The sequence below is a fragment of the Streptomyces sp. NPDC040432 genome, from assembly GCF_055595445.1.
In genome coordinates, this window is sequence record NZ_JBVIVP010000007.1 from 113330 (window position 1) to 224822 (window position 111493).

Sequence of the window (111493 nt, forward strand, 5' to 3'; positions counted from 1 at the left end):
GGCAGAGGGAGTGCCGGGTGAGTCAGCCGGAGATGCAGCCCGAGGGGCCACCCCGGGATCCCGCAGAGGACGGCGACGGCGACCTGACCGGCCGGCCGTTCCCGCTCGGGGACTGGGGCGAACCCGCCGAGCGGCTCGACGAGCTCTACCGGCGGGTCGAGGCGGACGCGCTGCGCACCGCCGAGTGGTATCTGTCCGACCGGGCGTGGAAGCGCCGCGGGGCGCGCACCCTGCGGGTGGGCGCGGCCGTGGGTGCCGTCACGGGAGCGGCGATGCCCCTGCTGGAGCTGACGGGTTCGGCGCCGGGCGCGTCCGCGTACGGGTACCTGTGCCTGCTGTTCGCCGCCGCCTGCCTGGCCTGCGACCGGTTCTTCGGGCTCACCTCGGGATGGATGCGGGACGTGGCGACCGCGCAGGCCGTGCAGCGGCGCCTCCAGACGCTCCAGTTCGACTGGGCCTCCGAGAACGTCCGCGAGGTACTGGGCCCGACCGAGGGCACCGCGAGCGAGGCCGCCGAGCGCTGCCTGACGGTGCTGCGGCGCTTCTCGGAGGACGTGACGGAGCTCGTGCGCTCGGAGACGGCGGACTGGATGGTCGAGTTCCGCGCGGGCCCGGCGCCGCTGGTGATGCAGTCCCTGGGCGGCTCCGCCGCGCGCCCCGACCCCGGCATCCCCCCGGCCCGCTTCCCCCTGCCCCCGGGCACCCGCCCGAACATGCCGCGACAGCGTCCTCCGGAGCAGCCGCGGTGATCTTCGGGGGCGGCGCGCGGGCGGGGACGGAGGGTGCGGGACGGTGCGCCCCGCACCGCACCGCGGCCGGGCCCTGCCGGATTCTGCCGGGCCCTGTCGAGGCTTGACGGGCCCTGTCGAGGCCTGAGGGTCATGCCGGGTCGCCCCGGTCGCCCGGGTCAGCTGAAGATGATCATCGATCCCTGTCCGAGGCTGCGCGTCGCCGCCGCGTGCAGCCCGAGCCACACGTGCCGCTCCCGGGCGAAGGGGCTCTCGTCGTACGGGATCGGCCCCGCCGACTCCTCCAGCGACGTCGGCCGCCCCGGCGGCGCCGGGGCGGCGGGCGGGTTCCCCGGGTCGATCCCGATGGCCGGGGCCACGACGGCCAGCTCCCTCAGCAGCCCCTGCGCCGAGCCCAGCGGTCCGCCCCCGGCCAACAGCTCCTCGTTGGCCAGCGGGGACGCGAAGTCCACCGGCACGTAGGCCCCGGCGTGGTCGTAGTGCCACACCAGGTGGGACTGCTGCGCCGTGGGCTCGAACATCTCCAGCAGCTGCTCGTAGTCCCCGCCCAGTTCGTCCACCGGCGTCACCGGCAGACCGCAGATCTGCAGCAGGTAGGCGCGCCGCAGGAAGTGCAGCGCGTCGTAGTCGAAACCGGCCACGGGGGCCACGTCCCCGCTCAGGCCCGGCATGTACGCGAACACGGGGACGGACGGCAGACCCGCCTCGCCCAACGCCTTGTCGTACGAGGCGATTTCCTCCGCGAAGGGATTGTCGGGGCTGTGGCACAGCACATCGACGAGGGGGACCAGCCACAGGTCACAGGCCACGCGGGCTCCGATCGGTCGGATCAGTCGTGTCGACTGCCACTGATCCCGCCAGCGTAGTGCGCCGGACACGCTCCGCGAAGGGGTGCGCAAGGACCCGGGGGAGAGCGGTGCCCATCGACGGGGCGGGCGAGGGAGCGGGGACGGCGCCACTACGCCGCGACGCCGGGGCTCAGAGCCCCGCGGCCCAGTCCAGCCCGTGCTGGTTGTAGGCGCGCACGATGCGCCGCACCTCGTCGGCGTCGGCCAGCGTCACGGCCTCGACCAGCTCGTTGTGCCCGTCCCAGAGCGCCGTCCGCAGTTCCGGCGCCCTTTGGAGGTAGGGCACGGAGAAGACCCAGCACTGCACCCTGATGCGGTGCAGGAACTCGGATATGTACGTGTTGCCGACCAGCCCGCTCAGCTCCCGCCAGAACCGCAGGTCGTAGCCGATCAGCACTTCGAGGGAGCCGCTCCGCGCGGCCTTGCGCGCCTCCTCGGCCCGGCGGCGCACCGACACCAACATCTCGCACGCGCCGGGTGCGGTGCCGCGCTCGACCAGCCGGCGGAAGATGCCGTCCAGGATCAGCGTCCGTGCTTCGATCATGCCGACGAAGTCGTCGACGGAGTAGACGCGGACGCGGAACCCCCGGTGCGTGGCGGACTCCAACAGCCCTTGCGCGGCGAGGTCCACGAGGGCCTCGCGCACCGGCGTCGCCGACACCTCGTACTGCTCGGCGATCTGCTTGACCGTGAATTCGGTGCCCGGCGGAAGACGTCCCGCGAGCACCTCGTCACGGAGCGCGTCCGCGATCTGTTGCCTGAGGGTGTTGCGGGTAACACCTCCGCTGCCTGGCATAGGGGTCCGTCTCCTCCATAGATCTTCGGACACCTTAGGCCAGGCAGCGCGGCTGAAACCGAACGGTTTACGCGTCGGTAAGGGGCCGCGTGCCGTTGGGAGATGGTCGGCACGGGGCCGGTATGCGGATATACCGCCCGTTATCCGGACGCTCAGGATCCGACCGTGTGCCGGTCCGCGATCGCCAGCGCGTCGTCGAGGAGCGCCAGTCCCTCCTTGGCCTCGGCCTCCGTGATCGTGCACGGCGGGACGACGTGCGTCCGGTTCATGTTGACGAACGGCCACAGCCCGGACGCCTTGCAGGCCGCCGCGAATTCGGCCATCGGCGCGTTGGCCGCGCCCGCCGCGTTGTAGGGGACGAGCGGTTCGCGCGTCGCCTTGTCCCGTACGAGTTCCAGCGCCCAGAAGGTCCCCAGGCCCCGGACCTCGCCGACCGACGGGTGCCGCTCGGCGATCTCGGCGAGCGCCGGGCCGATCACGTTCTCCCCGAGGTGCGCGGCGTGCTCGACGATGCCCTCCTCCTCCATGGTGTTGATCGTCGCGACGGCCGCGGCGCAGGCCAGGGGGTGTCCGGAGTAGGTCAGGCCGCCCGGGTAGGGGCGTGTGGCGAACGTCTCGGCGATGGCGGCGGAGATGGCGACGCCGCCCAGCGGGACATATCCGCTGTTGACCCCCTTCGCGAAGGTGATCAGGTCCGGGGTGACGTCCCAGTGGTCGGCGGCGAACCACTTGCCGGTCCGGCCGAAGCCCGACATCACCTCGTCCAGGATGAAGACGATGCCGTGCCGGTCGCAGAGTTCGCGCACGCCGGCCAGGTAGCCGGCGGGCGGGGTCATGATCCCGGCGGTGCCGGGCACCGACTCCAGGATGATCGCGGCGACGGTCTGCGGGCCCTCGAAGGCGAGGGTGTCCGCGAGGTGGGCGAGCGCGCGCTCGCACTCCTCGGCCTCGGTGGTCGCGTGGAAGGGCGAGCGGTAGAGGAACGGCCCCCAGAAGTGGACGACTCCGGCCGAGGCGGTGTCCGAGGGCCAGCGGCGCGGGTCGCCCGTCAGGTTGATCGCCGCGGCGGTGGCGCCGTGGTAGGAGCGGTACGTGGAGAGCACCTTCTGACGACCGGTGTGCAGCCGGGCCATCCGTACGGCGTTCTCCACGGCCTCGGCGCCACCGTTGGTGAAGAAGATCTTGTCGAGGTCCCCGGGGGTGCGCTCGGCGATGAGGCGTGCGGCCTCGGAGCGGACGTCCACGGCGAAGCCGGGCGCGAGGGTGCAGAGCCGGCCGGCCTGCTCCTGCACCGCCGCGACCACCTTGGGGTGCTGGTGGCCGATGTTGGTGTTGACGAGCTGGGAGGAGAAGTCGAGGAAGCGGTTCCCGTCGTAGTCCCAGAAGTACGAACCCTCGGCACCGGCGACGGCGAGCGGGTCGATCAGGGCTTGGGCGGACCACGAGTGGAAGACGTGAGCGCGGTCGGCGGCCTTCACGGTCGCGCCGGTGACATGAGGGGTCATGCGTTCACGCTAGAAGTGCGCAGGTGGGAAGGGACATCGGCGGACTGTATGGGGGTGGGGGGCCGTCCTCGGCAGTCTGTCTGCCGCCCGGGAGCCATCGGCTCCACCTCCCGGTAGACCATTGACAGCATGCTGACTAAATGACAGTCTATTGTCATCTTCACCGCAGGCGCTCCCGGGCCTGCTCCTTGCTCCTTGCTCTTCCGTGCCCATCGACGCTGCTGGAGGCGACCACCATGAGCGAGAACCCGCGCAAGCCCGTCCACCTCGCCGTCTACGACACCTACGCGGACTGGGAGACCGGCCACACCACCGCGCACCTCACCCAGCGCGGCCACGAGATCCGTACGGTCGGCCCCGCCGCCGGACTGCCGATCACCACGATGGGCGGTCTCCGCGTCCAGCCCGACCTGGCGCTCGCGGAACTGCGCCCCGAGGACTCCTCGCTGCTGATCCTCACCGGCGCCTCCCTCTGGGACACCGGTGACGAGCTGGCCCCGTTCGCGGCGAAGGCCCAGGAGTTCCTGGCCGCCGGGGTGCCCGTCGCCGCGATCTGCGGAGCCACCGCGGGACTCGCCCGCGCAGGCGTGCTGGACGGCCGGCGCCACACCAGCGCCATCTCCTTCTACCTCGCGGGGCAGCCGGGCTACGGCGGCGCGGAACAGTACGTCGAGGCGGACGCCGTCACCGACGGCGACCTGATCACGGCCGGTCCTACGGAGCCGGTGGCCTTCGCCCGCGAGGTCTTCGCCCGCCTCGACGTGTACAAGCCGGACGTCCTGGACGCCTGGTACCGGCTGTTCCACCACTCCGACGCGAGCGCCTACCCGGTCCTGATGGCGGCGGAGGAGGCCGGCGATGCCTGAGCCGCTGCCGCGGGTGGACGATCCGGCGCCGGCCGCGGGCTCCGGGGCGACCGAGCTGGCGCTGCGGGCTCGGCAGGACCTGCTGAGCCGCACCGCGCTCGGGATCTTCCAGCTGAACGGCCAGTTCCTCGCCGTCTCCGAGGAACTGGCCCGGCCGGCCGGCCTCACGGCCGCGTGGTGGCAGGTCCTGGGAGCCGTGATGCGGGAGCCCCTGCCCGTCGCGGGCATCGCCCGGTCCATGGGCATCACCCGGCAGAGCGTGCAGCGCATCGCGGACCTGCTCGCGGCGAAGGGACTCGCCGAGTACGTCCCGAACCCGGCCCACCGGCGCGCGAAGCTGCTCCGACCGACGGAGGAGGGCCGCGCCGCCATCGCCCGCATCCACCCGGGCCACGCGGCCCTCGCCATCCGTCTCGCCGAGGAACTGGGCGAGACGGCGTTCGCGGAAACGGCCCGCGCCCTGGAACGCCTCTCCACGGCCCTCGCGGCGATCACCTCGCCGGCGGACGCGTAGGACGACGCGGGACGTTGCTGCCCGGACGGGTGGAGGCGGGTCCGGGCGGGTCGGGTCGGGTCGGGTCGGATCCGACGGGGTCCGGTCGGATCGGGGCGGATCGGGGCGGGTTGAGTCGGGGCAGGTTCGCTCCGGTCGGGGTCCGGCGGTCCGGTCGGGTCCGGCGGTCGGCTCCCGTCCGGTCCCGTCGGAGCGTGCCGGGCCCCGCGGGCTGACACGTACGGGCTGTACCGGTCCGGGTGACGCAACCGGCCGGGCGGCCGGAACCGTCCCTCCCCCTGCGGAGCCCACCGCATTACGCTCGGCCCGTCCGGCCAGTGTCAGGGGGAAGGACCACCCCGCGATGGAACAGCTGCACCCCGCCGACCCGCACCACATCGGCCCCTACCGCCTCCTGTGCCGACTCGGCGCCGGCGGCATGGGCCAGGTGTACCTCGCCCGGTCCGACCGGGGCCGTACCGTCGCCGTGAAGCTCGTCCACCCCGCCCTGGCCCGCCACGAGGAATTCCGCAGCAGGTTCCGTCACGAGGTCGCCGCCGCCCGGCTCGTCGGCGGGGCCTGGACGGCGCCCGTGCTCGACGCCGACACCGAGGCCGACGTCCCCTGGTTCGCCACCGGTTACATCGCCGGCCCCAGCCTGCGCCAGGCCGTGAGCCACGACTTCGGCCCCCTCCCCGTCCGTACCGTGCGGGTCCTGGCGTCCGGCCTGGCCCGCGCCCTCCAGGACATCCACCGCGCGGGGCTCATCCACCGCGAACTGAAGCCGTCCGACGTCCTGCTGACCGTCGACGGCCCCCGCATCATCGACTTCGGCATCGCCCGCCCCCCGCAACGCCCCTCGGGCGAACCCGACGCGGGTCCCACCCGGACCGGACAACTCGTCGGCGCCCGCGGGTTCATGACTCCGGAACAGGTACTCGGCGAACCGATCACCCCCGCTTGTGACGTGTTCTGCCTCGGCGCCCTCCTGGCGTACGCGGCCACCGGCCGGCTGCCGTTCGGGGACGCGCAGCAGCCGGGCGGCGGTGCCGGGCTGCTGCTGCGCGTCATCGAAGCGGAACCGGATCTGGACCGCGTACCGGCGGAGTTGCGCCCGCTCGTGGCCGCCTGCCTGCACAAGGACCCCGCCGCACGGCCGGATCCGGCGGAGGTGTCGGCGCGGATCGGGGTGGGGAACACCGTCGCCGCCGACGGGCGGGCCCCGGAGCCGTGGCTTCCCGCACCGCTGGTGGCGCAGCTCGGGCGGCATGCCGCCCAACTCCTCGACCGCGAGCACGGGGGCCCGGACCGGGCCCCGCAACCGGCGGAACCGGAGGAGGCGTGGGTACCGCGAGCACCGACCCCGCAGATAGCCGGAACCACCGGGATGCCCAGGACAGCGCCTGCCCGGACACCGTCGACCCCTCAGTTATCGGCCACCTCTCAGACACCACCGACCCCTCACGCACCGCCGACCCCTCACGCCCCTCGGACACCTGATGAGCCCGCCCCGGCTGCACGGGCCGCGCCCCCGTACGCACTGCCGGTCGCACCCGCCCCGACGCGGCGGCCTCCCGACCTCGTCCCCGCGCCGGCGACCGCCTCCCCGGACTCGTCCCGCCCGCATGTCGCGTCGACGGTGTTCCTGCTGGTGGTCGCCGTCATCGTCGCCATCGCGGCCGGCGGCTCGGTGTACGCCGTCATGAGCGCGGAACCGGAACGCCCCTCCCCCGACCCGGCCCCCACCGCGTCCGTCGGCAGCCCGGGCCCCCGTTCCGACCCTCAGGCGCAAAGCCGTGGCGCTGAGCCGTCCGCCAACCCCAGCGCGGCGCCCGGCACCCTACCTGCGGCCTACACCGGTACCTGGCGCGCCACCCACGGTTCCTCGACCTGGCACCTGACCCTCGTCGCCGGCTCGGTGGGGGATCCCGTCATGGCCCTCCGTGTCGAGAACCCGGGGTACGTCTGCTCCTGGCGGGCTCCCCTGCGTCAAGCACCCGACCCCGTGGAGCTCGACGCCTCCACCGTCACCCCGGGCAGCCCTCCCCCGTGCACCTCCGGCAGTCGGAGCCGGCTGCGCCTGCTCCCCGACGGAACCCTTCGGCGGGAACTGGAGGAGGCATCCATTCCCCCTCTCACGTATCACCGGGAGTAGTCCCGGGCGGTGCGCGTCGAGGGCAACGAGTCTGCAAGCAGGACTTGTTGTGCCGGATGAGCCCGCGCGTCCTGGCCGGGGCCCGACATGGCCATCGTGACCAGGCGGGCCGTCTCTCGCGGGCGGGCCGACGGGCTGCGCACGGTGGGTGGGATCGCAGCCGGGCTGTTGCTCTGGGGTGCCCTCACGGTGGCCGGACTCGCCGCGCTGCTCGCCGCTTCCGCCGAGGTGTACCTGGTGGTCAAGCTCGCGGGGGCGGCGTACCTGTGCTTTCTCGGCATCCAGTCCCTGCGCCGGCCCGGTGCGGGCGGGGCACCGTTGGACGGAGCCGGGGACGGAGCGCGGGACGGGACGCGGTCTCCGGTGACGCCGACGTCGGCGGCCGACGCTTGGCGCACCGGCCTGATCGCCAACGCCCTCAACCCGAAGATCGCCGTGTTCTACACCGGTCTGCTGCCCTCGCTGACCCCGGACGGCCTGCCCGCGGCGGCGGGGATGGCGCTCCTGGTGCTGGTCCACGTGGTGTTGACGGTGGCCTGGTTGAGCACCTACGTCCATCTCTTGTCCCGCGCCCGGCGCTTCTTCGCCCGCCCGCGCGTCCGCCGGACGATGGACCGGGTGACGGGCGTCGTCCTGATCGGCTTCGGGGTGCGGGTGGCGACCTCGGCCACCTAGCTCGCGGGTAGGGGTTACCCACGCCCCACGGGCTATCCGACCAGCCGGTCGAGCTCTTCCGTGATGGCAGCCCGTACGGCGTCGTGGCGGGAGGCCAGCGCGTACCGGTCGCCGCGCCAGAACTCCTCGTCCTCGTAGAGCCAGACCGGCAGCCGGACGATGTCGTCCGCCTCCCAGTCGTAGCGGGGCCAGATGTGGGCGTGCAGGTACGGGTCGGTGTTGCCGAGGATCTCGATGTTCAGCCGGCGGAACGCCGGGTCGAGGCGCGCGCAGGCGCGCTCGACGGCCTCCGCGAGCCGCTCCAGGTCGGTCAGGTACGCGGCGCGGCGCGCCGGCGGCAGGTCGGAGAGCCGGGTCACCGCGGGGTCGTCGGTCAGCAGCACGGCGTACCCGGGAAGGAACTGCCGGTCGCCGATGGCTGCGAATCCGGAGTCGAGGCGGCGCAGCACGGTGGGGTTCTCCCCCCGGTGCGCACTGCCGATGCGGTCCTTCCGCCAGTCGGCCGGCTTGTCGGTGTCGGTCATCCCCGGACCGTATCCGAAGGCGCGACGGCGCCGACCAAGAGGTCGCCAGATGGCTCTTGAGTAGGGCCGGTCATACCTGAGAGCTACGCCTGAAGGCGGCTCCGCAGCGTGATGCCGACGAGGGCTCCTGATTTCTAACTTCGGTACCGGAGCGGGCGCTTGCCCGGTCGGGACCGCAGGAGAAGGAAGAGGGACACGCCATGACCACCGGGAACCGCATCCGCCGTACCGTGCTGGCCGGCCTCGTTGCCGCAGCCGTCGTGTTCCCCGTGTCCGCGGCGGCGTCACCACAAACTCCCGCGCCCTTGCCCGCGGTGCTAGCCGAGTCCGCGACCGCGCAGGAGCGCTACACCGCCAACCTCGACAACCTCACGGAGGCGGCACGCAGGGCACAGGGCGCCAGCCGCCTCGCCCGGTCCGTGAAACTGCGGGCCATGGCCGGACCCGCGGCCCCGGTTCCGCCCGCGGGGCCCGCGCAGGCGGGCCCTGCCAGGTTCCTCGACTTCGACGGCCGGGGCCGGGGGCGGGCCGTCGAGGTGCTCGGCGATCTGGACACCGCCGATCGCATAGCGGTCCTGGTGCCCGGCTCCGACACCACTCTGGACACCTACGCACACTTTCGTGAGGGAGCCGTGGCGCTCCAGATACGACTCCAGGCGGATCATCCGCGCTCCGCCGTGGTGGCTTGGCTCGGGTACGACACACCGGGCACGGTCAGCACGACCGTCCTGACGGCCGCCCGCGCCGACCTCGCCGCCGCCGAACTGGGGCCCTTCCTCTCCCGGTTGCGGAACCTCACCGTCGAAGGGGCCCGGATCTCGCTGCTCTGCCATTCCTACGGCTCCGTCGTCTGCGCCCGCACCACGACCGGCGCCAAGGTGACCGACATAGCCCTCTACGGCAGCCCCGGCACGAGAGCCGAAAATGCCGCCGAACTGCACACCGCGGCCCGGGTGTGGGCGGGCAGGGGCACCGAGGACTGGATAGGGGGCGTCCCCCACATCCGACTCGGGTCGGTCGGTTTCGGTACCGACCCCGTGAAGCGTGCTTTCGGAGCCCGTCCCTTCGACGCGGGCAACGCCGGCCACAGCGACTACCTGAAGTCGGGCAGCACCTCCTTGGCCTCGTTGGCCCGCATCGTCCTCGGGGCGCCGACCGCCCCGGCCCCGGTCGGCGCCGCCGTTGCCGGATCGTCGACGGTCGCGCTCCACTCGGCTCGGGCCGCCGCGCTCGTCCCCGGGGAGGTCCCGCATGCTTAGGCTCGCCGCCCGCTGGTCCGCCCTCGCGGAGCGCGTGGACCGGGCCACCCCCGCCCACCGGGACCGTTCGGTGGACGCCCTGCGGGCTCTCGCGATCCTCGGGGTGGTCCTCGGGCACTGGCTGGTCACCGCGCTGACCACGACCGCCGAAGGTGGCTTGAGGACCATGAGCCCGCTGGCCCACCAGCCCTGGTTGACTCCGCTCTCCTGGGTGTTCCAGACCCTGGCCGTGTTCTTCCTGGTCGGCGGTCATGTCGCGGCCCGGGGGCACGCCTCGGCACGAGCGCGCGGGATTCCGTACGGCACCTGGGTCGGGCAGCGGCTCGGCCGGCTGTTCCGTCCGGTGGCCGCGGTGCTCGGCCTGTGGGGCCTCGCGACGGGCGGGATGCTGTGGGGAGGGGCCCAGTGGGACACCGTCATGACACTGCTCGGGTTGGTGTGGTCACCGCTGTGGTTCCTGTTGGTGTTCGCCATGCTCACGGCGGCCACACCGCTGGTCGCACGGCTCCCGCCGGTGTGGCCGGCGGCCGTGGTGATGGCCGTGGATGTGTGGCGGTTCGCCTTCGACGGCCCTGAGTGGATCGGCTGGGTCAATGTCGTCGCCGGCTGGCTCGTTCCGTACACCCTGGGCGCCTCCTGGTCCCGGGGAGCGTGCGCCGGGCGACGGTCGACCCTGATCCTGTTCCTCGGTGGCGCGGGAGCCGCGGCGGCGCTGGTGCTGTGGTGCGGGTACCCGGCGTCGATGGTGGGCGTTCCCGGCGCGTCGGTGTCGAACCTGAACCCGCCGACGGCCGCCGCCGTCGCCTTCGGTCTGGCCCAGTGCGGCCTGGTCCTGCTGCTCGGAGCACCGCTGGAACGAGCTTTGCGGCGACCCCGGGTCTGGTTGGTGGTGGCATGGGTGAACCTGTCGGCGATGACCGTCTTCCTCTGGCACCAGACCGCGATGATGGCCGTCACGGCCGTCGCGCTGTTGTTCTCCTCCGATGTCCCCGGCCTGCACACCGCGCCCGCGTCTGCTTCGTGGATCGCCGCCAGGTTGCTCTGGCTCCCGGTGTTCGCCGCCGCCCTGGCCGTCTGTTGGGCAGCGTTCCGCGGCCACGAACACCCCCGCCCCACCCGACGCCGTCCCACCCGACGCCATCGGGCACGCGCCCTGGCGGTTCGGGGCGACGGCCCGGCCCCGTCCCCCGTCCGGTCCGCGTCCCCGAGGCAGGCCCCGGCCACCGTCCACGTACCGGGCCCGAAGGATGTCCGGGTTCGCCCGGCCGCCGTCGAGGAGATCACGCATGCCTAGGCTGACCCACGTGAACAAGCAGCCCGCGCCCATGGATACGTCCCCGCGGACCGATCCCATCGAGCACGGGGATCCATTCGGCGAGCTCTTCACCCTGCGCCACGATCCGCTGCCGAGGATGAACCGACCGCGGTGGCCGGCCCGGCTGCCGCACGCGGTGGTCCTGCTCATGGCGCTCTTCTTCGGCCTGACCACCCATCATGAACTGACTGAGTACTACCGGTTCGCCGGAGTCTTCCCCGTCGTGGCGGCGGGGCTGACCGGTGCCTCCATCGCCCTCGCGTTGTTCCGCCCGATACCCGCCTGGTGGCTCGGCCTGTTCACCGCAGGAATGGCTGCCGGTGTGACCCACGCGCACGTACGGCAGAACGAGCCCTGGCCCTGGCTGCCGAGCGGGTACGTGGCCTTCGCCCTGATCATCCTGCTGGTGACGCTCCGCGTGTCCCCCCGCACCACCGTGTCCGTCGTCGCCCTCTCCACCGGCCTCACCGGCCTCACCGAGTTGTTCTTCGGGCCGGTACAGGGCGCGAGCACGTTCGTCATCTGCGGCGTCCTCTTCGGGGTCGCCGGGCTCCTCGGGTACGCGCTGCGCGCGATGCGGTCGGCCCGCCGACAGTTGGTCGTGCAGGAGTACGTGGCCGAGGAGGAACGGGCCCGGCGGACCCTGCTGGAGGAGCGCAGCCGGATCGCACGGGAGTTGCACGACGTGGTCGCCCACCACATGTCGGTGATCTCCATCCAGGCGCAGGTCGCCCCCCACCTGGTGGAGAACCCGTCCGAGGAACTGAAGGAGAACCTGGCGGGCATCCGGCAGAACGCCCTGGAGGCCCTCACCGAACTGCGCCGGGTGTTGGGCGTACTCCGCTCAGAGCAGCCGGAGGATCCCGCCAACCCCCATCACCCGCAGCCGACCCTCGCCGAACTGGAAGGCCTCGTCGACAACGTGCGGAGCGCGGGGTTGGAGGTCACCACCGAGACCGCGGGGGTCCGCCGGCCGCTGACGCCGGGCGTCGAGCTGACCGCGTACCGGATCGTGCAGGAGGCGCTGAGCAACTGTTTGCGGCACGCGCCCGGTTCGCGGGTCGAGGTCGGCATCGCGTACGGGCCGCGCGATCTGCACCTGTGCGTGGCGAACAGCGCTCCGACCCGGCCTGCGCCGCCCTCCCCGGGAGCGGGCCACGGGCTGCTCGGGATGCGGGAACGGGCGGGCATGCTGGGGGGCGAACTGGCCGCGGGGCCACGCCCCGACGGCGGCTACGAGGTGAGTGCCGTGCTACCCCTGGATCCGGTGGTCGGGTCCTCCTCCGAGACGAACGAGAAGGACAGATGAGCACTCCGATCAGAGTGATGATCGCCGACGACCAGATGATGGTGCGGCAGGGCTTCACCGTGCTCCTCAACGCGCAGCCGGACATCGAGGTGGTCGGCCAGGCCGTGGACGGGGCGGACGCGGTGGCGAAGGTCGCCGAGCTGGCTCCGGACGTGGTGCTGATGGATATCCGCATGCCGGGCATGGGAGGGATCGAGGCGACCTCGGTCATCGCCCGCGCTCCCGGTTCGGCGGTGAGGGTGCTCGTGCTGACCACCTTCGACCTCGACGAATACGTATACGAGGCGCTGCGGGCGGGCGCCTCCGGGTTCCTCCTGAAGGACGCCTCGGCGGACCAGCTCGCCGAGGCGGTGCGGGTGGTGGCCGGCGGTGAGGCACTGCTGTCGCCGAACCTCACGAAGCGTCTGATCACCGAGTTCTCCCGGTTGGGGGCGCCGCGGGCGCCGTCGAAGGCACGGATCGACGCGTTGACGGAGCGGGAGACGGAGGTGCTGTCGCTGATCGCCCAGGGCCTGTCCAACGCGGAGATCGCGGAGCACCTGATCGTGGCGGAACAGACCGTGAAGACTCATGTGAGTCGGGTCCTGGTCAAGCTGGGGTTGCGAGATCGCACGCAGGCGGCGGTGTTCGCCTACGAGACGGGTCTGGTCCGTCCGTCGGGCTACTGAGGGGCCCCTGTAGTACCTGAGAGGGACCCCCGGAAATCCCCTTCCCTGCCGACGCGGGCGACGCCGGCCCCCGCCTACGGTTCATGTATGACCGAGACGACCACCGGGGCGACCCCCCGGCCGCCAGAATTGCGGATGGCCACAGGCATCGTGCAGAGCCTGCGTGATGACCTGATCACCGATGCCTTCGCCTACCGTCCGCTTCCGCCGATGCGTACGGACGGGCCGCTGACGCGGCGGCTGTCCCCGAAGATGGCCGGCAGGGCGGCCTATCTGCCGCACGCGGCGATATGCGCGATGGCCTTCTTCGTGGTCCTGCTGCCGAGTGCCTACAACCTCGGCGGTGTGCCCTTCCAGCACCTGGTGATGGGACTGATCGCGGCGACGCCGCTGCTGATGACCCTGGTCCGTCCCGTGGGGGCCTTCTGGGCGGCCTTGGCGGCCACCGCCGTGCTCTCCATTCTGCACAGCCAGAGCTTCACCTGGCCGTGGGCGCCGAGCACCTTCGTGGCCTACCTCGCGACGGTGACGGTGGTGGCGGCGCGGACGCGTCCGCGGGTGGCCGGCTGGATGTGGGCCATCACGGTGGTGTTCGGCGCGGTCCTGCCGATCATGGTCGGCAGGACCGACGCGGGCCAGGTCGCCCCGATGGCCTTCGCCTCGGCGGTCGCGTTGCTGATCGTCACGGTGCGCAACACCCGTCGGGAGGCGCGGCAGGAGGTCACGGCGCAACAGGAGGTCACGGCCGTCGAGCGGGACCGGCGGACGCTCCTGGAGGAGCGGACGACGATCGCGCGGGAGTTGCACGACGTGGTCGCCCATCACATGTCGGTGGTGGCGATCCAGGCGGAGGCGGCCCCGTACCGGGTGAAGAACCCGCCGCCGGAGCTGGAGGCGGCGTTCGTCACCATCCGGGAGAACGCGGTGGCCGCGCTGACGGAGCTGCGCCGGGTGTTGGGTGTGGTCCGTTCCGCGGACTACGAGGCGCCGGACGCGCCGCAGCCGACGCTGGCCTCGTTGGAGGGACTGCTGGCCAATGTGCGGGAGGCCGGTCTGCATGTGGAGAAGACCGTCACCGGTGCCGTGCGGGAGCTGCCGCAGGGGGTGGAGCTGTCGGCGTACCGGATCATTCAGGAGGCCCTGAGCAACAGCCTGCGGCACGCGCCGGGCGCGGTGGCCGGGGTGGAGGTGTCCTACGTGCTGGGTGGTCTGGGCGTACGGGTCGTGAACGGCCCGCCGGTCGGCGATGTGCGTCCTTCGCCCGGAGCGGGCCACGGGATCACCGGGATGCGGGAGCGGGTGGCCATGCTGGAGGGTGAGATGACCGCCGGGGAGAGCGCCGACGGCGGGTACGAGGTCGCGGTGTTCATACCGGTGCGCAGCCGGCCGGAGCCGGTGGAGGAGTCGAAATGACGATCAGAGTGCTGATCGTCGACGACCAGATGATGGTCCGCGAGGGCTTCTCGGTCCTGCTGAACGCGATGGACGGCATCGAGGTCGTGGGCGAGGCCGTCGACGGCCGGCAGGCCATCGCCCAGGTCGCGGCGCTGCGGCCGGACGTGGTGTTGATGGACATCCGGATGCCGGTGATGAACGGCTTGGAGGCGACGCGGCAGATCGTGGCTTCCGACACGGACGCGAAGGTCCTGGTCCTGACCACCTTCGACCTCGACGAGTACGTGTACCAGGCGCTGCGGGCGGGTGCGTCCGGGTTCCTGCTGAAGGACGCGTCCGCCCGGCAGCTGGCGGACGGGGTGCGGGTGGTCGCTGCCGGTGAGGCCCTGTTGGCCCCCTCGGTGACGAAGCGGTTGATCGTGGAGTTCTCCAAGCTGGCGGAGTCTCCCCGCCTCGCCGATCCGGCGGGGGTGACCGAACTGACGGAACGGGAAACGGAGGTGCTGGTCCTCATCGCCCAAGGCCTGTCCAACTCCGAGATAGCGGACCGGCTGATGGTCGCGGAGTCGACGATCAAGACGCACGTGAGTCGGATCCTGGTGAAACTGGGTCTCCGCGACCGGACTCAGGCGGCGGTGTTCGCCTACGAGACCCGACTCGTAACGCCGGCGTAGCGCCCGACGCCACCTGCCGTCCGAGCCCGGTCAGTGCGTGCAGGTGCGTCAGTGCGCGCAGGTGGGGGGGAACTTCGCAACCTCGGATTGAGTGCCCGTCACGTCCGCCTGCCGGGGTATCACGAAGCGGCAAGCTCGGGATGCCCGCGCGTCACCATCACGGTCGGTGAGCCCCTTTCCGTCAACGTGACTCGACCTGGTTCCTACGCACAACTCGTGCACTGGTGTACGAGCTGCGGGCGTCCTCCGTCGGATCGGTCCCGCCGGCTCCTCCCGGCGGGTGGAGCGGCGGCCCCTTGTCGCCCAGGGGAAACGGCTTACGCTGCGAGGATGGGTTTTGATCCGTGGGACGCCGCGTTCGTAGCCGATCCGTACCCCGCCTACCGTGAGTTGCGGGCGCAGGGGCGGGCCCTGTGGTCCGAGGCGACCGGGCAGTGGTTGGTGCCGCACTACGACGATGTGAACGCGCTGCTGCGGGACCGTCGGCTGGGCCGTACGTACCTGCACCGTTTCTCGCACGAGGAGTTCGGCCGGGAGGCCCCGCCGCCGGAGCACGAGCCGTTCCACACGCTCAACGACAACGGCATGTTGGACCTGGAGGATCCCGCGCACGGACGGGTGCGTCGCCTGGTGGCAAAGGCGTTCACCCCACGCACCGTTGAGCGGCTCGCCCCCGAGGTGGAACGGCTGGCGCGGGAACTGGTGGACGGGCTGCGGAAGGACGGGGGTGGGGACCTGCTGACGGCGGTCGCCGAACCACTGCCGGTGGCGGTCATCGCGGAGTTGCTCGGCATCCCGGCGGCGGACCGGGGCCTGTTGCGCCCGTGGTCGGCGGACATCTGCGGCATGTTCGAGCTGCGGCCGGACGAGGAGACCGCGCGGCGTGCCGTGACAGCGAGTGTGGAGTTCAGTGCGTACCTGCGAGAGCTGATCGCGGAACGCCGCACGCGCCCCGGGACGGATTTGATCTCCGGGCTGATCGCCGCCCACGACGACGAGGGACGCCTCAGCGAACAGGAGATGATCTCCACCTGCGTGCTCCTGCTGAACGCCGGGCACGAGGCGACCGTCAATACGACGGTGAACGGCTGGTGGGCCCTTTTCCGCAATCCGGAACAGCTCGCGGAGCTCCGTGCGGATCGCGGAGCGGCGGATCCGAAAAAGTTGTCCACAGCTGTGGATGAACTAATGCGCTATGACACGCCCCTCCAGCTGTTCGAGCGCTGGGTTCTCGAAGACATCCAGGTCGGAGGCACTTTCATCCCCCGTGGAGCCGAGGTCGCCCTGCTCTTCGGTTCTGCCAACCGGGACCCCGCACGTTTCACAAACCCGGATGAACTGGACTTGAAGCGGGTCGACAACCCGCATCTGACCTTCGGGGCGGGCATCCACTACTGCCTGGGGGCACCCCTGGCCCGACTGGAGCTGGCGGCCTCGTTCGGGGCCCTGCTGGAGCCGGGCCTCCCGCCGCTGCGGCTGGTACGAGAGCCCCGGTGGCAGGACGGCTACGTCATCCGTGGCCTGCGCGAGCTGCTCGTGGAGTTCTAAGCGACGCGCCCGGCGGCCGGGCAACCCGGCCGCCGCGGTTCCGTCAGTCGCTCCATCTTCGGTCGCCGTTCCATCAGCCGCCGGTCCGTAAGTCGGCGTCAGTCGGCGTTCTGCCAGTCGCCGCTCCGTCAGTCGGCGATGTCGACATGCATGTTGAACCGGACCCCGTTGACCTTCACCAGCAGATTCCCCTGCACCTTGCGCCGGGCGAGGGTCCCCCCGACGGACCCCTTGCCGAGGGCGGCCTTGTCCTGCGGGGCGTGGCTGACGAACTCCGTGAAGATGCCGCCCCCGGCGAGCGCGGCGGCCTGCCGCCACTCGTCACGCAGTTCGCCGTAGGTGTCGGCGTCCATCGCGGAGCCGCCGAGGCCCAGGTTGATGCGTTCGCCGCCCACGTACGCGTCGGCGCACTGCTTGAGGATGGTCGGGACCAGTGTGTCCTTGAGGCTGTAGTGCGCCTTCACCGCCGCCAGCAGCCCGCTCGCGTCCCCGGCCAACGTGGCCTTGCGCGCGTCCTTCGCGCCCGACCGGACGATGTCCTCCCGGTCGCTGTCGATGGTCTTGCGGGCCTGCTCGAAGCCGTGTTCGGGGTTCTGCGCGATCCCGACCGACAGGTTCCACTTGCTCGCGGGCACCCATTCGGGGTCGAACCCGATCTCCTCGCAGTAGTCCCTGAGGTTCTGGTCGGCTTCGGCCGCGGACTTGGCGTACTTCGGCATGCGGGTCCCCTCCGATGTCGTTCGTTCGTGCAGCGACGCGGTCCAACGTGCCACGGAGCGGACGACCCGTCAGGCGTTTCGCGCAGACGGTGAAAAGGGCCTACGGGTGGGGCGACTGAGGCGGGCAGCCCGGGGTGTCAGCAGGTCGAGTGGAAGAGCCCGCCGACCCGACGGGTGGCGGCCAGGACGTTGTACAGGTCGACGGCCTCGGAGGTCTCCGCCAGGTGCACCTCCACACCGGCCGCGCGGAGCAACTCCAGCGTTTCCGGCGCCACCTTCAGCCGCCGGTGCACGCCGAGGCTGAGGACGACCACGTCGGCGCCCCGGTCCAGCAGCTCGCGTACGTCGCCGGGTTGGATCCCAGGGTCGTGCCGGGTGCCGTGCTCGGCCCAGTCCCAGGGGTGCCCCCCGCCCGGGTACAGCACGAAGTCCTTACCCGTGGCCGGCCCGTCGATCTCCATCCGGCCCCATGCGAGGGCGGTGATCCGTGGGGAGGGAGGACCGTCGGCGGCGCGCATACCTGTCATGAACACCAGCATCCCAGCACCGGTCCCGGTCGACTCCGGCCGCCTCCCGGTGGACGATGGGACAGGGGGCTGCGGCACGTCGAAGGACTGATCATGTTCGAAGACATCAAGGCGTTCAGCGGATTCGCGGTCGACGACATCCCCCGGGCCAAGGAGTTCTACGGAGGCACGCTCGGCCTGCGCGTCGGCGAGGAGAACGGCATGCTCGTCCTGCACCTCGCGGGCGACACCGACGTGCTGGTGTACCCGAAGGACGACCACGAGCCGGCCGGCTTCACGATCCTCAACTTCCCCGTACCCGACGTCGAGCGGGCGGTCGACGAGCTCACGGCGGCCGGAGTCGTCTTCGAGCGGTACCCGGGCTTCGACACCGACGCCAAGGGCATCGTCCGCGGCGACGGGGGCCCGCCCATCGCCTGGTTCAAGGACCCGGCGGGCAACGTCCTGTCCGTACTCCAACCGCTGTGAGACCGGACGGCGACGGCCGGGACGACGACCGGGGCCACGGCCGCGGGACGACAGCCGGCGCAGGACGGGCGTCGCGGCGCGCCCCGCACTGCGGTGTCGGAGCCCCGGGGCCCTGCCCGGCGTGGACAGCACATCCGGACACGCCCCCCACCCGCCCCGAGAGAGGCCCCTCGCACGCCTCCCTGGCCTCCCAGCCGGGCGCGGTGACGGACCTGATCGAGGCCGCCGCCACGGACCTGTCCGACCGCTGACCGACCGCCGGCCCGACCGACGAGGCCCGCCCCGCCCCCGCCCCCGCCGCTAGGCCCGCGGCAGGGTCAGGGACCAGGCCGACCGGCGCAGCGTCCACGTCCGCCGCCGGACCGGCCCCGTCAGGACCTGGTTGGCCCGGTAGCGGAAGTCCGCCCCGGACACCGTGACCGTCTCGGCCCGGCCCGTCAGCGGCAGGCCGCCCGACAGTCGGACCACCACCTCAGCGGGCCCGCCGGGCTCCGGGGTGCGCACGGCGACGTCCTCGACGGGGTGGTCCAGGTCCGCCAGGACCACGCCGTCGACCTCGATCCGCAGCCGGTGCACCGGGTGCGCCTCGGGCCCGGACGGGCTCGGCAGCAGCGTCCGCAACAGGGAACGGTACGTACCGCCCCAGCGCGTCACCGTGAGGGTGCGCGGGGGTGGCGGGATCCGCAGCCCGCCCAGCACCACGCCGTCGCTGTCGTCGACGAGGAGGTCCCGGGAGCGGCTCACCCCGTCCAGGGCGGCCCGCGCCGCCGGCACCGCCGAAAGCGGCACCCCGAGGGCCCCGGCCAGCGCCAGGGAGCCCGGTGGGCCGACGGGGACCAGGGAGAGGGCGCCCTCGCCCATCCCCCGTTCCCGTTCCCGGTGCAGCAGCCCCACCGTGCGGACCAGCGCGCGGTCGTCGCCCACGATCACCGGCCGCCGATGACCCCGGCGGGCGAGCGCCCGCGCAAATTCCTCCTGCGAATCCGGGAGGCAGATTTTCGCCGCCGCTCCCGCTGACAACACATCCTTCGCGATTCGCACGGACTCGCCGTCAAGACGGCGGGCGACCGGGTCGACGAGCACGAGCAGGCCGCCTACCGGCGCGCCCGCGTGGCTCATGGTGGGCTCTGGAGCCGACACCTCGGTCCTTCCTCGGGTAGCATCTTTGTGCAAGAGGCCCTTGCGCTATTGCGCCAGGGCCTTCGTCTATTCCGGGGCACCGGTCCGACGGCTCAGCCTGCGGTGTACATCGTCGTACGCCCCCTGACCTTGGACATGCCCCATCCGGAAGAGGTGTACGCCTGTGCCCGCTCTTGTGCTGCTCGGAGCTCAGTGGGGTGACGAGGGCAAGGGAAAGGCCACCGACCTGCTCGGTGGATCCGTTGACTATGTAGTGCGATACCAGGGTGGTAACAACGCCGGCCACACGGTCGTCGTCGGTGACCAGAAGTACGCACTGCACCTTCTCCCCTCCGGCATCCTCTCACCCGGATGCACCCCGGTCATCGGCAACGGTGTCGTCGTCGACCCGGCCGTCCTGCTCTCCGAGCTTCGCGGCCTGAACGAGCGCGGCATCGACACCTCCAAGCTGCTCATCAGCGGCAACGCGCACCTGATCACGCCGTACAACGTCACCCTCGACAAGGTCGGCGAGCGTTTCCTCGGCAAGCGCAAGATCGGTACGACCGGCCGCGGCATCGGCCCGACCTACGCGGACAAGATCAACCGCGTCGGTATCCGCGTGCAGGACCTGTACGACGAGTCGATCCTCACCCAGAAGGTCGAAGCGGCGCTGGAGGGCAAGAACCAGCTCCTCGCGAAGCTGTACAACCGCCGCGCGATCGAGGCCTCCGCGATCGTGGAGGAGATGCTCCAGTACGCGGACCAGATCAAGGGCTACGTCGCCGACACCACCCTGATCCTCAACAACGCGCTGGACGAGGACAAGGTCGTGCTCTTCGAGGGCGGCCAGGGCACCCTGCTCGACGTCGACCACGGCACGTACCCCTTCGTGACCTCCTCGAACCCGACCGCCGGCGGCGCCTGCACCGGCACCGGCGTGGGCCCGACGAAGATCAGCCGCGTCATCGGCATCCTCAAGGCGTACACCACCCGCGTCGGCGCCGGTCCGTTCCCGACGGAGCTGTTCGACGAGGACGGCGAGGCCCTGCGCCGCATCGGTGGCGAGCGTGGTGTCACCACCGGCCGTGACCGCCGCTGCGGCTGGTTCGACGCCCCGATCGCCCGCTACGCGACCCGCGTGAACGGTCTGACGGACTTCTTCCTCACCAAGCTGGACGTCCTGACCGGCTGGGAGGAGATCCCCGTCTGCGTCGCGTACGAGATCGACGGCAAGCGCGTCGAGGAGCTCCCGTACTCGCAGTCGGACTTCCACCACGCGAAGCCGATCTACGAAACCCTCCCCGGCTGGTCCGAGGACATCACCAAGGCCAAGACCTTCGCGGACCTCCCGAAGAACGCGCAGGCGTACGTCAAGGCCCTGGAGGAGATGTCGGGCGCTCCGATCTCCGCGATCGGCGTCGGCCCCGGCCGCACCGAGACGATCGAGATCAACTCGTTCCTGTAGGAATCCCCGCGGAGGGAATCCCCGCAGGGGGAATCACCACGGAGGGAAACCCCCTCGCGACAACGCCCGAGCGGGGCGGTCGGCACGTTCGCCGACCGCCCCGCTCGGGCGTTCCGGGGCCGCCCGTCCGGGTCAGCAGAAGGCTTCCCGCGCCACGGCTGCGCCCTTGTTCCAGCCCTGGCTGAACTGCTGGTTCGCCGATGCCGGCGCCGTCGCGGCGCAGTTCGCCCTGACGGCGTCCCAGCCGGCGACGATGCCGGCCTTCAGCGTGGTGCCGGTCGGGTTCGTGGTGGTGCCCCCGCCACTGCACCGGGTCACGGTGGAGCCCTGCTTCACCGAGTACGTGGCGTCCTTCTTCTGCTTGGCGATCGTGAAGGTGCCGTCCGGACTCATGCTGAAGCCGGCGCCGATGCCCGTGGACGATTCCAGGTAGGCGGGCCCCGGCAGGAACCCGCCGCCCGAGACGTTCACCGTGCCGTCCGGTAGGACGCCGGACAGCGAGCACGTGGCGGCGGGAACGGCCGCGGGGGCCGACGGGGCCCGGGCGAAGGCGGTGGACCCGAGAGCGAGCGAACCCACCACGACGGGGGTGAGCAGGGTCAGACGCATGCGTCGGTTCATGGTGTTCCTCCCGTGCGGGAGAGGGAGCGAGAAGGAGTGAGGGGTGTGAGGTGGCAGGCGCGTACGTTGCCGCGCGCGGCCCCTTCGAAGGCCCGCGGGACCGGCACGGCGGCCGTGGGGCCGGACGGGTCCGCCGGTTCCCATCGTCTCCCGCCCGCCCGTGGGTGTCGACCCAGGCCGACCGGCTACGCGGCCCCCGCCGTCGGCGCCGAGTACGTGCGCAGGGTGACGCCGTGCCGGGTGTGGAGCCGGAAGATTTCGAAGGCCGCCACCGCCGTGGTCGCCATCGCGCCCCCGACGGGCAGCGTCCAGGTGTCGTCGGGCCGGCCTCCGAACGGGTAGAAGACGCTCTGGATCGCGAACTCCCAGGCGAGCACGACCGTCAACAGCGCGGGCAGGGCCTGGTGGACCTCCACGGTGCGGAACATGTGCCGGGACGCCGCGGGTACCGCGTGGATGACGAAGGCGATCCCCCGGCCCGCCAGGACGATTCCCACGACGATGGACAGGTAGGTCAGGGGCGCCCGGGCACCGAAGTGGGCCGGGACCAGCACGATGAGGGCGGCCGCCACCCCCACGAGCGCCGCGTGCCCGACGAACGCACCGACCGCGATCAGCGGTCCGCGCAGCCGCGCCCGCATCCGCCCCCGGTGCCCGGGCCGGGCGCAGGCGATGAACACCGCCACCACCAGCGGCACGCTGAGCAGCAACAGCACGGGGGTCAGCGCCACCTTGAGCAGCCCGTCCCCCAGCCAGAGCAGCAGGTACTTCCCCTCGCCCAGCACGATCGGCACCTTCACCAGCAGGGCCATCGCCAATCCGCCCCAGAATCGGACCGCTTGGAGCGTCCGCACGTACGGATCGTCGAGTACGGAATTCCCGTCCGGCTCCATGAACCGCTCGACGAGCAGCCTGTCCTTGTTCTCACCCGTGTCAGCCAAGTCCCCCCGCATGTACCGATGTTGACATCGCGGGCGAGTGGAGGACAGCCTTCCTCCGGGCGCTTGCGGGGCGTTCTCGGGGTGCGGTTCGGGCCCGGGGGTCGGACCCGTCGACGGGGCCACGGAGCAGCCGGCCGGCGGGCGAACCGGCCCTGGTGGATGCCTCGTTCCGCCGGTGGACACCTCGTTCCGCTGGTGGACGCCTCGTTCCGCCCCGCCTACCAGCCCAGTTGTGCGATCTCCTCGGAGACCACCGCGCAGGCGTCCGCCGCCGGGTCGATCAGGGGGAAGTGGCCGACCCCGTCGAGCAGGGTCAGCCCGACGGTCTCCCCCGCCTTCGCCGCCGCGGCGACGTACGACTCCGCGACCGCGTGCGGGACCACGATGTCGTCCCGCCCGTGGACGACGGCGGTGGCGATGCCCGTCGGGAGCAGGGCCGCCGGGTCCGCGAAGGGCAGTCGCTCCGCCCAGTGCGCGGCGCCGCCCAGCAGCTGCGCGGACGCGCCGCCGCACACCTCCAGCTCCTCGGCCGCGGCGAAGTCGGCGATCGGGGCCAACGCCACCACCCCGCGCAGGTCCGGCGGGCCGTCCAGCCGCCACGGGGAGCCGACGGGCAGTACGTGCCGGGCCGCGGCCCACAGCGCGAGGTGGCCGCCGGCGGAGTGGCCGGTCACGACCGTGCGGCGCGGGTCGGCCCGGGGGAGCGCGGCCGCGGCCAATCCGGGGAGGGCGTCCATCGCGGCGGCGACGTCGTCGAAGGTCTCGGGCCAGCGTCCCGCGACGGGACCGTCCACCCCCTGGTGCGGCAGCGAACTACCGCGCCGGTACTCGACGTTGGCGACGGCGAAGCCCTGGCGGGCGAGGAAGCCGGCGAGTGGGGTGACGTGCTGCCGGTCGTAGGGGGCGCGCCAGGCCCCGCCGTGCAGGACGACGACCAGGGGGGCGGAGCCGGGACCGCCGACGTCGCCGTGCGGGGCGTAGAAGTCGATGACCTGGTCGGGGTGTTCCCCGTACGAGGCGGTCGCGTCGGGGAGGACCGGAGGGTGGGAGAAGGCCGAGGCGGCCTCGGCGGCGTCCCGTTCGACTGCGGGGTCCGTCATCGGCTCAACCTCTCGGTAACGCGTGTGACAGCGGGGACTGATGTTCCGGTGTTCCGGCAGAGCGGGACCGTATCAGGCGCGAACCCGCCCCCGGACGGCCGGAGCCCGGTTCGTCGCGGGTGGGCGGGGCCGTGGCCCCGCCCACCCGAGTGCTGTGACGTTTCGCTACCGCGTCACCCGAAAATGTGACCCAGTGTCCGCGCCGCACGCTCCACGTCGGCGAATCCGACGTAGAGCGGCGTGAACCCGAAGCGCAGGACGTCGGGTGCCCGGAAGTCCCCCACGACGCCCCGCGCGATGAGCTCCGTCATGACCTCGCGGGCGTTCTCGGCGCGCAGTGAGACCTGGCTGCCGCGAGCGGCGTGGCCGACCGGGGTGACCGGCTCGACGCGACCGTGCGGAACGTACGCCTCGACGCATTCGAGGAAGAAGTCCGTCAGCGCGAGGGACTTGGCGCGGACGTCGTCGACGTCCACGCCCTCCCAGACGTCGAGGGCCGCTTCCAACGCGAGCATGGACAGGATGTCCGGGGTGCCGACGCGCGCGCGGGTCGCGCCCGGGGCGGGCTCGTAGGCCGGGGTCATCGCGAAGGGCTCCGCGTGCCCGTTCCAGCCGGGCAGCGGGGAGTCGAAGGACTCCTGGTGGCGTTCGGCCACGTAGATGTAGGCCGGGGAACCGGGCCCTCCGTTGAGGTACTTGTACGTGCAGCCGACCGCGAGATCGACGGCGTGCGCGTCGAGCCCCACCGGCAGGGCGCCCGCCGAGTGGCACAGGTCCCAGACGACCAGTGCGCCCGCCGCGTGCGCGGCGGCGGTGAGGGCGGGCAGGTCGTGGAGCCGGCCCGTGCGGTAGTCGACGTGGTTGAGCAGCACCACCGCGGTCTCGGAGGTCATCTCCGAGGCCGCGTCGGACGGGTCGACGGCGACGACTTCCAGGCCGGTCATCCGGGCGGCGGAGGCGGCGATGTAGCCGTCCGTCGGGAAGGTCGCGGCGTCGACCAGCATCCGGGTGCGGCCGGGCCCGGCCAGCCGGGCCGCGCCGACGAGGGCCTTGAAGAGGTTGACGCTGGTGGAGTCGCCGACGGTGACCTGTCCCGGTCCGGCGCCGATCAGCGGGGCGATGCGGTCGCCGATCCGCTCGGGGGCCGTCCACCAGCCGCTCTCGTCCCAGGAGCGGATGAGCAGTTCGCCCCACTGGCGGCGCACGACGTCGCCCACGGCATCGGGGACGCCGTTCGGGAGGGCGCCGAGGGAGTTGCCGTCGAGGTAGACGACCCCGTCCGGCAGGGTGAACCGGTCTCGGAGCTTGCCGAGCACGTCGGCCGCGTCGCGTTCGGCGGCGCGGGCCCGCAGGCCGGCCTCGGCCGGGTGGGGCGCGGCGGCGGCTCCGGACGCCGGTCCGGCCACCGGGTCGGATATCGGGTGCGTGTCAGACATGGCTGCGGGCCGTCCAGAGCTCGGGGAACACGTTCTTCGTCGCGCGCTTCTCCAGCCAGGCCACCCCGGCAGAGCCGCCCGTGCCCGTCTTCGCGCCCATCGCGCGGCGGGTCGCCACCAGGTGGTCGTTGCGCCAGCGCCAGACCAGCTCGGCCACGTCCGTGAGCACCTCGCCGAGTCGGTGCAGGTCGGAGTGCTCACCGGCGGGCTCGGAGTACAGGGCGGTCCAGACGGCCTCGACCTCGGGCGACGGTTCGTAGCGCGTCGCCAGGTCCCGCTCCAGGACCCGCTCCGGGACGGGCAGGCCGCGGCGCGCGAGCAGGCGCAGGGTCTCGTCGTAGAGGCCGGGCTCCTGGAGTGCCTTCTCCAGCTCGGCGTGGACGCGCGGGGCGCCGCGGTGCGGAACCAGCATCGACGCGGACTTGTCGCCGAGCAGGAACTCCATCCGCCGGTACATCGCGGACTGGAATCCGGAGCCCTCGCCGAGGGCGGACCGGTACGAGTTGAACTGGCCGGGGGTGAGCTGCGCGAGGGGGCGCCAAGAGGCGTTCAGGGCCTCCAGCTCGCGGAGGGATCGTTTCAGCGCGTCCATCGCGACGGGGATGTCGTCCTCGCGCAGCGCGCGGGCCGCGGTCTCCCACTCGTGGACGATGACCGTGAACCACAGCTCCATGACCTGGGTCGTGACCAGGAAGACCATCTCGCCGGGGTCGTCCGAGCGGAGCTGTTGGAGGTGGGTGAGGACGTCCGCCTGGACGTAGTCCTCGTAGGGGGTCGTGCCGGCGAAGTCGAGGTTCGGGGTGTCCGAACCGGCTCCGGAGGCATCAAGGGCGTGCGACATTTCTGTCTCCTCGACACGTGCTTCCGGGTAGCGGTCCGCTCCTTCCGTGAGGTAAGTGGAGCCCCGGTCCCCTGCCTCGCATCATAAACAGGGGATCCGGAACCCCTCTAGGGCACTCGACGCGCAGTTATGCGAGCGTGTCCGCGGCGGTCTCCGAGGAATCCCGCAGGAAGGTCGAGCAGCGCTCGTACTCCTCCTTCTCCCCGATCGCGCCGGCGGCGCGGGCCAGGGCGTTCAGTGCGCGCAGGAACCCGCGGTTCGGCTCGTGCTCCCACGGCACCGGGCCGTGCCCCTTCCAGCCCGCGCGGCGCAGGGAGTCCAGCCCGCGGTGGTAGCCCGTACGGGCGTACGCGTACGACTCGACCGTGTTTCCGGCGGCGAAGGCCCGGTCCGCGAGGGCGGCCCAGGCGAGGGAGGACGTGGGGTACGCGGCGGCCACCTCGGCCGGGTCGGTGCCGGCGGCGAGGGCCTCGCGCGGCGCGGGCTCGTCGGGCAGGTGGGTGGGGGCGGGGCCCCCGAGCAGGTTCTGGTGAATCGACATGGGATCAGTGTGGCCGATGCCCCGACGGGACGGGCGTGCCCGGCCCGGACGGAACCGCCCCGGCACCCTGCGACCGGGCCGCCGGCCCGCGCCGCGGAACGGGCGCCGGCTCCCGCCGCGGGACGGGGGACATCGCGCGGCGCAGGACCGGCACGATCCGTTCCCCGAGCAGGTCGATCTGCTCCAGCACCGTCTCCCGCGGCAGCCCGGCGTGGTCGACGAGGAAGAGCTGGCGCCGGTAGTCCCCGTAGGCCTCCCGGAAGGTGAGGATCTTCTCGATGACCTCGGCCGGACTCCCGACGGCCAGCGGGGTCCGCCGCGTGCGCTCCTCCAGGGACTCCCGGCGCCCGCGGACGGGCGAGGCGTCGAAGTACGGGCGGAACTCGCGCACGGCGTCCTGCGACCGCGCCCGTACGAAGACCTGGCCGCCCAGCCCGACGACGGCCTGCTCGGCGGTGCCGTGCCCGTGCTCCGCGTACCTGGCGCGGTACAGCTCCACCAGCCGCGCGTACTGCCCGACGGGGGCGCTCAGGTTCTCCACGAACAGGCCGTCCCCGTAGTACGCGGCCCGCTCCGCGGTCTCCGGCGAGCGCACCGCCCCGTGCCACACGAAGGGCGGTACGCCGCCCAGCGGGCGGGGCGTGGAGGTGAAGCCGTCGAGGCGGGCGCGGGAACGGCCCCGCCAGTCGATGTTCTCCTCCCGCCACAGGCGGTGCAGCAGGGCGTAGTTCTCCCGGGCGAGCGCGACGCCCTGCCGGAGGTCCTGACCGAACCAGGGGTAGACGTTGGGGACGTTGCCGCGGCCCAGCGTCAGGTCCACGCGGCCGTCCGCCAGGTGCTGGAGCAGCGCGAACTCCTCCGCGACGCGCACGGGGTCGTTGGTGGTGACGAGCGTCGTGGCGGTGGAGAGGGTCAGCCGCTCGGTGCGGGCGGCGACGTACGCGAGCAGGGTCGGCGGCGAGGAGGGCACGTGGGGCGGGTTGTGGTGCTCGCCGGTGGCGAAGACGTCGAGGCCCGCCTCCTCTGCCCGTACCGCCATGGCCGTGATCGCCTTGATCCGATCGTGTTCGGTCGGCGTGCGGCCGGTGACCGGGTCGGCGGTGACATCGCCGATCGAGAAGACGCCGAACTGCACCACGCCGCCGCTCACCCCTCCGCCGTGGTCGCGCCGCGCACGCCGTCGCTCGGCGCGGGTGCGGTGCCGGGGGGCAGGCCCCGGCACCGCGGCGCGTGGGGCCGGCCGCCATGGCCCCTCGTGAAGGACCGTGCCGGATGCCCGGGGGTGCGGCCTCGTCCGGGCCCGCAGTCCGTCAAGTCACGCGGGGCACGGCGGCGGGTGGTGGGGACCCCACCACGTTCCGCCCAAGTGCGGTGACGGGCACACCTCCCCGCGCACGGCGTCCACGACGGACGGTGGGGGTGCATTCGATGCACGCTAGGGGGCATGTCGTGAAAACGATCATGAGTAGTACCGCCGTGGCGCCGGGAACCGGCCCGGCCACGGTGACGGGGCACACCGAGAGAACGGGGACGGGGTCGGGGACGAGCAGGGGCACCACGACGACGCGTACGGGCAGCACGACGACGGGTACGGCACCGCGCACCACCGCAACCACCAACACCAGCACCAGCACCAGCACCGGGACCGCCACCCGCCGCGGCACCGGCACCGGCACCCTGATCCCCGTACGCCGGGACCCCGTCCACGAGGCGGCCGAGGACCTCTGTTCCGTCGTCCTGTCCTCACTGCGCCGCAAGGACCAACGGGAGAAGGGGCGCCAGTACGTACGGGGGCTGCTCGCCCTGCGGGGCCGCAAGTCGATGCGCGGCATCGCCGGGCAGGTGGGCGGGCCGGCGGCGGAACAGAGCCTGCACCACTTCATCTCCAGCTCCACCTGGGACTGGGAGCCCCTGCGCGCCTCCCTCTCGGGCTTCCTGGAGGCGACGACGCCGCTGACCGCGTGGGTGGCCCAGCCGATGGCCATCCCGAAGGGCGGCGACAGGTCGGTGGGCGCGGCGCACCGCTTCGACCCCCATCAGGGGCAGATGTTCCGGGGACAGCAGGCCTTCGGGACCTGGTTCGCCTCGGCCGGACTGGTGACGCCGGTCGGGTGGCGGATGTTCCTGCCCGACGCTGAGGGACCGCAGGGCGCCGTGGACGAGCACGCCGCGCAGGCCGCCTACGAGCAGTGCGCGGCGGCGGCCGTCATCGAGACCGTGCGGCACAGCGGGAGCGGCCCCCGCCCGGTGGTGCTCGACATCCGGCAGATCGGGACCCGCTCCACGATGAACCGCTTCGCGGAGGCGGGACTGCCGGTCATCGCCAGGGCGTCGGCCTCGACCCCGCTGCTCGTCACCGATCCGACCCTGCCGGGGTACGGCGCCGGGGTGCGCAGCGCGCGCGAGATCCTGCAGTCGGTGAAGGGGCTGTGCACCCCGGTGGAGTGGACCGATCCCGATCCGGGACACCCGGGGGGCCGGCACCGCGGCACCTTGGCCGTCGCGGTGCGGGTGATGATGCCCGACCCGTCGCCGGCCCGACGTCGGCACCTGCTGCTGGTCGGCGAGTGGACGGATCCGCGGCGCGCTCCCGCGCAGGTGTGGGTGACCGACCTCGTACGGCTCCCCGTGGGCCCGTTGCTGCGGCTGACGAAGCAGGGCCGCCGGGTGGGCTTCGCCGCCGAGCACGGTGGCCAGGAGGTCGGCCTGCGCGACTTCGCCGGGCGGGCCCTGCCCGGCTGGCACCGGCACGTCACGCTGGCGTCGGTCGCCCACGCGGCCCGCGCGTTGACGGGGACGGAGCACGGCCCGACGCCGTGACTCCCCGGCCCCGCGCCGGATCGGCCCCGGCGCCCCGCCCGTCACCGACGGGCGGGGCGCCGGCGTCGCCCTCCGGCTACTCCGGCCGGGCGCCCGCCGTGCGGCGCTCGTGCAGGACCGTCCGGGCCTTGCGCAGCCGCAGGGCCATCTGGATCTCCAGGGCCCGGCCGGGCTTCTGCCAGTCCGCACCGAGGAGTTCGGCGATGCGTTCCAGGCGCCGGGACACGGTGTTGGGGTGTACGTGCAGGGCCTCGGCCGCGTGCGTGGGGCTGCCACCGGACGCGAAGTAGGCGTCCAGGGTGCGGGTGAGGCCCGTCATGCGGTCGCGGTCGTACTCCAGGACGGGACCGATCGTCGACGCGATGAAGGACTCCACGTCGTGATCGGCGGACAACAGCAGTCCGAGGAAGCCGAGTTCGCGCAGGGAGGCCGTGCCGCCGACCCCGTCGAGGGCGGTCAGCGCGTCCAGGCAGCGCACGGCCTCCGCGTACACCCGGGCCACCTCCCCCGGGCCGTCGGTGGGACCGGCCGCACCCGTGGAGACGGCGTGCCCGAGCAGCGGCGACAGCTCGCCGGAGGCCCGGTGCGCGGCCGCGGAGGCGTCGCCGCCCGGCAGGACGAGCACGATGCAGCCGCGACGCACCCCCTTGAGCCCGCCCATCCGGTAGGCGTACGAGGACGCCCAGGCGACGGCCTTGCCGAGTTCCCCGCCCTCGGGGCGGGCCACGACGACGACGTGGGGCCGGTCGAGGTCGATGCCGAGCCGGCGGGTGCGTTCCAGCAGGTGCAGGTCGACGGAGTGCGGCCGTTCCAGCAGGTCGGCGAGCAGTTCGTCGTGGACGGGCCCCTCGGCTGCGGCCGTGCCCCGCTGGATCAGCATCAGCGAGGCCACCGACTGGGCCGCCAGTTGGAGGAGTCGTACGTCCTCCTCGGCGAGCGGCGCGGACGCGCTCAGCAGCAGCACCCCGAGGTCCTCCGCGCCCGCGAGGACGGGGGCGAGCCACAGTTCCCCGGGCAGTCGCACGGGCCGGCGGTCCATCTGCGCCTGGAGTGCGCCCTTGGTCACCGACTCCTCGTCCAGATCGAGCAGTTCACCGGTGGCGGTCAGCGGCCGGCCGCCCGGGTCCCGTACCTGGAGCACGCCGTCGAGCGCGTCGGCGGTGGCCCGGGCGAGGGTGGCCAGTCCGGCCCCGTCGAGCACCAGGCCGGCGAGCCGGGCGTGACACTCCCACAGGTGGCGGACCCGGGTGAGGGCGGTGTTGGTGCGCGAGCCGAAGGCCTCCAGCTCGGTGACCTCGTCCCGGGTCTGTTCCAGCAGCCGGGCCTTCTCGATGGCGACGGCCGCCAGGTCGGCGAGGGAGAGCAGCATCCCGATCTCGTCCGGTGTGAACTGCCGTACGGCGCGGTCGGATCCGTAGAGCGCGCCCAGCGTGGAGCTCCCCCGCCGCAGCGGGACGGCGATGATGGCGCGCAACCCCTCCGCCTCCACGACGGCGTCGATGCCGGGCGCGTGGACGATGGCGGGGTCGGCGAGGTAGTCGGCGGTCCACACCGGTGAGCGGCGCTCCTGGGCGATGCTGCCGAGCCCCTTCCCGGTGCCCAGTTCGAGCCCCACGTTCAGTGCGGTGGTCTCCCCCTCGGAGGTGCGCACGTACGCCGATCCGTCCGGGCGGGACAGCGACAGCCAGGCCATGTCGAAGCCGAGGAGCCGCCGGGCCCGACGGGTGATCAGGCGCAGCAGCCCGTCGATGTCGTAGGGGGAGGTCAGGTCGTGCGCCGTGTCCACGAGGGCGGTCAGGGCGGCCTCGCGCTGCTTGCTGCGGTGCGCGTCCGCCCGCACGGAGAGGGCCAGTTCCACCGCCCGCGCGAGGTCGGCGAGCTGCGCCTCGCCGGCTCCGGCGCAGCGGGCGTCCTCCAGCAGGGCGTCGTACCGGCCCTGCGGGGCGTCAGCCGCCAGCAGTTCCAGTACGGCCATGGCCCCCGGTGTCCCGCCGTCGTCCCCGCTCATCCCGCCGCCCCCGTCCGACCAGCCCTTTTGTCCCGCGCCCGAACCTAGGTTCCGTGCGACGAGGGGTCAAGCAGGGGGCGGGTCCTGCCCGTCGGGGCCGGCCGGACCGTCAGCACCGGACGGCGCCGGCCAGGGTGAGGCGGGGGGCCCGGCACGCCGAGCGGATGGCCTCGACGCGTTCCTCGGCGATGCGCAGCGCCTCCAGGTAGGGGCAGTCGGGGCGGGCGGCGGCCCTGCCGGCGGGGCCGCCGCGCCCGCGCATGCCGGCCAGTTCCAGGCGCAGTTCGCGGTGCCGACCGAGGGCGAGTTCCGCTTCGACCCACTGGCCGAGTACGGCGAGCCGGTCGGCGTCGAGGGCCTGGAGGTGGGCGCCGAGCCAGGTCCCGGCGTCGATGCCGTCCAGGGCGGGGCCGGTCCACAGGGCGAGGGCGCGGCGCAGGCGCTGGGCCGCGCGTTCGAAGTCGCCGCGTTCCATGGCGCGGTAGCCGGCGCCGGATTCGCGGGCGAACTCCCGGACGTCGGAGCGGCCTCCGCCGGTGTCGAGAAGATACCCGCCGGGCCGGGTGGAGAGCACGGACTCGGGAGTACGTACCGACCCTGCCCCCATCGCCTCCGCGAACCGCTCGCGCAGGCGGCGTACGGCGGTGTGCAGGAGGGCGCGGGCGTGCTCGGGAGGGGTGTGGACCGCCAACTCGTCCGCGAGGACGGCGACGGGCACGACCTGGTCGGGCCAGGCGGCGAGGACCGCCAGCACGTGCCGGGAGTCCGGCGTGGGGGCCGTGATGGGGACACCGTTCTCGATGACCCGTGGCGCTCCGAGTACCTCAATGTCCACGTGTTCTCCCTGGGCAGGCGAGCAGAAAAATAATACCCGGAAGGATTTTTTAGGGAAGGGGTACGCCCGGATCGGAAGACCGGGTGGACGGACCCCGGCCGGAAACCCCCTCGTCGGTCGCGGTCGGCACGCCGCCGGGGCAGCCCTGGTCGCACGGGTGCACGCCCCGGGGCCCGTGGAGCGCCCGCGCGCCCCGGCGGGGGGCGGTGTCCAGCCGGATGGCCACGGCGGGCACGACGACGCTGGGCATCACGTACGTGTAGAGCTCGGAGACCTGCTCGTCCAGGTCCAGGCCGAGGGTGTGGGCCATGGTGTTCAGCCCTGCGAACGATCCGACGATCATCCTCGACGGAACCACCGGGTCGACGTTCGGCAGCAGCTCGCCGCGCCGCTTCGCCTCCTCCAGCACGGAGACGTGCAGGTCGATCCAGGCGTGGTAGGGGCCCGCCTTGTCGAGGTTGCGTCCCGCCGCCTGGTCCAGGGTGAGGCGGGCGCTCGCGCGCATCAGCACCTCGTGCCGCAGCCGGTGCGCGAACACCATGCCCATGTCCAGGAACTCCTGGGCCTTGTACTCCTGGGGCAGGACCGTCGGCTGCTGCTGGTTCTGCGCGTCGATGACGGCCTGCGCCAGGCCCTCCTTGGAGTCGAAGTGGAAGTAGAGCGCGCCCTTGGTGACCCGGGCGATGTTGACGATGTCCGACAGCTTGGCCGCTTCGTAGCCGTGCTCGTCGAAGACCCGGGCCGCCGCCTCCAGGATCGCCTGACGCGTGCGCACCGCCCGGTCCTGCTTCACCTGGGGTCGCTCTGTCCTCATATGTCGCGTCACCTCTCCCACCCCGACGGATTTACATAACCGCGGGTACGTTTCTTGGGTAGATTCCACACCATCACGGGGTCGCCGTCCACCGCCGCCCGTCACCTCCGGCCTTCCGCCGGCCGTGGAGCCCCGGGCCCTCCCCCTCGAACCGGAAGGACCAGGGAGCACCGGAAGAATCCGGAGCACCCGAAGGGTCCGGAGGGCCCGAAAGACCCGCAGAACCCCTCCGGGCACGCGAAGGGGTCCGCCGGTCCGAGAAGGACCGGCGGACCCCTTCAGGTCTTCGGCGGTGCTGCTACTTCAGCTTGGTGCCGGTGGAACGCAGGTCGGCGCAGGCCAGCGTGACGCGCTTGGCCATGCCGGCCTCGGCCAGCTTGCCCCAGGTGCGCGGGTCGTAGGTGGACTTGGTGCCGACCTCGCCGTCGACCTTCAGCACGCCGTCGTAGTTGCGGAACATGTGGTCCGCGACCGGGCGGGTGAACGCGTACTGGGTGTCGGTGTCGAGGTTCATCTTCACGACGCCGTTCTCCAGCGCGGTGGCGATCTCCTCGGCAGTGGAGCCCGAGCCGCCGTGGAAGACGAAGTCGAACGGCGAGGACTTGCCGTACTTCTCGCCGACACCGGCCTGGAGGTCCTTCAGGAGCTCGGGGCGCAGGACGACGTTGCCCGGCTTGTAGACACCGTGCACGTTGCCGAAGGACGCGGCCAGCAGGTAGCGGCCCTTCTCGCCGAGGCCCAGGGCCTCGGCGGTGCGCAGCGCGTCCTCGACGGTGGTGTACAGCTCGTCGTTGATCTCGTGGCTGACGCCGTCCTCCTCGCCGCCGGTCGGGGTGATCTCGACCTCAAGGATGATCTTCGCGGCGGCGGCCTTGGCGAGCAGTTCCTGGCCGATGGCCAGGTTGTCGGCCAGGGTCTCGGCGGAGCCGTCCCACATGTGCGACTGGAAGAGCGGGTTCAGGCCGCGGGCCACGCGCTCGGCGGACACCTCCAGGAGCGGACGTACGTAACCGTCCAGCTTGTCCTTCGGGCAGTGGTCCGTGTGCAGCGCGACCGTGATGTCGTACTTGGCCGCGACGACGTGCGCGAACTCGGCCAGGGCGACGGCGCCGGTGACCATGTCCTTGTTGTACTGGCCACCCAGGAACTCCGCACCACCGGTGGAGATCTGGATGATGCCGTCGCTCTCGGCCTCCGCGAAGCCGCGCAGCGCAGCGTGCAGGGTCTGGGTCGAGGTGACGTTGATGGCCGGGTAGGCGAACTTGCCTGCCTTCGCCCGGTCGAGCATCTCGTTGTAGACCTCGGGGGTTGCGATGGGCATCTACCGCTCCTTGGATGTGCGGGGAGTGTGCTTATTGCGGGCCCTGACCTGGGGGCGACGTCATCGTCGCGCCTATCTTTCCAGACTCGGCGCGACACTCCACCCCTCCGGTCACCCCGGGGAGGGCGAGCCGGGCGCGGTGTTTCACGTGAAACACCGCGCCCTTGCACAAACCAGCAGGTCAGGAGCGGAACGGGGACTTCCAAGGACCTTCGTCACCAGTTGTTCCCCGCCGGTCCGGACCACGATGCGAGATGCCCGCGGACCGCTCAGCCGAGGCCGAGGTCCCCGAGGCGGTAGCCGGTGAGGTAGGGCAGGCCCGCCTCGGCGATGGCGTCCGCGGCGCCGCGGTCCACGATGGTGGCGACGGCGACGACCTCACCGCCGGCCTCACGGACGGCCTCGACGGCGGTCAGCGGGGACCCGCCGGTGGTCGAGGTGTCCTCGACGACCAGGCAGCGGCGGCCCTTGACGTCGGCGCCCTCGATGCGGCGCTGCATGCCGTGGGCCTTCTGCGCCTTGCGGACGACGAAGGCGTCCAGCCGTCCGCCGCGCGCGGCGGAGGCGTGCAGCATCGACGTCGCCACCGGGTCGGCGCCCAGGGTCAGACCGCCGACGCAGTCGAAGTCCAGCTCGGCGGTCAGGTCGAGCATGACCTGCCCGACCAGCGGGGCCGCCTGGCCGTCGAGGGTGATCCGGCGGAGGTCGATGTAGTAGTCGGCCTCCTTGCCGGAGGAGAGGGTCACCTTGCCGTGCACGACGGCCTTGTCCTTGATCTGCTGCAGAAGCGCATCGCGTGTGCCTTGCGGCATTACTTCGTTGACGTCAGTCATGCCCCCGAGCTTAGATGCGCCCCGGGCGGCCCCGCACGGCCCGCCCGCGCACCGCGTTCCGTACGGCCTACGTCAGGCGCCGCCACGTCCAGGTGCTGGACATTTCCAGCGGGTCCACGGGCGTGACCAGCTGCGGAAGCGTGTTCAGCCCGTTCGGCGGGCCGGACTGGGGCTCGACGCAGACGGCCTCGGGCTGCTCGTCGTAGATGACCACCCATTCGGCCCGGGAGGCGACCTTGAGCTCCAGTTCCCCGGGCCAGGTGAGGGTGACGTCCACGCCATGGGGCATGCCGAAGCAGTCGTCCCAGGGCCCCGGCAGGGGCTCGATGCGGCGGCCGGTGGGGAGGTGGTCGGCGCCGCGCTCCTCCTGCCAGGCGGGGTCGAAGGCGACCTGCACCTCGGCGCCGTCCGCGGTCAGGGTCCGGTTGAACCAGGGGTGCCAGCCGGCCTGCGCCGGGAAGGAGTTCTCGTAGGTCTCCACGCCCATGGTGAGGGTCAGGGAGTCCTCGGACAGCTCGAAGATCTGGGTCACCCGGCCGGCGTACGGCCAGGGGTCGACGAGGTCGAACGCGAAGGCGGCGCGGGTGGCGCTCGCTCCGGCCGGACGCCAGGACGTGTCGCGGCCGAGGCCGTGGATCGCGTGCGGCGGGTGGTTGAGGGGCAGCTGGTGGACGGTCGCACCGTCGCGGAACCGGCCGTCAGCGGTGCGTCCGCACCAGGGGACCATCGGGAAGGCGCCGAAGTGCGGCCCCTGCCGCAGGAGCTCCGTCCCGTCGACGCGCAGACTGCTGATCCGGCAGCCGTTCTCCTGATCGATGGTGATGTCGGCGCCGCCGGCGCTCAGTTGCGTGCTCATACGGCGACCCTACGGCGAGTCAGCGACGGCGGCGCAACGCCCTTCCGACGACGACCGCCGAGGCGATGGCGAGGGCCGCGGCCGGGGCGACCCAGCGCAGTCCGCCGGCCGCGGTGACGGTGGAGGGCGCCGGGACCGGGGCGTAGCGGCCGCGCGGGGGCGCGTGGTCCACCTCCTCGGCGCTCCGTCCGATCATCGTGCGGCGGGCGTGGGCGGCCTCGGCGGGCGGTCGGGCGGCTGCGGCGGGGCCGGTGGCCTCCGCGAAGTCGCCCTCCAGGAAGGGATCGAGAGAAGGGGGTGGCACCTCGGTGTCGAACAGGGAGGCACTGACCGCGTCGACGGGCCCGGCGTCGCCCGCGTCGACGGCGGCGCCTTCGGCGTCGGCGGCCTCCTCGGCCTCGGCGACGGGATCGTGCGGATCCGCGTCACGGCCGTCCGCGTCACGGCCGTCCGCGTCACGGCCGTCCGCATCATTGCCGTCGGCGTCACGGCCTTCTGCGTCGCCTTCTTCGATCACCGAGGCCGCCTCCGCCGCCAGGTTCGCGCCCACCCGGTCCAGCAGGCGCCGCCCGGCGACGGCGGTGGCCTCCGGCGCGAAGGCGGCGGCCCGCCCGTCGGCGGTGGCCCCGCAGGTGAACTCCAGGCGGGTCCCGCCCCCGTCCGGGACCAGCGTCACCCCGAGGGAGAGCGTGACGGTGCCGTGGCCCCGCACCTCGGTGCCCGCGCCCTCCGCGGTGAACCGGTCCGGGCCGCCCTCGGAGACGGTCAGCGCGCCCCGGTAGGTCACGGTGTGCCCGCCCACCCGCAACTTGAGCCGCCCGGCCGTCGGCCCTGCGGCGGCGTCGGCGTCCTGTTGGAGCCCGGGCACACAGCGCGCCACGCGGGCCGGATCGCGCAGCACGGCACGGAGGTCTTCCGCGGGGACCGGAACGAACACCTGATGCTCCATGCGGCCGAGCCTACCGAGCAGAGCCGCCGGTGCACACGGACACGACAGTCGTCGCAGCTCAGGAGTAGCGCGGGGACGGCAACGTCGAAGGCGGCAGGCCATCGATCCGGGTCCGGGCGACGTCCCGGGCCGCGTCCTGCAGGGCCCGCGTGGACACCGCGCGCAGGGCGGGCGTGTCCCCGTCGACCCGCAGTTCGGGGGTCCGCTCGCGGGAGGCGAGGACGAAGCCCCAGTCCTGCGGGGGTGCCCCGGTACCGCCGGGCGTGCGGTCGGGTCCGGCGGCGAAGCCGGAGAGGCGGCCTCCGGTGCTGTAGGGGGTGGTGAGCAGTCCGGCGGCGCGCAGGGTGGTGTCGACGGTCCAGTACGTACGGGCCCGGACGGTGAGGGCCCCGGCATGGACGGCGATCCGCCCTCCGGGGTTCAGGGCCCGTGCGGCGAGCCCGTAGAACTCCTGCGAGTACAGCTTCGCGCTCGGGGTGATGCCGGGGTCGGGGAGGTCGGAGACGATGACGTCGAACCGGTCCCGGGCGGCGGGACCCCGCAGCCAGCGGAAGGCGTCCTGCGTGACGACGCCGAGGCGGGGGTCCTCGAAGGCCCGACCGTTGAGCGCGGACAACATGGGGTCGGTGCGGGCCAGCCGGACGACTCCGGGGTCGAGCTCGACGACGGTGACGGAGGCGACGTCCCGGTAGCGCAGCACCTCGCGGGCGGCCAGTCCGTCGCCGCCACCGAGGACCAGGACGCGGCTGTGCGGGCCGGTCATCGCGGGGTGCACCAGGGCCTCGTGGTAGCGGTACTCGTCGTAGCCGCTGACCCGCAGCCGTCCGTCGAGGTACAGGTCGAGGGAGCGCGGGGATCCGGTGGCCGGGCCGGTCAGCACGAGTTCCTGCACGTCGGTCCGGACGGCGACCCGGACCTCCCCGCCGTAGACGGCGCGACGGGCGACCCGTTCGAAGTCGTCGGCGAGCAGGGTCGCGGAGCCGAGCGCGGCGAGGACGGCCGCGTTGGTGGCGATGAGCAGCCAGCGGCAGCGGGGGCTGAGGTCGCGGCGGAACAACCACAGGACGAGCCCGCCCCCGGCGACGGCGTTGACGGTGCCGGTGAGCATGACGCCGTTGAACTGGCCGAGCAACGGCAGCAGCAGGAACGGGAAGGCGAGTCCACCGACGAGGGCGCCCACGTAGTCGGCGGCGAACAGGTCGGCGACCGCCCCTCCGGCGTCCTGCCGGCGGATCCGCTGGATCAGCACCATCAGCAGCGGGATCTCCGCGCCGATGAGGACGCCGATGGCGAAGGAGAAGCCGACGAGCGCGGTCCGGGATTCGCCCCACCAGGCGAAGCTCGCGTACAGGGCCATCGCGGAGAACCCGCCGAGCAGTGCGAGCGCGGCCTCGATGGCGGCGAAGCCGAGGGCGGGCCGGTCGCGCAGCCGTTTCGCGAGGAGGGAGCCGACTCCCATGGCGAAGACCATGACGGACAGCACCACGGACGCCTGGGTGACCGAGTCGCCGATCAGGTAGGAGCCGAGGGCGAGCAGTTCCAGTTCGTACACGAGCCCGCAGGCGGCGCAGACGAAGACGGTGGCCAGGACGAGGAGTCGGCCGGTCCGTGGCTGTACGGGCAGGGCGGCCGGGGCGTTCTGCACGCCCCGGGGCTCCGGCGCCGGGAGCACCCCGCGGGGGGCGGATCGGTCGATCATGAAGCGAACCGTACGTTACCGCCCAGCGACACCCTGTCACCCACATGGGTGTAAGTAGCGCCCCAATCCGGCCAGTTGGCGTAACCGCCCCGCAATCCGCCCCCGCCGACGCCCCGGAGGCGCCCCCTCCACCACCGATCCCGGACCCGGGCGACGACGGGAGTCTGACGACAGGTCCTAGACGGGAGCGCCCATGCGCACGCCCACTCGGGTGCGGGTGGCGACGAGCTGACCTTCCTGGGGGTAGGCGTGCCAGGTCCGCCACCGGACCTGGCCCTCGTGGCGCTGGGCCAGCATGGCGGTGAACGCGTGGGGGCTGCCGGGGAAGGTGCCGGCCAGTCCGTTCGGGTGATCGGCGACGAGGGCGAGGAGTTCCTGGGCGCGCCCCGCGAACGAGCCCCGCGAGAGGTTCTCGACGCGCGCGGCGAACTCGTACTCCCAGTCACCGACGCGCTTGGCCACGCCGAGCGGAAGCGGGGTACTGCTTCCGGGCATGCAGGCGACGGTCTCCGAACAGAGCACCTCCCCCTCCTCCAGGAGCACCTGGTGAGAGGCCCCGAGCAGGCGGAGCTCCACTTTCGCGTCCGCGAGCTGGAGGTTCAGTACGGCCAGGGCGGGCAGCCGGTCCCGTCCCAGGGCCCAGGCGAGATCGGCGGCACGCGTGTCGGTATAGGTGGTCTGGAGGGTCGTGAGCATGAGTCGGCTCCGCAAACGCGCGAGGGAGATGGGCCGGAGCCCGCCAGCGGTAGTCAACGGGTGGGGGGACACCGGCACGGGTCCACAGGAAGTCCAGGGAGGTCCGAGGACTGGTCTACTCAACCGAGGGAATCATGAAAGGCACGGCACTCACAGCGGTTTTACCCAACTTGACGGGGTTTACATCCCCCCGGGGGCTACTCAGTTCACGTGTTCAACAGCATGCCGCCCGTACGTCGTAACGCCCGGCCGAACAAGTGGGCGCCCGAAGGAAGTTGTCCCCCACGGGCGCCCTGTTCAACACTCGTCGGCCGGCCTTCCCGAAGGGTCAGCTGGAGCCGCAGCCGCCCCCGCCACCGCAGGACGAGGACGATCCGCCACACGAGGACGAGGACGACCCGCAGGACGACGTCGAGGACCCGTCGGAGGAACCCGGGTCGGACGAGGACCCGCCGCACGAGTGGCTCACGCCCGCGCCGCCCGACGCGGCCCACCAGCTGCCGGACCCGTCGGTACCGGACCGGCCGCGCGAGGACGACCGCGACGACGACCCCGCGGAGTACGGGCGGTACGAGGCCGCCCGCTTCGCCTTCGAGACCAGGATCCGAACGACGGCACCGGCCGCCACCACGAACACCAACACCGCCACCAGGACAAAGACCAGGACCACGGTCCTCGCCTCCTCTCGGAAACCCGGTCCCCCGGGGTGCGGGATCCCCTCGTCCCGCGTGACGGGGGGATGCCCCCGGCCGATCACGCCAAAGCACACTTGAGCAACTCCAGAGCTTCCCCGCAGGATGGCGCCCATGACCGCATCCGCGAGCAGCAGCAGCCGCCCCTTCCTCAACCGCCGCCTGGCGGCCTTCGGCACCACGATCTTCGCGGAGATGTCGGCCCTGGCCGCCCGCACCGGGTCGATCAACCTGGGCCAGGGGTTCCCCGACACCGACGGCCCCGCCGAGATCGCCGAGGCGGCCGTACGGGCCGTTCGTGACGGCCGGGGCAACCAGTACCCGCCCGGTCCGGGCGTCCCCGAGCTCCGTACGGCCGTCGTGGAGCACCAGCGGCGCTTCTACGGGACGACGTACGACCCGGACACCGAGGTGCTGGTCACGGCGGGCGCGACGGAGGCCATCGCGGCGTCCCTCCTGGCCCTCCTGGAGCCGGGTGACGAGGTCATCGCGCTCGAACCGTTCTACGACTCGTACGCGGCCTGCATCGCGATGGCCGGGGCGGTACGCGTCCCGCTCACACTGCGCGCGCCGGACTTCCGCCCCGACCTGGACGCGCTGCGCGACGCGATCACCCCGCGCACCCGGCTGCTCCTGCTGAACACCCCGCACAACCCGACGGGCACGGTCCTCACCCACGAGGAGCTGTCCGTGATCGCGGAGCTCGCCGTGGAACGGGACCTCCTCGTCGTCACGGACGAGGTCTACGAGCACCTGGTCTTCGAGGGCTCGCACATCCCCCTGGCCTCGCTGCCCGGCATGCGCGAACGCACGGTGACGATCTCCTCCGCCGGCAAGACGTTCTCCTTCACCGGCTGGAAGGTCGGCTGGCTCACCGCCCCGCCCGCGCTGGTCTCGGCGGTGCGGTCGGCGAAGCAGTTCCTGACGTACGTCGCGTCGGGGCCGTTCCAGTACGCGATCGCGGAGGCCCTGGCCCTGCCGGACTCCTACTACGACACCTTCCGCGCGGACCTGGCGGCCAAGCGCGACCTCCTCGCGGACGGCCTGACGGCGGCCGGCTTCGAGGTCTTCCGCCCGCAGGGCACGTACTTCATCACCACGGACGTCTCACCGCTGGGCGAGAAGGACGGCCTGGCCTTCTGCCGCTCCCTGCCGGACCGCTGCGGCGTGGTCGCCATCCCGAACCAGGTCTTCTACGACGACGTCTCCGCGGGCGCCACCCAGGTCCGCTGGGCCTTCTGCAAGCGCACGGACGTCCTCCAGGAGGCCGTGGCCCGCCTGGGCCGGCTGACCCGCTGAGACGGGGCGGACCCGGGCCCGCGCCCCGAGTGACCGGCGCCCGGGCCGGACCCGCCGTGAACGCGGCCGGCCACGCACCGCGGTCGGGAGGACCGGGTGCGTGGCCGGGTTGCGCTGCGGAGGCCGCGGCCGACTAGTCGCTGTCGCCGTCGTCCTTCTTGTCGTCGCCCTCGGCGGAGTCGACTTCCTTCTCCAGGCCGAGCTGCTCCAGGAGCCACTTGTCGAACTCGATGGAGGCGCGGACCCAGCTGACCGTGGAGGACACGAAGTGCTCCAGGTTGACGCCGGTGCCGATCAGCATCTGCGCCTCACCGATCAGGCGGACGGAGCCGTCGTCGTGGGTGTGGCTGTAGACCTTCGGCCACAGGGTGCGGCGGTTCCAGTCGTCGATGGACTCCAGCAGCTGCGGCTTGTCCTCGATCGCGTGGGGGCGGTCGTAGAAGGTCCGCACGGAGAAGACCTGCTGCTCGTCCTCGCCGCGGAACATGAAGTACGTGCGGAAGTCCTCCCACGGCGCCGCGAGGTCACCCTCGTCGTCGACGACGTACTTGAGCTCCATCTGCTCCAGGAGCTGCTTGACCAGGTCCTGGTCGGGGACGACGGGACCCGCCGGTCCTGTGGCCTGCGGATCGGGCTGCTGCCCTCCGAAGTTCGGAATCGAGGCCGGGTCGATGCTCACCGTGTACTTCCCTTCGTGCGGATACAGCCATCCTCCACCATCGCGCCCACCCCGTGTCCACCCCTGCACGCGCGATCCGCTCCGGGCGGACAGGAGTAGGACCGGGGTAAGCGGCAGTGCCCCTTACAGGGCCCTTCCGACCAGCAGGTCTTCGCCGGCGACGTCGACGCGTACGGTGTCCCCCTCCCGGACCTCGCCGGACAGGATCTCCTTGGCGAGCCGGTCGCCGATCGCGGTCTGGATCAGGCGGCGCAGCGGCCGGGCGCCGTACGCGGGGTCGTTGCCCTTGTCCGCGAGCCAGGCCAGCGCCTCGGGTGTGATGTCGAGGGTGAGGCGACGGTCGGCGAGCCGCCGGGCGAGGCGGCCGATCTGGAGCTCGGCGATGTGGGCCAGCTCGTCCTTGCCGAGCGCGGAGAAGACCACCAGGTCGTCGAGCCGGTTCAGGAACTCCGGCTTGAAGGAGGCGCGGACCACGTCCAGGACGCGGGCCTTCTTGTCCTCGGCCGAGGTCGCCGGGTCCGTGAGGAACTGGCTGCCCAGGTTCGAGGTCAGGATCAGGATGGTGTTGCGGAAGTCGACGGTGCGGCCCTGGCCGTCGGTGAGCCGGCCGTCGTCCAGCACCTGGAGCAGGACGTCGAACACCTCGGGGTGCGCCTTCTCGACCTCGTCGAGCAGGACCACGCTGTACGGGCGGCGGCGGACGGCCTCCGTGAGCTGGCCGCCCTCCTCGTAGCCGACGTACCCGGGCGGGGCGCCGACGAGGCGGGCGACGCTGTGCTTCTCGCCGTACTCCGACATGTCGATGCGGATCATGGCCCGCTCGTCGTCGAAGAGGAAGTCCGCGAGGGCCTTGGCCAGCTCCGTCTTGCCGACGCCGGTCGGGCCGAGGAAGAGGAACGAGCCGGTCGGGCGGTCCGGGTCGGCGATGCCGGCGCGGGTGCGGCGCACGGCGTCGGAGACGGCCCGTACGGCCTCCTGCTGGCCGATCAGGCGGCGTCCCAGCTCGTCCTCCATGCGGAGCAGCTTCTGGGTCTCGCCCTCCAGCAGCCGGCCGGCGGGGATGCCGGTCCAGGCGCCGACGACGTCGGCGATGTCGTCGGGGCCGACCTCGTCCTTGACCATGCTGTCCTTGGCGGCTCCGCCGCCCTTGGACGCGGCCTCCTCCTCGGTGGCCTCGGCCAGCTCGCGCTCCAGCGCGGGGATCTCCCCGTAGAGCAGCTGGGAGGCGGAGTCGAAGTCCCCGTCGCGCTGGGCGCGCTCGGCCTGGCCGCGCAGGTCGTCCAGGCGTTCCTTGAGTTCGCCGACCTGGTTGAGGGACCGCTTCTCCTTCTCCCAGCGGACGGTGAGGCCCCGCAGGTCCTCCTCCTTGTCGGCCAGGTCCTTGCGCAGCCGGTCCAGGCGTTCGCGGGAGGCCGGGTCGGACTCGTTCTTCAGTGCCAGTTCCTCCATGCGCAGCCGGTCCACGGAGCGCTGGAGCTCGTCGATCTCGACGGGCGAGGAGTCGATCTCCATGCGGAGCCGGGACGCGGCCTCGTCGACGAGGTCGATGGCCTTGTCGGGGAGGAAGCGGGAGGTGATGTACCGGTCGGAGAGGGTGGCCGCGGCGACGAGGGCGCTGTCGTTGATGACGACCTTGTGGTGGGCCTCGTAGCGGCCCTTGAGCCCGCGCAGGATCGCGATGGTGTCCTCGACGCTCGGTTCGGCCACCAGTACCTGCTGGAAGCGGCGCTCCAGCGCCGGGTCCTTCTCGATGCGCTCGCGGTACTCGTCGAGCGTGGTCGCGCCGACCATGCGCAGCTCGCCGCGGGCGAGCATCGGCTTGAGCATGTTGCCGGCGTCCATGGCGGAGTCGCCGCCGGCTCCCGCGCCGACGACGGTGTGCAGTTCGTCGATGAAGGTGATGATCTGGCCGTCGCTCGACTTGATCTCGGCGAGCACGGTCTTGAGGCGCTCCTCGAACTCGCCGCGGTACTTGGCACCGGCGACCATCGCGCCGAGGTCGAGGGAGACGAGGCGCTTGTTCTTCAGGGACTCGGGGACGTCGCCCTTGACGATGCGCTGGGCGAGGCCCTCGACGACGGCGGTCTTGCCGACGCCGGGCTCGCCGATGAGCACCGGGTTGTTCTTCGTGCGGCGCGACAGGACCTGGACGACGCGACGGATCTCGTGGTCGCGGCCGATGACCGGGTCGAGCTTGCCCTCGCGTGCGGCTGCCGTGAAGTCCGTGCCGAACTTCTCCAGGGCCTTGTACTGGCCCTCGGGGTCGGGGCTGGTCACCCGCCGTCCTCCTCGTGCGTTCTCGAAGGCGGACAGCAGCTTCCCCGCGGTCGCGCCCTGGGCGGAAAGGACCTCACCGGCCGGTCCGCCCTTGGCGGCGATGGCGATGAGGAGGTGTTCGGTGGAGAGGTACTCGTCCCCGAGCCGGCCGGCCTCGGCGTCGGCCTCGGCGAGTACGGCGAGCAGGTCGCGGCTGGGCTGCGGGGGCGCGACGGTGGAACCCGTGACGCTGGGCAGGGCGGCGAGCAGGCGTTCGGCTCCCGCGCGGACGGCGGCCTGGTCGGCCTCGGTCGCGGCGAGCAGGTCGGTGACGTTCTCGTTGTCCTCGCCGGCGAGCAGCGCCAGCAGCAGGTGGGCGGGGGTCAGGTCGGCGTGGCCGTCCTTCACGGCCCTGCTGGTGGCTGCGTTCAGGGCGGCACGGCTCTTGTTGGTCAGCTCGGCGTCCACTTTCGGCTTCTCCTCTCCGACGGGGATGACGGGGCGCGTAACTCTGACAGATTCAGCGTCTGCAAAGTTGAGTCTATTCCACTCAAGGCTGAGCGCGGCACGCTTCGGACGTACTCTCGGCCCATGTCCCATGACGTACTCAACCCGACGCCCGAGTACCTCGCCTTCTGGCGGGAGCGGCACGTCTGCACCCTGACCACCCCCCGCCCGGACGGCACCCCGCACGTGGTGCCGGTGGGCGTGACCTACGACCCCGTGGCGGGGCTGGCCCGGGTGATCAGCAACAGGCACAGCAAGAAGGTGCGCAACATCCTGGCGTCGCCCGACGGGGCCGCGAGGGTGGCGGTGTGCCAGATGGAGGGGCGGCGCTGGGCCACCCTGGAGGGCCGGGCGGTGATCCGCACCGACGGGGCGTCGGTCGCCGACGCCGTGGCGCGCTACGCGGAGCGCTACGGGAGGACCCCCTCACCCAACCCCGACCGGGTCGTCATGGAGATCACCCTCGACCGGGCCATGGGCCGGGCCTGACACCGTCCACGGCCCGCGCCGGCGGGCCGCACCCGCGCCGCGGACACGAGGTGATTGTCCGGTTCAACCACTGGACGCGGACATCACAACGGCGCCATCGTGGTCAGGTCCACGATGGCGCCGTTGTGTGGGGGAAGCGCCTGGGCGATCTGCAACGACGGGGGGATCGCGTCAGGCACTGCGGGGGGTGGCGGCGGTGATGTCGGGTTCGAAGAGCTGGTGGTCGCGCTGATCGAGATTGACGAAGACCATGCCGTAGCGCACCTCGCAACGGACGGGCTGCGGTGCGCCCCGGGGGCGGCGCAGGCAGCGGTAGGCACGGACGTCCTCGTCCTCCTCGCGCACGACGACGATCGGCTGGCCGAACAAGGTGACCATCAACGAATCGCCGCTGTGGGGAATGGCGGTGGCGAGATCGATGAACTGCCACCCGGACCGGTAGGCCGAGGCCATCTCGCGCCGGAAGTCGCGGTCGTCGGGGGTCATCAGAGAGCCTTCTCGGGCACGAAGTTCCAGCCACTGTCCGGCTCTCCGGCGGGCCGGGTGTTCCAGCCGCTGTCGGGTTCACCTGCGGGTGTGTCGTTCCAGCCGCTGTCGGGCTCGCCGGCGGGGGCGGCGTTCCAGCCGCTGTCGACCGGCGCGCTGTTCCAACCGCTGTCCGACTTGCCCTTCGGCACGATATTCCAGCCGCTGTCACTGGCCAGTGCGCTCCCCGCATCGCCATTGACGGCGCTGACTGCCCCAAATACCGCAACAGCGGAGAAAACAACGGCAAGCGCCGAGCGAAGCATTCTCTTGTACATGGTCGGCTTCGTCCTCACTTGATGGAATCCTCTCCCCCGCACGTCAGACCATGGCTCATTCAGGCACGTTACGGCCACAGGGACGATGCATCATGTTCTTGCATGTTCAGGACCCTGGGGGGTGGAGATTTGCCCATAAACGACACAAACCCGACACATCCCCACCCCGTCACATCCATGTGCGACGAGGGGGCACGACTTTACGCAGCGGCACTGAGCACCGGCCGGGTACCTCGTAGCGAGGTGGAAAACATCCCCTGCCTGCTCGAATTCGCTCTGCTGCGTCCCGACCCGGATGACGCGAACCAGCTTCGCGCGGTTCCCCCGGCGGTCGCCCTCGCCCAGCGCCTGCATCCCCTCGAACGGGAGATCCAGGACCGTCGGCGCAGCGCGGTCGACCTCACCGATGCATTCGAGCCGTTCCTGACCATCAGTGCGCAGAACCCCGCCAACACGCACGCCATCACCGTGCTGGAGGGGTTCGACCAGATCAACGCCGCCCTCGACCTGGCGACGGCCGAGTGCCACACGGAGATGCTGACGGTCCAACCCGGCGGCGCCCGGCCGTCCTACGCCCTCACCGAGGCGCTGGAGCGCGACGCCCCGCTCATCGACCGGGGCGTCAGCATCCGGACCCTCTACCAGCACACCGCGCGCCACAGCCAGGGCACGCTCGCCTACGTGGACCGCATCTCCACGGGCAAGGTGGAGATCCGCACCCTCGAAGAACTCATCGAGCGGCTGATCGTGTTCGACCGCACCGTGGCGTTCATCCCCGTCAGCGACGACCGCCGGGTCGCCCTGGAGCTGCGCCACCCCGGGCTGGTCGACTACCTGATCAAGGTATTCGAGCAGTTGTGGCGGCGCGCCGTGCCACTGAGCCAGGAAGTTACATACACCCACCGGCCCGACGGCATCTCGGGCGTGCAGCGCTCCATCGCCCAACTGCTCGTCGAGGGACATGTGGACGAGGCCATCGCCCGGCGCCTGGGGATGAACGTACGGACCTGCCGTGCGCACATCGCCAAGCTGGCGACCGCCCTGGGCAGCGGCAGCCGGGCCCAGCTGGGCTTCCTCATCGCCCGGTCGGGCATCCTGCGCGACTCCGCGGGCCCGCCGCCGCTCCCGAAGCCCTGAGGGGCCCGCCAGGGGCCTACGGGGCGGCATATGCCCCCGACGTACGGAAGGCCCCGCCCGGAGCCTTCCGGGCGGGGCCTTGCGCGCGTGCGGGGCGAAGGGGAGCCGACGCCGCCGGCCGTTCAGACCTGCGGGCGCTTCGGGCCGGGCCGCCAGACGACCAGGGCACTGCCCGGTTGCGGCGGTTGGTACGGCACCAGGTCGCGCCGGTACGAGGCGTGCACCTGGGCCTCTCGGGCCTGAAGGGCCGCTGCAGCACCGTCCACGGCCGTGGACAGTTCGGCGACGCGCTGCTGGAGCGCGGCCACCTGGTTCTCCAGTTCGATGATCCGCTTGATCCCCGCCAGGTTGATGCCCTCGTCCTGGGACAGCGCCTGCACGGTGCGCAGGAGCTCGATGTCCCGGGCCGAATAGCGCCGGCCGCGGCCGGCCGTACGGTCCGGGGAGACCAGGCCGAGGCGGTCGTACTGACGGAGGGTCTGCGGATGCAGCCCCGAGAGCTGGGCGGCCACCGAGATCACGTAGACCGGGGTGTCGTCGGTCAGCTGGTAATGGATCCTGCGGCGGCCGTCCATCTCATGCTCCCTTCACCGACTCGAACAACGCGGCGCGCGGGTCCTGCGGATCCGTGGCGTCGCGGAACATCTCAAGGGCCTCGCGGGCCTTGTCGGACAGCTCCGTCGGCACCGTGACCTCCACCGTGACGAGGAGGTCGCCGCGGGTGCCGTCCTTGCGGACCGCGCCCTTGCCGCGGGCCCGCATCGTACGACCGCCGGGCGTGCCCGGGGGGAGCTTCAGGGTGACCGCCGGGCCGTTCAGGGTCGGAACCTTGATCTCGGCGCCGAGGGCGGCCTCCGCGAAGGTCACCGGGACGGTGACCGTCAGGTTGTCGTCCTTGCGGCCGAACACCGGGTGGCCGTCGACGTGCACCACCACGTAGAGGTCGCCCGCCGGACCGCCGCGCTCGCCCGGCGCGCCCTTGCCGCGCAGCCGGATCCGCTGGCCGTCGAAGACGCCCGCCGGGATCCGGACCTGCATGGTCCGCGAGCTGCGGGCGCGCCCGCTGCCCTTGCAGACGTCGCAGGGGGTCTCCGCGATGAGGCCGCGGCCCTTGCAGTCCGCGCAGGGGTCGGTCAGCGAGAAACCGCCGCCGCTGCCCCGCGAGACCTGACCGGTGCCGACGCAGGTCGGGCAGACCCGGGGGGTGCCGTTCTTGTCGCCGGTGCCCGAGCAGGCCTTGCAGGGCGACTGCGAGGACATCCGCAGCGGGACGGTCGCGCCGTCCACGGCCTCCGTGAAGGAGAGCGTGACCTCGGACTCGATGTCCTGGCCGCGGCGCGGCTGGGTCCGGGTTCCCGGACCCTGGCCGGCGCCGCGGTTGAACAGACCACCGAAGACGTCGCCCAGGCCGCCACCGAAGCCGCCCGGACCGCCCTGCTGCTGACCTCCGAAGAGGTCACCGAGGTCGAAGTTGAACGAGCCGCCGGCGCCGCCGGGACCGGGGCGGAAGCCACCGTTCCCGAACAGCGCGCGGGCCTCGTCGTACTCCTTGCGCTTCTTGGGGTCGCCGAGGATGTCGTTCGCCTCGGAGACCTCCTTGAAGCGCTCCTCGGCCGAGGCGTCGCCCTTGTTGGCGTCCGGGTGGAACTCGCGCGCGAGCTTCCGGTACGCCTTCTTGATCTCGGCCTCGGTCGCGTCCTTCGGGACACCGAGGACCTTGTAGTAGTCCTTCTCGACGAAGTCCTTCGTGCTCATCCCCGGTGGCCCTCCTCTCGGTTCCCTACATGTTCGACGTCAGCCCTTGTCGGGGGCATCCGTGTCCTTGTCGGACGGCGTGTCGCCGTCTGCGGACTCGGTCTTCGCGGGTGCCGCGCCCGGCTGGGGCTCGGCCACCGCGACCCGCGCGGGACGGATCGTGCGCTCGCCGATCCGGTAGCCCGGCTGCAGGATCGCCACGCAGGTGTCCTCGGTGACGTCCGGCGCGTACGAGTGCATCAGGGCTTCGTGGATCGTCGGGTCGAAGGGCTCGCCCTCCTTGCCGAACTGCTGGAGCCCCATCTTGGCGGCGGCGCTCTCCAGCGATTCGGACACCGACTTGAAGCCGCCGACCAGTTCGCCATGCTCCCGCGCCCGGCCGATGTCGTCCAGGGTCGGGAGGAGTTCCGTCAGGAGGGACGCGACCGCGATCTCCTTGACGGCGATCCGGTCCCGCTCCACGCGACGGCGGTAGTTCTGGTACTCGGCCTGGAGCCGCTGGAGGTCCGCGGTGCGCTCGGAGAGCGCCGTACGGGCCTGGTCCAGCTGCGCCAGCAGAGCGACGTCCGCTGCAGCGGAGTCCCCGGCCGGGGCCGCGGCCTCCTCCTCGGAGGAAGCCGCGGCCTTCGACTCGGCGGCGTCATCGGGCGTGCCGTCGGCGGGGACTTCGGGCTTCTCGTCGAATCCCGGGGTCTCCTCCGGCATCAGGCAGCGCCACCCTTCGGCTTCTCGTCGTCGACGATCTCGGCGTCGACGACGTCGTCGTCGGCCTTGGCCTGACCGGCGTCACCGGCGGCGGCGCCACCGGCGGCCTGGGAGGCCTGGGCGTCGGCGTAGATGGCCTGGCCGAGCTTCTGGCTGACCGCGGCGAGCTTCTCGGTCGCGGTGCGGATCTCGGCGGCGTCATCACCCTTGAGCTTGTCCTTCAGCTCGGTGACGGCCGTCTCGACCTCGGTCTTGACGTCGGCCGGGACCTTCTCCGCGTTGTCCGCGAGGAACTTCTCCGTCTGGTAGACGAGCTGCTCGCCCTGGTTGCGGGACTCGGCCGCCTCCTTGCGACGGGAGTCCTCGTCCGCGTACTGCTCGGCCTCCTGGCGCATGCGGTCGACCTCGTCCTTGGCGAGCGAGGAGCCGCCGGTGACGGTCATCTTCTGCTCCTTGCCCGTGCCGAGGTCCTTGGCCGTGACGTGCATGATGCCGTTCGCGTCGATGTCGAAGGAGACCTCGATCTGCGGGATGCCACGGGGCGCCGGCGGCAGGCCGGTCAGCTCGAACATGCCGAGCTTCTTGTTGTACGCGGCGATCTCGCGCTCGCCCTGGTAGACCTGGATCTGCACCGACGGCTGGTTGTCCTCGGCCGTCGTGAAGATCTCGGACCGCTTGGTCGGGATCGTGGTGTTGCGCTCGATGAGCTTGGTCATGATGCCGCCCTTGGTTTCGATACCGAGGGACAGCGGGGTCACGTCGAGGAGCAGGACGTCCTTGACCTCACCCTTGAGGACACCGGCCTGGAGGGTCGCGCCGAGGGCGACGACCTCGTCCGGGTTGACGCCCTTGTTCGCGTCCTGACCACCGGTGAGCTCCTTGACGAGCTCGGCGACGGCCGGCATGCGGGTGGAACCGCCGACCAGGACCACGTGGTCGATCTCGGACAGCTGGATGCCGGCGTCCTTGATGACGTTGTGGAACGGGTTCTTGCAGCGGTCCAGGAGGTCCGCGGTGAGCTGCTGGAACTGGGCGCGCGTGAGCTTCTCGTCCAGGTGCAGCGGGCCCTCGGCGGAAGCCGTGATGTAGGGCAGGTTGATCGAGGTCTCCGTGGAGGAGGACAGCTCGATCTTCGCCTTCTCGGCGGCCTCGCGCAGACGCTGGAGCGCCATCTTGTCCTTGGACAGGTCGACGCCGTGACCGTTGGCGAACTGCTTCACCAGGTAGTCGACGACGCGCTGGTCCCAGTCGTCACCACCGAGGTGGTTGTCACCGTTGGTGGCCTTCACCTCGACGACGCCGTCACCGATCTCAAGGAGCGACACGTCGAAGGTGCCGCCACCGAGGTCGAAGACGAGAATGGTCTGGTCGTCCTTGTCGAGACCGTAGGCCAGGGCGGCGGCGGTCGGCTCGTTGACGATGCGCAGGACGTTCAGACCCGCGATCTCACCGGCCTCCTTCGTCGCCTGACGCTCGGAGTCGTTGAAGTAGGCCGGGACGGTGATGACCGCGTCCGTGACCTTCTCACCCAGGTAGGCCTCGGCGTCGCGCTTCAGCTTCTGCAGGATGAAGGCGCTCATCTGCTGCGGGTTGAAGTCCTTGCCATCCAGGTTGATCTTCCAGTCAGTGCCCATGTGGCGCTTGACGGAGCGGATGGTCCGGTCCACGTTCGTGACCGCCTGGCGCTTGGCGACCTCGCCGACGAGGACCTCGCCGTTCTTGGCGAAGGCGACGACGGACGGCGTGGTCCTGGCGCCCTCGGCGTTGGTGATGACGGTGGGCTCGCCGCCTTCGAGAACGCTGACGACGGAGTTAGTGGTGCCCAGGTCGATGCCGACCGCACGTGCCATTTTGATTCCTCCAGCTGACTTGAGTGGAACAGGCTCAAGAATGCCCCACCTTCGCCCGTCCGTCAACAGAGCTGAGCCGAGGGGGCTCAACCTTTAGGCCTTCCTTACGCGCAACCCGGAGCCCACAGGGCCGTGCGGGGGACGGTCGCCGCGCGGCGCGCCGGGCGCACGGAGGCCGTCCGGCACCGTGCTGGCATGCCCCTGCTGCTCACGCTCCCGACCCGGTGGACCCTGCCCGCACGGCCGCCCGCCAAGCGGGTGCTCGACCTCGCCGGCGCGCTGGCACTGCTGGGCCTGGTGACCGTCCCGCTGCTGCTGGTCGCCGCACCGCTGTACGCGGTCGGCCGCACGGGCGTCCTCGTACGCACCCCGGCCGTCGGCCTCGGCGGCCGACCGTTCCACACCTGGCGACTGCGCACGGAGGGCGCCGGGCGGGTCGGCACGGCGGTCCGGCGGTGCGCACTGGACGGACTGCCGCAACTGCTCAACGTGGTGCGGGGCGAGATGTCCCTGGTCGGACCCCGTCCACAATGCGACACGGATCGACCGGAGCGGCTCCTGGTACGCCCGGGTATGACCGGATTGTGGCAGGTCAGCGCACGGTCCGACCTCCCCTGGGAGGAGATGGCCCTGCTCGACCGGCACTATGTGGAGAGCCATTGGCTGGGGATGGATCTCGCGATCCTCGCGCAGACCCCTCGGGCGGCCTACCGACAGAGGCATGCCTGAGCGACACAGATCACCGCACGCCCACCTACATTGCGGCGCGGGGAATGGGTAACCTCAAGCCTTGACTCAATAAGTTACCGCTTAGTAAGTCCCGCCCGAGGAGCCCTCCCATGCAACTCGCCGCGATCATCGTGTCGCTGGTTCTGACCGTGGTCGGCGTCGCGCTGCTCGCCCGAGCCGTGGCGCAGATCTACCGCTTCGTGAAGCTCGGCCAGCCCGTGCCGGCGGGCAGCCGCACGGACCGCCCGAAGGATCGAACGCTCACCCTGGTCAGGGAGTTCCTCGGCCACAGCCGCATGAACCGCTGGGGCATCGTCGGCTTCGCGCACTGGTTCGTCGCGATCGGCTTCCTGACCCTGCCGCCGACCCTCGCCCAGGCGTACGGTCAGCTCTTCCAGGCCGACTGGACACTGCCGATCATCGGCGGCTTCCTGCCGTTCGAGATGTACATCGAGTTCATCGGCCTCATGACCGTCGTCGGCATCCTCGTGCTGATCGCGATCCGGCTGCTCAGCCTGCCCTCGCGGGCCGGTCGCAAGTCGCGCTTCGCCGGCTCGAAGGCCTGGCAGGCGTACTTCGTCGAGTACATCATTCTCACGATCGGCCTCGCGATCCTCGCGCTGCGCGGCCTTGAGGGCGCCATCCACCACGTGGACTCGTACGACCCGGCGTACTTCGTCTCGTACCCGCTGGTGCTGGCCTTCAAGGGGCTCTCGCTCGGCGCGCTCCAGAACGCCATCTACTTCACCGCGATGATCAAGATCGGCACCTCGCTGATCTGGATGATCGTCGTCTCGCTCAACACCAACATGGGTGTCGCCTGGCACCGCTTCCTCGGCTTCCCGAACATCTGGTTCAAGCGGAACGCCGACGGCGCCGTCGCGCTGGGCGCGCTCCAGCCGATGACCAGCGGCGGCAAGGAGATCGACTTCGAGGACCCGGGCGAGGACGACTCGTTCGGCGTCTCCCAGGTCGAGCAGTTCTCCTGGAAGGGCATCCTCGACTTCTCCACCTGCACCGAGTGCGGTCGCTGCCAGTCGCAGTGCCCCGCCTGGAACACCGGCAAGCCGCTGTCCCCGAAGCTCCTGATCATGTCGCTGCGCGACCACGCGCACGCCAAGGCCCCGTACCTCCTCGCCGGCGGCGGCAAGGACATGGAGGGCAACGAGAAGGCGACCGCCGAGCAGCTGAAGGACGTCCCGGCCGCCGCCCTCGCGGAGGCCGAGCGCCCGCTGATCGGCACCGCCGAGGAGAACGGCGTCATCGACCCGGACGTGCTGTGGTCCTGCACGACCTGCGGCGCGTGCGTCGAGCAGTGCCCCGTCGACATCGAGCACATCGACCACATCGTCGACATGCGCCGCTACCAGGTGATGATCGAGAGCGCGTTCCCGTCCGAGGCGGGCACGATGCTCAAGAACCTGGAGAAGAAGGGCAACCCCTGGGGCCTGGCCAAGAAGCAGCGCGTCGAGTGGACGAAGGAGGTCGACTTCGAGGTCCCGATCATCGGGAAGGACGCGGAGGACCTCTCCGAGTTCGACTACCTGTACTGGGTCGGCTGCGCGGGCGCGCTGGAGGACCGGGCCAAGAAGACCACGAAGGCCTTCGCGGAGCTCCTGAACATCGCGGGCGTCAAGTTCGCGATCATGGGCGGCGACGAGAAGTGCACCGGTGACTCCCCCCGCCGCCTGGGCAACGAGCCGCTGTTCCAGCAGCTCGGCCAGGAGAACGTCGCGATGCTGAACATGGCGTTCGGCGAGGACGACGACGACCCGGCGACGAAGAAGCCGAAGTCGGCGAAGCGGATCGTCTCGACCTGCCCGCACTGCTTCAACACCATCGCGAACGAGTACCCGCAGCTCGGCGGCGAGTACGAGGTCATCCACCACACGCAACTGCTCCAGCACCTCATCGACGAGGGCCGGCTGCTGCCGGTGACCCCGGTCGACGGACTGGTCACCTACCACGACCCCTGCTACCTGGGCCGCCACAACAAGGTCTACACGCCGCCGCGCGAGATCATGTCGTCGGTGCCGGGCCTGCGGCAGCAGGAGATGCACCGCCACAAGGAGCGGGGCTTCTGCTGCGGCGCGGGTGGCGCGCGGATGTGGATGGAGGAGCGGATCGGCAAGCGCATCAACAACGAGCGCGTCGACGAGGCCCTGTCCCTGAACCCGGACATCGTCTCCACCGCCTGCCCGTTCTGCCTGGTCATGCTGACCGACTCGGTCAACGGCAAGAAGAACGACGGCCAGGCCAAGGAGTCCGTGCAGGTCGTCGACGTGGCGCAGCTGCTGCTGGAATCGGTGAAGGCCCCGGAGCCGACGGCGGAGGAACTCGCCGAGGCGCTGGCCGCGCAGGAGGCGGAGGAAGCGGCGGCTGCGGCTGCCGCGGAGGCTGCCGCCGCCGAGAAGGCCGAGGCGGAGGCTGCGGCGAAGGCGAAGGCCGCCGCGGAAGCCGCAGCAGCGGCGAAGGCGAAGGCCGCTGAGGACGCGAAGGCCGAGGCTGCGGCGGCGGCTGCGGCTGCGGTTGTCACGGAGGCGAAGTCCGAGACGGAGACCGAGTCGGCCGAGGCGGTTCCCGCCGCCGAGGACGAGGCCGAGGCCGACTCCCCGACCGCGCCCGCGCCCGCCTCGGCGGCTCCGGCCGCCGAGGCGAAGGCCGAGGACGCGGCGAAGGCCGACTCCGAGATCGCGGCCCCGACCGCTACCGAGGCGGAGGTCAAGACCGCGACGGAGGCCGAGGCGGAAGCCGAGGCAAAGGCCGACGACGTACCGACCGCCGACGCGGAGGCCACGGCCGAGGCGAAGGCCGAGGACGAGCCCGCCGCCGAGCCCGCCGCCGAGGCGGACGCTGCGCCGGAAGCCAAGGCCGACGAGGCCAAGGAAGCCGAGGCCGAAGCCAAGACGGACGACGCCAAGGTCTCCGAGGCCGAAGTCGAGGCGGACGACGCCAAGGGCGACGACGCCAAGGACGAGGCCGGGGCCAAGGGCGGCAAGTAGCCCCGCCCCACTGCGCGCGGCAGCGCAGGCGCAGTACGCAGGAACGGCCGGTCCCCATCGGGGGCCGGCCGTTCCTGTTCTCGTTGACGGGGGGATGGGGCGGGCGGGACCGGGTGGGTCAGCCGCGGCCGCGGCGCAGCATCGCGAAGCCCAGGCCGGCCGCGCCCATCGCGGCCATACCGCCGCCGGCGGCCACCAGCGCGGGGGTGTCGCCCTTGTGGGCGACCCCTTCCGCACCCGCCCGCACGGCGCCCTTGGGCACGATCCGCTCGGACTGCGTCGTTCCGGCGGGCTTCACCGGCAGGACCGGGGCCGGGGCGGGGGCCGGCTTCGCCTTCTCCGCCTTGTACGTCTCGATCAGCTTGCCGGTGGTGAAGTCGTAGACCCAGCTGTCGCCGCCGCTCCTGCCGTCGATGGCGACGAACTTGAATCGCCCGCCGTCGTCCTGGACCAGCTTGTACATCCAGCCGTCCTGCAGCGCGTTCGGGCGCTTCAGGTCGATCGTCACCGGCGGGAGCCCGTTCGGCATGGAGAGCTCGACGCGCTTGCCGCGGTGCCCGTCGACGAGCTTCGCGATCCGCCCGTCGGGCAGGGTGACGCGGACCCGGGTCTCCTTCCTGACGTCCGGCTTCGGCTTCGGCTTCGGCTTCTCGACCGGCTTAGCGACCGGCTTGCCGCCCTCGACCCACGACGTCACCGTCCCGTTCCCGTACAGGGTGACGTGGAGGCCGTTGTGCGTGGCGTTCGTCGACCGGCCGTCGGCGCTGACCAGGGTGCCCACCTTGCGGTCACCGGCGAATATGTCGGCCTCGAAGCGGTGGTCACCGACCTGGTAGACCTTCGCGACGGAACCGTCGGCCAGCCTCACCGTGGTGACGTAGCCGCGCGCCTTCACCGGCGGCGCGGTCGGCTTCGCGACGGGCGGGGCCGTCGGCGTCGTCGGCGGGACGGTCGGAACCACCGACGGGTCCACGGCCGGCTGCTCGATCCCGGGCAGCACCTCGGGCTGCGGAGCCGTCGGGGAGTCCGCGAAGGCGGATCCGACGGGAAGCGCCAGCACGGCGGCGGCTCCCGTGAGGACGGCGGCGGTACGAAGGGTGCTGCGGCGGGTGCTGCGCATGGTGCGGGCTCTTTCCTGCTCGTTCGTGACTCCGTGGCGACGACTCCGACGAAGCTACGGGCCCGATACGTAGGCATTCCGTCGGGAACGTAACGAACCCCCGCAGACTGGCGCGCAGACGGGTAAAACCCCCACCCGGGTGTCCCCTAGGGGATGTCACAGCTCAGCCGCAAAGGCCGCGTGTTCCGGCGGCCCGGCCACCGACGGCCCGCCGAGCAGGTACTTTCGATCACGTGGCTGGATTCAGGATCGGACGCGGCCGGGACAACAACCGCACCCCGCAACAACCCCCGCAACCCCCGCGGCAGCAGCCGTACGGTCAGCAGCAGCGCCAAGCGCCGCAGGCACCGTACGGTCAGCAGCCCTACCCTCCCGCCGGTCCACCCCCGCAACAGCAGTGGCCCCAGCAGGGAGCCGCCGGGGGGCACCACGGCGAGCCCGAGTACTTCGACCCGTACGGCCAGCAGCAGCAGCCGCAGGCCCCGTACGCGGCGCCGCACGAGCCCTCGTACGCGAACAACCCGGGACACACCCAGGCCTTCGTGTTCGGCGAGGACCCGTACAACCAGGGCCCGACCTACCAGGCGGGTTCGGCGGCGGCCGCGCCCGTGGGGCCCCGGTTGCACTGGAAGGAGCTCCTGCGCGGCATCGTGATGCGGCCGGGGCCGACCTTCCACCAGATGCGCGACCACTCGGTCTGGGGTCCGGCGGTGGTCGTGACGTTCCTCTACGGAATGCTGGCCGTCTTCGGCTTCGACAAGGCCCGCGAGGACGCCATCAAGGCGACCCTCACCCAGGCGATCCCGATCGTCCTCACCACGGGGCTGGCGTTCGTCATCTGCGGCCTCATCCTGGGCGCGGTCACCCACACGCTGGCGCGCCAGCTGGGCGGCGACGGGGCCTGGCAGCCGACGGTCGGACTGTCGATGCTGGTCATGACGATCACGGACGCCCCGCGCCTGCTGGTCGCGGTGTTCCTGGGCGGCGACAACATGTTCGTCCAGGTGCTGGGGTGGATCACCTGGCTCGCGGCCGGCGCGCTCTTCACGTCGCTGATCAGCAAGTCGCACGACCTGCCGTGGCCGAAGGCGCTCGGCGCCTCCGCCATCCAGCTGGTCGCCCTGCTGTCGATCATCAAGCTGGGCACGCTCTGACCGCGCCCTGAGCCGTACGCACGAAGGGGCCCGCCGCGCATACCGCGCGGCGGGCCCCTTCGTGGGTGCGTCGGGTCTCAGGCGTCGAGGACCTGGCCCTCGCGCTTGACCACGGGCGGTTCGACCGACCAGGGGAAGTTGATCCACTCGTCGGTCTTCTTCCACACGTACTCGCACTTCACGAGGGAGTGGGACTTCTCGTAGATCACGGCCGACCGGACCTCGGCGACGTGCCCGAGGCAGAAGTCGTGGACCAGCTTGAGCGTCTTGCCGGTGTCGGCGACGTCGTCGGCGATCAGGACCTTCTTGTTCGTGAAGTCGATCGCCTCGGGCACCGGAGCCAGCATGACCGGCATCTCCAGCGTGGTGCCGACGCCCGTGTAGAACTCCACGTTCACGAGGTGGATGTTCTTGCAGTCGAGCGCGTACGCCAGCCCACCCGCGACGAAGACCCCGCCACGGGCGATGCTCAGGATGATGTCGGGCTCGTAGCCGTCGTCGGCGATGGTCTGCGCGAGCTCGCGCACGGCGCGTCCGAAGCCCTCGTAGTCGAGGTTCTCGCGTACTCCGTCAGTCATGCCTCGTGCCTCACCTGGGTGCGGTGGAAGTTCTGGAAGGACCGCGAGGCGGTCGGCCCGCGCTGCCCCTGGTACCGGGACCCGTACCGCTCGCTGCCGTACGGGAACTCCGCCGGCGAGCTGAGACGGAACAGGCAGAGCTGCCCGATCTTCATGCCCGGCCACAACTTGATCGGCAGGGTGGCGAGGTTCGACAGTTCGAGGGTGACGTGACCCGAGAACCCGGGGTCGATGAACCCGGCGGTCGAATGCGTCACCAGACCCAGCCGGCCGAGGCTGGACTTGCCCTCCAACCGGGAGGCGATGTCCTCGGGCAGCGAAATGACCTCGTACGTCGACGCGAGCACGAACTCGCCCGGGTGGAGGATGAACGCCTCGTCCCCCTCCGGCTCGACCATGCGGGTCAGGTCCGGCTGCTCGACGGCGGGGTCGATGTGGGCGTAACGGTGGTTCTCGAAGACCCGGAAGAACCGGTCGAGACGCACATCGATGCTGGAGGGCTGCACCATCGACTCGTCGAAGGGGTCAATGCGAACCCGTCCGCTGTCGATCTCGGCCCGGATGTCTTTGTCGGAGAGAAGCACGTCCCGAGGATACGCAGAGCGCCCGGGCCACCCCCAATCGAGAGCCGGCCCGCGCGCCCACCCGGACTCCCCGGTCAGCGCTTGGCGCCGCCCACGGGCACGGCATGCCTCAGCCGCGCGCACCGCGGGCACCTCAGCAGCCGCCCGGGCCCGATCCGCCCGGCACCGAGGTGCTGGAGCGGGAACGAAGCGGTACTGAAAACGTGCCCTTCGGCACAACGGACGACGGTGTGATCCATCGAGTCCCTTTCCCCAACGAGCCGTACTGCGATGAATCGCCACATTAGGGGATGTTCGGGACGCGCTCCAGCCGCCACTCCCGCCGCCGCACCGCGCCCTAGGCTACGCCCCAACTCCCGCATCCCTGCGCCCCGATGTCACCGGCGACGCGACGCCGCCCACGCGGGGGAATTCACCGCGGGTCGATCATGAGGTACAGTGTGCAACGGTACGGATCCAGGCAACTGGTCCATATTGCGGATGTAGTTTAATGGTAGAACATGAGCTTCCCAAGCTTATAGCGCGGGTTCGATTCCCGTCATCCGCTCTTTAATGAAGGCCCAGGTCACAGACCTGGGCCTTCGTTTTTGTCTAAGGGCTGTCCCGTAAATGATCTCCGAGACGCTTCGGACGTGGTTCCCCGTGGTGTGGGCTGCTCGCCTATCCGGCGAGGGCAAGATTGTGCATGCGTGCGATGCCGGGCATGGCGTGGTGGACTCCGTCGCCTTTGAGGCGGCAGTCGCGGAGGATCTTCCAGGTCTTCATGCGGGCGAAGACGTGCTCGACGCGGGCTCGGACTTGCTTGTGGGAGCGGTTGTGTTCTTCCTTCCAGGCCGGGAGTTCGGCCTGGCCTCGCTCGCGTCGGTGCGGGATCACGAGGCCGGTGCCCCGGTAGCCGCCGTCGGCGATCGTCATGGTCCGGCCGACGGCGGCTTTGGCGCCGGATTCCTCCCAGGCCTTGCAGTCGTTGCGGTTCCCGGCGAGTGGCCGGCCGACCACGACGACCAGGCGGGTGTCGGCGTCGATGACGACCTGGTGGTTGGTGGAGTACCTGTAGTTCTTCGACTGTGCGGCGATCTCGTGGTCGCGCGTTGGCACCAGGGTGCCGTCCACGATCAGCACGGTGTCCTTGGCGAACCGCTTGCGGGGCTGGAGCGCGAGCATCGGCCCGAGGTGGTCGATGATCCGGTCCGCCGCCGACTTCGACACCCCGAACAGCGGTGCAAGCTGCCGCATCGTCAAGTTCGTACGCCAGCACGCCGCGACCAGCAGGGCCCGGTCCTCCAGCGGAAGGCTCCACGGCCGGCCCTTGCGGACCGCATCCGCACCCTCGCGCCGCAGCACCGTCACCAGCTTCCCGAAACAGCGTGGGCTCGGCCCGGTGAACGGGACTATCCAGGACGACTCCGACGCCGTGATCACACCAGCCACAACAAGATCATCTCATCCGCGACCAGCGGTTCCTGGACAGCTCTTGGACCGGCCATAGAGTGCGGTCATGGAATAAGTTCCCTGGTTCGAGTACGACGAAGACGACCTGAGCGTCGCGCAACGCGTGTTCGTAGACGTCCTCGCCGAACGTGCGAGCTCCTGGCGGGTCGACCCACTCGACACAGTCGTGGTACCTCCGGCAAGCACCTCCGGCCGCGAGCTGATCGTCTGGTTGGACATCGTCGATCCGCAACGCAACCAGGGGATCCTGACGGTGGGCGCCCACTTCAACGGATCTGACATCCACGCAGACAAGCTTCACAATCAGCACTTCTCGCTGCCCGAGGACGCGACTGAGTTCACCTTCACAGCTGCCGGAAACCCGACAGAGCTGGCAGAACGGACGGCTGCTTGGTTTGAGGCGGTCCTTGCGCGTCCCCTGGTCCGCTGCGAATGGCAGCACGTGGGAAGAACGTATGCGGTCCGCTACGAGTTCGCCGATACCGGCCGGGGCCTCGTTGAGGGCTTCGAAGAGGCACTCGCACCCCGCCGGCTTCGGAAGCGACTCGCCGCAGAAGGCATTGTCCGAGGCCGGGGACGGATCAACCGCGCCGACCTGGGAGAACCAGACCTGACCACACCGATCAGAGGTGGCCACCCCGATCAGTAGTTACGGGACAGCCTTTAGACCTCTCCACGCCCGCATGCCATGGCGTGCCACAACCGCCCTAGCCGCGTGTTGGGTTGGGAGTGAGCGTCGCCCGCAGCAGGTCCAGGAAGACGGTGACTGCGGGACTGGAGGGGCCGCCCATCCGCCAGGCCAGAGCCACCACCCCGCGCCGGCTGCCCATGGCCGGGCACGGCCATCACTGACCGCGCTGGACCGCCGACAGCACTCCGTGCCACAACGTGTCAGTAGGGGCGGTCAACAGCGGACACCGCCGGTTCGCCCCCGCCCACCGACGGAGCCCTTCACAGATGTTCCCGCAGGTCAGGAGCGCAGTCGCCGCCTCGCGCCGGGTGATTCCCAAGATTATGACGCGGGTTCGATTCCCGTCATCCGCTCCATACGAAAGCCCCAGGTCAGCGACCTGGGGCTTCTTCATTGTCTAGACCTGCGGGACGGCCGCAAGGGGCAGTCCCGCAGGATCCCCGATAAGGGCCCCTGGTCGCCGACCTGGGGCCCTCTCCACCTCAGCGAGTTACATGCGGCTGCGGTTCCTAAGCAGTGACGAACACCGCCAGGCAGCCCGCGCCTCTTCCTCGGCCACCCCTAGCACCCGAGCAAGCCTTTTCCATTCTCGCGACCCGACGATCGAACGATCCAGAGGCTCGCCCAGCTCAAGCCTGCGGTAGGCCGTGTAGGAGACACCGATTGCATCCGCTACCTCCCCGCTTGAAAGCCCGGCCCAAGCCCGTAGGTGAACGAGTTCTTCCTCCCCTCGTTGGACATCAAAGAAGTTCCTCGGACTGCACCCGAAGAAGTCAGCCAACATGTGCAGACGCTTGAGCGACGGCGAGGACACGCCCTGTTCCCACTTCCTCACATCTGCGTACGGGGCTGGGAAGCCTGCTCGGATCGCAAGCTGCCGGGACGACAGGCCGCACGATTGTCCTTCCCGCAGTTCCCGCAGCCTCCGGGGCGAGAAGCCCTTGAGGGTTGGCGCCATGATTCGTCTCCCTCCCCGTGCTACACAGCCCGCTGCAAGGCGTACTGGTTAATGTCCGGAACAGGCTTGGTGGGTGGCAGAAGAACAGACTTGCCGCGACCGGTGGCCCACATGTTCCACGCCGTCACGGTCATGGCCAGCTGCTCGTTGCCGCGGCCGGACCCCTTGGCGCGCAAGAGTGCGTTGCGCAGTAGGAGACGAGCATCACTCTCCTTCGAGATCGCCCCAGTAATAAGGGCGTTGAAGAACGCATCCACTGCTGCATGCTGCTCAACTTGGCGATAGAGCAAGTACGAGCTGGCGATGCCGGCTGACCAAGTCAGCCCGGCACCCTGACGGAGACGATTGGCCGAAGACGAGTAGCCGGAGCACTCCTTGTAGTCGTGCGTCCACTCCACGAACGTGGCTCGGGGCACATGGTTACTCCCCCTCCACATCGACCACGGGATGTCACGACGATGGTCGTAGAAACCGATCAGACGGATGGCGGACGCGATCCCAGTCGCGTTCTTCTCGACCCCAGACATCACGGCCAGGTCTGCGAAGCTTCGCTGCCGGTGAGCGTCCATGTGGACGAACTCTTCATGCGGAACGTTCTCCGCCAACCAGCACACCAGCGGCACTCGGGCCCGAAGCGCCGCATTTGCGCGATGCTTCCCGTTGATGAAGCAGCCATGCGAGCACAGACTGACTGTCTCCGCACTGTCCATTCCCCATCGTCCGGCAGACATGTCCTCTGCTAGGCGCACCATGTGTCGCTGGCTCAGAGGCCTGGGGTTGCATCCCATCACCTCAGTACGAGCGAGCCGCTCGGACACTTCCTCCAACGACATCACCGCCCGGCGGACCGTGACGGGCGTCTCCAACGCATGCCCTACTCCGGCCTTCTCTACGCGCTGGCGATTCTCGATTGGGCTACTCAGACCCGGGAGTGGCAGGGTTGTGTTCACGGTCGCTCTCCTTCTTCACGACGGGGTTTCAGCTGATTCGCACTCTCTGAATACGCCATGGAGAGCGACCGGTTCATCCTTCGGTCACCCTCAAGCGTGCACGAACCGCGCGGCACTCACCCGACTGGCCGCCACCACCGACCGTGAAGACTCTTGGACCAAGAGTGGCCGCCGCTCGCATGGTCGTCGCCCAAGACCCTCAATGTGACGATGCCCTCCAGCTCGAACCGCAGCCCCCTCCGACGAGATACTGACACCAGGACGGGCCACCTCCCACCTGCATCGACCAGCCGCGCCGCCCTCGTTGCAGGACCCCCTGCGCAGCGTGCTCGACGATCCAGGTGCCGCCCTACTGGCCGCGTCGAGTCCCTTCCAGGTCCAACAACCTAGGCTGGTTTGTCGTCTATATCTGCCCAGGGCCCCCGAACCGCTTGCAGGCCGGAAGGCTCCACACCACACCGTGGGCAGATACAGGAACCCGTACGTGGCCAAGCCATCTACCGGCACACCATCGTCGGGTAGTTGACGCCAAGCGGCATGCTGCGGATCGCACAGAGCTCGCGCGAAGGCGAGCTTCTACGGTCACCCCTGTCCAGCCGGTTTCTGGGTTGCAGCGGACTGACAGACAACCGAGGCAAAAACGCCAGAGCCTCGGTCCTCTGTGCAGTCTGTCGGCCACCTGGAATCTCTAGGTGCCGCCGAGCAGCGCCCGGGTGGGGTCTACAGGAACGCAGGACATCGGCGCCAGCAGATCTGCAAGCAAGCGCTGCTGCTCCCGTGCCGCGCCGATAGTGGTGCAGCAGGTCGGCCTGCGGCGGCATGCCGGCACGACAGAATCCGAGTCGCTTCAGCGACGCAGTCAAACGGCCAAGCCCTGCTGGTCACACTGCACGTCGACCAAGACATCCAGATCGGCATTCACCGCTGGTGGAAGACCATCCCCCAAGCTGGGCACAAACACCATCTGCCCACCGAGCACCGACCATGTGTCCCATACTTGCTCCGACAGGTTGAACAGCATGCCCACAGCTCCACCAGCGGAGCAACGAACGGGTGCCGTTCCCGCCACATGTCCGGTACCTCAGCGTTCATGGTCGCGGCTTCCGAGAGCGTGACAGCAGAGTCCTCACCACCACTGGCTGCATGCGAGGTCTCTCACAAGCTATTCACCGAGCGGGGAAGCATTTCAGCCCGACAGGCCTCTAAACGCGTGCCTCATCCGTGCCCTACAGGACGGCGAACAGCGGTCAACACCGGTACACGCGAACTCTCACAACCGCCCACTCCACGGGCTGTTCCCGCAGGTCAGAGACCATACAACTGAGCTTCACACCATAGATTCCCAAGCTTATAGCGCGGGTTCGATTCCCGTCATCCGCTCCACGACAAAGCCCCAGGTCAGCGACCTGGGGCTTTTGTGTTGCCCGGATGCCTCGGGGCCACGTGCCATTTCCCGCAACACAAGTGGCCTCGCCCCGGGTCGAATTGGGTCCCGGGCCGATACCCACCGCGACGGGGTGGGCGCGCGACCCTCGCCAGGGCCTGAATGCCTTCGAGTACCTCGGCGCCCGTGGCACGCCGGAGGGGCCGCCGAGGCACTGGAACATCACGCCCGATACGAGCGCCGGCCGCACGGTCCCGAGGGTGCGGACGGAGGTCTCCGTCACGTCCTCCTCGCGGACGCCGTCCGGGATGGCCGCCATGCCGCGCCGCCCCAGCTGAGGTTCTGGAAGTACCTCAGCGGGCACCGATCGGGTCCGGGCCCGGCCGGCGCGTGCCGGTCGGGCCCTCCCGTGGAGCCGAGGGACCCCTGCGTGCAGGGCGGGTCAGTGGTTGGAGTAGCTGAAGTCGCCCATGGTCCAGGCGGTGACGTCCGCGATCGAGACGCGGTACATCCCGCCCGTCTCCGGGATCCCCACGGTGCCCTGGAGGATGCGGGCCACGTGGAAGTGCAGATGGGTGGGTGGCCCCTCCCGGGGTGTCGTGGCGGTGAAGATGGCGGCGAACCCGCCCAGGTGGGCGGAGTCCGTCAGGACCTCCGACACCCGCTGCCTCCACACGGCTTCGGGCGCCAGGCGACCGGTGATGACGGCACCACCGGTGACCACGGTCAGGGACATCTGATTGCTCTGCCCGGACTCCACCAGGGTGGCCACGTCCACGAGCAGTTCGTCAGGCTTCGACATGGAAGCCCATTTTATGCGCCGGTCGTGCTGTCGGCGTGTGCCGGCCGGATTCACCCGGTACCGCCGTACGGGTCAGGGGTGGGCGCGCACGGAACGCCCGACCGGCGCGACGGGGACGGGCCTCCCCGTGCCGCTGACCTGCGGCGACGACCGGACTCCACATTCTGAACCGAGCAGAAAAAGCTACCTCGCCCCAGCAGGCGCAAAAATCTGTCCCGGCCGGAGTAGACATTGGGTGGTGGCGTGACTATGGTTTCTCTCGTAGCCCAGAGGAACAGAACGGTCCGGCAGAGACGAACTGCCGGGAGCAGCAAGGAAGTTGAAGTACGCATCACGGTGCGGTGGTGGAGTTCCGAAGCCAGGGTTGTTGCAGGACGGCGACGGGGCTGACGACCGCACCGGGGGGCCCGCAGTGATCAGGGGCCGCCGTGAGCAGTACCCGGCAGAGACGCAGTGAGCAGCGTCCCGGTGAAGGCGTCGGCTGCGGACGCGCGCATCGGGAGGTTCGGCGCCGGCACACGGAGCCGGAGCAGTCGCAGTGCAGCACGGAAACAGTTGATCACCGAGGGAAGAACGGAGGGGCCGAGCACCATCTGGATCGCCCGGGCGGATGTCCGAGCCCGGGTACCGCAGGACATCGACAGTGAGGTGGTCTCCGGTCAAGCAACCGCGATCCCCGCGTTCCCGACAGCATCCCGGTCGGGTCGGCGGACACAGAAGGCCGGCGCAGGACCAGGGCCGGCAGATGGTGTAGTAGTTCCTTCGGGGCCCTGGTGCCATTGGCACCAGGGCCCCTCCACGCGTTCCATGGAAGAGGTTCAGTGACAGCAGACGCCTCGTTCGGCCGTCTCGACGACGACGATTACCCCGCCTACACCATGGGCCGGGCCGCAGACATGCTCGGCACCACCCAGGGCTTCCTCCGCGCCATCGGGGAGGCCCGGCTGATCACCCCGCTCCGCTCGGAGGGCGGCCACCGCCGCTACTCCCGCTACCAGCTGCGCATCGCGGCGCGCGCCCGCGAACTCGTCGACCAGGGCACCCCCATCGAGGCGGCCTGCCGGATCGTCATCCTTGAGGACCAGCTCGAAGAGGCGCAACGCATCAACGCCGAATACCGCCGCGCCGCCGCATCGTCCGACCCGTCCGACCCGTCCACCTCGGCCCCGGCCTCGGCCCCGGCCTGAGGTGAGCACTGACTTCCTCCGACCCGAACCCGAACTCGCACCCGAACTCGGCCGGCGCCGCTCCTGCTTGGCGTCCGAAGGCCGGGGCGCGAGGAGGGACGGCCATGCTCCGAGTGGTTCAGGGGCGGGTGAAGCGGGTGCCCGAGGGGGATTCCGGGAGCCGGCCCGGGGGGAGTTTGCGGCCGTGGGCGACGAGGAGGAGGTCCTGAGCGGTGCCGTGGAGAGGGGCGCCGGCGCCGAAGGACCAGTCGAGGTCCGTGGCGCGCAGCTCGATGCCGTCGAGGCCGGGGCGGAAGAACTTGAGCGTTCGGGCGTCGACGCGGTCGAGCAGGACGCGCAGGCGGTCCTCGGGCACCCGGCGGTCGAGGCCGAGCGCGACCGTGATGTCCAGGCCGTGCACGACGTCGTGGGCCAGCGCCATCGGCGGGCCGCCGACCGGTGGGGTCCACGGATGGTCCGCGTTGTCCCGCTGGAACGCGGCGAGTTGGCGGGGCGGGTACGCGGCGGCGTCCCGGCGTGCGCACGCGTCGGTCATCCGGTGGAGGCGTCCGCCCGCCCTGACGAGTTCCCGCGCCGTCTTCACGAGGGAGTACCGGAACCCCGTCGTCATGTGGGCCGCGACCTCACGCACCCGCCATCCCGCACACAGGCTCGGAGCGTTCCAGCTCTCGGCCGGTAGATCGTCCAACAGGTCTGCCGGCTCCCGGCGTTCGGCTGCGATGACCGCTGCGAGTTCCGTGGTGTCCGCCATGCGTCCAGGGTGACCGCGGGGGCGGTCGGAAGTCCAAGAGCCTCTTGTGCTGGTTCCTAGAATCCTCGGTTATGGAGCTTCGGCAGTTGCTGTACTTCGTCACGGTGGTGGAGGAGGCCGGCTTCACGCGGGCCGCCGCCCGACTGCACCTGGCCCAGCCGGGGATCAGCGCGCAGATCCGGCAACTGGAACGGGAGCTCGGACAGCCGCTGCTGGACCGCTCGGGCCGGTCGGTGACGCCGACGGAGGTGGGCCGGGCCCTGCTGCCGTACGCGCGGGCCGCGCTCGCCGCCGTCGAGGGTGCCCGCCAGGTGGCGGACGCGTTCGGTGGACTGCTGCGCGGACGGGTCACCATCGGGGTGCTCTCCGGGGCCGCCGTCCACGAGTTCGACCTGGCCGCCGTCCTGGCCTCGTTCCACGAACGGCACCCGCACATCGAGGTCGCGGTGACGGAGGACTCGTCGGAGCGGATGCTGGACGCGCTGCGGGAAGGTCTGCTGGACCTCGCGCTGATCGGACTCGCGGACGAGGACCCGCCGGCCGGGATCCGTCTCCAGGTCCTGATCGACGAGCCGTTGGTCGCCGCCGTCGCTCCCGACGACCCCCTCGTCGCCCAAGCCGACAGCGACGGCCGGGGCGTTCCGCTGGAGGCGCTGCGCGACCGGCCGGTGATCGGCCTGCCGCGCGGCACCGGCAGCCGCGGCGTGCTGGAACGCGCCTGCGCGCGGGCGGGGTTCCGGCCGCGCGTGGTGTTCGAGGCGGCCGATTGGCGGTTCCTGGGACAGTTGGCCGCCCGGGGCCTCGGGGTGGCCGTCGTACCGGGGGTTCCGGCGGACCTGGCGGAAGCCCTGGGCCTGCGGATCCTGGCCTTCGCCGAGCCGCAGCCGCGCGCCCGGGTCGCCCTCGCCTGGCGGGCCGCCGGACCGACCGGCCCGGCCGCCGGAGCGCTGCTGGAGCGCCTGCGGACCGAGCTCGCCGCCGATGCGGACACGGATACGGATACGGATACGGGTGCCGACCCGGCCGCGGGTGCCGACCCGGATGCCGCCGGAGCGCCCGCTCCGTCCGGCCGACCGGGGCCCGACCGGTTGTGGAATAGTTGATTGCCCCATATTCGGGCGATTCGGCCCCTTCGGTCGTGGCTTCGAGAAAGCCCTGGAGAGGGCCCGGTCGGGGCGCCGGACCGCCGTTCACGAGGGCTGTGATGCCGGCATGAGGAACCCCCGGTCCCCAGGCGCCCCATACCGCCGACTTCGTCGTACGGCCGGGGTCGCCCCCTGTGCGGCCCTGCTGATCGTGGGCTGCGCCCTGCCGGCCGGGGCGGGCGCCGCGTCCGCCGCCGGCCCGGCGGCGACGGCGAGCGCGACGGAGGCCGCCACCCCGCGCCCGCCGGCCCTGGAACCCGTCGATCCGGCCGCCCTGCGGTCCGCGGTGGAGGCGGCGGCGAAGAAGTTGATGGTGCCGGGTGCGGTCGTGCTGCTCCGCACCCCGCAGGGCACCGTCCGGACGGCCGTCGGCACGACCGAGCTCGGGGCCTCCGACCGTCCCACGACGGCCGACCACTTCCGGATCGCCTCCAACACCAAGACCATGACCGCCGCCCTGATCATGCTGCTGGCGCAGGACGGGAAGCTGAAGCTCGACGATCCGGTGTCCGCGTACGTCCCCGGCGTGCCGAACGGCGAGCACATCACCCTCGCCGACCTGCTGAGGATGCGCAGCGGGCTCCACAACCACACCGACGCGCCCGAGCTCGCGGCGCGGATGGACTCCGACCCGGGCAGGGCCGTGACACCGCGCGAGATGCTCGACATCGCGTTCCGGCACGGCCCGAACTTCGCACCCGACGCGTCCTACGAGTACAGCAACACCAACTACGTCCTGCTGGGCCTCGTCGCCGAGAAGGCGGGCGGTGGACCGTTGGCCCGGCAGCTCCACGACCGGCTGTACGCGCCGCTCGGGCTGGCGGGCACCTCGCTGCCCGCCGCCGACGACACCACCCTGCCCAGCCCGTACGCGCACGGCTACATGTACGGCGGATCGGCGTACGCGCTGGTGGACGAGCCCTACCCCGCCGAGCTGACGGCGGCGGCGCGCTCCGGGAGGCTCAAGCCGGTCGACTACACCCACCAGAACCCCTCGTACGCATCCGCGGCCGGCGGCGCCGTCTCCACCGCCGACGACCTGGGCACCTGGATCCGGGCCCTGGTCACGGGCAAGGTCCTCGACCCCGCCGTCCAGAAGCAGTGGCTCGACAGCCCGCGGGCCGAGGACCCGGCCGCGCCGGACGGGCAGAAGTACGGGTACGGAATCTCCTACCAGCGCTTCGCCCCGGGGGCCGCGATGTACTACCACGGCGGCGAACTGCCCGGCTTCAACTCCTTCATCGGCCACGACCCGGCCAACGACGTCACGCTCGTCATCTGGACGAACCTGACCCTGTCGCCCGACGGCAGGACGACGGCCAACGCCCTGCTGCCCACCGTCCTCAACCAGGTCTACGGCCTCTCGCTGCCCACCGTCACCGACTAGGGCCTGTCGTCGAAGTCCCACCGTCGCCCGGAGGCAGACGGGAGTTCGACGACGGGTCCTGGCGGGCCCGCGCGGCCCGCACCGGACGGCGCGGGCGGGCGTGCACCCGATGGGCCCAACCGGAGGTGCGCGGCGCGGGGTGGCACGTGCCCAATGGCAGGAGGCGGCATTCCGCCCCAGCCGTTCCCGGGAGTGCCATGACCCTGCCGTCCGACCCGCCCGCGCCGCCGGACCCGCCGCGACCGCCGGACCCGCCGCGACGGCCCGAGCCCGCCGGGCCGCCCGAGCCCGGCCGACCGCGGCGCGTCGTGCGGAGCGCGTTCTCGGCCGTGATGATCACCCTCGCCTGCCTGCTCGTCCCGCTTTCCCTGATCACCGTCTGGGTGCACGACATCGTGCTGGACACCGACCGCTACGTGTCCACCGTCGCGCCCCTCGCCTCGAACCCGGCGATCGAGGCGGCGGCCGTGCACCGGATCGGCGAGGCGGCGGACGTACGGGTCGACGGGGCCCGCATCACCGCCGACCTGGCGAAGTGGCTGGAGGAACAGGGGCTGCCCCCGAGGGTGGGAACAGCCGTCAAGGCGCTCGGGCCCTCCCTCGACTCCGCCGCCGACGAGGCCGTGTCGAAGGTCGCGACCCGCTTCGTCGAGAGCGACCGGTTCGAGTCGCTCTGGACGAATGCCAACCGTCTCGCCCACGGGGCCGTGGTGCGCGCGCTCACCGGCCACGGCCGCGGCGCGATCGAGGTCGACGGCGGCACCGTCACCCTCGACCTGGGCACCGCCGTGGAGACCGTCAAGAAGGAACTCGTCGACGCCGGGCTCTCCCCGGCCGCGAAGATCCCGGACGTCAACAAGCAGATGGTCCTCCTCCACTCCGACGAGCTGAAGAAGATCAGGGGCGCGGTCCGCCTCCTCGACGTCGTCGGCAACTGGCTGCCCCTGCTGACCGTGGCCCTCGCGGCGGCCGGCGTGCTGCTCGCCCGGCGCCGCCGCCGGGCCCTGGTGACCACCGCCCTCTGTGCCGCCGCCGCCTGCCTCCTGGTCGGCATCGCGCTGGTCGTCGTACGCCACCACTACCTCGACCACCTGCCCGCGCAGGTGGAGTCCCCGGCGGCCGCGGCGGCGGTATTCGACACGCTCGTGCGGTTCCTGCGGGTCGCCCTGCGGACCGCCATCGTGCTCGGGGTCGTCGTCGCGCTCGGCGCGTACCTGACGGGGCCCGGCCGGTTGCCGCGCGGCGTGCGCGGCCGGGCGGAACGCACCGCCGACTCCACCGCACGGTGGGGCGCCGCACACGGGGTGCACGGCGGGCGCGCCGGTACCTGGATCGAGGCGAACCGGCGCTGGGTGACCGCGGTGGTGGTGGCCGTCATCGCCGTCGTGTTCGCCCTGTGGAACCACCCGACGGTGCTCACGGTGCTGCTGCTGGTGCTGGTCCTGCTCGCGGTCCTCGCCGTGCTCGCCCTGCTGGCCGCCGCCGGCCGGGCCGCCGGGGGCGACCCGCGCGGGCCCGGGGACGGGGGTGCGGCCCGTGCCGGCCCCTGACCGGCGTGGGCACGGGTCCCTGTTCCAGCGGCCGACGCGGGCGGTCCGCCGGGACCTGTCGCAGCTGATCTGCGCGGTCGTCGGACTGCTGCTGGGGCTGGTGACCCCGATGATGTCGGCGGGGCCCCGGGTCGACGCCGGACGCGCGGCGAACCTGCTGTTCACGATCGGGTTCGGCGTGATCGGCCTGGTCAGCATCATCTACTCGATGCTGTTCCTGGTCGTGCAGTTCTCGGCCGGCGCCTTCACCCCGCGCCTGGCGCTGTTCCGGGACGAGCCGATCGTCTGGCGCGCCTTCGCCTTCACCGTCGGCGTGTTCGTCTTCTGCGTCGCCTCGGGGCTGTCCATCGGCGTCGGCCACAGCGTCTCGGCCCTCGTCCCCGGCCTGGCCATGCTGGCCGCGTTGATCGCGATCGGTCTCATGCGGTCACTGCAGACGAAGGCGTTCGACTCGATCCAGCTCGGCCATTCGCTGACCGCCATCTGCGACCGCGCCCACCGCCTGTTCGACGACCTGTACGACCGTCCGTACGACCCGGGCCGGGAGGCGCTTCCCCCGCCGGGGGACGGCGCCGGGGGCACCCTGGTCCGCTGGTCGGGGCCGGCGGCCGTGGTCCGGCGGATCGACGTGCGCGCGCTGGTCGCCCTCGCGGAGGAACACGACTGCGCGATCGCGTTCCGTGTCACCCCCGGCTCGCCCGTGTGGCGCGGCACGGTGCTCGCCGAGGTGTCGGGCGGCGGCGGCCCGCCCCCGACGGCGCTCACGGCCGCCGTGACCACCGGGTCCGAGCGCACCTTCGACCAGGATCCCGACCTGCCGTTCCGGCTCCTCGCCGACATCGCACTGCGGGCGCTGTCCCCGGCCGTCAACGACCCGGCGACGGCGGTCGAGAGCATGGACCGCACGGAGGACCTGCTGACCCGTCTGGCCGACCGCGACCTCGGTATCGGACGGTTCCCCGACAGGTCGGGCCGGCTGCGGGTGACGATCCCGGTCCCCGACTGGGAGCAGTACGTCGCCACCGCGGTCGACGAGCTCTCCTTCGCCGCCGAGGGCTCCCCGATGGCCCTGCGCAGGCTCCGCGACCTGCTGGCCCGGCTGGAGGACCGCTGCCCCGACGGGCGGCGCGCGGTCGTACGGGAGCGCCTGCGCCGGGTCGACCGTACGGGTGTCGCGGCGCATCCGCTGGTGTGGGCCGCCCTCGCGGCTCCGTAGCGGGGCCCTCGGGTCGCGCGGAGCGCGCCGGCGCCTTCTCCTGAAGCCATGGAACCCGAGGCTTCCGCGCCACCGGACCAAGAGGTCCCGACGACCCGACAGATGCGCCGCATGCTCGTGGCGCCCCTGTCCCGCTCGGTGGCCTCGGCCGGGCTGCTGACCTGGCTGTTCTACGTGGCGCCGCTGGACCGCGAGGCCGGGGTGACGACCGTGCTGATGCTCCTCGTGGGTCTCGGCCTGTTCGGGGCGCTCGTCATCTGGCAGGTCTACGCCATCACCCACGCGGAGCACCCCGGGCTACGGGCCGTGGAGGCGCTGGCGACCGCGGTCCCGCTGTTCCTGCTTCTCTTCTCCGTGACGTACTTCCTGCTGTGCGAGAACGACCCGTCGATGTTCTCGGAGCCGCTGGACCGCACCGACGCCCTGTACTTCACGGTCACGGTGTTCGCGACGGTGGGCTTCGGGGACATCGTGCCCGTCTCCCAGGCCGGGCGCGCGCTGACCACGGTGCAGATGATCGCCGACCTGGTCGTGGTCGGTGTGATCGCGAAGGTGCTGTTCGGCGCGGTCAAGATCGGGATGCGGCGCCGGGCGGGGGGCGGGGCGACGGACCCCGACGACGGTTCCGGCGGCGCGGGACCCCACCCGGGTGGACCATCGAGGAAGCGGGAAAGGAAGTGATCCATGGCGGAGCCGCGCACTCCTTCCGAAGCCGTGCCGGGGGGCGGACAACCACTGGAGGCCGATGTCCTGCGGCACATCCTCCGCAGCCCCGGCTACCTGAAGACGCTCGTCCTGTGCGCCCTCATCGGCATCCCGGTGTCCCTGGCCGCGTTCTGGTTCCTGGTGGCCCTGCACGAGCTGGAGCACGTCCTGTGGGCCGACCTCCCGTCGGCCGTGGGCCTCACGGACCCGCCCTGGTGGTGGCCGTTCCCGCTGCTGCTCTTCGCCGGGATCATCGTCGGCCTGATCGCGAAGCACCTGCCCGGCGCGGGCGGCGACGTCCCCGGGGCCGGTCTCCACACGGGGGTCGCCACGTCGGCGGCGCTGCCCGGGATCCTGCTCGCGGCCGCGGCCTGCCTGCCGTTCGGGGCGGTCCTGGGTCCGGAGGCGCCGCTGATCGCCCTGGGCGGCGGTCTGGCGCTGCTGTTCCGGGACCTGTCGAGGGCGCCGGCGACCCCGCGCGGCCTGGCGCTGCTGGGCGCGGCCGGTTCCGCCGCGGCCATCGCCGCGATCTTCGGCAACCCGCTCGTCGCCGCGGTCCTGCTGATCGAGGTGGCGGGCGTGGGCGGGCCCCAGTTGTTCGCCGTGATGCTGCCCGCCCTGCTGTCCAGCGGCATCGGCTCCCTGGTGTTCACGGGCCTGGGGCGCTGGACGGGGCTGGGCACCGGTGACCTGTCCCTGAAGTTGTACGCGCCGTTCCCCCGGCTGGACGCGCCGGACGTGTTCTGGGCGGTGGCCATCGGAGCGGTCTTCGCCGTCGCCCTGCACCCCGTGTCGGTCGGGGCCCGGGCGGTGGCCGGGTACGTCACGCGGCGCCCCTTGGTACGGACCGTGCTGTGCGCCCTCGGCGCGGCGGCCTGCGCCGCGCTCTACGCCCTGGTCACCGGCCGGTCGCCGGCCGAGGCCGCGTTGTCCGGGCAGGCGGCCCTCGCCTCGCTGGCCGCGGATCCGTACGCCTGGGGGGTCGGCGCGCTGCTCGCCCTCCTGCTGTTCAAGGGCATCGCCTACGCGTTGTGCCTGGGCAGCCTGCGGGGCGGCCCCGTCTTCCCCGGACTGTTCCTCGGCGCCGCGGCCGGTGTGCTCCTCGCGCCCCTGCCGGGCCTGGGGATCGCCCCCGCGATGGCGGCGGGCATGGCGGCGGCCACGGCCACCATGCTGCGGCTGCCGGTGAGCAGCGTGATCCTCGTCGTCCTGCTGCTCGGCAGCTCCGCGATGATGCCGGTGGTGATCATGGCGGCCGTGGTCGCCTTCGTCGTCACGGAGCTGCTGCCCGCGGGACGTCCGGCGGAGGTGCCGGCGGCGGACGGCGGGACGTGAGGGTAGAGCGGCTCCGTGCGAAGGCCCCGCCCGGCTGCCGGGCGGGGCCTTCACGCGGGACGGTGGGACGGCCTCGTCAGCACTTGAGGCCGGTGGAGGCGGCCGTCGTGGCCTCGTCGAGGGTCTGGATCTTCGGCTGGAGCTGGGTCAGGGCGTCCTTGCCGGTGGTGTCGCCCGGCAGGCCCTCGTACGCCTTCTTGAGGTCTTCGGCGGCGGCCTGCACCGCGTTGCGCTCCGCCTCCTTGAGGGCGGAGGTGTTCTCCTTCACGCCCTCCCAGTCCTTCTGGACGGCGTCGTAGGCGTCCTTGACCTGGTCCTTCGTCGCGTTCGCGGGGCTCAGGGCCTTCAGCTTGGCGTTGTCGGCCTTCAGCGCGGCCAGGTCGGTGCAGAGGTCGGCTGCGGCCTGCGTGGCCTTGCTCGCCTCGTCGGAGGGCGAATTGTCGCTGTCGTCCGAGCACGCGCTCAGACCGAACACCACGCTGACGCACAGCGTGGCGATCACCGGGAAACGCTTCATGGAGGGGCCTTCCTCGACCAGGGGACCAGACAGGGCGGACGCACGAGATTTATCAGTACATATGCCTTAATCCGTATCGATCGACACGTGACGCACCCGGACACCCTCCGTTCGGAGTCGCCGCGCCGCGGGGGTGCGGCAGACCTCGGCACCCGCACCCGCCACACCCCCGCCGCCGGGGCGCACCGCACGGCGCACGAACCCTCCCCCGAAGGGGATCCGATATCTGTCACCGCGAAGTGAGAATTAACCACAAGGCCCGGTAAACATTTCTCACACATACGGTGGGCCCGAATTATTCATCCCACGGAACGACCCCCACCGTGCTACTGTCGATACCAGTTGCAGTTGTGGTTCCCAAAACTCCAAGTGCCTCCACCGGATTCTTTCGGGTGGAAGCACTTCTGTATTTCCGGTGCATTTTCCGGACGGGGCAATCATCGCGGCGACGCGGAGTCGGCACAGTGCGGACTCCGGGATTTGCCCCCGAAGGAGATTCAAAATGGCATCTGGCACCGTGAAGTGGTTCAACGCTGAAAAGGGCTTCGGCTTCATCGAGCAGGACGGTGGCGGCCCCGACGTGTTCGCCCACTACTCGAACATCGCCGCCCAGGGCTTCCGTGAGCTCCAGGAAGGCCAGAAGGTCAACTTCGACATCGCGCAGGGCCAGAAGGGCCCGACGGCCGAGAACATCGTCTCCGCCTGACGCAAGCGCAGGACGAGCCGGGTCCCGCACCTTGGGGTGCGGGCCCCGGCTCGTCCTTTTTTCCACACGCGGGCAGGGCCCACGGCTCCGGAATGGAATTCCGTAAGAGCCTCCGCGGCCCACCGGCCGCATCGTTCGGCCCACCCCGTTCCGTTTTTTCATCCGGCCCGTTCTCGCTATTCTCCGCGCGGTGCGTTTCGCTGCGGGAATTCCTTGATACGCGCCGCATCAAGGAAGGTTCCCCATGAACCGCACACGTACGAACGAACGATCCTCCCGCAGCCGCTCCGGCGGCGGCTCCTGGTCCTCCTCCACCCGTTCGGCCGCCCCCTCCCGCTCCGGCGGTGGACAGGGACGGTCCGGCGGCTACGGCCGTCCGAGCGGCGGTTACGGCCGTCGGCCCGCCGCCCCGCAGGGGGAGTTCGCACTGCCCGAGACGATCACCCCGGCGCTGCCCGCCGTCGAGGCGTTCGCCGACCTCGGCATGCCGGGGCCGATCCTCGCGGCCCTCGTGGCCGGGGGCGTGACCGTTCCGTTCCCGATCCAGGCCGCGACCCTGCCGAACACCCTCGCGGGCCGTGACGCCCTCGGCCGTGGACGGACCGGTTCCGGCAAGACCCTCGCCTTCGGCCTCGCGCTGCTCTCCCGCACCGCCGGTCGGCGCGCCGAGCCCCGCCAGCCGCTCGCGCTGGTCCTCGTACCGACCCGCGAGCTCGCGCAGCAGGTCACCGACGCGCTCACCCCGTACGCCCGCGCCGTCCGGCTGCGGCTGGCCACCGTCGTCGGCGGCATGTCCATCGGCCGGCAGGCCTCCGCGCTGCGCGGCGGCGCCGAGGTCGTCGTCGCGACGCCGGGACGCCTCAAGGACCTCATCGACCGCGGTGACTGCCGGCTCGACCAGGTGGACATCACCGTCCTGGACGAGGCCGACCAGATGGCCGACATGGGCTTCATGCCGCAGGTCACCGCTCTGCTCGACCAGGTCCGCCCCGGCGGCCAGCGGATGCTGTTCTCCGCGACCCTCGACCGCAACGTCGACCTGCTCGTGCGCCGCTACCTGCACGACCCGGTCGTGCACTCCGTCGACCCGTCCGCGGGCGCCGTCACCACGATGGAGCACCACGTCCTGCACGTCCACGGCACGGACAAGCAGGCCACGACCACCGAGATCGCCGCCCGCGAGGGCCGCGTGATCATGTTCCTGGACACCAAGCACGCGGTGGACCGGCTGACCCAGGACCTGCTCAACAGCGGCGTACGGGCCGCCGCGCTGCACGGCGGGAAGTCCCAGCCGCAGCGCACCCGCACCCTCGCCCAGTTCAAGACCGGGCACGTCACCGTGCTGGTCGCCACGAACGTCGCCGCGCGCGGCATCCACGTCGACAACCTCGACCTGGTCGTCAACGTGGATCCGCCCACCGACCACAAGGACTACCTGCACCGCGGCGGCCGCACCGCCCGCGCCGGTGAGTCCGGCAGCGTCGTCACCCTCGTCACGCCGCAGCAGCGGCGCGCCATGACCCGCCTGATGTCCGACGCCGGCATCAGCCCCACGGTCACCCAGGTCCGCTCCGGCGAGGCCGAACTGCAGCGCATCACGGGCGCCCGCACCCCCTCGGGCGTGCCGGTCGTCATCACCGCGCCGCCGGCCGAGCGCACCTCGCGCAGCGCCACCTCCCGCGGCGGACGTGGCCGCCCCTCGCAGGCCCGGCGTCGCCCGGCCCGCACGCGGTCCGTGCTCGACACCGCCGCGTAAGGTCCGCGACCCGGCCCACGGCACACGGCCGCACCGTGAGGTCCACGGTGTGAGGCCCCGGGCTCCGGGCCCTACGGTGGGGCCAGGGGCCCGCGGCCCCGAGGCCCCCGGTACGGGGCCCGGCACCGGCCGGGGTCCGACCGTCGGGCCGCTCCCTTCCTCCCCTGCTCTTCCCTGTGAGGTCCCATGCGCTGCGTCATCGCCCGCTTCCCCTTCGACCTGACCAAGAACGGCGTGCTGGAAAAGATGAAGGGCGTCAAGCCCGAGCCGGTCACCGGTGACTCCGTGATCATCGGGCGCCGTACGTACCCCGTGAAGCAGGTGGGCGAGGTCGTCACCCGGCAGGACCGCCGCGACTTCAGCGCCGCCGAGGTCGTCCGGGCCATGACCGCCCTCGGCTTCACCTGCCGCACCCTCCCCGTCGAGCCCGCGCCGGCGCCCGCTCCCGCCCTCACCCCGCTCCAGCGGGCCTCGGCGGCACTCGGAACGCCGGTGTCCGCCTGACCCACCGAACCCGCCCGCAGGTGGGGACGCCGGCGTTGCCCCGAGGGTGGGGCGACGACGGAACCTGTGGATGGTGTTGAATTTCCTTCGGGGCCCCGGTGCCGTACGGCGCCGGGGCCCCGACACGTTCCCCGAGGAGGTGCGGATGACGGCGGACAACCCGCTCGGCGACCGACTGGAAGACGACGACTACCCCGCCTACACGATGGGGAGGGCGGCCGAGATGCTGGGCACCACGCCCGGGTTCCTCCGCGCCATCGGTGAGGCCCGGCTGATCACACCGCTGCGCTCAGAGGGCGGCCACCGCCGTTACTCGCGCTACCAGCTGCGGATCGCCGCCCGGGCCCGGGAACTCGTCGACCAGGGCACTCCGGTCGAAGCGGCCTGCCGCATCGTCATCCTGGAGGACCAGCTGGAAGAGGCCCAGCGCATCAACGCCGAGTACCGCCGGGCGGCGGGACGACCGGACGACGACACCGGCTGACACCCCCCGGAGGGGCGACTCCGCTCCCTCCGCGTACCTCCGCATGCCCTCGCGTACCTTCGCGTACCTCCGCATGCCCTCGCGTACCTCCGCATGCCTTCGCGTACCTCCGGATCGTCGACACCGGACGACCGCCCGGCTCCGGGCGGTCGTCCGGCACATCCGCGCCACCTGTCGCGCGGCCCGCCGGTTACCTTCACCCGGACGTCCCGTACGGGGCGACGGGCCCACCGGCCGACCGAGCGACGGATCACCACGGGGATGTGACCGATGAACCAGGACGAACGGGACGACAGGAACAACAGGAACGACGGGGACGGCACGACGGAGCGGGGCGACCGGGGTGACCGGGGTGACCTCCTGGCGCTGCGCTTCGAGGAACACCGCGCCCACCTGCGGGCGGTGGGCTACCGCATGCTGGGATCGCTCGGCGACGCCGAGGACGCCGTACAGGAGACGTGGCTGCGGCTGAGCCGGTCCGACGTCGGCGCCGTCGACAACCTCGGCGGCTGGCTGACCACCGTGACCGGGCGGATCTGCCTGGACCTGCTGCGTTCCCGCACCACCCGGCGCGAGGAGCCACTGGAGGTGGGGGAGACACCGGTGCGGCTGCCCGACCCCGTCGTCAGCGGCCCCCACCGGCTCGACCCCGAGCAGGAGGTGCTCCTCGCCGACTCGGTGGGGATCGCGCTGATGGTCGTCCTGGAGACCCTGTCCCCGGCCGAGCGGCTCGCGTTCGTCCTGCACGACATGTTCGCGGTGACCTTCGAGGAGATCGCGCCGATCCTCGGCCGGACCCCCGCGACGACCCGCCAACTCGCCAGCCGGGCCCGGCGCCGCGTCCAGGGCGTGGCGCCCGCCCCGGACGGCGACCCGACCCGGCGCCGGAAGGTCGTGGACGCCTTCCTCGCCGCCTCGCGCGGCGGGGACTTCGAGGCCCTGGTCTCCCTCCTCGACCCGGAGGTCGTGGCCCGCTCCGACGGCGGATCCGTGCTGCCCGGCCTGCTGCGGCGGGGCGCGGCCGACGTGGCGTCGCAGGCGATCACCTTCGCCCGGTTCGCCGAGTCCGCCCACCCGGCGCTGGTCAACGGCACGCCCGGGGTGGTGTCGATGGCGGACGGCAAGCCGATGGCGGTCATGGCGTTCACCATCCGGGACGGCCGGATCACCGCGCTGGACATCCTCACCGACCCCGAGCGGCTCGCGCTGATCGACCTGAGCGCGGTCCTCGCCGGCTGACCCGGGGGGCCCGGCGGGGGCGGGCCGTCGGAATCGGGCCGTCGGAATCGGGCGGTCGGAATCGGGCGGTCGGCGGAACGGGTGCCCCCGCCCGGCACCGAGCGGCTCCGGCTCACACCGCCGGGGCCGCCGCGGCCGGGGCGTCGACGGACGCGGCGGGGGCCGGCGGGGGCGTGAGCAGCGGGGGGTTGAGCCGGGCGAAGCCCTCCTGGCGCTCGTACGGGAAGTACGGGTACGGCGCCGGGCGGTGGCTCGCGGCGTCCAGACGGGCCGTCTGCTCGGGGGACAGCGACCAGCCGACCGCGCCGATGTTCTGCCGGAGCTGCTCCTCGTTGCGCGCACCGATGATCACCGATGAGACGGTGGGGCGTTGCAGCAGCCAGTTGATGGCCACCTGCGGAATGGTCCGGCCGGTCTCCCGGGCCACGTCGTCGAGGGCGTCGACGACGTCGTGGAGCTGTTCGTCGTCGACCGGCGGGCCGTAGTCGGCGGTGTCGTGCAGTCGGCTGCCGGGCGGCAGCGGACGGCCCCGGCGGATCCTGCCGGTCAGCCGGCCCCAGCCCAGCGGGCTCCACACGAGGGCGCCCACGCCCTGATCACGACCCAGGGGCATGAGTTCCCACTCGTAGTCGCGGCCGACGAGGGAGTAGTAGACCTGGTGCGCCACGTAGCGGGGGAAACCGTTGCGTTCGGAGGCGGACAGGGACTTCATCAGCTGCCAGCCCGCGAAGTTGGACACGCCCACATACCGGATCTTGCCGGCGCGGACGAGCTGGTCGAGGGCGGAGAGCACCTCCTCGACGGGGGTGGCGGCGTCGAAGGCGTGCAGTTGGAAGAGGTCGAGGTAGTCGGTGCCGAGGCGACGCAGGGCCTCCTCGGTCGCCTTGATCAGGCGGGAGCGGGAGGTGCCGGCGTCCATGGGGCCGTCGCCCGTCGGCAGACCGGCCTTGGTCGACAGGATCACCTGGTCGCGGCGGCCCCGGACCGCTCGCCCCAGGACCTCCTCGGAGGCGCCCTCGGAGTACACGTCGGCGGTGTCGAACAGGTTGATGCCCGCTTCCAGGCAGATGTCCACCAACCGGCGCGCCTCCTGGGCGTCGGTGGTGCCCCAGGCCCCGAAGAGCGGCCCCCGGCCGCCGAAGGTGCCGGCGCCGAAGCTGAGGGCGGGGACCTTGAGGCCGGACGTGCCGAGCTGCCTGTACTCCATGACGTTTCCCTCCAGAAAGCGGTAACGGGACCGCAGACCCTTTAAGGTGGTCCCAACGTAACACCACACCGTCACTAATGGAACCGGAGACCCGTTATGGCTTCGAGCGATGCCTCCGAACCGGGGACAGTCCGCCCCGGGGGCAGAACGGCCCGCGTCCGCACCGCCGTTCTGCGGGCAGCCGGGGACACCCTGGCCGAACAGGGCTTCCACGCACTGGACCTGGCCGAGGTCGCCCGTCGCGCGGAGGTCGGGAAGACCACCGTCTACCGGCGCTGGGGAAGCGTCGCCGCGCTCGTCGCGGACCTGCTGACGGACATGGCCGAACAGTCGCTGCCGCGCACCGAGACGGGCTCCCTGATCGACGACCTCACGGCCAACGCGGACCTCGTCCGGCGCACGCTGACCGACCCGCGCCAAGGCGCCCTGTTCAAGGCCGTCATCGCGGCGGCCACGAGCGATCCGAGGACGGCCGAGGCCCTGCACCACTTCTACGAGGTCCGCGTCGCGGAGTGGGCGCCCTGCGTACGGGAGGCCGTCGAGCGGGGCGAACTCCCGCCGGGGACCGATCCCGCCGAGGTGATCCGGGCCGTCTCGGCCCCCCTGTACTACCGGTTCCTGACCACCGACGCCCCCCTGGACGCGACCGCGGCCGGCCGCGCCGCCCGCGCGGCCCTGGCGGCGGCCCGCGCGGGGGCGTACGCCTGAACGGGGACCCGACGGGCGGGAAGCAGGGCCGTCAGGTGCGGTCGACGAAGACGCTCGTCGACTTCACCCGGGCCGTCGCCCGCATGCCGACCGCGAGGCCCAGTTCCTCCACGGCCTCCCGGGTGAGCAGCGACACCACCCGGTGGGGTCCGGCCTGGATCTCCACCTGGGCACCGACCGTGCCCAGCTTGATGCCGGTCACGATCCCCGGGAACGCGTTGCGGGCCGACGTGTGGCGGGCGTCCTCGCCCTCGGCGCCCTCCTGCGCGACCTCGACGCAGAACGCCGCCAGGTCCGGCCCGTCCACGATGCGCCGGTTGCCCTCGCGGCGCGTGGGGAAGCGGCCCGCGTCGGCCCAGCGGCGGGCCGTGTCACTGCTCACGCCGAGCAGCCGGGCTGCCTGGCCGATCGTGTAGGACTCCATGGGCCGCAGCCTAAGGGCTGTCCCGTCGGCGCCGGTCGGCGGTACGACCGGCCCGCCCACACCTGGGTGCGTGCGGGTCAGGCCGCCGTCGCGTGTTCCGGGAGGCCGAGCGCGTGGTCCAGCGTCGCGTCCGATGGGGTACCCGTGATGGTGGTGCCGTCCGGGAGGCGGATGAGGGGGATACCGGGCAGGTCCTCGCGCCGAACCCGTTCGAGGGCGGCGCGCAGCTCGGCGGCGCCTCCGTCACGGCGGACGACGGAGAACTCGGCGGCGATGCCGCGCAGCACCCCGGGGTCGGCGATGTTCAGGCCGTCGGTGTGGTGGGCCCTGAAGAGCCGCTCGACCACGGCCTCGGCCCGGCCCTGCGCCGCGGCGTCCGCGATCAGCCGGTGCGCCTCGAACGTGTTGGACCACACGGCCCGTTCGTGGTCGAACTCCAGGCCCTCGGCGGCGGCGAGCGCGGTGATGCGGGCGACGGCGGCGTCGGCCCCGTCCCCGAACGCCCGGCGCAACAGGTTCGCCTTGGGTTCGCCCTCGGTGCCCGCCCCGGGGGCCAGTTGGTAGGGGTGGAGGACGAAGTCGACCGTGCCTCCCCCGGCCCGGACACGGGCGGCGGCCCGGCGCAGACGGTCGAAGGCGAAGCAGGACCAGACGCAAGGGATGTCGAGAGTGATTTCGATCTTCACTTGGGGCCTCCACGTACGGTTCCGCTACAGGGGACGGCTGACGGCGCAAACGTAGAAGTGCAGGGGCGTCGCGGTCATCTGTCGGTTGACCGGGATCGAAGGGGGAACCTCCGTGCTGGTGGGGAGGGCCGAGGAACTGGCCGTCGTGGAAGAGCTGCTGACGGGGGCGGGGGCGGGGCGCAGCGGGGTCCTGGTCGTCCGGGGCGAGGCCGGCATCGGCAAGACCGCCCTGCTGGACGCAGCCGTGGCCGCGGCGGGCAACGGGCCACGGGTGCTGAGCGGCACGGGGACGGAGTTCGAGAGCGCGTTGCCGTACTCCGGTCTGCACCTGCTGCTGCGGCCGGTGCTCGGCCGGATCGACGCCCTTCCCGGGGCCCAGGCGGCGGCCCTGCGGACCGCGCTCGGGATGGGTGAGGCCGCGCCGAGCGGCGGGGACCGTTTCCTGGTCGGGCTCGCGGTGCTGACCCTGCTGGCCGAACTCGCCGAGGAACGCACCCTGTTCTGCGTGCTGGACGACGCGCAGTGGCTGGACCTGGCCTCCGCGGAGGCGCTCGTGTTCGCGGCCCGGCGACTGCACGTGGAGCGGATCGCCGTCCTCTTCGGGGTGCGGGATCCGCACACCCCCGGGTTTCGGCCCGACGGCTTCGCGGAGCTGCGGCTGCGCCGCCTCGACCAAGCGGCCGCCGGCGACCTGCTGACCTTGTACGCGGCCGACCTGCACCACCACGAACGGCAGCGCATCCAGCGGGAGGCGGAGGGCAACCCGCTGGCCCTGCTCGAACTCACCACCGCGCGCCGGGAAGGGCACGGGCTGTCGTACGACGGCCCGCGCGGCCGGATCGAGCAGGGCTTCGCCGCGCGGATCGGGGCGCTCCCCGAGGCTTCCGCCACCTTGCTGCTGGTCGCCGCCGCGGCCGACGAGGGCGACGCCGGCACGGTGTTCGAGGCGGCCGGGCTGCTGGGCGCGGGAGTCGGCGACCTGGCGCCCGCCGAGGCCCAGGGTCTGGTCCGGTTGGACGGGGGTCGGCTCGTCTTCCGGCACCCGCTGATCCGCTCCGCGGCCTACCGGTCCGGTCCGGCGGCCCGCCGACTCGCCGCGCACCGGGCCCTGGCCGACGCGGGCGGCGGGCACCGGGCCGCGTGGCACCGGGCCCAGGCGCAGGCCGCGCCCGACGAGGGAGTCGCCGCGGCGCTGGAGCGCAGCGGCGAGCAGGTCCGCGCGCGCGGCGGTCACGCGGCGCTGGCCACGGTGTACGAGCGGGCGGCCGCCCTGAGTCCGGAGCCGGCCGAACGGGCGCGCCGGTTGGGTTCGGCGGCCCGGGCCGCCCTCGACGCCGGGCAGTTGGACCGGGCGGGGGAGCTCGCGGAGGCGGCCCGCCGCGAGCAGGGCGGCGACGCGAGGGCCCGCGCCCGGGTGGCGGAGATCGCCGCGGAGGTGGCCAACGAGCAGGGAGACCTGTCGCGGGCGCACGTCCTGCTGCTGGACGCGGCCCTGCCCATCGCGGCGACCGAGCCGCGGGACGCCGGGCGGATGCTCTTCCTGGCGGTGGGCAGCGCGTGGGTGGCCGGTGATCCGGTGGCGGCGGCCGGTGCGGCGGCCGCGGCGGCGGAACTGGAACTGCCGGGCGGTTCCACGATCCAGGCCCTGGCCCGGGTGTCCTCGTCCGACGCGGGAGTCCGGACGGCCGCGCTGCGCGCCCTGCGGGAGGCGGCGTCCGGTCGGTCGGGGGATCTGCGCGAGGGCTTGAGGGCGGCCTGCTGGAGCGGCCTGCTGGGCGATCACCGGACCGCGTACGAGCGGGCCGGGGCCGTGGAGCGGGAGTGCCGGGCGCAGGGGGCGGTGGGGCTGTTGCCCCGGGCCCTGCTGGAGGTGGCACAGGCCCAGTTGCGGCTCGGGCTGCACCGGGACGCGTTGGCCGGGGGGACGGAGGGGCTGCGGATCGCCTCGGACACCGGCCAGACCCGGACCCGTGCCCAGCTGGCGGCGGCGTTGGCCCAACTGGCCGCGGCGCGGGGGGACGAGACCTGGTTCCAGGAGCTCGGGGTCCTCGCGGACGCTGTGGACCTGCCCGACGTACGGCATTTGAGGACCTCGGCCGCCATCCTGCTGGACCTGGGGCTGGGCCGCTTCGAGGCGGCGGCGGACCGGGCTGCCGCGGCTCCCGCCGGCTCGGCGTGCACCTGTTGCGGTCGGGACGCCGACGAGGTCGAGGCGGCCTTGCGGGCGGGCCGGCCCGCACAGGCGCGGGCGGCGTTCACCAGGCTGGCCGAGCTGGCCGGGCACTTGGACGGGCCCGGGGTACACGCCGTGCGGGCCCGGTGCGAGGGGCTGCTGGCAGGCGGTGCGGGCGGTTCGCCGGCCCCGGGCGGTACCCCGGGGCCCGACCCGGAGGAGCGTTTCCGGCGGGCCCTGGAGCTGCACTCCGTTCGGGACACCGACCGGTTCGAGGAGGCGCGTACGGGGTTGCTGTACGGGGAGTGGCTGCGTCGGAACCGCCGGCCGGTGGACTCCCGGGGGCCGTTGCGGACCGCCCGGGAGGCCTTCGACCGGCTCGGGGCGCGCCCGTGGGCGGACCGGGCCGCGGCGGAGCTGCGGGCGTCGGGCGAGAGCCGGACCGGACCGGGGGCGGAGTCCCCGACGGACCGCCTGACGCCGCAGGAGTTGCAGGTGGCCCGGCTGGCGGCGGCGGGCCTGACCAACCGTGACATCGGTTCGCAGCTCTTCCTCAGTCCCAGGACGGTCGGTTACCACCTCTACAACGCCTATCCGAAGCTGGGCGTGAGCTCCCGCGTGGAACTGGCCCGGCTGGACCTCGCGACGTAGCGGCGTGGCCGCGCCGCGTCCGCGCCCGGTCATCGTTCGTTTCACGTGAAACGGGCGATGACCGGGTGGCGCCGGTCGGGTTCCAGGTATCCCACCCCAGTCGTTCGACAGAGGCTCCGGTCGCACCGTCGACCCTAGGTTCGGGGCGAGGGAGCACGGGCGGCGCACCGCCCCTCCCGATCCGGCCGCCGCGGCCGGACCCGCCGGACCGACGAGGAGGCCCACCATGAGCACGTCCCTGGCCGCCATCGGGGCACCCGCCCCCTCCCGACCGAACCCGACACCCATGGCGACGGCGATGGTCGTGATCATCGGCTCGTTCATGATCGTCCTCGACACCACGATCCTCGGTGTCGCCCTGGGCGGGCTGTCCCGGCACTTCCAGGCCCCGCTCGCCACCATCCAGTGGACGGCGACGGGTTACACGCTGGCCCTCGCGGCCGTCATCCCGGTCACGGCCTGGGCCTCGGGCCGGTTCGGCACCAAGCGGCTCTACATGCTCTCCATCGCCGTGTTCGGCCTGGGTTCGGCACTGGCCGGTCTCGCCTGGAGCATCGAGACGCTGATCGCGTTCCGGATCCTCCAGGGGCTGGGCGGTGGCATGGTGGTGCCGCTCGGGATGGCCATGGTGTTGAACGCCTCCGCCCCGGAGCACAAGGGCCGGATGATGGGGCTGTTGGGCCTTCCCGTCCTGGTGGCCCCTCTGATCGGACCGGTGTTGGGCGGCTGGCTGGTCGACGCGGCCTCGTGGCGCTGGATCTTCTTCATCAACGTGCCGGTCGGCGTCCTCGCCCTGACCCTGGCCGCTCGGGTCTTCCCCCGGGACACGGCCCGCAGGACCGTTCGCCTCGACGTCGTCGGGCTGCTGCTGCTCTCCCCCGGCCTCTCGGCACTGATCTACGGACTCGCCACCGGCGGTGAGCACGGTGACTTCACCTCGGCGGGAACGCTGCTGCCCAGCGTGGTGGGCGCCGCCCTGGTGCTGGGCTTCGTCGTCCGGACGCTGCGGACGCGGTCCCCGCTGCTGGACCTGCGGCTGCTGAGGGTACGCGCCTTCGCCAGCGGGATCGGCACGCTGGCCCTGTTCGCCGGCGCCTACTTCGGGGCCATGATGCTGGTGCCGATGTACTACCAGCTGGTCCGGGGCGAGAGCGCGACGGTGTCCGGGCTGCTGGGCGTGCCGCAGGTGATCGCCACCGGTGTCGCCCTCCAGGTCACGAGCCGGCTGACCGACCGGATCCCGGCCGGACGGATCGTCCCCGTGGGGATCGTGCTCGCGGTGGTCGGGTACGCGCTGTTCACCCTGCGGCTCGGCGCGGACACCCCGTACTGGCAGCTGGCCGGCGCGCTGGCCCTGGCCGGCGCGGGCGCCGGGATGACCATGATGCCCACCGTGACCGGCGCGACCCGGGGTTTCGCCGCCGAGCAGGTGCCCGCCGCCTCGACCCTGATCAACATCAACTCGCAGATCGCGGGTTCCGCCGGTACCGCCCTGCTGTCGGTGCTGCTGACCACGGCCGCCGCCGGAGCCGGCGGGCTGGTCGCGGCGACCCCAGCATCGGCTCCCGCACTGGCCGCCGCCTTCCAGGACACCTACGTCTGGGTGGTCGCCCTGATGGCCGCCTCCTTGGTGCCGGCCCTGTTCCAGCCCCGCCGCTGATCCGATCCCGCCACCGATCCGACCCCGCCACCGATCCGACCCCGCCACCGGCCCGACCCCGCCACCGGCCCGACCCCGACCGAGCGGCCGAGGGGCATCCACTCCCCGGCCGCGTCGGCACGTCACCGGCCGGGGAGCGGCTGTGCGCCCCGGCGCTTCTGCTGTTCCAGGAAGGTGCGTTGGTCGGCGAGGAGGCCCGGGGGGAAGAGGGCCCGCGGGGCGAACAGGGCCGTCAGGGGAAGCCGCCAGGAGGAACGTTCGACAGGGGTGCGGACCAGGGCGTGGGTGGCGCCGGGGTACCGGTGGACGGTGAGGGTGCCGGGGGCGAGCAGTTCCCGGTACACGGCTTCGGTCTCGGCCCCGTCCACGTTGAGGTCGTCGGCCCCGGAGAGCAGCAGCACCGGCACCGGGGGCATCGCTCGGAGGTCCGCGCTCGCGTCGGCCGTGTGGTTGAGGCCGATGAACGTCCAGCGCTCCGCGCCGAGGTCCGGATCGGCGTCCGGGGACGACCGGTACTCCTCGTACGTCGCCCCGCGCCGCAGCAGCGCCAGGGTCGCCTCCCGTGCGCGCAGGGCGGCCGCGACCCGCTCGGGGCCGGCGCCCTCGGCCCGGAGTCCGGACCGCAGGTGGTACTCGCCCTGCCGGTGCCAATTGACGGCCGTGCCCACCGCGATCACGAAGGCCACGCCCGGGGCGGGGGCCCGCGCCACCACGGCCGGCATGACCCAACCGGCCTGACTGGCTCCCCAGAGGCCGATCCGGTTCCCGTCGATCCCGGGGCGGGTCCGGGCCCAGGCGAGGGTGTCGGTCGTTTCGCGGGCGCGGTCGTCCATGGATCGGGAGAGCCAGTCGGCGGGCTTGTCGAGGGACAGGGAGGCGTACCCGGCACGGGCGAAGGCCTCCCAGTAGGGCCGGTAGAACCCGTCGTGGGTGGCGTCCACCTCGCCGTCCCCGTGTACGAGGACGACGAGCGGGAAGGGGCCCGCGCCGTGGGTGGGGGTGGCCAGGACGCCCTCCAGCAGATGTCCGTCCGCAGGCACGGTGACGCGCTGTTCCCGCAGGTCGTAGCTGTTCTGCCAGAGCACGACGCCCGCGAGCGCGGCGGCCACGAGGACGACGGCGGCCAGGGTGACGATCAATGCCTTGCGCATGTCCGCTCCTTCTCCGGTCGCTTCCGCCACCGGTTCCACGTCCACTGTCGAGCAATATTTCTATCGTTCAAAGAACGATCGTAGCGGCAATGAACGTATTAGGCTTGCCCTCATGACGACCGAGAGCGGACGCGTCGAGGTGCGGCGCGGGGTGCCCGAGGGCGCCGAGGAACGGGTGGCCGAGCTGTACTGGGAGGCCTTCGGACGGAAGCTGGGCGCCGCCCTCGGCCCCGCCCCGGCGGGGCGCCGGTTCATCGCCTCCCACCTGCACCCGGACCGCGCCCTCACCGCCCTGGACGAGGCCGGCCACGTGCTGGGGGTGGCCGGCTACCAGCTCGCCGGCCGCAGCCTCGTCGGCGGCGACGCGGCGGCCATCAGGGCCGCGTACGGGCAGGTCAGGGGCCTGTACCGGGTGTTCCTGCTGGCCCTGCTGGAGCGCACCCCGGCCCGCGGCGAACTCGTCATGGACGGCATCGCCGTGGATCCCGCGGCACGGGGACGCGGGATCGGGGGGCTGCTCCTCGACGGCATCGAGGAGGTGGCGGCCGAACAGGGCTGCCGGCGGATCCGGCTGGACGTGATAGCCGAGAACCCCCGCGCCCGCGCCCTGTACGAGCGGCGCGGCTTCCGGGCCGTCCGGGTACGGCGCACCCCGTGGCTCCAGGAGGTCCTCGGGTTCGGAGCGGTGACGACGATGCACAAGGCGGTGGCGGCCCGATGAACACGACACGCACGGTGGACGAGCCGACCTCCCCGACGGATCCGACGGCCACGGCGGGTCCCGCGACCGCACCCGCCGTCCCCACCCGACTGGTGGTGCACGCCTTGGTCCGCGAGGACGGCACCGTGGACGCCGGCGAGCTGTACGAGGTCGCCGGCGCACTCGGCATGAGCGACCAGCAGGTCCGCCTGTGCGTGAAGCGGCTCACGGCCGAGGGGCGCTTCACGCAGGAGGGCCGGGGCCGGCGGGCCGTCCTGCGCCTCACCGGCACGGCGGACATGGAGGCGGCCGGCTTGCCCCTGGTCCCCGAGGTGACGTTCGTCCGGCACGCCTACCGCCAGGACGCGGGGCTGGAGAAGTGGGACGGCACCTGGCACCTGTTCGCGTTCGCCGTCCCGGAGGCGGCGCGCAGCGCCCGCGACGCGCTGCGGGACACCCTGACCGCCCTCGGCGCGGCCCCCGTCCAGGGCGGTCTGTACGTCACCCCGAACGAGGTCGGCCCGTTCGTACGGGCCCGCGCCGCGGAACTGGGCGTCACCTCCGGGCTGACCTGCCTGACCAGCCGGGACCTCGCCGTGGGCGGGATCGCCGACCCGGTGGACCTCGCGGCCCGGCTGTGGCCGCTGGACCGGATCGCGCGACGGTACGAGACCTTGCGGGCCCTCGCCGAGGGTCCGGGTGAGGGTCTCGCCCACGCGGTGACGCTGGCGGCGGCCTTCGCCGAGGCCATGGGCCCGGACCCGCTGCTGCCGCCCGAGCTGCTGCCGGACCCCTGGCCGGGCGCGGGTGCCCGGGCGGCCGCGGCGGTCGCCTGGTCCCGTCTGCGGTCCGCGGCGGCCCCCGACGGGCCGCGACTCTTCCGGCTCTACGCCGAGGCGGTGGCCGACCCGGTGTGAGCCCGCTCCGCCCCTGGTCAGGCCCCCGTTTCACGTGAAACGACGCCCTGCTTCGAAAAAACGTGCGGGTATGCGGTGATTCATGCGGGTATATCAACCTCGACAGTGACCACGCGCGAGGCGGGCCCGCCTCGCGGCCAAGCCCCTCTGAGGAGCGCAGAGCAATGGACCACACCGACCTCACCGACGTCGCCACCCACGAGGCCCGATCCCTCTCGGTGGCCCTGTTCCGCAGGTTGGCCGCGCTCCATGAGGGGACGGCCGAGTACTCGTACGTCCGCAACACCCTGGTCGAGCTGAACCTGAGCCTGGTCAAGTACGCCGCCCGGCGCTTCCGCGGCCGGAGCGAGCCGATGGAGGACATCATCCAGGTCGGCACGATCGGACTGATCAAGGCCATCAACCGGTTCGACCCCGACCGCGGCGTCGAGTTCACCACCTTCGCGATGCCGACGATCACCGGCGAGATCAAGCGGTTCTTCCGCGACACGAGCTGGGCGGTGAAGGTCCCCCGGCGGCTCCAGGAGCTGCGCATCGACTCCGCGAAGGCGCACGACGCGCTCGAACAGGACCTCGGCCGTGAACCCACGGACGCCGAAATGGCCGAACAGTTGCACGTGACGCCCGAGGAGTTCTCCGAGGGCCAGAAGGCGGCCCGCGCCTACTCCGCCCGCTCGCTGGACGCGCCCGCGCCCGAGGACACCGACCGCGACCCCGTCGCCGAGCGGGCATCGCTCGGCGAGGAGGAGGGCGCGTACGACACCATCGAGTGCCTGGAATCGCTCAAGCCGATGCTCGCCGGCCTGCCCGAGAGGGAGCGGGCGCTGCTGATGCTGCGGTTCGGCCAGGAGCTCACGCAGTCCGAGATCGGTGCCCGACTGGGCCTGTCCCAGATGCACGTCTCACGTCTGTTGAACCGCACCCTGACCCGCCTGCGCACCGGCCTGCTCACGGACGCGTGACCCCGCCCGACCCGCCCACCGGCCGCGGACTCCACCCGGTCGCCACGGGTGCCCTGCGGGCCTCTTCAGCGTCCCTCGGAGCCCGGTTCCGGGGCGGTGACCTCCAGCCAGACCGTCTTGCCGGTCCTGCCGTCCGGCGCGGGCTCCCAGCCCCATCCCTTCGCGAGCCTCGCCAGTAGGACGAGCCCGTGCCCGCCCGGCCGTGACCGGCTCCCCGCAGGTCGGGGGCTCGGCGGTTCCGGGTTGTCGTCGCTGACCTCGACCCGCAGCCGCCCCGGGCTGTGGCGCAGCACCAGCTCCCGCGGCCCTCCCGCGTGCAGGCAGGCGTTCGTCACGGCCTCGGAGACCAGCAGGAGCGCGTCCTCGGTCTCCTCCGCGTACGCCGGCCACATCCAGTCGTCGAGTGCGCGCCGGGTGAAGTCCCGGCACCGGGTCACGACCCCGGTCGTGGCGCCGCCCAGGACGAGCCTCCGCGTCTGCTCCGCCACAGGCTCTCCCGTCTCCGACCTGCCCCTCGGCGCCGCACCTACCCGGCTCCGCCTCGGACAATCCCATGCTTTCCCCCACCTGAACACGTCCGGAACATACGGGGTACCGGCCGACGATCGAAATGGGGACCCGAATGGCGCCCCAAGTCGGGACGAAACGGGCGCCGGGCGGGCCTCGGATCGGCACGGGCGCCGGGCCGACCCGCGCGGTTCCCGGTCGACCCCGGGTCCACATCCTGGACAACTACCCTCAGTACATGAACGCAGAAGCCGACGCTCTCGCCACCGTGAAAGACGCCGACCGGAAGCACGTCTTCCATTCCTGGTCGGCGCAGGAGCTCATCGACCCGCTCGCCGTGGCCGGGGCCGAAGGCTCGTACTTCTGGGACTACCAGGGCAACCGGTACCTCGACTTCTCCAGCGCCCTCGTCTACACGAACATCGGCTATCAGCACCCCAAGGTGGCCGCAGCCATCGCCGAGCAGGCCGGCAAGTTGTGCACCGTCGCCCCCGGGTTCGCCGTGGACGTCCGGTCCGAGGCTGCCCGGCTGATCGCCGAGCGCACCCCGGGCGACCTCGACAAGATCTTCTTCACGAACGCGGGTGCCGAGGCCGTCGAGAACGCCGTGCGGATGGCCCGTCTGCACACCGGCCGCCCCAAGGTGCTGTCCGCGTACCGCTCGTACCACGGCGCCACCTCCACCGCGATCAACCTGACCGGTGACGCCCGCCGTTTCGGCAACGACAGCGCGACCGCCGGCGTCGTGCACTTCTGGGGGCCCTTCCTGTACCGCTCGCCGTTCCACTCGGCGAACGAGACCGAGGAGAGCGAGCGCGCCCTGCGCCACCTGGAGGACACCATCGTCTTCGAGGGCCCGCAGTCCATCGCCGCGATCATCCTGGAGACCGTCGGCGGTGCTCCGGGCGTGCTCGTTCCGCCGCCGGGCTACCTCGCGGGCGTCCGCGCGCTCTGCGACCGCTACGGGATCGTGTTCATCCTGGACGAGATCATGGTCGGCTTCGGCCGGACCGGCACGTGGTTCGCCGCCGACCACTGGGACGTCGTCCCCGACCTGCTCTGCTTCGCCAAGGGCATCACCAGCGGCTACGTGCCCCTCGGCGGTGTCGCCATCTCCGCCGCCATCGCCGAGACCTTCGCCCGCCGGCCCTACCCGGGAGGTCTGACGTACTCGGGACACGTCCTGGCCTGCGCCGCGGCCGTCGCGACGGTCAACACGATGGTGGAGGAGGGCATCGTCGAGCAGTCCGCCCGGACCGGCTCGGAGCTGCTGGGTCCGGGCCTGCGCGCGCTCGCCGAGCGGCACCCGTCGATCGGCGAGGTCCGTGGCGCGGGCACCTTCTGGGCCCTGGAACTCGTCCGCGACCGGGAGACGCGCGAGCCGCTCGTCCCGTACAACGCCTCCGGCGGCGACAACGCGCCGATGGCGGAATTCGGGGCGGCCTGCAAGAAGGGCGGCCTGTGGCCGCTGATCGCCGGCAACCGCATCCACGTCGCACCGCCCTGCAACATCACGGCGCAGGATGTGGCGAAGGGCCTCGCGATCCTCGACGAGGCGCTGAACGTAGCCGACGCCCATATGGCCTGACCTGCGAAATTGTAGGGTCGCCCAATCCGTGGGTGCTGGTGTTCGGATGATCCGTACGGTGGTTGAAGCGTCGTACACATGCTGCAATCCGTGCAGGAACCGCAACGAGCGACACATGCGGGCCCAAGCACCTACGGACCGGGATGCACGTCAGTCCCGGGGCGGCCCCTCGGGGCCGAACGGCGGGGAGCGGGACGTCCTTCAACGGGCGGGCGCTGGACGCCGGGCGTACGGGATCCAGAAAACCGGACTCCGTGTTCCCGAGACCCGAAGGAAGACACATGAGCAAGCACGTCCTGGCCCAGAACCAGTACGGCAAGGCAGAGAACCGCATCGTCAAGGTCACCCGCAAGGGCAGCGACGGTTCCTGGCACGAGATCCGCGACCTCAACGTCTCGGTCGCGCTCCGCGGTGAGTTCCGCGACGTCCACCTGACCGGCGACAACGCCAACTGCCTGCCGACGGACACCACCAAGAACACGGTGTACGCCTTCGGCAAGGAGCACGGCATCGCCTCCCCCGAGGCCTTCGGCATCCTGCTCGCCAAGCACTTCGTCTCCTCGCAGCGTCCCATCCGCGAGGCGCAGATCCGCATCGAGGAGTTCGCCTGGGAGCGGATCCCGGTCCCGACGCGCAAGGAGCAGCACTCCTTCGTCCTCAAGGGCCAGGAAGTGCGCACCGCGCAGATCACCTACAGCGAGACCACCGGTCTCCAGGTGATCTCCGGCCTCAAGGACCTGACGGTCATGAACTCGACGAACTCCGAGTTCCACGGCTACATCAAGGACAAGTACACGACGCTCCAGGAGGCGTACGACCGCATCCTGGCGACGAAGGTCACCGCGCGCTGGGCGCACTCGGCGCTCGCCGCCGACGACCCGGAGTACGACTGGGACCAGTCGTACAAGAAGGTCCGCAAGCACATGCTGGAAGCCTTCGCCGAGACCTACTCGTACTCGCTCCAGCAGACGCTCAACCAGATGGCCGAGCGGGTGCTCGACAACTGCCCGAAGGTCAACGAGGTCCGGCTGAACCTCCCCAACAAGCACCACTTCCTCGTCGACCTGGAGCCCTTCGGCCTCAAGAACGACAACGAGGTCTACTTCGCGGCGGACCGGATGTACGGCCTCATCGAGGGCACCATCCACCGTGACGGGGTGCAGCCGGTGATCGCGACGTCCGACTGGATCGCCGCCTAGGCAGCACGCCGAACGACTGCCGTCGCCACGGCCCGGACCGCGTCGCGGGGTCCGGGCCGTCGTGCGTCCCGGCCGGGCCGCCGGGGGCTTCCGTTTCAGGCGTCCCGGCCGCCGTCGGTCGGGGCGGCGTCCGCGTCCGGTGACCGGCCCACCAGCAGGTTCCAGCGGCCCGCGCGCCCGCTGAGCGTGGTGACCGTCCCCGGCCGCACGTCGAGCCGCCAGAAGGCGGCGGGCGGCAGGTCCAGCGCCGCGACCACGGCCGCCCGCACGACGGCCTGACCGACCACCACGTGGTGCGTGCCGGGAGCCAGGGTTGCCAGATGGGCTCCCGTACGGGACACCAGCGCGATCACCGACTCCCCGCCGCCCGGGGGCGCGTACTCCGGATCCGTGAGCCAGCGCCGGACGGCCTGCGGGTCCTCCGCGGCGACCTCGTCCAGGGTGCGGCCCGCCCAGGCACCCGTGGCGGGTTCCGCCAGGCCCTGGTGACCGGGGCAGGGGTCCCCGTGCCCGAACCGGGCCCGACGGGCGTCGGCGTCGAGCGGCGGGGTGGTCAGGTGCACGCGTACGGACGACATGGGGGGAGCGTAGGGCTCGGGACCGGAGCGTGGGACGGCGTGCGCGCGCCGTGGCGTTCGGGCCGGACGCGCGATACGTTCTCGGACGACATGACGAAGGTACGACGGAAGCACCGGTGAGAATCCGGCACGGTCGCGCCACTGTGAACCCGCACCCGCACCCCGGGCAGGGAAGTCAGACCCGCCGCCTTCGTCGCGAGCACCACTGACCGGGACGCGTGTTCCCCAGGAGGTTCTGCCATGGCCAACTCCGCCGTGCCCACGACGGCTCCCGCCGCCATCACCCCGATTTCCCTCTCCGCACTGGCGCCCTGGGCCGTCTTCGCGGGTGTGCTGACCCTGGTGCTGCTGTACTTCGTCGGCGTCGAGCAGGGCGCCACGGCCCTCTTCGAGGGCGAGACGATCCACGAATGGCTGCACGACGGCCGTCACCTCCTCGGCTTCCCCTGCCACTGATCCCTGCCGACCGCTCGTCCCCACCCGCGCAAGGGAACCCACACGTGAACACCGTCTCCCCCCGTGTCCTGCTCGTCCGGGGCATGCTCGCCGGCCTCGTGGCCGGTGTCGCCGCATTCCTCGTCGCCTACCTCCTCGGTGAGTCCAAGGTGGACGCGGCGATCGCCATCGAAGAGGCCGGCGCCGCCGTCGGTCACGACCACGGCGACGAACCGCCGGTCAGCCGGGCCCTCCAGGCCACGGCGGGCCTGGGCACCGGCGTCCTGCTGTTCGCCGTCGCGCTCGGCGGCATCGCCGCGCTCGTCTTCTGCTTCGCCCTGGGCCGCATCGGACGCTTCGGCCCCCGGGCCACGGCCGCCCTGGTCACCGGCGCCCTCTTCGTCACCGTGACCCTGGTGCCGTTCCTCAAGTACCCCGCCAACCCGCCGGCCGTCGGGGACCCCGACACCGCCGCCCGGCGCACCGCCCTGTACCTCCTGATGATCGCCCTGAGCGCGCTGCTCGCGGCGGGCGCGCTGCTCCTGGGACGGCGCCTGGCCCCCCGCCTCGGCAACTGGAACGCCTCGGTGGTCGGCTCGCTCGCCTTCGTGGCGGCCGTCGCCCTCGCGTACGCCCTCCTGCCCGGGATCAACGAGGTGCCCGACGGCTTCCCGGCCGCGCTGATCTGGGAGTTCAGGCTGGCCTCGCTGGCCATCCAGACCACACTGTGGGCGACGTTCGGCCTGGTCTTCGCTTTTCTGGTCGACCGCGCTATTGCCCCGGCCGCCGCGCCCAAGGAGGCTGTACAGCCGACGAGTTGAACACACCGCACATGACGCCCGTGCCCCAGTGATGCGAGGGGTGCGGTTGGTGTGCGCGCCGAAGTGTTGAGGGTGGGAGCCGGGACATGCATACCGCGATCTGGGAATGGCGGGGCTGGACCGGCGCCACCCCTTTCTGGCTCAACTCGTTACTCCTGCTCCTGGCCCCCTTCACGGCCGTCACGCTGCTCGCCCAGATCGGCGTCATCACGGCCCTGGCCGCGCTCGGTGGCCTCGCCCGCCAACTCTGGTACGGCGACCACGGCCACTCCGCGATGCACCTCGCCGCCGCCCTCATGGGGGCGGCGGCGGTCGCCTTCGTCGTGATGTGATCCCCGCCCTCGGGGGAGGCGGGTTCCGGCCTCGGGGACGCCCGCCGCCCGACGGGTGAGAATGGGTGTTTCGAGCGAAAGCGGGGCTGGTGTGACGTCTGGGCAGGACATACCCGAGGAGTACCTGAGCGGGTACGTGCGGATCCTCGAAGGCGTCGCGGCGACCGGCCGCCGCCCCGGACGGGACGAACTGGACGCCCGCCGGGCACTCGGCGAGAAGGCGGCCGAGGCGGGCTTCGCACTGCGCGGGCTGGTCGGCGCCCACCTCGCCGTCACCCGGGCCGTGCTCGGCGACCGGATCACCCCGGACCACGTGCTGGCGGCGGTGGAACAGAGCGTCGACGCCTTCGCCGAAGGGCACGAACGGGCCCAGCGCCTGGCGATCCGCCAGGAGGAGGCCGCCCGCCGCGAGTTCATCGACGACCTGCTGCTCGGCCGCAGCGACATCGGGCGGCTCAGCGAACGCGCGGCCCGCTTCGGACTGCACCTGGCGCACGAGCACGCCGTCGCCGTCGCGCGGGGCGCCGAGGCCTACGAGGACACCGGCCCCGCTATCCGGCACGTTGAACAGGCCCTGACCGCACGGTTCGGGAACAGGACCTTCCTCCTGGCGACCAAGGACGGCCGGCTGATCTGCGTGGCTCCCGGCGACCAGGACGACGTACTGGCCCACTTCGCCAAGCAGACCTGGGCGACGGCCGCCGCCCCCGGCCTCGTCGGGATCGGCAGGCCGCATCCGGGCGCGGGCGGGGTCGTCACCTCGTACGAGGAGGCCCTCGGAGCCCTCGACCTCGCGGACCGGCTCGACCTCGAAGGACCGGTGCTGCACTCGGCCGACCTGCTCGTCTTCCCGGTCCTGGCCCGGGACCGGGCGGCGATGTTCGACCTGGTGCACAGCGTGCTCGGCCCGCTCCGGGCGGGCCGGGGCGGCGCCCGGCCCCTGCTCGACACGCTCCACGTGTACTTCGACTCGGGGTGCGTGGCGGCCGAGGCGGCACGCCGACTGAGCCTGAGCGTCAGGGCGCTGACGTACCGGCTGGAACGGATCCACCGACTGACGGGCTCCAATCCCGGGGATCCCGCCGACCGGTACACCCTCCAGACGGCGGCGATCGGGGCCCGGCTGCTGGACTGGCCCGACCAGGACTCCTGAGCCGGATTCCGGGGGGCGCGTACGGGCCGCCCACCCGATGGTTCGGCCGCGCGGGTCGTGCCGACGCCGCGTCACATCCCTTCTTTGACAGGCCCGTCGCCCGTCCGGCTCGGCCGGCTGTCAGCCGACGGGGGTGTCTTCGTCCGCCGGTCGGGGGCTTCTTCGGCTTCGGTGGGGAGTTCCCCGGTGTGTCGGGGCACAAAGCGGGGCATGAGCGGTGCGCGATTCGCACGGGCAGTGGCGGCGAGGGCCCTGACAGTGGCCTGCGTCGCGCTGCTGTGCCTGTTCGGCGCCGGTCCGGCGGCCACGACGGTCGCCGAGATCCGGCCCGCCTCCTCCGCCCCGGCCGAGCCCACCGAGGGGCAGTCGGATCCGGCCTCGGACCCCGAGGCCCGCGCCGCCCTGCGGGCCCTGTCCCGCGCGCTGCCGGCCGTACGACAGCTGCCCCCGAGGGTGTTTCACGTGAAACACGCGGGCTCGCACTCCCGCGTGTCCTCGTACGGGCCGACCGGGCCGGTCACCTCACGGATCGTCCTGCGGAGTGTGGTCCTGCGCTGCTGAGCGGGCCGAGCAGCGGAGACGACCCCCCACACCCCCTCGAACCACCGTGAGGTTCCGCCATGCCCATCGACCCCTACGCCGCCCTGAACGCCATGCTCCGCGCCGAGGCCGCCCGCTTCACCCCGCCGGCCCGCAAGCCGGAACGCCCCGCGCCGCAGGCCGTCACCACCGAGCCCAAGGCCGAGAGCGAACAGCAGCCGGCCGTGGCGGCCGGGAAGCCCGACACGGCCGCGTAGCCCCGGACCTGACCGAGGGCGGAGCCGGTTTCCGCCCCCGGTGTGCGGCACGTGGTCACGTGCCGCACACCGGGGCCCCGGAACCGGCGCCGCCCGCGAAATCCGGTCGGAGCCCGATCAGGGTTCGCGCGTGTAGTAGCGGTAGAACGCCGCCACCCCCACGCCCACCCCGACGGCCAACCCGACACCGGTGGCACGCAGTACGGACTCATTGGTCAGGCTGTGCAGGTATCCGGCGGCGACACCGCCGAAGACCCCGTAGGCGGCGGCGTGCACCTCCCGTTTCATCCGGGGTCCCACCCGGGCCAGGGCGAGCATGATCGCGGCGAAGAGGACCCCGCAGAGGATCCCGTAGAAGACGTTGCCCGCGTCGACCGGGCCCATCTGGCGCTTGATGAAGGCCGCCCACACCCCGTAGACGAGGCCGGCCAGCAACGCCCGGACCAGCGCGTTCCTGCCGAGGTGGTCCGCATCGGCCGACCTGGTCGGTCGGTGCCGCCGGGAGACGGTAGGTGCCGCATGTGCCATGACGGGCTCCTCTCTTCCAGCCTCCAGAGCACACCCGCCACCCCCGCCCGGCAAGTGGATCACCCGTCCGGTCGCCGGTGGCGTGCTCCCGACCGGTCACCGGTGACGTGCTCCCGGCCGGCCGCCCCACCCACTCGCAGCAACAACGGTGGCGCCGCCCCGCGCCCCGCCTTTCCCTGGTGACGTGCGCACCTTCCTGTCGGCGGCCCTCATCGTCCTCGTGACCCTGCTCGTGCCCGCGAGCGCCGTCGCGTACTGGGCCGACCACGAGCTGGGGAACGCCGACCGCTACACCGCGGCCATGTCCCCGCTCGCCGAGGACCCCGCCGTCCAGGAAGTCGTCGTCACCCAGGCGGGCCGCGCCCTCGCCGGACAGATCGACGCCGGCCCCTTCCAGGACACCGTCGACGAGCTCATCGGCGAGGCCCTCCGGTCCTTCGCGGGAACCCCCGCCTACCGGACGGCCTGGGACGCCGCGAACCGCGCCGCGCACGCCGCCTTCCTCGACGCACTCACCACCGGCCACGGCGACGCCCTCACCATCGACCTCGCCCCCGTGATCGCCCAGGTCAAGAGCGAACTGGTCGGCAACGGCGTGCCCTTCGCCGATCGCATCCCCGAGACCCACCTGTCCGTGAAGGTCATGGAGTACGACAACCTCGGCGCGCTCCGGAAGGGCTTCCACATGCTCCAGATCGCCGGGGTCTGGCTGCCCCTCCTGACGCTGGCGCTCGCCGCTGCCGCCATCGCCGTCGCCGTCCGGCGCAGGCACGCCGTCCTCGCCACCGGCATCGGTCTCGCCGTCGGCGCGGGACTGCTGTGGATCACGGTCACCCTCTGCCGCCGCCTCGCCCTCGACGACCTACCGCCCGACGTCGACCGGCCCGCCGCCGCGGCGGTCTACGACGCGCTCACCGCCTACCTGCGGACCACCGCCTGGATCGTCCTCGCCGTCGGCCTCGCCGCGGCCCTCGGCGCCTGGCTGACCGGGCGACTCCACCGCACCCCATAAGCTCGGAAGGTACCCATCCTCCGCAGAACTCCACAGAACAACCGATTCGCGAGCGGCGACACGGAAGCGGAATGACCACCGAACGACGCACCGAGCACATACCCCCCGGCCGGCCCCGGCCGAACCCCCTGGCACCCCCCACCTGGCTGCTCGCGGGCCTGCGGCCGACGTCCGCCCCCGTGCCCTGGGCCGCCGTCCTGCGCGCCGGCGTCGCCCTGTCCGTCCCGCTGGCCGTCGGCTTCGCCCTCGACGAGCCCCAGTACGGTGCGCTGGTCTCCATGGGCGCCCTCTCCGGGGTCATCGGCGACACCGCCGACGCCTACCGGATGCGCGTCCTCAACATCGCCGTCCCCCAGCTCTTCGGCGCCATCGGAGTGGCCCTGGGCACCCTCGTGTTCGGGCACGGCTGGCTCGCCGTCGGCGTGCTCACCCTGATCGCCCTCGTCTCCGGCATGATCTCCTCGATCGGCACCGTCGCCTCGGTGTCGGGACTGCTGCTCCTGCTCAACGCCGTCGTCGGCGCCGGGCTGCCCATGCCCCGGCCCTGGTGGATCGCTCCCCTGCTGCTCGCCGCCGGCGGGCTCTTCGTCCTGGCGCTCACCCTGCTCGGCTGGCCCCTGCGCGGCCGGCGGCCGGAGCGGGCCGCCGTCGCCGCCGCCTACCGGGCCCTCGCCGACAGCCTCGAAGCGGCCGGCGGACCCACCTACGAGGACCGCCGCCGCGACGTCACCCTCGCCCTGAACCACGCCTACGACCTGGTCCTGGGCCGACGCGCCCGCGTCCACGGGCGCAGCCCGTCCCTCGTACGGATGCTCGCCCAACTGAACGTGCTCATCCCGCTCGTCGAGGCCGCCCCGGCCGCCCACCTGCGGCGACGGCCGCTGCCGGCCGAGGTCCCGGCGGCCGTCCGCGAGCTGGCCGACGCCGTCGAGGAGGGCCGCACCGGATCCCACACCCTCGTCCTCCCCGCCCCGCACAGCCAGTCCGAACGGGCCATCGACGCCGCGCTGCGGCACGCGGCGGCCATCGTGCACCTCGGCGAACCGGAGACCCACAACGTCGACGACCGGCTCGGCCGGCCGGCCGCCCTGCGGGTGCGGGCCCGGCGGGCCGTGCGCGACATGATGCTGTCCTCCGCCTCCTGGCGGTACGGACTGCGCCTCGCGCTGTGCATCGGGCTGGCCCAGTCGTTGGTCTCGCTGATCGAGGTCGAGCGTTCGTACTGGGTGGCACTGACCGTCACGTTCGTCCTCAAGCCGGACTTCGGTTCTGTGTTCTCCCGGGCGCTGCTGCGGGCGCTGGGCACGGCGGCCGGGTTGGTGCTCGCGGCGGCGGTGCTTTCGGAGGTACCGCGCGGGTGGTGGGACGTGCCGGTGATGTTCGCGCTCGCCGCGCTGATCCCCGCGTTCTCGGCGAAGGGGTACGCCTTCCAGACCGCCGCGATCACCCCCGTCATCCTGCTGCTGTCCGACCTCCTGAACCACCAGGGCTTCGATCTGATCCGGCCGCGGCTGCTCGACAGCCTGATCGGGTGCGCGATCACCCTGCTCGCCGGGTACCTCCTGTGGCCGGAGAGCTGGCGGACCCGGCTCGGGGACCGGCTCGCCGACTCCGTCGACGACGCGGCGCGGTACGTGGAACGGTCCTTCGCGCCGGTGGCGGACGAGGCCGCCGTGCGGGTGGCTCGGCAGGCGCGGCTTCAGGCGCGGCGGCGGATCTACCGGGATCTGTCCGGGGTGCGGAGCGAGTTCCAGCGGGCGTTGACGGAGCCGCCGCCGACCGGGGCGCGGGCTGCGGCGTGGTGGCCGTTGGTGGTGGCCGTCGAGCGGATCGTCGACGCGACGACGGCTGCGCGGGTGCGGGTGAACCACGGGGCGGAGCCGCCGACCGCGGAGGAGGTCGAACGGATCGTGCGGGAGCTGCGGGGGCTCGCCGAGGGCGTCCGGAGCAGCGTGACGCCGATCCGCGTCGAGGTCCCCTCCGTGGGGGACGCGTCGAGCGTCCTGTCCCCGGTCCTCCAGGAGGTGGCGGCGGCCCGTGCAATAGCCCAACCGTCGCGGTAGGGGGCGGTGCCCCTGGCCGGGGTGGGGGCTGCGGGTGGGGCGGAGCTGCGGGTGGGTCGGGGCCGGGGCCGGGGTGGGGTGTCGTCCGGGACGGGCATGATTTATGGCGCCCTGGCCGGGGCTGCGTGGGCGGGGCGGTGGCGTGCGCCAACAAATCACGTTTTAGTCCCGGCCGACACCCCACCCCGTCCCCGACCCCGACCGGCGGCACCCAGCGCCGTACCGTCCCGCCTCGCCGTAGCGTCCCGCCTCGTCGGCGTCCGCACCCTCCGGCCCCGCCGCACCACCCGGCCTCGCCGCCCCGCCTCGGCGCACCACTCAGCCTCGCCGGCGATTGAGGCGCGGGGTCCGGGGCAGAGCCCCGGGGCCCTCCGCCGGGACACCGCCCCACCCTCCGGCCCCGCGGCACCCCCCAGCCTTGGCGCACCACCCAGCCTCGCCGGCGATGGAGGCGTTCCTTTCAGCCTCGCCGGCGTTTGAGGCGCGGGGTCCGGGGCGGAGCCCCGGGGCCTGCGCCGGGGAACGGGCGCGCCGTTCCGGGCCGCCGTACTACCCAGCCTCGCCGGCGTTTGAGGCGCGGGGTTCGGGGCGGAGCTCCGGGGCCGGGGTCGGGTCGCTCCAATGGGTCACCGCTCGGGCCCGGGGGGCGGGGGCGGGGGAGCATCGGGGCATGAGGTACTCCTCGCGGCGCGGCCACCGGGTGGTGGCGGTGGCCGCCCTGCTCACGGTGACCGTCGGGTGCGCCGACGTGGAGGGGCTGCAGAGCGCCGGCGACCTCGGTACCGTGCACGCCCCGCAGAGCCTGTGGCGGGAGATCCGTCCCGAGCCCGCCGCCCCCGGACAGGAACCGGGCGCGGCCGCGATCGTGCCGGGTCTGCCCAAGGTGACCACCGGCAGCATGCGCGGCGTGAACGCGGTCGACGTCGTACGGGCCGACGTCACCGCCGCCACCGCCCAGGACGGCGGGACGGGTCGGCTGGTCGACCCGCGGGCGGCGCAGCGGATGGCCCTCTGCACACAGGCTGTGGACGGCGGTCCGGACTGCCCGGTGCGCCCCCCGGTCCTGCACGACGTGACGGGCAACGGCAAGGAGGAGCTGATCACCGCCCTCGACATCGACGGCCGGCTCAGCGAACTGCGCGTCTACACCGTCCGGGACGACGGCGGCGTCGCCCGGATCCTGTCGCGCCGTGCCGTGCTGGAGGGGGTGGAGGTGGCCGCCGAGCACCTGGCGGTCCGCGAGCCGACGTCGAACCCGGCCTACACCTCCGTCTCCGACTACGTGTGGGACCCGGACGCCGGGATCATGAACCTGTCGCAGCTCACCCTCGACGAGTGCCCCGGGCTCGCGGACACCCCCCTCGGCGAGGACGGGACGCGATGCGCACGCTGAGCAGCCTCCGCTGGAAGATCGCGCTGACCACCACCCTGGTGTGCTGCGCGGTCGCCGCCGTGCTCGGCGTGCTCGTGCACAACGTGGTCGCCGAGCAGATCGCCGGGGAGGTCCGCAAGGACGTCTACCGGGACCTCGACCACGCCCTCGGCCACTACGAGTACGGCACCGCGCACGGCGACATCGCGGTGGCCCTGGACCCGCCCGCCCTGCCCGTGCCGCTGCGTCGGCTGGTCGCGCGCGGGCAGACCGGCAGCATGGTCGGCGAGTACCGGGGCGAGCCCGTCATGTGGGGTGCCGGGCCGGCCGACCGGAAGGCCCTCGCGGTCTGGATCCCGTTCGAGGGCACGCGTGACCGGCTCCGGGACATCGACGCCGCGATCCTCGCGTCATCGGCCCTCGCCGCCGGTGTGGTCGCGCTGGCCGGCCTGTTCCTCGCCGACCGGATCAGCCGTCGGCTCGCGCGGACGGCGGCCGTCGCACGCCGGATCAGCGGTGGGGACCTGGACGCCCGGGTGGGGTTCCCGCTGCGCGGCTACGACCCCCGCCGGGCCGGCGACCGGGACGAGGTCCGCGACGTGGCGCACGCCCTGGACCTGATGGCCACGTCGTTGCAGGAACGGCTGGAGGCCGAGAAGAGGTTCACGGCCGACGTCGCGCACGAACTGCGCACCCCGCTGACCGGTTCGCTGGCGGCTGCCGCCCTGCTTCCCGAAGGACGCCCCAAGGAGATGATCAACGACCGGCTCAAGGCCCTGCACCTGCTCACGGAGGACCTGTTGGAGATCTCCCGGCTCGACTCCGGGGTGGAGCGGGCGGAACTGGCCCGGGTCGACCTCGGACGGGCCGTCCGGCGGGCCGTGGCCGCGACCCGGCCCGACGCCTCGGTCGAGGTCGTACGGGACGCGGTCGTCCTCACCGACCGGCGGCGGCTGGACCGGATCGTGACCAATCTCCTGGTCAACGCCCACAAGCACGGGCGGCCACCGATCGAAGTCACCGTCGAGGGGCCGGTCGTGGTGATCCGGGACCACGGGGACGGCTACCCGGTCGAGCTGATCGAGCACGGGCCGCAGCGCTTCCGCACCGGGGACCCCGGACGCGGTCGCGGCCATGGGCTCGGGCTGACGATCGCCGCCGGGCAGGCGGCGGTCCTGGAGGTGTCGCTGACCTTCTCCAACGCCCCCGACGGGGGCGCCGTGAGCACGATCCGGCTCCCGGTGGGGCTTCTGACGGCGGACAGTTGAACGGACCGGGGTCCTGTTTCACGTGAAACAGGACCCCGGACATCGCATCAACTCGACCTGTCAGACGCCGATGTTGCGGCCGTCCTTGCGCCACACGGAGACCACCGACGGACGGACGATCTTCCCCGGGCCGTCGGGCCACACCGACTGCGGCTTCTCGACGGACGCTCCGTCGATCTCGCCCGGGTGCTGGACCGCGACGAGGACCCGCTTGTCCTGGATGATCGGGCCGCAGGTCTCGGCGCCGCGCGGAACGGTGAGGAACTGCTTCAGCTCACCGCGGCGGTCACCGGCGGTCGCGACACCGAACAGGCCGTCGTGGGAGCCGAGCTGGTTGCCGTCCGTGGAGATCCACAGATTGCCGTGCGGGTCGAAGGCCACGTTGTCCGGGCAGGAGATCGGGCTGACCTTGTCCTTCGGGAATCCGGCGAAGTACGTGGACGGGTCGTTCGGGTCGCCCGCGACCAGGAACAGCCGCCACGCGAAGCCGTCGCCGGCCGGGTCGTCGAAGTTCTCGGCGAGCTCCAGGATCTGTCCGTGCTTGTTCAGACTGCGCGGGTTGGGCTCGGTCGCGCCTTCCTTGCCCGGCTTGCCGCGGTCCGTGTTGTTGGTGAGCGCGACGTAGACACGGCCCGTGCGCGGGGACGGCTCGACGTCCTCGGGACGGTCCATCTTGGTCGCGCCGACCTTGTCTGCGGCCTGGCGGGTGAAGACATAGACCTCTTCCGCCGTCATGCCCTCGACGTGCGAGACGTTGCCGGTGGCGAGCTTGATCCAGACACCGGAACCGTCGAACTCGCCGTCGGCGGGCAGCTTGCCCGAGCCGTCGAACTGCTCGGCCGGCGAGTCACCGGTGAGCTTGGCGACGTAGAGGGTGCCCTCGTCGAGCAGCGTCAGGTTGTGCTCCTTGGCCGCGCGGGAATCGCCCTTCTTCATCCGCTTCGACGAGACGAACTTGTAGAAGTAGTCGAAGCGCTCGTCATCGCCCATGTAGACGACCGGACGACCGTCCTCGGTCAGGCGGGGCTGGGCGGCCTCGTGCTTGAAGCGGCCGAGCGCGGTGCGCTTGCGCGGCACGGAGTTCGGGTCGTAGGGGTCCAGCTCGACGACCCAGCCGAAGCGGTGGGACTCGTTGGGCTCCTGTGCCACGTCGAAGCGCTTGTCGAACCGCTCCCACTTGCGCTCGGTGGCGCCCGAGGTCACGCCGTAGCGCTTCAGGCGGGCGGCGGCGGTGGGGTCGGTGACCTGGCCGGCGTTGGCGAAGTACTGGTTGAAGTTCTCCTCGCCGTGGAGGGTGGTGCCCCACGGAGTGGTGCCGCCGGCGCAGTTGTTGAGCGTGCCGAGCACCTTCGTACCGGTCGGGTCCACGGAGGTCTTCAGGAGCGCACCACCGGCGGCCGGGCCGGTCATCCGGAATTCGCTCCTGGTGTGCAGGCGCCGGTTGAGCTGGTGCCGGCCGATCGCGGTCAGCTTGCCGCTGCGGTGGTCCTCCTGGACGACGACCACGGACAGGCCGTGCGCGGCCCAGGCGATCTCGACCTGCTCGCGCGTCGGGTTCGCCGGGTCGTAGCCCTTGAACATGAGGATCTCGTCGGTGTACTCGTGGTTGGCCACGAGGAGCTGCCGGCGCTCGTAGTCACCACCGAGGGGGAGCAGGCTCAGGAAGTCGTTGTTGTAGCCGAACTGTCCGGCCTGGGCGGCGGCGGTCTGCTTGTCGGCGTTGAAGGCCGGAGCGCCCTTGATGATCGGCTCGCCCCAGCGGATGACGACGTTCTGTTCGTAGCCGGCGGGGACCGTGACCTTGTCGTCCGTGTTCGGCGCGACCGACGCGAAGCGCAGTCCGCGAGCGGCCTCGCCCCCGCGCCCGGTGTCGGCGACAGGGGTCGCGTTGGCGGTCTGACCGCCGGTGCCACCGAGGGTGACGGCGGAACCGGCCGCCGTCGCCACCGTGACGACGGCGGCGGAGCGCAGCATCGAGCGCCGGGAGTACGCGCGGGCTATGACGTCTCCCGCGTACTCGTTGTCACTGGTGTTGGGCACCTCGTGGAAGCATGCGTCGCCGCAGCGGTAGCGGCAGGTGAGAGCGGAACGGCCGCTCCCATGCGGGTTGCCGATGAGCGGCAGGAGCTTGCGCACGGGGTGTCCTCCGGAAGGTGCACGGTGCCGACAACGTGTCGGAACGAATCCAGCCGTGACGCTAGGCGCGGGTTGCGCCGATGCGGCGGCGCGGGGATGAACGCTGGATGAACCCGGCACGGCGGAGGGGCAGTTCGGCCGGACGCGCGTTTGCCTGGAGAGCCGGGCGCCACGAAAGGCGACCCTGCCGAAGATCCAGCCGGGCGGCCGATAACCTTACGTGTCCACTCTGGGCAGGGATCATCCGCGCAGCACGGACAAATGACGCACGCACTCATGCGAAAGGCCTGGCCCATGGGTATTCGGAGCTTGTTGCGCAAGGTGTTCGGACGGTCTGCGGAACCGGTTCCGGAGACGTCGGACGCCCCTTCGGCGGCCCTTCCAAGCCAGACGGAACGCACTCCTCTGGACGTGGCCGCCGACTTGGTGGCGGCGTCCTTCGACAATCCGACGGTTCCGCCGCAGCCCGCACCGCGGGACCGCGAGCCGGGAACGGTCATGACCGCCCCCGCGCCCACCGCGGACCCGACGGTCCCGGAGGCCCGCCGGCCGGTGACCCCGCAGTCCCCCCAGGGCGGCGGCGAGACCCCGACGCCGCCCACGACCACGGCGGTTCCGGAGGCGAAGCAGCCCCCGACCACCGCCACGGAGACCGGGGCGGAGTCGGGTACGGATGCACGTGCGGAGGCCCTGGCGGAGGCGCAGCCTGGTGCCAATGCCGAGGCCGTTGTCGAGGCCGAGCCCGTGGCCGCAGCCGAGGTTGTGCCCGAGGCCGCAGCCGAGGCTGAGCCCGCCGTGGAGGCCGAGGCCGCAGCCGAGGCTGAGCCCGCCGTGGAGGCCGAGCCCGCAGCCGAGGCCGTGGCCGAGCCCGAGCCCGAGCCCGCAGCCGAGGTTGCACCCGAGCCCGCCGTGGAGGCCGAGCCCGCCGTACAGGTCGAGCCCGCAGCCGAGGTTGCGCCGCAGGGTGTGGCCGGGGCCGTGGTCGAGCCTGAGGTGCCGGCCGTCGTGGCCGAGGCCGAGCCGGTGGTGGTCGCGCCGGTCGTGGTCGAGGACGTCGTCGCCGAGGCGGTCGCGCCCGCGCCGGAGGCGGCTCCGGCCGTCGTCGAGGCGGACGCCGCTCCCGAGGCCGAACCGGTCGTCGCGGTGCCGGTCGAGGAAGCCGCGCCCGAGGAGCCGGTCGCCGAGCCCGTGGCTGCGGATGCCGACGCCGATGGCCTGGCCGCCGGGACCGCGACGGAGCCCGCACCGGAGTCCGTGCCCGTGGTCGCCGCGGCCGTGCCCGTACCCGCCGCGGACGCGGCCCCCGGCGCGGCGGCCGTGGACGCGCTCGGCCCCGCCGTCACTGCGGCGGCCGTGAAGCGGCTGGCGCCCGGGGTGAGCGGGGCGTACAAGGCCGCCGGTCAGGTGCTGCGCGGCAAGGGCCGGGCCGGGGCGCGGGCCAAGGTGTTCCTGGTGCTGGACCGGTCGGGTTCGATGCGCGGGTTCTACAAGGACGGCAGTGCCCAGCACCTCGCGGATCACGCGCTCGCGCTGGCCGCGCACCTCGACGAGGAGGCCACCGTCCACACGGTTTTCTTCTCCACCGAGGTGGACGGCACGGCCGAACTGACCCTGGACGCGCACGACGCGGCCTGGGTCGAGGCCCGGCACTCCGAACTCGGTCGGATGGGCCGCACCAGCTACCACGTGGCCGTCGAGGCGGTCCTGGAGCGGTACCGGAAGGACGGCGGCTCGGGCCCGGCCCTCGTCGTCTTCCAGACGGACGGCGCGCCCGACAGCCGTCAGCCCGCCCGGCAGGCGCTCGTCGACGCCGCTGCCGCCGCTCCGGAGGTCCACTGGCAGTTCGTCGGGTTCGGCGACCACGAGTCGAAGGCCTTCGACTTCGTGCGCAAGCTGGACGTGGCCAACACGGGCTTCTTCCACGCCGGTCCCGCGCCCACCGGGTTGACCTCGGCGGCGCTCCTCAAGGGTCTCCTCGACCGCTTCTAGCGGCGCCCCGGCATCCCGGCATCCCGGCATCCGGGCGTCCCGGGTACGACGAAAGGCGGCGTCCCCTCCGGTCGGAGGGGACGCCGCCTTCGCGTGTTACGGGGTTCAGCCGCGCGGGGAGCCCGCGTCCGGGACGACCGCGTCGGAGATCGGACGCTCGGCGGCCTTGGTCTCGACCGGCTTGCGCAGCGCGATGTTGAGCTCGCGCAGGCGGGTCTCCTCCAGCACCGTCGGGGCGCCCATCATCAGGTCCTGGGCGTTGCCGTTGAGCGGGAAGGCGATGGTCTCGCGGATGTTCGGCTCGTCGGCGAGCAGCATCACGATGCGGTCGACGCCCGGGGCGATGCCACCGTGCGGCGGGGCGCCGAGGCGGAACGCCCGCAGCATGCCCGCGAACTCGCGCTCGACGGTCTCGGCCTCGTAACCGGCGATCTCGAAGGCCTTCAGCATGACCTCGGGCTCGTGGTTGCGGATGGCGCCGGAGGACAGCTCGATGCCGTTGCAGACGATGTCGTACTGCCAGGCCAGGATGTCGAGCGGGTCCTTCTCCTCCAGGTCCTTCATGCCGCCCTGCGGCATGGAGAACGGGTTGTGGGAGAAGTCGATCTTCCCGGTCTCCTCGTCCTTCTCGTACATCGGGAAGTCGACGATCCAGCAGAAGCGGAAGACGTTCTCCTCGAACTGGCCGGCGCGCTTGGCCGCCTCGACGCGGACGCCCGACATGATCTTGGAGACCTCGTCGAACTCGCCGGCGCCGAAGAACACCGCGTGCCCGGCCGCGAGGCCGAGGCGCTCGGTGAGGACCTTGACGTTCTCCTCGGTGAGGAACTTGGCGATCGGGCCGGTCAGGGCACCCTCCTCGCCGACGCGGACCCAGGCCAGGCCCTTCGCGCCGAGGGAGATCGCGTACTCGCCGAGCCCGTCGAAGAACTTGCGGGGCTGGGCGGCCACGTCGGGGACGGCCAGGGCGCGCACGTGCTTGCCGGCGAACGCCTTGAACTCCGAGCCCTCGAACACGTCGGTGATGTCGACGAGCTCCAGCTTGGAACGCAGGTCGGGCTTGTCGTTGCCGTACTTGAGCATCGACTCGCGGAACGGGATCCGCGGGAAGGGCGAGGTGACCTCGCGGCCCTTGCCGAACTCCGTGAAGATCTCGGTCATCAGGCGCTCGATCGGCTGGAAGACGTCCTCCTGCTCGACGAAGGACATCTCCACGTCGAGCTGGTAGAACTCGCCCGGCGAGCGGTCGGCGCGGGCGTCCTCGTCGCGGAAGCAGGGCGCGATCTGGAAGTACCGGTCGAAGCCGGAGATCATCAGCAGCTGCTTGAACTGCTGCGGCGCCTGCGGCAGGGCGTAGAACTTGCCCGGGTTCAGGCGGGACGGGACGACGAAGTCACGGGCGCCCTCGGGGGAGGTCGCGGTGAGGATCGGGGTCGCCATCTCGTTGAAGCCGAGGGCGACCATCTTCGAGCGGATCGACGCGATGACGGCCGAGCGCAGCATGATGTTGCGGTGCATGCGCTCGCGGCGCAGGTCGAGGAAGCGGTACTCCAGGCGACGCTCCTCGTTCACCCCGTCGTCCGTGTTGATCGTGAAGGGCAGCGGGGCGGACGCGCCGAGCACCTCGACGGCGGTGACCTCGACCTCGACGTCACCGGTCGCGAGCTCGGGGTTCACGTTGTCGGCGCCGCGGGAGACGACCTTGCCGTCGATGCGGACGACGGTCTCCTTGGTGACGCTGGACAGCGCTTCGTTCGCGGCGGTGCCGGGACGGGCGACGAGCTGCGTGATGCCGTAGTGGTCACGCAGATCGATGAAGAGGATGCCGCCCAGGTCTCGACGATTGTGGAGCCAACCGCTCAGCCGGACGTCGGAGGCGACGTCGGAGGCACGGAGCTCGCCGCACGTGTGGGACCTGTACCGATGCATCAGTCATCCAGTTCTACGCGATACCAGGGAGGATTCAACCGTCCCCAGGTTACCGCCCGGGCGGTGACGGCGTGGGCGCGCCCGGGGAGGCCGGAGAACAGGCAGGCCCGTGGGATGACCTGTAAAGATGACCGGGTGCGCACCGAGGACGTCCTGGCCGCCATCGCCACGGGTCTGTGGCGATGGGACAACGCCTCCGGGAAGGTCACGCTCGACGGCGAGGCCGCCCGGCTGCTCGGGCTGCCCGCCGAGCCCGTCGTGCTGCCCGAGGCGGCCGTGCGGTCGCGGTTCCATCCGGTGGACTGGAACGAGATCAACGGCATCATCAACCTGGCCGTCGCCGAGGACACGCTCGCCGAGGCCCGCCTGCGGATCATGGACGAGGACGGCCGGGTCCTGCGGACCGTGCGCAGCCGCTCCAAGCCGCTGGAGCGCCGCACCCCGGACGGCCCGGTCGACTTCGAGCTGATCGGCACCCTCCAGGAGATCGCCGAGCCGCAGCCGGGCACGACCGCCGCGCACACCCCGATCACGGGCGACTGGCGCCGCTCCCGCGAGGCGTTCCTGCTGGACGCCGGGCGGGCGCTGGCCGAGGCGCGCTCCACGGCGGAGGTGCTGCGGGTGGCGGCCTCGCTGTCCATGCCCGGGTTCAGCCCGGACGGGCTGGCGGTCTTCGGGGTCGAGGGCGACCGGTTGTCGGTCATCGGGCACCACGGGCACGGCCCCGGGGACGAGGGTCCCTTCACCGACATGGGCATGGAGACGGCCTACCCGGCCGCCGAGGTCGTCCGGACCGGGCGGGCGATCTACCTGCCGACCCCCGAGGACTACAAACGGCGCTTTCCCGCGGCCTGGCCGCTCGCCCAGCGCTTCGGCAGGATCTCCTGGGCCTTCCTCCCGCTGATCGTCGCCGGGCGCACCATGGGGGCCTGGATGGCCGCCTTCAAGCACCCGGTGTCGTTCTCGCCCGACGAGCGGTCCGTGCTGACGACGGTGGCCCGGATGCTCGCGCAGGCCCTCCAGCGGGCCGGTGTGGCCGAGTCCGAGCGGGAACTCACGACGGGGCTCCAGCGGTCGATGATGCCGCAGCTCGGTCCG

Annotated in this window: 104 protein-coding genes, 1 tRNA gene and 1 pseudogene (1 of these 106 only partly in view); 56 read left to right on the forward strand and 50 right to left on the reverse strand. The window is 71.9% G+C overall.

Annotated elements, in window-relative coordinates:
- Positions 1-17: 17 nt before the first annotated feature.
- Positions 18-749: an SLATT domain-containing protein gene (locus ACZ58N_RS17790; protein ID WP_471160358.1), complete on the forward strand. Its 732-nt coding sequence runs from the start codon at positions 18-20 to the stop codon at positions 747-749.
- Positions 750-907: 158 nt separating this feature from the next.
- Here ACZ58N_RS17790 and ACZ58N_RS17795 read toward each other — a convergent pair whose 3' ends face one another.
- The 3 genes from ACZ58N_RS17795 to ACZ58N_RS17805 all read right to left on the reverse strand — a co-directional run bounded on the left by ACZ58N_RS17795 (position 908) and on the right by ACZ58N_RS17805 (position 3898).
- The gene (locus ACZ58N_RS17795; protein WP_471160360.1) at positions 908-1558 is read right to left on the reverse strand and encodes a hypothetical protein; all 651 of its coding nucleotides are present in this window, start codon (positions 1556-1558) and stop codon (positions 908-910) included.
- A gap of 169 nt (positions 1559-1727) precedes the next feature.
- A complete protein-coding gene (locus ACZ58N_RS17800) occupies positions 1728-2393 on the reverse strand; it encodes a GntR family transcriptional regulator (RefSeq protein ID WP_471160363.1) in 666 nt (221 codons plus the stop codon).
- A 152-nt stretch (positions 2394-2545) separates the two neighbouring features.
- A complete protein-coding gene (locus ACZ58N_RS17805) occupies positions 2546-3898 on the reverse strand; it encodes an aminotransferase class III-fold pyridoxal phosphate-dependent enzyme (protein ID WP_471160365.1) in 1353 nt (450 codons plus the stop codon).
- 236 nt (positions 3899-4134) lie between these two features.
- Between ACZ58N_RS17805 and ACZ58N_RS17810 the strand changes: the two genes are divergently transcribed.
- The 4 genes from ACZ58N_RS17810 (at position 4135) to ACZ58N_RS17825 (ending at position 8087) form a co-directional block, all read left to right on the forward strand.
- A complete protein-coding gene (locus ACZ58N_RS17810) occupies positions 4135-4764 on the forward strand; it encodes a DJ-1/PfpI family protein (RefSeq protein WP_471160367.1) in 630 nt (209 codons plus the stop codon).
- Positions 4757-5278 (forward strand): MarR family winged helix-turn-helix transcriptional regulator, encoded by a 522-nt coding sequence (locus tag ACZ58N_RS17815; protein WP_471160370.1) that lies wholly within the window; start codon positions 4757-4759, stop codon positions 5276-5278. Before ACZ58N_RS17810 ends, ACZ58N_RS17815 begins: the two co-directional genes overlap by 8 nt.
- A gap of 343 nt (positions 5279-5621) precedes the next feature.
- On the forward strand, positions 5622-7412 hold the full coding sequence (locus ACZ58N_RS17820) for a serine/threonine-protein kinase (protein WP_471160373.1): 1791 nt from the start codon (positions 5622-5624) through the stop codon (positions 7410-7412).
- Positions 7413-7499: 87 nt separating this feature from the next.
- Complete coding sequence (locus ACZ58N_RS17825) at positions 7500-8087, forward strand: LysE family translocator (protein WP_471160376.1); 588 nt, start codon at positions 7500-7502, stop codon at positions 8085-8087.
- A gap of 32 nt (positions 8088-8119) precedes the next feature.
- On the opposite strand, the gene ACZ58N_RS17830 is transcribed toward ACZ58N_RS17825, so the two are convergent.
- Positions 8120-8611, reverse strand: coding sequence for an HIT family protein (locus ACZ58N_RS17830; RefSeq protein ID WP_471160378.1), 492 nt, complete (start codon positions 8609-8611; stop codon positions 8120-8122).
- Between the two features lie 200 nt (positions 8612-8811).
- On the opposite strand from ACZ58N_RS17830, the gene ACZ58N_RS17835 reads away from it, so the two are divergent.
- From ACZ58N_RS17835 to ACZ58N_RS17865, 7 genes are all read left to right on the forward strand, one after another.
- A complete protein-coding gene (locus ACZ58N_RS17835) occupies positions 8812-9870 on the forward strand; it encodes an alpha/beta hydrolase (RefSeq protein ID WP_471160381.1) in 1059 nt (352 codons plus the stop codon).
- Positions 9863-11164: an acyltransferase family protein gene (locus ACZ58N_RS17840; RefSeq protein WP_471160384.1), complete on the forward strand. Its 1302-nt coding sequence runs from the start codon at positions 9863-9865 to the stop codon at positions 11162-11164. The genes ACZ58N_RS17835 and ACZ58N_RS17840 overlap by 8 nt, the downstream gene beginning before the upstream one ends.
- Positions 11157-12494, forward strand: a complete 1338-nt coding sequence (locus ACZ58N_RS17845) for a histidine kinase (protein WP_471160387.1) — start codon at positions 11157-11159, stop codon at positions 12492-12494. Before ACZ58N_RS17840 ends, ACZ58N_RS17845 begins: the two co-directional genes overlap by 8 nt.
- The gene (locus ACZ58N_RS17850; protein ID WP_471160390.1) at positions 12491-13162 is read left to right on the forward strand and encodes a response regulator; all 672 of its coding nucleotides are present in this window, start codon (positions 12491-12493) and stop codon (positions 13160-13162) included. Before ACZ58N_RS17845 ends, ACZ58N_RS17850 begins: the two co-directional genes overlap by 4 nt.
- A gap of 87 nt (positions 13163-13249) precedes the next feature.
- Entirely contained in the window at positions 13250-14575 is a 1326-nt protein-coding gene (locus ACZ58N_RS17855; protein WP_471160393.1) for a sensor histidine kinase, read from the forward strand.
- Positions 14572-15231 (forward strand): response regulator, encoded by a 660-nt coding sequence (locus ACZ58N_RS17860; RefSeq protein WP_471160396.1) that lies wholly within the window; start codon positions 14572-14574, stop codon positions 15229-15231. The genes ACZ58N_RS17855 and ACZ58N_RS17860 overlap by 4 nt, the downstream gene beginning before the upstream one ends.
- Positions 15232-15561: 330 nt before the next feature.
- Positions 15562-16779, forward strand: coding sequence for a cytochrome P450 (locus ACZ58N_RS17865; RefSeq protein ID WP_471160398.1), 1218 nt, complete (start codon positions 15562-15564; stop codon positions 16777-16779).
- 128 nt (positions 16780-16907) lie between these two features.
- On the opposite strand, the gene ACZ58N_RS17870 is transcribed toward ACZ58N_RS17865, so the two are convergent.
- Both ACZ58N_RS17870 and ACZ58N_RS17875 read right to left on the reverse strand, forming a co-directional pair.
- Positions 16908-17498, reverse strand: coding sequence for a hypothetical protein (locus tag ACZ58N_RS17870; protein ID WP_471160401.1), 591 nt, complete (start codon positions 17496-17498; stop codon positions 16908-16910).
- Between the two features lie 137 nt (positions 17499-17635).
- Complete coding sequence (locus tag ACZ58N_RS17875) at positions 17636-18025, reverse strand: Mth938-like domain-containing protein (protein WP_471160404.1); 390 nt, start codon at positions 18023-18025, stop codon at positions 17636-17638.
- 93 nt (positions 18026-18118) lie between these two features.
- On the opposite strand from ACZ58N_RS17875, the gene ACZ58N_RS17880 reads away from it, so the two are divergent.
- Positions 18119-18493, forward strand: coding sequence for a VOC family protein (locus ACZ58N_RS17880; protein WP_471160406.1), 375 nt, complete (start codon positions 18119-18121; stop codon positions 18491-18493).
- Positions 18494-18793: 300 nt separating this feature from the next.
- Here the strand turns inward: ACZ58N_RS17880 and ACZ58N_RS17885 are convergent, their stop codons facing one another.
- Positions 18794-19612, reverse strand: a complete 819-nt coding sequence (locus ACZ58N_RS17885; protein WP_471160818.1) for a serine/threonine-protein kinase — start codon at positions 19610-19612, stop codon at positions 18794-18796.
- A gap of 184 nt (positions 19613-19796) precedes the next feature.
- Here ACZ58N_RS17885 and ACZ58N_RS17890 point away from each other — a divergent pair, with 184 nt between their 5' ends.
- The gene (locus ACZ58N_RS17890; protein ID WP_384377076.1) at positions 19797-21080 is read left to right on the forward strand and encodes an adenylosuccinate synthase; all 1284 of its coding nucleotides are present in this window, start codon (positions 19797-19799) and stop codon (positions 21078-21080) included.
- Between the two features lie 132 nt (positions 21081-21212).
- Here ACZ58N_RS17890 and ACZ58N_RS17895 read toward each other — a convergent pair whose 3' ends face one another.
- The 7 genes from ACZ58N_RS17895 to ACZ58N_RS17925 form a co-directional block, all read right to left on the reverse strand.
- Positions 21213-21701 (reverse strand): hypothetical protein, encoded by a 489-nt coding sequence (locus ACZ58N_RS17895; protein ID WP_471160409.1) that lies wholly within the window; start codon positions 21699-21701, stop codon positions 21213-21215.
- Between the two features lie 185 nt (positions 21702-21886).
- Positions 21887-22642, reverse strand: a complete 756-nt coding sequence (locus tag ACZ58N_RS17900; RefSeq protein WP_471160412.1) for a hypothetical protein — start codon at positions 22640-22642, stop codon at positions 21887-21889.
- Between the two features lie 218 nt (positions 22643-22860).
- Complete coding sequence (locus ACZ58N_RS17905) at positions 22861-23742, reverse strand: alpha/beta hydrolase (RefSeq protein ID WP_471160415.1); 882 nt, start codon at positions 23740-23742, stop codon at positions 22861-22863.
- Positions 23743-23915: 173 nt separating this feature from the next.
- The gene (kynU, locus tag ACZ58N_RS17910; protein WP_471160417.1) at positions 23916-25178 is read right to left on the reverse strand and encodes a kynureninase; all 1263 of its coding nucleotides are present in this window, start codon (positions 25176-25178) and stop codon (positions 23916-23918) included.
- Positions 25171-26019: a tryptophan 2,3-dioxygenase family protein gene (locus ACZ58N_RS17915; RefSeq protein WP_471160420.1), complete on the reverse strand. Its 849-nt coding sequence runs from the start codon at positions 26017-26019 to the stop codon at positions 25171-25173. Before ACZ58N_RS17915 ends, kynU begins: the two co-directional genes overlap by 8 nt.
- A 127-nt stretch (positions 26020-26146) precedes the next feature.
- On the reverse strand, positions 26147-26560 hold the full coding sequence (locus ACZ58N_RS17920; RefSeq protein WP_471160423.1) for a DUF3151 domain-containing protein: 414 nt from the start codon (positions 26558-26560) through the stop codon (positions 26147-26149).
- Between the two features lie 4 nt (positions 26561-26564).
- Entirely contained in the window at positions 26565-27695 is a 1131-nt protein-coding gene (locus tag ACZ58N_RS17925) for a CE1758 family FMN-dependent luciferase-like monooxygenase (RefSeq protein WP_471160821.1), read from the reverse strand.
- A 326-nt stretch (positions 27696-28021) separates the two neighbouring features.
- Here ACZ58N_RS17925 and ACZ58N_RS17930 point away from each other — a divergent pair, with 326 nt between their 5' ends.
- Positions 28022-29380 (forward strand): IS701 family transposase, encoded by a 1359-nt coding sequence (locus ACZ58N_RS17930; protein WP_471160426.1) that lies wholly within the window; start codon positions 28022-28024, stop codon positions 29378-29380.
- A gap of 76 nt (positions 29381-29456) precedes the next feature.
- Here ACZ58N_RS17930 and ACZ58N_RS17935 read toward each other — a convergent pair whose 3' ends face one another.
- The 9 genes from ACZ58N_RS17935 to ACZ58N_RS17975 all read right to left on the reverse strand — a co-directional run bounded on the left by ACZ58N_RS17935 (position 29457) and on the right by ACZ58N_RS17975 (position 39391).
- Entirely contained in the window at positions 29457-31388 is a 1932-nt protein-coding gene (locus tag ACZ58N_RS17935) for a helix-turn-helix domain-containing protein (RefSeq protein WP_471160429.1), read from the reverse strand.
- A 109-nt stretch (positions 31389-31497) separates the two neighbouring features.
- Positions 31498-32223, reverse strand: coding sequence for an AfsR/SARP family transcriptional regulator (locus ACZ58N_RS17940; RefSeq protein ID WP_471160432.1), 726 nt, complete (start codon positions 32221-32223; stop codon positions 31498-31500).
- Between the two features lie 49 nt (positions 32224-32272).
- Complete coding sequence (locus ACZ58N_RS17945; RefSeq protein WP_471160435.1) at positions 32273-33037, reverse strand: ScbR family autoregulator-binding transcription factor; 765 nt, start codon at positions 33035-33037, stop codon at positions 32273-32275.
- 298 nt (positions 33038-33335) lie between these two features.
- A complete protein-coding gene (gene fbaA, locus ACZ58N_RS17950; RefSeq protein WP_281208149.1) occupies positions 33336-34358 on the reverse strand; it encodes a class II fructose-bisphosphate aldolase in 1023 nt (340 codons plus the stop codon).
- 269 nt (positions 34359-34627) lie between these two features.
- On the reverse strand, positions 34628-35191 hold the full coding sequence (pyrE, locus tag ACZ58N_RS17955) for an orotate phosphoribosyltransferase (RefSeq protein ID WP_471160438.1): 564 nt from the start codon (positions 35189-35191) through the stop codon (positions 34628-34630).
- Between the two features lie 67 nt (positions 35192-35258).
- A complete protein-coding gene (locus ACZ58N_RS17960; RefSeq protein WP_471160441.1) occupies positions 35259-36047 on the reverse strand; it encodes an aldose epimerase family protein in 789 nt (262 codons plus the stop codon).
- Between the two features lie 19 nt (positions 36048-36066).
- Entirely contained in the window at positions 36067-36996 is a 930-nt protein-coding gene (locus ACZ58N_RS17965; protein WP_471160444.1) for an SRPBCC family protein, read from the reverse strand.
- Positions 36997-37054: 58 nt separating this feature from the next.
- The gene (locus ACZ58N_RS17970; protein ID WP_471160447.1) at positions 37055-38695 is read right to left on the reverse strand and encodes a polyamine aminopropyltransferase; all 1641 of its coding nucleotides are present in this window, start codon (positions 38693-38695) and stop codon (positions 37055-37057) included.
- 177 nt (positions 38696-38872) lie between these two features.
- The gene (locus ACZ58N_RS17975; protein ID WP_468496501.1) at positions 38873-39391 is read right to left on the reverse strand and encodes a DUF2617 family protein; all 519 of its coding nucleotides are present in this window, start codon (positions 39389-39391) and stop codon (positions 38873-38875) included.
- A 275-nt stretch (positions 39392-39666) separates the two neighbouring features.
- Between ACZ58N_RS17975 and ACZ58N_RS17980 the strand changes: the two genes are divergently transcribed.
- Both ACZ58N_RS17980 and ACZ58N_RS17985 read left to right on the forward strand, forming a co-directional pair.
- Positions 39667-40164: a hypothetical protein gene (locus ACZ58N_RS17980; RefSeq protein WP_471160450.1), complete on the forward strand. Its 498-nt coding sequence runs from the start codon at positions 39667-39669 to the stop codon at positions 40162-40164.
- A 24-nt stretch (positions 40165-40188) separates the two neighbouring features.
- Positions 40189-41382, forward strand: coding sequence for a pyridoxal phosphate-dependent aminotransferase (locus tag ACZ58N_RS17985; RefSeq protein ID WP_471160452.1), 1194 nt, complete (start codon positions 40189-40191; stop codon positions 41380-41382).
- 133 nt (positions 41383-41515) lie between these two features.
- Here the strand turns inward: ACZ58N_RS17985 and ACZ58N_RS17990 are convergent, their stop codons facing one another.
- Complete coding sequence (locus tag ACZ58N_RS17990; protein ID WP_453438191.1) at positions 41516-42061, reverse strand: type III secretion system chaperone family protein; 546 nt, start codon at positions 42059-42061, stop codon at positions 41516-41518.
- Between the two features lie 123 nt (positions 42062-42184).
- Complete coding sequence (gene clpB, locus ACZ58N_RS17995; RefSeq protein WP_471160455.1) at positions 42185-44785, reverse strand: ATP-dependent chaperone ClpB; 2601 nt, start codon at positions 44783-44785, stop codon at positions 42185-42187.
- A 123-nt stretch (positions 44786-44908) separates the two neighbouring features.
- On the opposite strand from clpB, the gene ACZ58N_RS18000 reads away from it, so the two are divergent.
- Complete coding sequence (locus ACZ58N_RS18000) at positions 44909-45313, forward strand: pyridoxamine 5'-phosphate oxidase family protein (protein WP_471160458.1); 405 nt, start codon at positions 44909-44911, stop codon at positions 45311-45313.
- A 171-nt stretch (positions 45314-45484) separates the two neighbouring features.
- On the opposite strand, the gene ACZ58N_RS18005 is transcribed toward ACZ58N_RS18000, so the two are convergent.
- Entirely contained in the window at positions 45485-45799 is a 315-nt protein-coding gene (locus tag ACZ58N_RS18005; RefSeq protein ID WP_388890870.1) for a (2Fe-2S)-binding protein, read from the reverse strand.
- On the reverse strand, positions 45799-46116 hold the full coding sequence (locus ACZ58N_RS18010; protein ID WP_471160461.1) for a hypothetical protein: 318 nt from the start codon (positions 46114-46116) through the stop codon (positions 45799-45801). Before ACZ58N_RS18010 ends, ACZ58N_RS18005 begins: the two co-directional genes overlap by 1 nt.
- 102 nt (positions 46117-46218) lie before the next feature.
- Between ACZ58N_RS18010 and ACZ58N_RS18015 the strand changes: the two genes are divergently transcribed.
- Positions 46219-47253 (forward strand): helix-turn-helix transcriptional regulator, encoded by a 1035-nt coding sequence (locus tag ACZ58N_RS18015; protein WP_471160464.1) that lies wholly within the window; start codon positions 46219-46221, stop codon positions 47251-47253.
- A 122-nt stretch (positions 47254-47375) separates the two neighbouring features.
- Here ACZ58N_RS18015 and ACZ58N_RS18020 read toward each other — a convergent pair whose 3' ends face one another.
- Genes ACZ58N_RS18020 through dnaK form a run of 4 tightly spaced genes read right to left on the reverse strand, consistent with a single transcriptional unit; the run spans position 47376 to position 51563 of the window.
- Positions 47376-47828, reverse strand: a complete 453-nt coding sequence (locus ACZ58N_RS18020; protein ID WP_471160467.1) for a heat shock protein transcriptional repressor HspR — start codon at positions 47826-47828, stop codon at positions 47376-47378.
- A 1-nt stretch (position 47829) separates the two neighbouring features.
- The gene (dnaJ, locus tag ACZ58N_RS18025) at positions 47830-49008 is read right to left on the reverse strand and encodes a molecular chaperone DnaJ (protein ID WP_471160470.1); all 1179 of its coding nucleotides are present in this window, start codon (positions 49006-49008) and stop codon (positions 47830-47832) included.
- Between the two features lie 39 nt (positions 49009-49047).
- On the reverse strand, positions 49048-49713 hold the full coding sequence (gene grpE / locus ACZ58N_RS18030) for a nucleotide exchange factor GrpE (protein ID WP_471160472.1): 666 nt from the start codon (positions 49711-49713) through the stop codon (positions 49048-49050).
- A complete protein-coding gene (dnaK, locus tag ACZ58N_RS18035) occupies positions 49713-51563 on the reverse strand; it encodes a molecular chaperone DnaK (RefSeq protein WP_362875315.1) in 1851 nt (616 codons plus the stop codon). Before dnaK ends, grpE begins: the two co-directional genes overlap by 1 nt.
- 195 nt (positions 51564-51758) lie before the next feature.
- Between dnaK and ACZ58N_RS18040 the strand changes: the two genes are divergently transcribed.
- Both ACZ58N_RS18040 and ACZ58N_RS18045 read left to right on the forward strand, forming a co-directional pair.
- A complete protein-coding gene (locus ACZ58N_RS18040; protein ID WP_471160475.1) occupies positions 51759-52292 on the forward strand; it encodes a sugar transferase in 534 nt (177 codons plus the stop codon).
- 110 nt (positions 52293-52402) lie between these two features.
- Positions 52403-54625: pseudogene (locus ACZ58N_RS18045) on the forward strand ((Fe-S)-binding protein); the annotation flags it as partial.
- Positions 54626-55412: 787 nt separating this feature from the next.
- On the opposite strand, the gene ACZ58N_RS18050 reads toward ACZ58N_RS18045, so the two are convergent.
- Complete coding sequence (locus ACZ58N_RS18050; RefSeq protein WP_471160478.1) at positions 55413-56414, reverse strand: hypothetical protein; 1002 nt, start codon at positions 56412-56414, stop codon at positions 55413-55415.
- A 233-nt stretch (positions 56415-56647) separates the two neighbouring features.
- Between ACZ58N_RS18050 and ACZ58N_RS18055 the strand changes: the two genes are divergently transcribed.
- Positions 56648-57568 (forward strand): Yip1 family protein, encoded by a 921-nt coding sequence (locus ACZ58N_RS18055; protein WP_471160481.1) that lies wholly within the window; start codon positions 56648-56650, stop codon positions 57566-57568.
- Between the two features lie 77 nt (positions 57569-57645).
- Here the strand turns inward: ACZ58N_RS18055 and ACZ58N_RS18060 are convergent, their stop codons facing one another.
- Both ACZ58N_RS18060 and dcd read right to left on the reverse strand, forming a co-directional pair.
- Positions 57646-58146 (reverse strand): phosphoribosyltransferase, encoded by a 501-nt coding sequence (locus ACZ58N_RS18060; protein WP_281208127.1) that lies wholly within the window; start codon positions 58144-58146, stop codon positions 57646-57648.
- Positions 58143-58730, reverse strand: a complete 588-nt coding sequence (gene dcd / locus ACZ58N_RS18065; RefSeq protein ID WP_281208126.1) for a dCTP deaminase — start codon at positions 58728-58730, stop codon at positions 58143-58145. The genes ACZ58N_RS18060 and dcd overlap by 4 nt, the downstream gene beginning before the upstream one ends.
- Before the next feature lie 476 nt (positions 58731-59206).
- Between dcd and ACZ58N_RS18070 the strand changes: the two genes are divergently transcribed.
- Positions 59207-59277 (forward strand) — tRNA-Gly (locus ACZ58N_RS18070).
- A 113-nt stretch (positions 59278-59390) separates the two neighbouring features.
- On the opposite strand, the gene ACZ58N_RS18075 is transcribed toward ACZ58N_RS18070, so the two are convergent.
- A complete protein-coding gene (locus ACZ58N_RS18075) occupies positions 59391-60161 on the reverse strand; it encodes a transposase (RefSeq protein WP_471160484.1) in 771 nt (256 codons plus the stop codon).
- A 124-nt stretch (positions 60162-60285) separates the two neighbouring features.
- Between ACZ58N_RS18075 and ACZ58N_RS18080 the strand changes: the two genes are divergently transcribed.
- The gene (locus ACZ58N_RS18080; protein WP_471160487.1) at positions 60286-60831 is read left to right on the forward strand and encodes a hypothetical protein; all 546 of its coding nucleotides are present in this window, start codon (positions 60286-60288) and stop codon (positions 60829-60831) included.
- A gap of 532 nt (positions 60832-61363) precedes the next feature.
- On the opposite strand, the gene ACZ58N_RS18085 is transcribed toward ACZ58N_RS18080, so the two are convergent.
- From ACZ58N_RS18085 to ACZ58N_RS18100, 4 genes are all read right to left on the reverse strand, one after another.
- Complete coding sequence (locus ACZ58N_RS18085; protein ID WP_471160490.1) at positions 61364-61831, reverse strand: helix-turn-helix transcriptional regulator; 468 nt, start codon at positions 61829-61831, stop codon at positions 61364-61366.
- 20 nt (positions 61832-61851) lie between these two features.
- Positions 61852-62781 (reverse strand): hypothetical protein, encoded by a 930-nt coding sequence (locus ACZ58N_RS18090; RefSeq protein ID WP_471160492.1) that lies wholly within the window; start codon positions 62779-62781, stop codon positions 61852-61854.
- Between the two features lie 859 nt (positions 62782-63640).
- The gene (locus tag ACZ58N_RS18095; RefSeq protein ID WP_471160495.1) at positions 63641-63802 is read right to left on the reverse strand and encodes a hypothetical protein; all 162 of its coding nucleotides are present in this window, start codon (positions 63800-63802) and stop codon (positions 63641-63643) included.
- Positions 63803-64607: 805 nt separating this feature from the next.
- The gene (locus ACZ58N_RS18100; protein WP_471160498.1) at positions 64608-64967 is read right to left on the reverse strand and encodes a hypothetical protein; all 360 of its coding nucleotides are present in this window, start codon (positions 64965-64967) and stop codon (positions 64608-64610) included.
- Positions 64968-65788: 821 nt separating this feature from the next.
- On the opposite strand from ACZ58N_RS18100, the gene ACZ58N_RS18105 reads away from it, so the two are divergent.
- A complete protein-coding gene (locus ACZ58N_RS18105; RefSeq protein ID WP_471160501.1) occupies positions 65789-66154 on the forward strand; it encodes a MerR family transcriptional regulator in 366 nt (121 codons plus the stop codon).
- A 118-nt stretch (positions 66155-66272) separates the two neighbouring features.
- Here the strand turns inward: ACZ58N_RS18105 and ACZ58N_RS18110 are convergent, their stop codons facing one another.
- Positions 66273-66905: a maleylpyruvate isomerase family mycothiol-dependent enzyme gene (locus ACZ58N_RS18110; protein ID WP_471160503.1), complete on the reverse strand. Its 633-nt coding sequence runs from the start codon at positions 66903-66905 to the stop codon at positions 66273-66275.
- 71 nt (positions 66906-66976) lie between these two features.
- Between ACZ58N_RS18110 and ACZ58N_RS18115 the strand changes: the two genes are divergently transcribed.
- The 6 genes from ACZ58N_RS18115 (at position 66977) to ACZ58N_RS18140 (ending at position 74243) form a co-directional block, all read left to right on the forward strand.
- A complete protein-coding gene (locus tag ACZ58N_RS18115; RefSeq protein WP_471160506.1) occupies positions 66977-68008 on the forward strand; it encodes a LysR family transcriptional regulator in 1032 nt (343 codons plus the stop codon).
- Positions 68009-68117: 109 nt separating this feature from the next.
- The gene (locus ACZ58N_RS18120; RefSeq protein WP_471160508.1) at positions 68118-69437 is read left to right on the forward strand and encodes a serine hydrolase domain-containing protein; all 1320 of its coding nucleotides are present in this window, start codon (positions 68118-68120) and stop codon (positions 69435-69437) included.
- Positions 69438-69634: 197 nt separating this feature from the next.
- Positions 69635-70987 (forward strand): hypothetical protein, encoded by a 1353-nt coding sequence (locus ACZ58N_RS18125; RefSeq protein ID WP_471160511.1) that lies wholly within the window; start codon positions 69635-69637, stop codon positions 70985-70987.
- Positions 70974-72203 carry a DUF2254 family protein gene (locus tag ACZ58N_RS18130; protein WP_471160514.1) on the forward strand — a complete coding sequence of 410 codons (1230 nt, stop codon included), beginning with the start codon at positions 70974-70976 and terminating at the stop codon, positions 72201-72203. The genes ACZ58N_RS18125 and ACZ58N_RS18130 overlap by 14 nt, the downstream gene beginning before the upstream one ends.
- A gap of 48 nt (positions 72204-72251) precedes the next feature.
- Positions 72252-72884, forward strand: coding sequence for a potassium channel family protein (locus ACZ58N_RS18135; RefSeq protein WP_471160517.1), 633 nt, complete (start codon positions 72252-72254; stop codon positions 72882-72884).
- A 3-nt stretch (positions 72885-72887) separates the two neighbouring features.
- Positions 72888-74243, forward strand: coding sequence for a chloride channel protein (locus ACZ58N_RS18140; RefSeq protein ID WP_471160519.1), 1356 nt, complete (start codon positions 72888-72890; stop codon positions 74241-74243).
- 76 nt (positions 74244-74319) lie between these two features.
- Here the strand turns inward: ACZ58N_RS18140 and ACZ58N_RS18145 are convergent, their stop codons facing one another.
- Entirely contained in the window at positions 74320-74760 is a 441-nt protein-coding gene (locus ACZ58N_RS18145) for a hypothetical protein (RefSeq protein ID WP_471160522.1), read from the reverse strand.
- Positions 74761-75262: 502 nt separating this feature from the next.
- Between ACZ58N_RS18145 and ACZ58N_RS18150 the strand changes: the two genes are divergently transcribed.
- The 5 genes from ACZ58N_RS18150 to ACZ58N_RS18170 all read left to right on the forward strand — a co-directional run bounded on the left by ACZ58N_RS18150 (position 75263) and on the right by ACZ58N_RS18170 (position 79449).
- Entirely contained in the window at positions 75263-75466 is a 204-nt protein-coding gene (locus tag ACZ58N_RS18150) for a cold-shock protein (RefSeq protein WP_345280078.1), read from the forward strand.
- Positions 75467-75710: 244 nt separating this feature from the next.
- On the forward strand, positions 75711-77222 hold the full coding sequence (locus tag ACZ58N_RS18155) for a DEAD/DEAH box helicase (protein ID WP_471160525.1): 1512 nt from the start codon (positions 75711-75713) through the stop codon (positions 77220-77222).
- A gap of 186 nt (positions 77223-77408) precedes the next feature.
- Positions 77409-77726: an SCO5918 family protein gene (locus tag ACZ58N_RS18160; RefSeq protein ID WP_471160528.1), complete on the forward strand. Its 318-nt coding sequence runs from the start codon at positions 77409-77411 to the stop codon at positions 77724-77726.
- Between the two features lie 145 nt (positions 77727-77871).
- Complete coding sequence (locus ACZ58N_RS18165) at positions 77872-78210, forward strand: MerR family transcriptional regulator (protein WP_281207462.1); 339 nt, start codon at positions 77872-77874, stop codon at positions 78208-78210.
- A gap of 270 nt (positions 78211-78480) precedes the next feature.
- Positions 78481-79449, forward strand: a complete 969-nt coding sequence (locus ACZ58N_RS18170; protein ID WP_471160531.1) for a sigma-70 family RNA polymerase sigma factor — start codon at positions 78481-78483, stop codon at positions 79447-79449.
- Positions 79450-79561: 112 nt separating this feature from the next.
- Here the strand turns inward: ACZ58N_RS18170 and ACZ58N_RS18175 are convergent, their stop codons facing one another.
- Positions 79562-80656: an aldo/keto reductase gene (locus ACZ58N_RS18175; protein WP_471160533.1), complete on the reverse strand. Its 1095-nt coding sequence runs from the start codon at positions 80654-80656 to the stop codon at positions 79562-79564.
- Positions 80657-80752: 96 nt separating this feature from the next.
- Between ACZ58N_RS18175 and ACZ58N_RS18180 the strand changes: the two genes are divergently transcribed.
- Positions 80753-81364 carry a TetR/AcrR family transcriptional regulator gene (locus ACZ58N_RS18180; RefSeq protein ID WP_471160535.1) on the forward strand — a complete coding sequence of 204 codons (612 nt, stop codon included), beginning with the start codon at positions 80753-80755 and terminating at the stop codon, positions 81362-81364.
- Between the two features lie 31 nt (positions 81365-81395).
- Here the strand turns inward: ACZ58N_RS18180 and ACZ58N_RS18185 are convergent, their stop codons facing one another.
- Both ACZ58N_RS18185 and ACZ58N_RS18190 read right to left on the reverse strand, forming a co-directional pair.
- Positions 81396-81788 (reverse strand): TOBE domain-containing protein, encoded by a 393-nt coding sequence (locus tag ACZ58N_RS18185; protein WP_471160538.1) that lies wholly within the window; start codon positions 81786-81788, stop codon positions 81396-81398.
- A 77-nt stretch (positions 81789-81865) separates the two neighbouring features.
- A complete protein-coding gene (locus ACZ58N_RS18190; RefSeq protein WP_471160540.1) occupies positions 81866-82474 on the reverse strand; it encodes a DsbA family protein in 609 nt (202 codons plus the stop codon).
- Positions 82475-82586: 112 nt separating this feature from the next.
- On the opposite strand from ACZ58N_RS18190, the gene ACZ58N_RS18195 reads away from it, so the two are divergent.
- Together ACZ58N_RS18195 and ACZ58N_RS18200 are read left to right on the forward strand one after the other, a co-directional pair.
- The gene (locus ACZ58N_RS18195; protein WP_471160543.1) at positions 82587-85298 is read left to right on the forward strand and encodes a helix-turn-helix transcriptional regulator; all 2712 of its coding nucleotides are present in this window, start codon (positions 82587-82589) and stop codon (positions 85296-85298) included.
- 226 nt (positions 85299-85524) lie between these two features.
- The gene (locus ACZ58N_RS18200; RefSeq protein WP_471160546.1) at positions 85525-86958 is read left to right on the forward strand and encodes a DHA2 family efflux MFS transporter permease subunit; all 1434 of its coding nucleotides are present in this window, start codon (positions 85525-85527) and stop codon (positions 86956-86958) included.
- Between the two features lie 122 nt (positions 86959-87080).
- Here the strand turns inward: ACZ58N_RS18200 and ACZ58N_RS18205 are convergent, their stop codons facing one another.
- The gene (locus ACZ58N_RS18205; RefSeq protein ID WP_471160549.1) at positions 87081-88109 is read right to left on the reverse strand and encodes an alpha/beta hydrolase family protein; all 1029 of its coding nucleotides are present in this window, start codon (positions 88107-88109) and stop codon (positions 87081-87083) included.
- A gap of 112 nt (positions 88110-88221) precedes the next feature.
- Between ACZ58N_RS18205 and ACZ58N_RS18210 the strand changes: the two genes are divergently transcribed.
- From ACZ58N_RS18210 to ACZ58N_RS18220, 3 genes are all read left to right on the forward strand, one after another.
- Positions 88222-88830 carry a GNAT family N-acetyltransferase gene (locus ACZ58N_RS18210; protein ID WP_471160552.1) on the forward strand — a complete coding sequence of 203 codons (609 nt, stop codon included), beginning with the start codon at positions 88222-88224 and terminating at the stop codon, positions 88828-88830.
- Positions 88827-89726 (forward strand): PaaX family transcriptional regulator C-terminal domain-containing protein, encoded by a 900-nt coding sequence (locus tag ACZ58N_RS18215; protein WP_471160555.1) that lies wholly within the window; start codon positions 88827-88829, stop codon positions 89724-89726. Before ACZ58N_RS18210 ends, ACZ58N_RS18215 begins: the two co-directional genes overlap by 4 nt.
- Before the next feature lie 164 nt (positions 89727-89890).
- Positions 89891-90688 (forward strand): RNA polymerase sigma factor SigF, encoded by a 798-nt coding sequence (locus tag ACZ58N_RS18220; protein WP_471160557.1) that lies wholly within the window; start codon positions 89891-89893, stop codon positions 90686-90688.
- A 65-nt stretch (positions 90689-90753) separates the two neighbouring features.
- Here ACZ58N_RS18220 and ACZ58N_RS18225 read toward each other — a convergent pair whose 3' ends face one another.
- A complete protein-coding gene (locus ACZ58N_RS18225; protein WP_471160560.1) occupies positions 90754-91176 on the reverse strand; it encodes an ATP-binding protein in 423 nt (140 codons plus the stop codon).
- A gap of 257 nt (positions 91177-91433) precedes the next feature.
- On the opposite strand from ACZ58N_RS18225, the gene ACZ58N_RS18230 reads away from it, so the two are divergent.
- Both ACZ58N_RS18230 and pucL read left to right on the forward strand, forming a co-directional pair.
- Positions 91434-92783 (forward strand): aminotransferase class III-fold pyridoxal phosphate-dependent enzyme, encoded by a 1350-nt coding sequence (locus ACZ58N_RS18230; RefSeq protein WP_471160563.1) that lies wholly within the window; start codon positions 91434-91436, stop codon positions 92781-92783.
- 281 nt (positions 92784-93064) lie between these two features.
- Positions 93065-93982, forward strand: a complete 918-nt coding sequence (gene pucL / locus ACZ58N_RS18235) for a factor-independent urate hydroxylase (RefSeq protein ID WP_471160565.1) — start codon at positions 93065-93067, stop codon at positions 93980-93982.
- A 95-nt stretch (positions 93983-94077) separates the two neighbouring features.
- Here pucL and ACZ58N_RS18240 read toward each other — a convergent pair whose 3' ends face one another.
- Entirely contained in the window at positions 94078-94560 is a 483-nt protein-coding gene (locus ACZ58N_RS18240; protein WP_471160568.1) for a histidine phosphatase family protein, read from the reverse strand.
- A gap of 240 nt (positions 94561-94800) precedes the next feature.
- Here ACZ58N_RS18240 and ACZ58N_RS18245 point away from each other — a divergent pair, with 240 nt between their 5' ends.
- The 6 genes from ACZ58N_RS18245 (at position 94801) to ACZ58N_RS18270 (ending at position 98098) form a co-directional block, all read left to right on the forward strand.
- A complete protein-coding gene (locus tag ACZ58N_RS18245; protein WP_281208379.1) occupies positions 94801-95016 on the forward strand; it encodes a CbtB domain-containing protein in 216 nt (71 codons plus the stop codon).
- Positions 95017-95060: 44 nt separating this feature from the next.
- Positions 95061-95816, forward strand: a complete 756-nt coding sequence (locus ACZ58N_RS18250) for a CbtA family protein (RefSeq protein ID WP_471160571.1) — start codon at positions 95061-95063, stop codon at positions 95814-95816.
- An 86-nt stretch (positions 95817-95902) separates the two neighbouring features.
- Complete coding sequence (locus ACZ58N_RS18255) at positions 95903-96148, forward strand: hypothetical protein (protein ID WP_389699803.1); 246 nt, start codon at positions 95903-95905, stop codon at positions 96146-96148.
- A gap of 91 nt (positions 96149-96239) precedes the next feature.
- Positions 96240-97301 carry a PucR family transcriptional regulator gene (locus ACZ58N_RS18260; RefSeq protein ID WP_471160574.1) on the forward strand — a complete coding sequence of 354 codons (1062 nt, stop codon included), beginning with the start codon at positions 96240-96242 and terminating at the stop codon, positions 97299-97301.
- 210 nt (positions 97302-97511) lie between these two features.
- Positions 97512-97862 (forward strand): hypothetical protein, encoded by a 351-nt coding sequence (locus ACZ58N_RS18265; protein ID WP_471160577.1) that lies wholly within the window; start codon positions 97512-97514, stop codon positions 97860-97862.
- 59 nt (positions 97863-97921) lie between these two features.
- Entirely contained in the window at positions 97922-98098 is a 177-nt protein-coding gene (locus tag ACZ58N_RS18270; RefSeq protein ID WP_471160580.1) for a hypothetical protein, read from the forward strand.
- 117 nt (positions 98099-98215) lie between these two features.
- Here the strand turns inward: ACZ58N_RS18270 and ACZ58N_RS18275 are convergent, their stop codons facing one another.
- Positions 98216-98626: a hypothetical protein gene (locus tag ACZ58N_RS18275; protein WP_471160583.1), complete on the reverse strand. Its 411-nt coding sequence runs from the start codon at positions 98624-98626 to the stop codon at positions 98216-98218.
- 184 nt (positions 98627-98810) lie between these two features.
- On the opposite strand from ACZ58N_RS18275, the gene ACZ58N_RS18280 reads away from it, so the two are divergent.
- The 4 genes from ACZ58N_RS18280 (at position 98811) to ACZ58N_RS18295 (ending at position 104341) form a co-directional block, all read left to right on the forward strand.
- Positions 98811-99638 carry a hypothetical protein gene (locus ACZ58N_RS18280; protein WP_471160586.1) on the forward strand — a complete coding sequence of 276 codons (828 nt, stop codon included), beginning with the start codon at positions 98811-98813 and terminating at the stop codon, positions 99636-99638.
- A 71-nt stretch (positions 99639-99709) separates the two neighbouring features.
- A complete protein-coding gene (locus ACZ58N_RS18285; protein ID WP_471160589.1) occupies positions 99710-101701 on the forward strand; it encodes an FUSC family protein in 1992 nt (663 codons plus the stop codon).
- Positions 101702-102371: 670 nt separating this feature from the next.
- On the forward strand, positions 102372-103094 hold the full coding sequence (locus ACZ58N_RS18290) for a hypothetical protein (protein WP_471160592.1): 723 nt from the start codon (positions 102372-102374) through the stop codon (positions 103092-103094).
- Positions 103082-104341, forward strand: coding sequence for a sensor histidine kinase (locus tag ACZ58N_RS18295; protein WP_471160594.1), 1260 nt, complete (start codon positions 103082-103084; stop codon positions 104339-104341). The genes ACZ58N_RS18290 and ACZ58N_RS18295 overlap by 13 nt, the downstream gene beginning before the upstream one ends.
- A gap of 60 nt (positions 104342-104401) precedes the next feature.
- On the opposite strand, the gene ACZ58N_RS18300 is transcribed toward ACZ58N_RS18295, so the two are convergent.
- On the reverse strand, positions 104402-106477 hold the full coding sequence (locus ACZ58N_RS18300) for a PhoX family protein (RefSeq protein WP_471160596.1): 2076 nt from the start codon (positions 106475-106477) through the stop codon (positions 104402-104404).
- 411 nt (positions 106478-106888) lie between these two features.
- On the opposite strand from ACZ58N_RS18300, the gene ACZ58N_RS18305 reads away from it, so the two are divergent.
- Entirely contained in the window at positions 106889-108466 is a 1578-nt protein-coding gene (locus ACZ58N_RS18305; RefSeq protein WP_471160599.1) for a VWA domain-containing protein, read from the forward strand.
- Positions 108467-108571: 105 nt separating this feature from the next.
- Here ACZ58N_RS18305 and aspS read toward each other — a convergent pair whose 3' ends face one another.
- The gene (aspS, locus tag ACZ58N_RS18310; RefSeq protein ID WP_471160602.1) at positions 108572-110395 is read right to left on the reverse strand and encodes an aspartate--tRNA ligase; all 1824 of its coding nucleotides are present in this window, start codon (positions 110393-110395) and stop codon (positions 108572-108574) included.
- A gap of 135 nt (positions 110396-110530) precedes the next feature.
- Between aspS and ACZ58N_RS18315 the strand changes: the two genes are divergently transcribed.
- A protein-coding gene (locus ACZ58N_RS18315) for an ATP-binding SpoIIE family protein phosphatase (RefSeq protein ID WP_471160823.1) crosses the window boundary here: on the forward strand, positions 110531-111493 show its start. It continues 1221 nt past the right edge of the window; 963 of the gene's 2184 nt are visible here — the first part of the coding sequence; the start codon lies at positions 110531-110533; its stop codon lies beyond the right edge, outside the window.

Excerpts from the sequence above, each read along its gene's own strand:
- ACZ58N_RS17800 (WP_471160363.1), bottom strand. The coding sequence starts at position 2,393 with ATGCCAGGCAGCGGAGGTGTTACCCGCAACACCCTCAGGCAACAGATC.
- ACZ58N_RS17805 (WP_471160365.1), bottom strand. The coding sequence starts at position 3,898 with ATGACCCCTCATGTCACCGGCGCGACCGTGAAGGCCGCCGACCGCGCT.
- ACZ58N_RS17810 (WP_471160367.1), top strand. The coding sequence starts at position 4,135 with ATGAGCGAGAACCCGCGCAAGCCCGTCCACCTCGCCGTCTACGACACC.
- ACZ58N_RS17815 (WP_471160370.1), top strand. The coding sequence starts at position 4,757 with ATGCCTGAGCCGCTGCCGCGGGTGGACGATCCGGCGCCGGCCGCGGGC.
- ACZ58N_RS17820 (WP_471160373.1), top strand. The coding sequence starts at position 5,622 with ATGGAACAGCTGCACCCCGCCGACCCGCACCACATCGGCCCCTACCGC.
- ACZ58N_RS17825 (WP_471160376.1), top strand. The coding sequence starts at position 7,500 with ATGGCCATCGTGACCAGGCGGGCCGTCTCTCGCGGGCGGGCCGACGGG.
- ACZ58N_RS17830 (WP_471160378.1), bottom strand. The coding sequence starts at position 8,611 with ATGACCGACACCGACAAGCCGGCCGACTGGCGGAAGGACCGCATCGGC.
- ACZ58N_RS17835 (WP_471160381.1), top strand. The coding sequence starts at position 8,812 with ATGACCACCGGGAACCGCATCCGCCGTACCGTGCTGGCCGGCCTCGTT.
- ACZ58N_RS17840 (WP_471160384.1), top strand. The coding sequence starts at position 9,863 with ATGCTTAGGCTCGCCGCCCGCTGGTCCGCCCTCGCGGAGCGCGTGGAC.
- ACZ58N_RS17845 (WP_471160387.1), top strand. The coding sequence starts at position 11,157 with ATGCCTAGGCTGACCCACGTGAACAAGCAGCCCGCGCCCATGGATACG.
- ACZ58N_RS17850 (WP_471160390.1), top strand. The coding sequence starts at position 12,491 with ATGAGCACTCCGATCAGAGTGATGATCGCCGACGACCAGATGATGGTG.
- ACZ58N_RS17855 (WP_471160393.1), top strand. The coding sequence starts at position 13,250 with ATGACCGAGACGACCACCGGGGCGACCCCCCGGCCGCCAGAATTGCGG.
- ACZ58N_RS17860 (WP_471160396.1), top strand. The coding sequence starts at position 14,572 with ATGACGATCAGAGTGCTGATCGTCGACGACCAGATGATGGTCCGCGAG.
- ACZ58N_RS17865 (WP_471160398.1), top strand. The coding sequence starts at position 15,562 with ATGGGTTTTGATCCGTGGGACGCCGCGTTCGTAGCCGATCCGTACCCC.
- ACZ58N_RS17870 (WP_471160401.1), bottom strand. The coding sequence starts at position 17,498 with ATGCCGAAGTACGCCAAGTCCGCGGCCGAAGCCGACCAGAACCTCAGG.
- ACZ58N_RS17875 (WP_471160404.1), bottom strand. The coding sequence starts at position 18,025 with ATGACAGGTATGCGCGCCGCCGACGGTCCTCCCTCCCCACGGATCACC.
- ACZ58N_RS17880 (WP_471160406.1), top strand. The coding sequence starts at position 18,119 with ATGTTCGAAGACATCAAGGCGTTCAGCGGATTCGCGGTCGACGACATC.
- ACZ58N_RS17885 (WP_471160818.1), bottom strand. The coding sequence starts at position 19,612 with ATGAGCCACGCGGGCGCGCCGGTAGGCGGCCTGCTCGTGCTCGTCGAC.
- ACZ58N_RS17895 (WP_471160409.1), bottom strand. The coding sequence starts at position 21,701 with ATGAACCGACGCATGCGTCTGACCCTGCTCACCCCCGTCGTGGTGGGT.
- ACZ58N_RS17905 (WP_471160415.1), bottom strand. The coding sequence starts at position 23,742 with ATGACGGACCCCGCAGTCGAACGGGACGCCGCCGAGGCCGCCTCGGCC.
- kynU (WP_471160417.1), bottom strand. The coding sequence starts at position 25,178 with ATGTCTGACACGCACCCGATATCCGACCCGGTGGCCGGACCGGCGTCC.
- ACZ58N_RS17915 (WP_471160420.1), bottom strand. The coding sequence starts at position 26,019 with ATGTCGCACGCCCTTGATGCCTCCGGAGCCGGTTCGGACACCCCGAAC.
- ACZ58N_RS17920 (WP_471160423.1), bottom strand. The coding sequence starts at position 26,560 with ATGTCGATTCACCAGAACCTGCTCGGGGGCCCCGCCCCCACCCACCTG.
- ACZ58N_RS17930 (WP_471160426.1), top strand. The coding sequence starts at position 28,022 with ATGAGTAGTACCGCCGTGGCGCCGGGAACCGGCCCGGCCACGGTGACG.
- ACZ58N_RS17935 (WP_471160429.1), bottom strand. The coding sequence starts at position 31,388 with ATGAGCGGGGACGACGGCGGGACACCGGGGGCCATGGCCGTACTGGAA.
- ACZ58N_RS17945 (WP_471160435.1), bottom strand. The coding sequence starts at position 33,037 with ATGAGGACAGAGCGACCCCAGGTGAAGCAGGACCGGGCGGTGCGCACG.
- fbaA (WP_281208149.1), bottom strand. The coding sequence starts at position 34,358 with ATGCCCATCGCAACCCCCGAGGTCTACAACGAGATGCTCGACCGGGCG.
- pyrE (WP_471160438.1), bottom strand. The coding sequence starts at position 35,191 with ATGACTGACGTCAACGAAGTAATGCCGCAAGGCACACGCGATGCGCTT.
- ACZ58N_RS17960 (WP_471160441.1), bottom strand. The coding sequence starts at position 36,047 with ATGAGCACGCAACTGAGCGCCGGCGGCGCCGACATCACCATCGATCAG.
- ACZ58N_RS17965 (WP_471160444.1), bottom strand. The coding sequence starts at position 36,996 with ATGGAGCATCAGGTGTTCGTTCCGGTCCCCGCGGAAGACCTCCGTGCC.
- ACZ58N_RS17970 (WP_471160447.1), bottom strand. The coding sequence starts at position 38,695 with ATGATCGACCGATCCGCCCCCCGCGGGGTGCTCCCGGCGCCGGAGCCC.
- ACZ58N_RS17975 (WP_468496501.1), bottom strand. The coding sequence starts at position 39,391 with ATGCTCACGACCCTCCAGACCACCTATACCGACACGCGTGCCGCCGAT.
- ACZ58N_RS17985 (WP_471160452.1), top strand. The coding sequence starts at position 40,189 with ATGGCGCCCATGACCGCATCCGCGAGCAGCAGCAGCCGCCCCTTCCTC.
- ACZ58N_RS18000 (WP_471160458.1), top strand. The coding sequence starts at position 44,909 with ATGTCCCATGACGTACTCAACCCGACGCCCGAGTACCTCGCCTTCTGG.
- ACZ58N_RS18005 (WP_388890870.1), bottom strand. The coding sequence starts at position 45,799 with ATGACCCCCGACGACCGCGACTTCCGGCGCGAGATGGCCTCGGCCTAC.
- ACZ58N_RS18010 (WP_471160461.1), bottom strand. The coding sequence starts at position 46,116 with ATGTACAAGAGAATGCTTCGCTCGGCGCTTGCCGTTGTTTTCTCCGCT.
- ACZ58N_RS18015 (WP_471160464.1), top strand. The coding sequence starts at position 46,219 with ATGTTCAGGACCCTGGGGGGTGGAGATTTGCCCATAAACGACACAAAC.
- ACZ58N_RS18020 (WP_471160467.1), bottom strand. The coding sequence starts at position 47,828 with ATGGACGGCCGCCGCAGGATCCATTACCAGCTGACCGACGACACCCCG.
- dnaJ (WP_471160470.1), bottom strand. The coding sequence starts at position 49,008 with ATGAGCACGAAGGACTTCGTCGAGAAGGACTACTACAAGGTCCTCGGT.
- grpE (WP_471160472.1), bottom strand. The coding sequence starts at position 49,713 with ATGCCGGAGGAGACCCCGGGATTCGACGAGAAGCCCGAAGTCCCCGCC.
- dnaK (WP_362875315.1), bottom strand. The coding sequence starts at position 51,563 with ATGGCACGTGCGGTCGGCATCGACCTGGGCACCACTAACTCCGTCGTC.
- ACZ58N_RS18040 (WP_471160475.1), top strand. The coding sequence starts at position 51,759 with ATGCCCCTGCTGCTCACGCTCCCGACCCGGTGGACCCTGCCCGCACGG.
- ACZ58N_RS18050 (WP_471160478.1), bottom strand. The coding sequence starts at position 56,414 with ATGCGCAGCACCCGCCGCAGCACCCTTCGTACCGCCGCCGTCCTCACG.
- ACZ58N_RS18060 (WP_281208127.1), bottom strand. The coding sequence starts at position 58,146 with ATGACTGACGGAGTACGCGAGAACCTCGACTACGAGGGCTTCGGACGC.
- ACZ58N_RS18085 (WP_471160490.1), bottom strand. The coding sequence starts at position 61,831 with ATGGCGCCAACCCTCAAGGGCTTCTCGCCCCGGAGGCTGCGGGAACTG.
- ACZ58N_RS18095 (WP_471160495.1), bottom strand. The coding sequence starts at position 63,802 with ATGCTGTTCAACCTGTCGGAGCAAGTATGGGACACATGGTCGGTGCTC.
- ACZ58N_RS18100 (WP_471160498.1), bottom strand. The coding sequence starts at position 64,967 with ATGTCGAAGCCTGACGAACTGCTCGTGGACGTGGCCACCCTGGTGGAG.
- ACZ58N_RS18110 (WP_471160503.1), bottom strand. The coding sequence starts at position 66,905 with ATGGCGGACACCACGGAACTCGCAGCGGTCATCGCAGCCGAACGCCGG.
- ACZ58N_RS18115 (WP_471160506.1), top strand. The coding sequence starts at position 66,977 with ATGGAGCTTCGGCAGTTGCTGTACTTCGTCACGGTGGTGGAGGAGGCC.
- ACZ58N_RS18120 (WP_471160508.1), top strand. The coding sequence starts at position 68,118 with ATGAGGAACCCCCGGTCCCCAGGCGCCCCATACCGCCGACTTCGTCGT.
- ACZ58N_RS18125 (WP_471160511.1), top strand. The coding sequence starts at position 69,635 with ATGACCCTGCCGTCCGACCCGCCCGCGCCGCCGGACCCGCCGCGACCG.
- ACZ58N_RS18135 (WP_471160517.1), top strand. The coding sequence starts at position 72,252 with ATGGAACCCGAGGCTTCCGCGCCACCGGACCAAGAGGTCCCGACGACC.
- ACZ58N_RS18140 (WP_471160519.1), top strand. The coding sequence starts at position 72,888 with ATGGCGGAGCCGCGCACTCCTTCCGAAGCCGTGCCGGGGGGCGGACAA.
- ACZ58N_RS18145 (WP_471160522.1), bottom strand. The coding sequence starts at position 74,760 with ATGAAGCGTTTCCCGGTGATCGCCACGCTGTGCGTCAGCGTGGTGTTC.
- ACZ58N_RS18150 (WP_345280078.1), top strand. The coding sequence starts at position 75,263 with ATGGCATCTGGCACCGTGAAGTGGTTCAACGCTGAAAAGGGCTTCGGC.
- ACZ58N_RS18155 (WP_471160525.1), top strand. The coding sequence starts at position 75,711 with ATGAACCGCACACGTACGAACGAACGATCCTCCCGCAGCCGCTCCGGC.
- ACZ58N_RS18160 (WP_471160528.1), top strand. The coding sequence starts at position 77,409 with ATGCGCTGCGTCATCGCCCGCTTCCCCTTCGACCTGACCAAGAACGGC.
- ACZ58N_RS18165 (WP_281207462.1), top strand. The coding sequence starts at position 77,872 with ATGACGGCGGACAACCCGCTCGGCGACCGACTGGAAGACGACGACTAC.
- ACZ58N_RS18170 (WP_471160531.1), top strand. The coding sequence starts at position 78,481 with ATGAACCAGGACGAACGGGACGACAGGAACAACAGGAACGACGGGGAC.
- ACZ58N_RS18175 (WP_471160533.1), bottom strand. The coding sequence starts at position 80,656 with ATGGAGTACAGGCAGCTCGGCACGTCCGGCCTCAAGGTCCCCGCCCTC.
- ACZ58N_RS18180 (WP_471160535.1), top strand. The coding sequence starts at position 80,753 with ATGGCTTCGAGCGATGCCTCCGAACCGGGGACAGTCCGCCCCGGGGGC.
- ACZ58N_RS18185 (WP_471160538.1), bottom strand. The coding sequence starts at position 81,788 with ATGGAGTCCTACACGATCGGCCAGGCAGCCCGGCTGCTCGGCGTGAGC.
- ACZ58N_RS18200 (WP_471160546.1), top strand. The coding sequence starts at position 85,525 with ATGAGCACGTCCCTGGCCGCCATCGGGGCACCCGCCCCCTCCCGACCG.
- ACZ58N_RS18205 (WP_471160549.1), bottom strand. The coding sequence starts at position 88,109 with ATGCGCAAGGCATTGATCGTCACCCTGGCCGCCGTCGTCCTCGTGGCC.
- ACZ58N_RS18210 (WP_471160552.1), top strand. The coding sequence starts at position 88,222 with ATGACGACCGAGAGCGGACGCGTCGAGGTGCGGCGCGGGGTGCCCGAG.
- ACZ58N_RS18215 (WP_471160555.1), top strand. The coding sequence starts at position 88,827 with ATGAACACGACACGCACGGTGGACGAGCCGACCTCCCCGACGGATCCG.
- ACZ58N_RS18220 (WP_471160557.1), top strand. The coding sequence starts at position 89,891 with ATGGACCACACCGACCTCACCGACGTCGCCACCCACGAGGCCCGATCC.
- ACZ58N_RS18230 (WP_471160563.1), top strand. The coding sequence starts at position 91,434 with ATGAACGCAGAAGCCGACGCTCTCGCCACCGTGAAAGACGCCGACCGG.
- pucL (WP_471160565.1), top strand. The coding sequence starts at position 93,065 with ATGAGCAAGCACGTCCTGGCCCAGAACCAGTACGGCAAGGCAGAGAAC.
- ACZ58N_RS18240 (WP_471160568.1), bottom strand. The coding sequence starts at position 94,560 with ATGTCGTCCGTACGCGTGCACCTGACCACCCCGCCGCTCGACGCCGAC.
- ACZ58N_RS18245 (WP_281208379.1), top strand. The coding sequence starts at position 94,801 with ATGGCCAACTCCGCCGTGCCCACGACGGCTCCCGCCGCCATCACCCCG.
- ACZ58N_RS18255 (WP_389699803.1), top strand. The coding sequence starts at position 95,903 with ATGCATACCGCGATCTGGGAATGGCGGGGCTGGACCGGCGCCACCCCT.
- ACZ58N_RS18265 (WP_471160577.1), top strand. The coding sequence starts at position 97,512 with ATGAGCGGTGCGCGATTCGCACGGGCAGTGGCGGCGAGGGCCCTGACA.
- ACZ58N_RS18270 (WP_471160580.1), top strand. The coding sequence starts at position 97,922 with ATGCCCATCGACCCCTACGCCGCCCTGAACGCCATGCTCCGCGCCGAG.
- ACZ58N_RS18275 (WP_471160583.1), bottom strand. The coding sequence starts at position 98,626 with ATGGCACATGCGGCACCTACCGTCTCCCGGCGGCACCGACCGACCAGG.
- ACZ58N_RS18285 (WP_471160589.1), top strand. The coding sequence starts at position 99,710 with ATGACCACCGAACGACGCACCGAGCACATACCCCCCGGCCGGCCCCGG.
- ACZ58N_RS18290 (WP_471160592.1), top strand. The coding sequence starts at position 102,372 with ATGAGGTACTCCTCGCGGCGCGGCCACCGGGTGGTGGCGGTGGCCGCC.
- ACZ58N_RS18295 (WP_471160594.1), top strand. The coding sequence starts at position 103,082 with ATGCGCACGCTGAGCAGCCTCCGCTGGAAGATCGCGCTGACCACCACC.
- aspS (WP_471160602.1), bottom strand. The coding sequence starts at position 110,395 with ATGCATCGGTACAGGTCCCACACGTGCGGCGAGCTCCGTGCCTCCGAC.